The 115343-nt window shown below is 43.8% G+C and carries 111 protein-coding genes, 2 tRNA genes, 1 pseudogene and 1 riboswitch (2 of these 115 only partly in view); of the genes and pseudogenes, 61 read left to right on the forward strand and 53 right to left on the reverse strand.

Annotated features, from left to right (window positions below; all coding sequences use genetic code 11):
• Both LJ658_RS08170 and LJ658_RS08175 read right to left on the reverse strand, forming a co-directional pair.
• Positions 1-768, reverse strand: partial view of an acetyl-CoA hydrolase/transferase family protein gene (locus tag LJ658_RS08170; RefSeq protein WP_230545995.1) — the 5' portion only. Its footprint begins 522 nt before the window's first position; only the first 768 of its 1290 coding nucleotides appear in the window; it begins with the start codon at positions 766-768; its stop codon lies beyond the left edge, outside the window.
• A complete protein-coding gene (locus tag LJ658_RS08175) occupies positions 765-1232 on the reverse strand; it encodes a hypothetical protein (RefSeq protein WP_230545996.1) in 468 nt (155 codons plus the stop codon). The genes LJ658_RS08170 and LJ658_RS08175 overlap by 4 nt, the downstream gene beginning before the upstream one ends.
• Before the next feature lie 204 nt (positions 1233-1436).
• Here LJ658_RS08175 and LJ658_RS08180 point away from each other — a divergent pair, with 204 nt between their 5' ends.
• Complete coding sequence (locus LJ658_RS08180) at positions 1437-3224, forward strand: hypothetical protein (protein WP_230545997.1); 1788 nt, start codon at positions 1437-1439, stop codon at positions 3222-3224.
• 76 nt (positions 3225-3300) lie between these two features.
• Here LJ658_RS08180 and LJ658_RS08185 read toward each other — a convergent pair whose 3' ends face one another.
• Positions 3301-4161, reverse strand: coding sequence for a universal stress protein (locus LJ658_RS08185; protein WP_230545998.1), 861 nt, complete (start codon positions 4159-4161; stop codon positions 3301-3303).
• Between the two features lie 201 nt (positions 4162-4362).
• Between LJ658_RS08185 and LJ658_RS08190 the strand changes: the two genes are divergently transcribed.
• Positions 4363-6300, forward strand: coding sequence for a CHASE3 domain-containing protein (locus LJ658_RS08190; protein ID WP_230545999.1), 1938 nt, complete (start codon positions 4363-4365; stop codon positions 6298-6300).
• 88 nt (positions 6301-6388) lie between these two features.
• Here the strand turns inward: LJ658_RS08190 and LJ658_RS08195 are convergent, their stop codons facing one another.
• Complete coding sequence (locus LJ658_RS08195) at positions 6389-6538, reverse strand: hypothetical protein (protein ID WP_230546000.1); 150 nt, start codon at positions 6536-6538, stop codon at positions 6389-6391.
• Between the two features lie 208 nt (positions 6539-6746).
• Here LJ658_RS08195 and LJ658_RS08200 point away from each other — a divergent pair, with 208 nt between their 5' ends.
• A complete protein-coding gene (locus LJ658_RS08200) occupies positions 6747-7355 on the forward strand; it encodes a dihydrofolate reductase family protein (RefSeq protein WP_230546001.1) in 609 nt (202 codons plus the stop codon).
• Here the strand turns inward: LJ658_RS08200 and LJ658_RS08205 are convergent.
• From LJ658_RS08205 to LJ658_RS08215, 3 genes are all read right to left on the reverse strand, one after another.
• Positions 7352-8059, reverse strand: a complete 708-nt coding sequence (locus LJ658_RS08205; RefSeq protein ID WP_230546002.1) for an SDR family NAD(P)-dependent oxidoreductase — start codon at positions 8057-8059, stop codon at positions 7352-7354. The genes LJ658_RS08200 and LJ658_RS08205 overlap by 4 nt on opposite strands.
• 1 nt (position 8060) lies before the next feature.
• The gene (locus LJ658_RS08210; RefSeq protein WP_230546003.1) at positions 8061-8456 is read right to left on the reverse strand and encodes a cupin domain-containing protein; all 396 of its coding nucleotides are present in this window, start codon (positions 8454-8456) and stop codon (positions 8061-8063) included.
• Positions 8457-8530: 74 nt separating this feature from the next.
• Positions 8531-8881 (reverse strand): helix-turn-helix domain-containing protein, encoded by a 351-nt coding sequence (locus LJ658_RS08215; RefSeq protein ID WP_230546004.1) that lies wholly within the window; start codon positions 8879-8881, stop codon positions 8531-8533.
• A gap of 104 nt (positions 8882-8985) precedes the next feature.
• Between LJ658_RS08215 and LJ658_RS08220 the strand changes: the two genes are divergently transcribed.
• The 4 genes from LJ658_RS08220 to LJ658_RS08235 all read left to right on the forward strand — a co-directional run bounded on the left by LJ658_RS08220 (position 8986) and on the right by LJ658_RS08235 (position 12127).
• Positions 8986-9738 (forward strand): SDR family NAD(P)-dependent oxidoreductase, encoded by a 753-nt coding sequence (locus LJ658_RS08220; RefSeq protein WP_230546005.1) that lies wholly within the window; start codon positions 8986-8988, stop codon positions 9736-9738.
• A gap of 16 nt (positions 9739-9754) precedes the next feature.
• Positions 9755-10378 (forward strand): NADPH-dependent F420 reductase, encoded by a 624-nt coding sequence (locus tag LJ658_RS08225; RefSeq protein ID WP_230546006.1) that lies wholly within the window; start codon positions 9755-9757, stop codon positions 10376-10378.
• A 168-nt stretch (positions 10379-10546) separates the two neighbouring features.
• The gene (locus tag LJ658_RS08230) at positions 10547-11134 is read left to right on the forward strand and encodes a Crp/Fnr family transcriptional regulator (RefSeq protein ID WP_230546007.1); all 588 of its coding nucleotides are present in this window, start codon (positions 10547-10549) and stop codon (positions 11132-11134) included.
• A 234-nt stretch (positions 11135-11368) separates the two neighbouring features.
• On the forward strand, positions 11369-12127 hold the full coding sequence (locus LJ658_RS08235) for an SDR family NAD(P)-dependent oxidoreductase (RefSeq protein WP_230546008.1): 759 nt from the start codon (positions 11369-11371) through the stop codon (positions 12125-12127).
• Positions 12128-12326: 199 nt separating this feature from the next.
• On the opposite strand, the gene LJ658_RS08240 is transcribed toward LJ658_RS08235, so the two are convergent.
• Positions 12327-12417 (reverse strand) — tRNA-Ser (locus LJ658_RS08240).
• A gap of 353 nt (positions 12418-12770) precedes the next feature.
• Here LJ658_RS08240 and LJ658_RS08245 point away from each other — a divergent pair.
• The 3 genes from LJ658_RS08245 to cdaA all read left to right on the forward strand — a co-directional run bounded on the left by LJ658_RS08245 (position 12771) and on the right by cdaA (position 15681).
• Positions 12771-13742: a polyprenyl synthetase family protein gene (locus LJ658_RS08245; RefSeq protein ID WP_230546009.1), complete on the forward strand. Its 972-nt coding sequence runs from the start codon at positions 12771-12773 to the stop codon at positions 13740-13742.
• The gene (locus tag LJ658_RS08250) at positions 13742-14794 is read left to right on the forward strand and encodes a TerC/Alx family metal homeostasis membrane protein (protein WP_230546010.1); all 1053 of its coding nucleotides are present in this window, start codon (positions 13742-13744) and stop codon (positions 14792-14794) included. Before LJ658_RS08245 ends, LJ658_RS08250 begins: the two co-directional genes overlap by 1 nt.
• Positions 14795-14883: 89 nt before the next feature.
• Positions 14884-15681, forward strand: a complete 798-nt coding sequence (cdaA, locus tag LJ658_RS08255; protein ID WP_230546011.1) for a diadenylate cyclase CdaA — start codon at positions 14884-14886, stop codon at positions 15679-15681.
• A 2-nt stretch (positions 15682-15683) separates the two neighbouring features.
• Here cdaA and LJ658_RS08260 read toward each other — a convergent pair whose 3' ends face one another.
• From LJ658_RS08260 to LJ658_RS08295, 8 genes are all read right to left on the reverse strand, one after another.
• Positions 15684-16172 (reverse strand): hypothetical protein, encoded by a 489-nt coding sequence (locus LJ658_RS08260; protein ID WP_230546012.1) that lies wholly within the window; start codon positions 16170-16172, stop codon positions 15684-15686.
• Between the two features lie 90 nt (positions 16173-16262).
• Entirely contained in the window at positions 16263-16703 is a 441-nt protein-coding gene (locus LJ658_RS08265; RefSeq protein WP_230546013.1) for a hypothetical protein, read from the reverse strand.
• A gap of 263 nt (positions 16704-16966) precedes the next feature.
• Complete coding sequence (locus LJ658_RS08270) at positions 16967-19459, reverse strand: M1 family aminopeptidase (protein ID WP_230546014.1); 2493 nt, start codon at positions 19457-19459, stop codon at positions 16967-16969.
• 90 nt (positions 19460-19549) lie between these two features.
• On the reverse strand, positions 19550-20617 hold the full coding sequence (gene arsB, locus LJ658_RS08275; RefSeq protein WP_230546015.1) for an ACR3 family arsenite efflux transporter: 1068 nt from the start codon (positions 20615-20617) through the stop codon (positions 19550-19552).
• A gap of 2 nt (positions 20618-20619) precedes the next feature.
• Complete coding sequence (locus tag LJ658_RS08280; protein ID WP_230546016.1) at positions 20620-21039, reverse strand: arsenate reductase ArsC; 420 nt, start codon at positions 21037-21039, stop codon at positions 20620-20622.
• Between the two features lie 31 nt (positions 21040-21070).
• Positions 21071-21619 carry a DUF6428 family protein gene (locus tag LJ658_RS08285; RefSeq protein ID WP_230546017.1) on the reverse strand — a complete coding sequence of 183 codons (549 nt, stop codon included), beginning with the start codon at positions 21617-21619 and terminating at the stop codon, positions 21071-21073.
• A gap of 48 nt (positions 21620-21667) precedes the next feature.
• Positions 21668-21997, reverse strand: a complete 330-nt coding sequence (locus tag LJ658_RS08290; RefSeq protein WP_230546018.1) for a helix-turn-helix transcriptional regulator — start codon at positions 21995-21997, stop codon at positions 21668-21670.
• A 117-nt stretch (positions 21998-22114) separates the two neighbouring features.
• A complete protein-coding gene (locus tag LJ658_RS08295; RefSeq protein WP_230546150.1) occupies positions 22115-22525 on the reverse strand; it encodes a BrxA/BrxB family bacilliredoxin in 411 nt (136 codons plus the stop codon).
• Between the two features lie 188 nt (positions 22526-22713).
• Between LJ658_RS08295 and LJ658_RS08300 the strand changes: the two genes are divergently transcribed.
• The 5 genes and pseudogenes from LJ658_RS08300 to metF all read left to right on the forward strand — a co-directional run bounded on the left by LJ658_RS08300 (position 22714) and on the right by metF (position 29417).
• Positions 22714-23577: a M23 family metallopeptidase gene (locus LJ658_RS08300; RefSeq protein ID WP_230546019.1), complete on the forward strand. Its 864-nt coding sequence runs from the start codon at positions 22714-22716 to the stop codon at positions 23575-23577.
• An 11-nt stretch (positions 23578-23588) separates the two neighbouring features.
• Positions 23589-23975 (forward strand): polymer-forming cytoskeletal protein, encoded by a 387-nt coding sequence (locus LJ658_RS08305; RefSeq protein WP_230546020.1) that lies wholly within the window; start codon positions 23589-23591, stop codon positions 23973-23975.
• Positions 23976-24118: 143 nt separating this feature from the next.
• Positions 24119-24228: riboswitch (SAM riboswitch) on the forward strand.
• A 131-nt stretch (positions 24229-24359) separates the two neighbouring features.
• Positions 24360-28046 (forward strand): methionine synthase, encoded by a 3687-nt coding sequence (metH, locus tag LJ658_RS08310; RefSeq protein ID WP_230546021.1) that lies wholly within the window; start codon positions 24360-24362, stop codon positions 28044-28046.
• Positions 28047-28087: 41 nt separating this feature from the next.
• Positions 28088-28440, forward strand: a pseudogene (locus LJ658_RS08315) (four helix bundle protein).
• A 23-nt stretch (positions 28441-28463) separates the two neighbouring features.
• Positions 28464-29417, forward strand: coding sequence for a methylenetetrahydrofolate reductase [NAD(P)H] (metF, locus tag LJ658_RS08320; RefSeq protein WP_230546023.1), 954 nt, complete (start codon positions 28464-28466; stop codon positions 29415-29417).
• A 1062-nt stretch (positions 29418-30479) separates the two neighbouring features.
• Here metF and LJ658_RS08325 read toward each other — a convergent pair.
• Complete coding sequence (locus LJ658_RS08325) at positions 30480-31100, reverse strand: hypothetical protein (protein WP_230546024.1); 621 nt, start codon at positions 31098-31100, stop codon at positions 30480-30482.
• A 163-nt stretch (positions 31101-31263) separates the two neighbouring features.
• Between LJ658_RS08325 and LJ658_RS08330 the strand changes: the two genes are divergently transcribed.
• Positions 31264-32040 (forward strand): abortive infection family protein, encoded by a 777-nt coding sequence (locus LJ658_RS08330; RefSeq protein WP_230546025.1) that lies wholly within the window; start codon positions 31264-31266, stop codon positions 32038-32040.
• Positions 32041-32189: 149 nt separating this feature from the next.
• Entirely contained in the window at positions 32190-32891 is a 702-nt protein-coding gene (locus LJ658_RS08335) for a hypothetical protein (RefSeq protein WP_230546026.1), read from the forward strand.
• A gap of 389 nt (positions 32892-33280) precedes the next feature.
• Here the strand turns inward: LJ658_RS08335 and LJ658_RS08340 are convergent, their stop codons facing one another.
• Together LJ658_RS08340 and LJ658_RS08345 are read right to left on the reverse strand one after the other, a co-directional pair.
• Positions 33281-34039: a hypothetical protein gene (locus tag LJ658_RS08340; RefSeq protein WP_230546027.1), complete on the reverse strand. Its 759-nt coding sequence runs from the start codon at positions 34037-34039 to the stop codon at positions 33281-33283.
• Positions 34040-34468: 429 nt separating this feature from the next.
• Positions 34469-34855 carry an outer membrane protein assembly factor BamE gene (locus LJ658_RS08345; RefSeq protein WP_230546028.1) on the reverse strand — a complete coding sequence of 129 codons (387 nt, stop codon included), beginning with the start codon at positions 34853-34855 and terminating at the stop codon, positions 34469-34471.
• Between the two features lie 71 nt (positions 34856-34926).
• Here LJ658_RS08345 and LJ658_RS08350 point away from each other — a divergent pair, with 71 nt between their 5' ends.
• Positions 34927-36570 (forward strand): M28 family metallopeptidase, encoded by a 1644-nt coding sequence (locus tag LJ658_RS08350; protein WP_230546029.1) that lies wholly within the window; start codon positions 34927-34929, stop codon positions 36568-36570.
• Between the two features lie 83 nt (positions 36571-36653).
• Here LJ658_RS08350 and thrC read toward each other — a convergent pair whose 3' ends face one another.
• The 3 genes from thrC to thrA form a co-directional block, all read right to left on the reverse strand.
• Entirely contained in the window at positions 36654-37964 is a 1311-nt protein-coding gene (gene thrC / locus LJ658_RS08355; RefSeq protein ID WP_230546030.1) for a threonine synthase, read from the reverse strand.
• Between the two features lie 61 nt (positions 37965-38025).
• Entirely contained in the window at positions 38026-39009 is a 984-nt protein-coding gene (locus LJ658_RS08360; protein ID WP_230546031.1) for a homoserine kinase, read from the reverse strand.
• Positions 39010-39028: 19 nt separating this feature from the next.
• A complete protein-coding gene (thrA, locus tag LJ658_RS08365; RefSeq protein WP_230546032.1) occupies positions 39029-41488 on the reverse strand; it encodes a bifunctional aspartate kinase/homoserine dehydrogenase I in 2460 nt (819 codons plus the stop codon).
• A 252-nt stretch (positions 41489-41740) separates the two neighbouring features.
• On the opposite strand from thrA, the gene rsgA reads away from it, so the two are divergent.
• Together rsgA and LJ658_RS08375 are read left to right on the forward strand one after the other, a co-directional pair.
• Positions 41741-42661 (forward strand): ribosome small subunit-dependent GTPase A, encoded by a 921-nt coding sequence (rsgA, locus tag LJ658_RS08370; RefSeq protein WP_230546033.1) that lies wholly within the window; start codon positions 41741-41743, stop codon positions 42659-42661.
• 75 nt (positions 42662-42736) lie between these two features.
• On the forward strand, positions 42737-43720 hold the full coding sequence (locus tag LJ658_RS08375) for a kelch repeat-containing protein (RefSeq protein ID WP_230546034.1): 984 nt from the start codon (positions 42737-42739) through the stop codon (positions 43718-43720).
• 142 nt (positions 43721-43862) lie between these two features.
• Here LJ658_RS08375 and LJ658_RS08380 read toward each other — a convergent pair whose 3' ends face one another.
• From LJ658_RS08380 to hflX, 5 genes are all read right to left on the reverse strand, one after another.
• Entirely contained in the window at positions 43863-45482 is a 1620-nt protein-coding gene (locus LJ658_RS08380) for an ATP-dependent DNA ligase (protein WP_230546035.1), read from the reverse strand.
• Complete coding sequence (locus tag LJ658_RS08385) at positions 45479-46564, reverse strand: ligase-associated DNA damage response exonuclease (protein ID WP_230546036.1); 1086 nt, start codon at positions 46562-46564, stop codon at positions 45479-45481. Before LJ658_RS08385 ends, LJ658_RS08380 begins: the two co-directional genes overlap by 4 nt.
• Before the next feature lie 87 nt (positions 46565-46651).
• On the reverse strand, positions 46652-48799 hold the full coding sequence (locus LJ658_RS08390) for a carboxy terminal-processing peptidase (protein WP_230546037.1): 2148 nt from the start codon (positions 48797-48799) through the stop codon (positions 46652-46654).
• Positions 48800-48995: 196 nt separating this feature from the next.
• Positions 48996-49628, reverse strand: a complete 633-nt coding sequence (locus tag LJ658_RS08395; RefSeq protein ID WP_230546038.1) for a hypothetical protein — start codon at positions 49626-49628, stop codon at positions 48996-48998.
• Positions 49629-49735: 107 nt separating this feature from the next.
• Entirely contained in the window at positions 49736-50920 is a 1185-nt protein-coding gene (gene hflX, locus LJ658_RS08400; protein WP_230546039.1) for a GTPase HflX, read from the reverse strand.
• A 109-nt stretch (positions 50921-51029) separates the two neighbouring features.
• On the opposite strand from hflX, the gene LJ658_RS08405 reads away from it, so the two are divergent.
• Together LJ658_RS08405 and LJ658_RS20535 are read left to right on the forward strand one after the other, a co-directional pair.
• A complete protein-coding gene (locus LJ658_RS08405; protein ID WP_230546040.1) occupies positions 51030-51257 on the forward strand; it encodes a hypothetical protein in 228 nt (75 codons plus the stop codon).
• Between the two features lie 29 nt (positions 51258-51286).
• Complete coding sequence (locus LJ658_RS20535) at positions 51287-51526, forward strand: hypothetical protein (RefSeq protein WP_370632949.1); 240 nt, start codon at positions 51287-51289, stop codon at positions 51524-51526.
• Between the two features lie 79 nt (positions 51527-51605).
• Here LJ658_RS20535 and LJ658_RS08410 read toward each other — a convergent pair whose 3' ends face one another.
• Both LJ658_RS08410 and pdhA read right to left on the reverse strand, forming a co-directional pair.
• Positions 51606-53276: a pyruvate dehydrogenase complex dihydrolipoamide acetyltransferase gene (locus LJ658_RS08410; RefSeq protein ID WP_230546041.1), complete on the reverse strand. Its 1671-nt coding sequence runs from the start codon at positions 53274-53276 to the stop codon at positions 51606-51608.
• A 124-nt stretch (positions 53277-53400) separates the two neighbouring features.
• Positions 53401-54396 (reverse strand): pyruvate dehydrogenase (acetyl-transferring) E1 component subunit alpha, encoded by a 996-nt coding sequence (gene pdhA, locus LJ658_RS08415; RefSeq protein WP_230546042.1) that lies wholly within the window; start codon positions 54394-54396, stop codon positions 53401-53403.
• A gap of 366 nt (positions 54397-54762) precedes the next feature.
• On the opposite strand from pdhA, the gene LJ658_RS08420 reads away from it, so the two are divergent.
• Positions 54763-55341 carry a C40 family peptidase gene (locus tag LJ658_RS08420; protein ID WP_230546043.1) on the forward strand — a complete coding sequence of 193 codons (579 nt, stop codon included), beginning with the start codon at positions 54763-54765 and terminating at the stop codon, positions 55339-55341.
• Positions 55342-55854: 513 nt separating this feature from the next.
• On the opposite strand, the gene LJ658_RS08425 is transcribed toward LJ658_RS08420, so the two are convergent.
• The gene (locus LJ658_RS08425; protein ID WP_230546044.1) at positions 55855-56040 is read right to left on the reverse strand and encodes a hypothetical protein; all 186 of its coding nucleotides are present in this window, start codon (positions 56038-56040) and stop codon (positions 55855-55857) included.
• A 75-nt stretch (positions 56041-56115) separates the two neighbouring features.
• Here LJ658_RS08425 and LJ658_RS08430 point away from each other — a divergent pair, with 75 nt between their 5' ends.
• A complete protein-coding gene (locus tag LJ658_RS08430) occupies positions 56116-57060 on the forward strand; it encodes an SPFH domain-containing protein (RefSeq protein ID WP_230546045.1) in 945 nt (314 codons plus the stop codon).
• A 61-nt stretch (positions 57061-57121) separates the two neighbouring features.
• Positions 57122-57685: a hypothetical protein gene (locus tag LJ658_RS08435; RefSeq protein WP_230546046.1), complete on the forward strand. Its 564-nt coding sequence runs from the start codon at positions 57122-57124 to the stop codon at positions 57683-57685.
• 18 nt (positions 57686-57703) lie between these two features.
• On the opposite strand, the gene LJ658_RS08440 is transcribed toward LJ658_RS08435, so the two are convergent.
• The 5 genes from LJ658_RS08440 to nagB form a co-directional block, all read right to left on the reverse strand.
• Positions 57704-60274, reverse strand: coding sequence for a ligase-associated DNA damage response DEXH box helicase (locus tag LJ658_RS08440; RefSeq protein WP_230546047.1), 2571 nt, complete (start codon positions 60272-60274; stop codon positions 57704-57706).
• A 97-nt stretch (positions 60275-60371) separates the two neighbouring features.
• Positions 60372-63245 (reverse strand): pitrilysin family protein, encoded by a 2874-nt coding sequence (locus tag LJ658_RS08445; protein ID WP_230546048.1) that lies wholly within the window; start codon positions 63243-63245, stop codon positions 60372-60374.
• 59 nt (positions 63246-63304) lie between these two features.
• The gene (locus tag LJ658_RS08450) at positions 63305-63787 is read right to left on the reverse strand and encodes a DUF2059 domain-containing protein (protein WP_230546049.1); all 483 of its coding nucleotides are present in this window, start codon (positions 63785-63787) and stop codon (positions 63305-63307) included.
• A gap of 1 nt (position 63788) precedes the next feature.
• Positions 63789-64904, reverse strand: coding sequence for an acyltransferase family protein (locus LJ658_RS08455; RefSeq protein WP_230546050.1), 1116 nt, complete (start codon positions 64902-64904; stop codon positions 63789-63791).
• A 186-nt stretch (positions 64905-65090) separates the two neighbouring features.
• Positions 65091-67010 carry a glucosamine-6-phosphate deaminase gene (nagB, locus tag LJ658_RS08460; protein ID WP_230546051.1) on the reverse strand — a complete coding sequence of 640 codons (1920 nt, stop codon included), beginning with the start codon at positions 67008-67010 and terminating at the stop codon, positions 65091-65093.
• Positions 67011-67197: 187 nt separating this feature from the next.
• On the opposite strand from nagB, the gene LJ658_RS08465 reads away from it, so the two are divergent.
• The 3 genes from LJ658_RS08465 (at position 67198) to LJ658_RS08475 (ending at position 69988) form a co-directional block, all read left to right on the forward strand.
• On the forward strand, positions 67198-68232 hold the full coding sequence (locus tag LJ658_RS08465; RefSeq protein WP_230546052.1) for a family 43 glycosylhydrolase: 1035 nt from the start codon (positions 67198-67200) through the stop codon (positions 68230-68232).
• 128 nt (positions 68233-68360) lie between these two features.
• Entirely contained in the window at positions 68361-69551 is a 1191-nt protein-coding gene (locus tag LJ658_RS08470; protein WP_230546053.1) for an anhydro-N-acetylmuramic acid kinase, read from the forward strand.
• 257 nt (positions 69552-69808) lie between these two features.
• Positions 69809-69988, forward strand: a complete 180-nt coding sequence (locus tag LJ658_RS08475) for a hypothetical protein (protein WP_230546054.1) — start codon at positions 69809-69811, stop codon at positions 69986-69988.
• Between the two features lie 124 nt (positions 69989-70112).
• Here the strand turns inward: LJ658_RS08475 and LJ658_RS08480 are convergent, their stop codons facing one another.
• Complete coding sequence (locus LJ658_RS08480) at positions 70113-70511, reverse strand: VOC family protein (RefSeq protein WP_230546055.1); 399 nt, start codon at positions 70509-70511, stop codon at positions 70113-70115.
• Between the two features lie 712 nt (positions 70512-71223).
• Between LJ658_RS08480 and LJ658_RS08485 the strand changes: the two genes are divergently transcribed.
• From LJ658_RS08485 to LJ658_RS08505, 5 genes are all read left to right on the forward strand, one after another.
• Positions 71224-71661 carry a cytochrome B gene (locus tag LJ658_RS08485; RefSeq protein WP_230546056.1) on the forward strand — a complete coding sequence of 146 codons (438 nt, stop codon included), beginning with the start codon at positions 71224-71226 and terminating at the stop codon, positions 71659-71661.
• Between the two features lie 223 nt (positions 71662-71884).
• Complete coding sequence (locus LJ658_RS08490) at positions 71885-73294, forward strand: anthranilate synthase component I family protein (protein ID WP_230546057.1); 1410 nt, start codon at positions 71885-71887, stop codon at positions 73292-73294.
• A gap of 26 nt (positions 73295-73320) precedes the next feature.
• Entirely contained in the window at positions 73321-73986 is a 666-nt protein-coding gene (locus LJ658_RS08495; RefSeq protein WP_230546058.1) for an aminodeoxychorismate/anthranilate synthase component II, read from the forward strand.
• Between the two features lie 57 nt (positions 73987-74043).
• A complete protein-coding gene (trpC, locus tag LJ658_RS08500) occupies positions 74044-74829 on the forward strand; it encodes an indole-3-glycerol phosphate synthase TrpC (RefSeq protein WP_230546059.1) in 786 nt (261 codons plus the stop codon).
• A 3-nt stretch (positions 74830-74832) separates the two neighbouring features.
• The gene (locus tag LJ658_RS08505; protein ID WP_230546060.1) at positions 74833-75405 is read left to right on the forward strand and encodes a pentapeptide repeat-containing protein; all 573 of its coding nucleotides are present in this window, start codon (positions 74833-74835) and stop codon (positions 75403-75405) included.
• 1 nt (position 75406) lies between these two features.
• Here LJ658_RS08505 and LJ658_RS08510 read toward each other — a convergent pair whose 3' ends face one another.
• From LJ658_RS08510 to LJ658_RS08555, 10 genes are all read right to left on the reverse strand, one after another.
• Positions 75407-76105, reverse strand: coding sequence for a DUF4197 domain-containing protein (locus tag LJ658_RS08510; protein ID WP_230546061.1), 699 nt, complete (start codon positions 76103-76105; stop codon positions 75407-75409).
• Positions 76106-76136: 31 nt separating this feature from the next.
• Entirely contained in the window at positions 76137-77150 is a 1014-nt protein-coding gene (locus LJ658_RS08515) for an inorganic phosphate transporter (protein ID WP_230546062.1), read from the reverse strand.
• 17 nt (positions 77151-77167) lie between these two features.
• On the reverse strand, positions 77168-77818 hold the full coding sequence (locus LJ658_RS08520) for a DUF47 domain-containing protein (RefSeq protein ID WP_230546063.1): 651 nt from the start codon (positions 77816-77818) through the stop codon (positions 77168-77170).
• A 47-nt stretch (positions 77819-77865) separates the two neighbouring features.
• Entirely contained in the window at positions 77866-78930 is a 1065-nt protein-coding gene (locus LJ658_RS08525; protein ID WP_230546064.1) for a cell wall metabolism sensor histidine kinase WalK, read from the reverse strand.
• A 149-nt stretch (positions 78931-79079) separates the two neighbouring features.
• The gene (locus LJ658_RS08530) at positions 79080-79613 is read right to left on the reverse strand and encodes a YceI family protein (RefSeq protein WP_230546065.1); all 534 of its coding nucleotides are present in this window, start codon (positions 79611-79613) and stop codon (positions 79080-79082) included.
• 101 nt (positions 79614-79714) lie between these two features.
• Positions 79715-81025: a carbohydrate porin gene (locus LJ658_RS08535; protein ID WP_230546066.1), complete on the reverse strand. Its 1311-nt coding sequence runs from the start codon at positions 81023-81025 to the stop codon at positions 79715-79717.
• A gap of 69 nt (positions 81026-81094) precedes the next feature.
• The gene (locus tag LJ658_RS08540) at positions 81095-81739 is read right to left on the reverse strand and encodes an HD domain-containing protein (RefSeq protein WP_230546067.1); all 645 of its coding nucleotides are present in this window, start codon (positions 81737-81739) and stop codon (positions 81095-81097) included.
• A 33-nt stretch (positions 81740-81772) separates the two neighbouring features.
• A complete protein-coding gene (locus LJ658_RS08545) occupies positions 81773-82039 on the reverse strand; it encodes a helix-turn-helix domain-containing protein (protein WP_230546068.1) in 267 nt (88 codons plus the stop codon).
• A gap of 94 nt (positions 82040-82133) precedes the next feature.
• Positions 82134-82625 carry a hypothetical protein gene (locus tag LJ658_RS08550; protein ID WP_230546069.1) on the reverse strand — a complete coding sequence of 164 codons (492 nt, stop codon included), beginning with the start codon at positions 82623-82625 and terminating at the stop codon, positions 82134-82136.
• A gap of 3 nt (positions 82626-82628) precedes the next feature.
• Positions 82629-83804, reverse strand: a complete 1176-nt coding sequence (locus LJ658_RS08555; RefSeq protein ID WP_230546070.1) for a class I SAM-dependent RNA methyltransferase — start codon at positions 83802-83804, stop codon at positions 82629-82631.
• A 264-nt stretch (positions 83805-84068) separates the two neighbouring features.
• On the opposite strand from LJ658_RS08555, the gene LJ658_RS08560 reads away from it, so the two are divergent.
• From LJ658_RS08560 to LJ658_RS08570, 3 genes are all read left to right on the forward strand, one after another.
• A complete protein-coding gene (locus LJ658_RS08560) occupies positions 84069-84434 on the forward strand; it encodes a DUF3127 domain-containing protein (protein WP_230546071.1) in 366 nt (121 codons plus the stop codon).
• Positions 84435-84570: 136 nt separating this feature from the next.
• Positions 84571-84774: a hypothetical protein gene (locus tag LJ658_RS08565; RefSeq protein WP_230546072.1), complete on the forward strand. Its 204-nt coding sequence runs from the start codon at positions 84571-84573 to the stop codon at positions 84772-84774.
• 71 nt (positions 84775-84845) lie between these two features.
• Entirely contained in the window at positions 84846-85376 is a 531-nt protein-coding gene (locus LJ658_RS08570) for a DUF3471 domain-containing protein (RefSeq protein ID WP_230546073.1), read from the forward strand.
• 96 nt (positions 85377-85472) lie between these two features.
• Here the strand turns inward: LJ658_RS08570 and LJ658_RS08575 are convergent, their stop codons facing one another.
• Entirely contained in the window at positions 85473-86762 is a 1290-nt protein-coding gene (locus LJ658_RS08575; protein WP_230546074.1) for an alpha/beta fold hydrolase, read from the reverse strand.
• Between the two features lie 480 nt (positions 86763-87242).
• Here LJ658_RS08575 and LJ658_RS08580 point away from each other — a divergent pair, with 480 nt between their 5' ends.
• Complete coding sequence (locus LJ658_RS08580) at positions 87243-88493, forward strand: PAS domain S-box protein (protein ID WP_230546151.1); 1251 nt, start codon at positions 87243-87245, stop codon at positions 88491-88493.
• 41 nt (positions 88494-88534) lie between these two features.
• Here the strand turns inward: LJ658_RS08580 and LJ658_RS08585 are convergent, their stop codons facing one another.
• From LJ658_RS08585 to LJ658_RS08595, 3 genes are all read right to left on the reverse strand, one after another.
• Positions 88535-90085, reverse strand: a complete 1551-nt coding sequence (locus LJ658_RS08585; protein WP_230546075.1) for a PAS domain S-box protein — start codon at positions 90083-90085, stop codon at positions 88535-88537.
• The gene (locus LJ658_RS08590; RefSeq protein ID WP_230546076.1) at positions 90078-90257 is read right to left on the reverse strand and encodes a hypothetical protein; all 180 of its coding nucleotides are present in this window, start codon (positions 90255-90257) and stop codon (positions 90078-90080) included. The genes LJ658_RS08585 and LJ658_RS08590 overlap by 8 nt, the downstream gene beginning before the upstream one ends.
• 364 nt (positions 90258-90621) lie before the next feature.
• Entirely contained in the window at positions 90622-91380 is a 759-nt protein-coding gene (locus tag LJ658_RS08595) for a response regulator transcription factor (RefSeq protein ID WP_230546077.1), read from the reverse strand.
• 107 nt (positions 91381-91487) lie between these two features.
• Here LJ658_RS08595 and LJ658_RS08600 point away from each other — a divergent pair, with 107 nt between their 5' ends.
• The 8 genes from LJ658_RS08600 (at position 91488) to LJ658_RS20545 (ending at position 98801) form a co-directional block, all read left to right on the forward strand.
• Entirely contained in the window at positions 91488-92156 is a 669-nt protein-coding gene (locus tag LJ658_RS08600; protein ID WP_230546078.1) for a DUF1349 domain-containing protein, read from the forward strand.
• 18 nt (positions 92157-92174) lie between these two features.
• The gene (locus tag LJ658_RS08605; protein WP_230546079.1) at positions 92175-92873 is read left to right on the forward strand and encodes a hypothetical protein; all 699 of its coding nucleotides are present in this window, start codon (positions 92175-92177) and stop codon (positions 92871-92873) included.
• A gap of 30 nt (positions 92874-92903) precedes the next feature.
• Positions 92904-94307 carry a S41 family peptidase gene (locus LJ658_RS20540; RefSeq protein WP_230546080.1) on the forward strand — a complete coding sequence of 468 codons (1404 nt, stop codon included), beginning with the start codon at positions 92904-92906 and terminating at the stop codon, positions 94305-94307.
• Between the two features lie 160 nt (positions 94308-94467).
• Entirely contained in the window at positions 94468-95169 is a 702-nt protein-coding gene (locus LJ658_RS08615; protein WP_255670477.1) for a porin family protein, read from the forward strand.
• Between the two features lie 210 nt (positions 95170-95379).
• The gene (locus LJ658_RS08620) at positions 95380-96021 is read left to right on the forward strand and encodes a RagB/SusD family nutrient uptake outer membrane protein (RefSeq protein ID WP_230546082.1); all 642 of its coding nucleotides are present in this window, start codon (positions 95380-95382) and stop codon (positions 96019-96021) included.
• 94 nt (positions 96022-96115) lie between these two features.
• Positions 96116-97459, forward strand: coding sequence for a DUF3863 domain-containing protein (locus tag LJ658_RS08625; RefSeq protein WP_230546083.1), 1344 nt, complete (start codon positions 96116-96118; stop codon positions 97457-97459).
• 198 nt (positions 97460-97657) lie between these two features.
• Complete coding sequence (locus tag LJ658_RS08630; RefSeq protein ID WP_230546084.1) at positions 97658-98602, forward strand: alpha/beta hydrolase; 945 nt, start codon at positions 97658-97660, stop codon at positions 98600-98602.
• A gap of 73 nt (positions 98603-98675) precedes the next feature.
• The gene (locus LJ658_RS20545; RefSeq protein WP_370632950.1) at positions 98676-98801 is read left to right on the forward strand and encodes an alpha-L-rhamnosidase C-terminal domain-containing protein; all 126 of its coding nucleotides are present in this window, start codon (positions 98676-98678) and stop codon (positions 98799-98801) included.
• 456 nt (positions 98802-99257) lie between these two features.
• Here LJ658_RS20545 and LJ658_RS08635 read toward each other — a convergent pair.
• A tRNA-Met gene (locus LJ658_RS08635) sits at positions 99258-99330 on the reverse strand.
• Between the two features lie 145 nt (positions 99331-99475).
• Here LJ658_RS08635 and era point away from each other — a divergent pair.
• Together era and der are read left to right on the forward strand one after the other, a co-directional pair.
• On the forward strand, positions 99476-100351 hold the full coding sequence (era, locus tag LJ658_RS08640) for a GTPase Era (protein WP_230546085.1): 876 nt from the start codon (positions 99476-99478) through the stop codon (positions 100349-100351).
• A gap of 120 nt (positions 100352-100471) precedes the next feature.
• A complete protein-coding gene (der, locus tag LJ658_RS08645) occupies positions 100472-101773 on the forward strand; it encodes a ribosome biogenesis GTPase Der (RefSeq protein WP_230546086.1) in 1302 nt (433 codons plus the stop codon).
• An 82-nt stretch (positions 101774-101855) separates the two neighbouring features.
• On the opposite strand, the gene LJ658_RS08650 is transcribed toward der, so the two are convergent.
• Positions 101856-103433 carry a S41 family peptidase gene (locus LJ658_RS08650; RefSeq protein WP_230546087.1) on the reverse strand — a complete coding sequence of 526 codons (1578 nt, stop codon included), beginning with the start codon at positions 103431-103433 and terminating at the stop codon, positions 101856-101858.
• 109 nt (positions 103434-103542) lie between these two features.
• Here LJ658_RS08650 and murQ point away from each other — a divergent pair, with 109 nt between their 5' ends.
• The 14 genes from murQ (at position 103543) to LJ658_RS08720 (ending at position 115170) form a co-directional block, all read left to right on the forward strand.
• Positions 103543-104355 carry an N-acetylmuramic acid 6-phosphate etherase gene (gene murQ, locus LJ658_RS08655; protein ID WP_230546088.1) on the forward strand — a complete coding sequence of 271 codons (813 nt, stop codon included), beginning with the start codon at positions 103543-103545 and terminating at the stop codon, positions 104353-104355.
• 107 nt (positions 104356-104462) lie between these two features.
• Positions 104463-105029, forward strand: coding sequence for a hypothetical protein (locus LJ658_RS08660; RefSeq protein ID WP_230546089.1), 567 nt, complete (start codon positions 104463-104465; stop codon positions 105027-105029).
• Positions 105030-105153: 124 nt separating this feature from the next.
• Positions 105154-105885, forward strand: coding sequence for a Bax inhibitor-1/YccA family protein (locus LJ658_RS08665; RefSeq protein WP_230546090.1), 732 nt, complete (start codon positions 105154-105156; stop codon positions 105883-105885).
• A gap of 113 nt (positions 105886-105998) precedes the next feature.
• Positions 105999-106799 (forward strand): shikimate dehydrogenase, encoded by an 801-nt coding sequence (locus LJ658_RS08670; protein WP_230546091.1) that lies wholly within the window; start codon positions 105999-106001, stop codon positions 106797-106799.
• The gene (locus LJ658_RS08675) at positions 106796-107392 is read left to right on the forward strand and encodes a gliding motility lipoprotein GldD (RefSeq protein ID WP_230546092.1); all 597 of its coding nucleotides are present in this window, start codon (positions 106796-106798) and stop codon (positions 107390-107392) included. The genes LJ658_RS08670 and LJ658_RS08675 overlap by 4 nt, the downstream gene beginning before the upstream one ends.
• Positions 107393-107504: 112 nt before the next feature.
• Entirely contained in the window at positions 107505-108143 is a 639-nt protein-coding gene (locus LJ658_RS08680; RefSeq protein ID WP_230546093.1) for an MBL fold metallo-hydrolase, read from the forward strand.
• 82 nt (positions 108144-108225) lie between these two features.
• The gene (locus LJ658_RS08685; RefSeq protein WP_230546094.1) at positions 108226-109452 is read left to right on the forward strand and encodes an FtsX-like permease family protein; all 1227 of its coding nucleotides are present in this window, start codon (positions 108226-108228) and stop codon (positions 109450-109452) included.
• A 9-nt stretch (positions 109453-109461) separates the two neighbouring features.
• A complete protein-coding gene (locus tag LJ658_RS08690; protein ID WP_230546095.1) occupies positions 109462-109839 on the forward strand; it encodes a hypothetical protein in 378 nt (125 codons plus the stop codon).
• A 70-nt stretch (positions 109840-109909) separates the two neighbouring features.
• Positions 109910-110281 (forward strand): 30S ribosome-binding factor RbfA, encoded by a 372-nt coding sequence (rbfA, locus tag LJ658_RS08695; RefSeq protein ID WP_230546096.1) that lies wholly within the window; start codon positions 109910-109912, stop codon positions 110279-110281.
• 21 nt (positions 110282-110302) lie between these two features.
• Entirely contained in the window at positions 110303-110998 is a 696-nt protein-coding gene (locus tag LJ658_RS08700) for a peptidoglycan DD-metalloendopeptidase family protein (RefSeq protein ID WP_230546097.1), read from the forward strand.
• A gap of 2 nt (positions 110999-111000) precedes the next feature.
• Positions 111001-111417, forward strand: a complete 417-nt coding sequence (gene tsaE / locus LJ658_RS08705) for a tRNA (adenosine(37)-N6)-threonylcarbamoyltransferase complex ATPase subunit type 1 TsaE (RefSeq protein ID WP_230546098.1) — start codon at positions 111001-111003, stop codon at positions 111415-111417.
• A gap of 38 nt (positions 111418-111455) precedes the next feature.
• Entirely contained in the window at positions 111456-112682 is a 1227-nt protein-coding gene (locus tag LJ658_RS08710; RefSeq protein ID WP_230546099.1) for an alanine dehydrogenase, read from the forward strand.
• A gap of 197 nt (positions 112683-112879) precedes the next feature.
• Positions 112880-113869, forward strand: coding sequence for a YihY/virulence factor BrkB family protein (locus tag LJ658_RS08715; protein WP_230546100.1), 990 nt, complete (start codon positions 112880-112882; stop codon positions 113867-113869).
• 110 nt (positions 113870-113979) lie between these two features.
• Positions 113980-115170 carry an aspartyl protease family protein gene (locus LJ658_RS08720; protein ID WP_230546101.1) on the forward strand — a complete coding sequence of 397 codons (1191 nt, stop codon included), beginning with the start codon at positions 113980-113982 and terminating at the stop codon, positions 115168-115170.
• 4 nt (positions 115171-115174) lie between these two features.
• Here the strand turns inward: LJ658_RS08720 and LJ658_RS08725 are convergent, their stop codons facing one another.
• Positions 115175-115343: the 3' portion of a hypothetical protein gene (locus LJ658_RS08725; protein ID WP_230546102.1), read on the reverse strand. Its footprint extends 101 nt past the window's final position; 169 of the gene's 270 nt are visible here — the last part of the coding sequence; its start codon lies off the right edge, out of view; its stop codon occupies positions 115175-115177.

The raw sequence follows: 115343 nt of genomic DNA on the forward strand, positions 1-115343 counted from the left end.
TAATTTTTTTTGACTGTTGTTAATGTTCCCTCTTTCGATAAGCGGAATAATACCATCAGAAAACATCTCCGTATGCAGCCCCAGATTTTTGTGCGTGGTTAAATTACATAAAACCTGGTCCGGGATGCTGCCGATGCCCAATTGTAAAGTAGCCCCGTCATCAACCAACGAAGCGACATTATACCCTATTTTTTTTACTGCGTCACTAACATCTGTTGAATAGTCTACCTCCGGTAGTTCAGACATCTGCCATACCATCGCATCAATTTTTTTGATGTGGATGTATCCTTGTCCATGGGTCCGCGGCATTAACGGATTAACCTGTGCTATTACATATTTTGCCATTTCAACAGCCGCCCGCGCAATATCAACCGAGGTGCCTAATGAACAAAAGCCATGTGCGTCCGGCGGGGAAACCTGGATTAAGGCAACATCAATAGTTAAAATGTTTTGACGAAAAAGCTGGGGTATCTGGCTTAAAAAAATCGGCACATAATCACCGTCTTCACTATTAGCCACAGACCTTGTTGCTGCAGATACAAAAAGCGAATTAAAGTAAAAAGATTTTCTATGCTCGGGTTTGTCAAAGTTAACATCGCCTAAGGTGGTGATGCTTACCAGTTCTACATTATAAAGTTCATGGTACCTTCGTTGCATGGCCTGCACCAGGCATACGGGTGTGGCCGCACTTCCGTGTATAAATACCCTGTTACCTGGCTGGATGTGTTTTACCGCATCATCGGCACTGCAATAATTAACTTCGATCATAACTGAAATTTTAAAGGGAGCGGTTTTTTAAATGACATACTGGTGTAATGGGGTTTACGTGTTTTAGTTATCTCCTCAAGAAATAAAAAAAACGAATGCTTAACTGACAGGATCTGGTCGGCAATTGATTTAACTTCTGTGTTTAATGTGTTGAATTTTTCAAGAATATCCAGACTTATTTCCTTTTCTGAATCATTTACCAGAGTCCCCAGGCATTTTAGGAATCCTGAGATTTTGTTTTTAATAAGGGGTATTCCTGTTTCCTGCTGCTCAATAATCCTCTTAAAATATATAATCCTGTTTAACTGGGTATTGGCTATATAAATATTGTATTTATTTAGTGTGTTCTTTAGAAACCTGATCTCGTCCTCTATAAACGTAACATCAGTTTTCAAATGATTGCTTATGATATACATCTCCTGCAATTCGCAATCAAGTTGAGTGTTGTGTGCCAGTAATTCCATGTGCTTAATATTGATGTTGTAAAACTGAACAATTGGCTGCTGTAATTAAATGACAATGCATCGGAAGAAATATGATCTGCATCATCAAAAGCTACAGAGATTAATTAATTAACCGAAAGTGACTTTGGTCAGTTTTTTTTGAAGAACGTGGCCGTAATTTTGATTTTTAGGATTACGGATATAATTAATAAGTACGATTTTTATATGAGCCATACATTTCACATCCCGGTATTAGGACTAGGTTATTCTGTTGATACACCTTTAAAAGTAGCCCGGTACGGCATTTCATCAGCGATATCGGTTGTTGATGACGAACTGGTTGAGCGTATGCGCGAATATCACGCAACGCAAAATGAAGAAGCATACGTTGCCATCCCCAAATCTGCCGATAATGCGCGGGCAAGACGAATAACCGCCTATTTAAATTTGGTTAACGAGCTTGTTAACCGGCAGTTTAAACAATTAAAAGAAGAACCTTTTTTGCCGGGCAATGATATTTGCCGGTATTTTGAATTATTGCCGGATTCATCTCAGCTAAAACAAGGATATGAGCTGATGATGGAATACCCCGAGGGTGAACGTAAAACCATATTTCAGAACATATTGCGCCAACATATGACGTTAGGGGCCATTGATGTTAATATTATGGCCAAGGTGGATAAAATGAATTTTAACGCTGATGGCGAATACCTGGGAGATGAAAATACAGATGCCCTTGCTGCGCTAAGAGGCTTTGCCGAAAGTGAACTGCAGTCGTCGGTTGTTTTATCAGCGGGGATGAATCCGCGTTTGTATAGTTACCTGGAAAATTTCGCTGACTTTTTGCCCGACAGCGATGGTAAATTTCGCAAAAAAATAATTTTAAAGGTGAGCGATTTTCGTTCAGCTTTTATACAGGCAAAGTTTTTGGCTAAAAAAGGGTTGTGGGTATCTGAATTTCGTGTTGAGTCTGGCTTAAATTGCGGCGGCCATGCTTTTGCAACTGAGGGCTATTTGCTGGGGCCCATACTCGAAGAATTTAAACAAAAGAGGAATGCTATGGCCGATGAGCTTTTTGAACTTTGCAGCACCGCGCTGTTACAAAAAGATTTAAAGTTGTCAGCGAAACCGGCGCAGCGGATAAGCGCACAGGGGGGCATAGGCACCGCCGGGGAAAATAATTTTATGATGGACTATTATGAGCTTGATGGCACCGGCTGGGGTAGTCCCTTTTTGTTAGTACCTGAGGTGACCAATGTTGACGAAACGACACTAACTCAATTAACAGCTGCAAATGAACAAGATTTTTATCTGAGCGGGGCATCACCATTGGGTATATTGTTTAATAACTTTAAACCCAGTACTGCCGAAGCTCAACGAATAGAACGTTTAGAAAAAGGCAGGCCCGGTAGCCCGTGCACCAAAAAATATTTATGCACCAATACGGAGTTTACTGAACAACCTATCTGCACTGCATCAAGAGAATATCAAAACTTAAAAATCAAACAGATTCAGGCACTGGCCCTTGAGGAGCACGAATATGAAGAGCAATTTAATACGATAACAGAAAAAATTTGTCTTTGTGAAGGTTTGTGCTCGTCAACCTATATTAAATATAATATTTCTAAACCCAAAGAGAATAAGGCAGTAGCTATTTGCCCGGGCCCTAACCTGGCCTATTTTAAGAGTACCTATTCTCTTGAAGAAATGGTGATGCATATTTATGGGAAGATTGACCTTTTAAAAAAGGTAAACAGACCCAATATGTTTATTAAGGAATTGGATCTGTATATTGACTATTTGAAAAAAGATATCCAAACGCATATCAAAGATATCACCGAAAAAAAGAGGAAACATTTAGACAAGTTTAAAATGCAGTTGCACGAAGGTATTGAGTATTATAAGTCGCTGTTAAATAAACTGCCCCAGCAAACCGCTGGCTATATGGAAGCTTTGCAGGAAGAAATCAGGTTATTTGAAAATAAATTAAACGCCATTATTATAAGCGGTTAATTGTAAAACATTATAGTAAACATTTTAATAATATCTGCGTAGGGCCCTTATAAAAGGGCCCTAATGCTTATAGAATTTATTTGTTTGTTTGGGGGAAAACCAATAGCGGAATAGAAATATGATTGGCTATTTTTTTAGTATGGCTGCCTTTTAACAAAGCATGAAAAAAATTATGCTGGCGGTGAAGCATCGCCAACACATCTATTTGTCCATGTTCGCATAACCAATCAAGGCCGCCTTCTGTGTCATTGTTGTTGATTATTCTATAATGGATATTGGGGTAATCTGCTTTATTTGAAAGATTAAGCAATAAATTATCGAGCCATTTTTGAAAAGATGCCGAGTGATGGGCTTTATTGATCACATGGGTAAGCAAGATCCCGGCGTTAAGCATTTTGGCAAAGGCAATTAGTGAATAAATAACTGCCAGGTCATCCTGCGGATGTTTAAAGTCTGTAGCATACGCTATTCTTTTTATGGGTTCGATGCTGGCCGAAGGGGGTATCAATAATAGCGGTTTGGTTGCCGCATCAATCATTTTATGGCTGTGATTACCCAATAAAAATGTGCTTAGCCCATCATTGCCATGTGTGCCTGTTACAATCAAATCTACATTATAGCTTTTAACGGCATCATCAACGACACCCGTTACGGTACCTATCTCATTCACTAAACTTATTGTAGGGTGATAACCGGCAGGATACTCATTTTCCAGTTCAGTCTTTAGTTTTTTTAACTCATCGGTACTTTCATTAATAATAGATTGGTAATCTTCCATCGGCCAAACAACAACACCTGCCTGAGGCACTTCAGCCGGTACAATAAACGCGTTGCATAATATTACGTTAGCTTTTATTTGTTTCGCCAGGCCATACCCATATTTAGCTGCATGGCTTGCATTTGCCGAAAAGTCTGTGGCGATGAGTATTTTTTTCATGGTATTGAAAATGACAGTTTTTGTTAAGGTGAAATTGACGACATCGAAAGAATTAAATAATGATATCAATCACTTTTTGACATGATCTTGCACATTGATTAGTTCAGCAGCCATCGCTGCTTTGAAAAAGATGAAGTGGTTAACCCCGATTCTACGCTTTTTGCATCAAAATCTTATATTTACGCCTCATTCAATTTACTTATGATAAACCGGTTTGATCGTAATCTCCGGCTGGGCTACGGTGTTTCCATATTGATCCTGCTTGTGGTAAGCCTGGTATCTTACCTGACCTTGCAGAACCTGCTCGCCAGTAACCGCCTGGTTGAGCATAGCGGGAAGGTTATGCAAAAATTTGAAAAAGTGCTTTCGGTAATGAAAGATGCGGAGACAGGCCAGCGCGGCTATTTGCTTAGCGGCAATGCCAGCTACCTTGAACCCTATAATGGGGCTTACCAGCAGGCACTGCAACTTACCGGCGAACTCACCCGGCTAACTGCCGATAATCCGCGACAGCAGCAGAATATTGCCCTTATCGAAAAGGTACTCCGGCAGCGCCTGGCGATCCTGCAGCAATTGGTGGATAAAAAACAACGCTTCGAAACGATTGTCGCGACCGACCTTGATGCCGGTAAATCAGCCATGGATGCTTTGCGCCAGGCTATTGCCCGCGCGGAACACGAAGAACAGGAACTGTTGAAAACGCGCACAGCTAAACTTAATCATTATACAACACTGGCACCGGCCCTGATCCTGCTGGCGGCTTTAGCGGCGATTGGCATTACCCTCTATTCTTATCGGAACGTGACCCGCGATTACCGGGAAAAAGAAAAACTGCGCCGCGAGCTCGAACAAACCGATGAAGAAACACAAGCCCTTAATGAAGAACTGACCGCCGCCAACGAGGAGGTAACCGCAACCAATGAAGAACTGGCCCGGATCAATGAAACGCTGGAGCAGCGGGTTGCCGAACGCACCAGAGCACTGCAGGACAGCGAAGAAGAAACACAGGCACTGAATGAGGAACTCATGGCCATCAACGAGGAGATGACCGCGACTAACGAAGAGTTACAGGCCGCTAATGAAGAATTGCGCGCGGCTGATGAGCGCAGCGCCAAACTGGCCGCCATCGTAGAGTCGTCTGATGATGCCATTATCGGTAAAGACCTCAACGGCATCATCACCGCCTGGAATCGCGGGGCCTCGCAGATCTTTGGTTATTCCGAAGGCGAAATGATCGGGCAGTCTATCCTGAAACTCATCCCGGAAAACCTGCAGCATGAAGAGCCGGGCATCCTGGCCCGTTTACGACAAGGCGAAAAGATAGACCATTATGAAACCGTCCGCCGCACGCAGGATGGCCGGCTGATCAACGTCTCGCTTACCATTTCGCCTATACATGACAAAGAAGGGCGCGTCACCGGCGTCTCCAAGATCGCCCGCGATATCACCGAACAAAAACAGGATGATCAGCGCAAGAATGATTTTATCGGGATGGCCAGCCATGAGCTTAAAACCCCGCTGACCACTCTCACGGCGATCATCCAGGTGCTGCAGCAAAAATACAAAGACACCAGTGATGTGTTTTTACCACAGGCGCTTAACAAGGCCAACACACAAACCAGGAAGATGAGTAGTTTGATCACCGGTTTTTTGAATATATCACGCCTGGAATCGGGTAAACTGGAGATCAGCAAAACGGAATTTGACCTGGCTGACCTCATTAATGAACAAGTCGATGAGATCAGGCTCACCGTGGGGTCACATAACTTTTATTTTGATGCGCCGGGGCTTATTCCTGTGCTTGCCGATTATGATAAGATCGGTTCAGTTATTTCCAATCTCTTATCCAATGCTGTGAAGTATTCACCAAAAGGGAAACAGGTATTTATTAAGGCACAACAGCAAACAGACGAAGTAGTGGTGAGCGTACAGGATGAAGGAATGGGTATCCGCTCTAAGGATCTGCCGCATATCTTCGATCGTTATTACCGCGCAGGGTCTGAGCACACCAAACATATCTCCGGCTTCGGCGTTGGCTTGTACCTTTGTGCCGAAATCATCCACCGGCATGATGGTCGCATCTGGGCCGAAAGCGAAAAAGGCGTAGGCTCAACCTTCTTTTTTACGCTGCCGATATAAGCCAATTAAGCGCCCTAGTGTTAAATCATTATGGCAGAATGGAAGATCAGTGTCTTTTCAAAGAGGTAGCATCCAGCCTGTTTGGTAATTAATGGTGCTTAAAATACTGAATTTCCTTTTCGTGTTTTTTTGCCGCCTCCAGCGAATCGAAGGTACCCAGGTTTTTACGTTTCTTTGTTTCGGGATCGACCTTCCGGGAATAAATGCGATATTGTCCTGATTTTAGTTTTCTGATCATAGCCGATTGAATTAAATCTAGACCATTAACAAACCACGACGACGACGGTTTTTGTCTTTAAATGCAAACGATTTAAGGTTCAATCCTCAGCTCTGCCATTTATGTCCCTGAAAAAGTTCCTGGCGGACTAATCGTAAGCGCAAATATCCCCCTGCTTTTGTCGTTTTTACACCCTGCTTTCTATTTTAGACTTTACGAATTTTATGGCATGAGAAAATTAATTGTTATTTCCATGATCTCGCTGGACGGGGTCATGCAGGGCCCCGGTGGCCCGGAGGAAGATACTTCCGGCGGCTTTGAATTTGGCGGCTGGGTTGCGCCTTTTGGCGATGAGGCCTATGACAAGGCCATAAAGGAACAAATGAAGGCAGCCGACTTATTGTTGGGCCGCAAAACCTTCGATATCTGGGAGCCCTATTGGCCCGCCCACGCCGACTTTTGGCCGGGCATTAACGAGATGACCAAATATGTGCTGTCCACCACCCGTAATCATTCAAACTGGCAAAACGTAGTCTTTATTTCCAGCCTGGATGATATTAAAAAATTGAAAGTCTCAGCGGGTTCGGATATCAGGATTTGGGGTAGTTCTGAACTGGTTCAGCTATTATTGCAGCACGACCTGGTAGACGAGCTCTGGCTTAAAATACACCCGCTGCTCCTGGGGAAAGGAAAAAAAATCTTTGGCGATGATGCTTTTCCAAGGTCATTGACCTTGACAGACAGCACCGTCACGTCAAAAGGGGTGATCATGGCCAATTACCGTCGAAACGGTGAGGTTAAAACCGGGAGGGCGGGAGCTGATGACAAGGGGCTCTAAAGTTTCACACCAGTCAGTCGGGCACACTCAGCAAGCAAGTGGTCCTGGAGTAAGATGTCGTCGGCAGACTTATTATAACGCGCAGATTTTTGATGATGAAAATATTGCCCGCTGACCAGTGCGCCCGGATCATTGCTGGTAGCCAGCCAGACCTGTGTCTGGTAACCCAGTTCCAGATCATCCGGCGCACCAGCGCCGCCCATTTTGGTGGGTACCCAGCCCGGGTCGACCGCGTTGGCGTAAACTTCCGGCCATTTCCTGGCGAGTGCTTTAGCGAGCATCAGGATGTGTAGTTTGGTATCAGAATAAGATGGCTTGTCCGTCCATTCCGGCCGGCCCGATAAATGCATTCCCGAGCTTAAATAAATAAGCCTCGCTGGCCGGTGCATTAAAGCCGTCAAAATATACGGCGCCAGCGTATTCACATGCAGTAATTGTTGCGCGCCGGTTTGATAAACACCCGCATTATGAATCACTGCGTCAAAAACACCAAAAGCATTGGCCTGTTCAGCCAATGCCTTTGTTTCTTCGATATCTGCCAGATCAGCGGTCAGGAGGTTAGCTGCGCCCGGCAATGCTTTTAGCGCCTGTTCGCCGCGTGCCGTATTACGGGCATGCAGTACAACTTTATGCCCGTCTTTGATCAATTGCTTTGCTGCCAGTTGGCCCAAGCCATCTGCCGAACCGGTAACCAATATTTTCATGCTATTTATTGTATTGTTCATCTGTCACCTGTTCCAGCCAATCAACAACCTTTCCATCCAAATTCTCCTGGATGGCGATATGGCTCATGCCATTGGTAGCCGAGGCGCCGTGCCAGTGCTTCTCATTGGGTTCGAACCAAACCACATCACCGGGTCGTACTTCTTCTACCGGCCCGCCTTCGCGTTGTACCCAGCCGAGGCCAAAAGTAATGATCAGCGTCTGGCCCAGCGGGTGTGTATGCCACGCAGTGCGCGCACCTGGTTCAAAAGTAACGGTGGCTGATACGCCGCGGCGCGATTCATTGGCTTCAAATAAAGGATCAATGCGCACGTTGCCGGTGAACCAATCTGCCGGGCCTTTAACTGAGGGTTTGGTAGCTATTCTTGTAATTTCCATATTAAGCGTTTTAAAATATCGGGCTGCCGCCATCATTATCAGTTTTCATTTTACACTATCTGGCATCGCTTACGCTACTTGTAATCAGTCTCTTCGGGTATTGGAACTATTTCATATTTTGCATTCCATTCTTTGATGTTATCTAAAATCGGCAAAAAAGCCAAGCCTTTTTCAGACAATTTATATTCTACCCTTGGGGGTAGTTCCTTGTAGGCCAGTCTTTCCAATAGCCCATCTTCTTCCAACTCTTTTAACTGTTCGGTTAGTACTTTCCTTGAAATGTGTGGTATTATGGAATCAAGCTGACCAAAACGAATGGTACGGACGCCAATAACATTTATAATTATCGGCTTCCATTTATTGCCAATAGTGCCAATAGCTCTCGTAAAAGGGCAATTCGAAGCGCAAAATCTCTCGTCTCTCATATTTAAAAATTTGTAGTTACCCAATAGTAACCAGAATAAACCATAATGGTTACAAATATAAACTATTAGAGCTACCTTTGTGGAACAGATTTAAAAAAGAAATAATGAGTAAATTAAAAAATAAGGTTGCCGTGATCACAGGCGGTAATAGCGGTATCGGATTTGGTATTGCTGAAGCGTTTAAAAATGAAGGTGCTAAAGGAGTTATTGTTGGTAGAAATCAGGAAACCTTAGATCGTGCCGTGGCGCAGCTTGGCGATAATTTTATAGCTATAAATGCTGATGTAACCAATGTTGCCGACCTGGAAAGGGTGTTTGCAGCAACAGCTGAAAAATTTGGTAAAATAGATGTGGTTGTAGCCAATGCGGGTGCCGGAGCGGTAGGAACAGTAGCGACTTTTAACGAAGCCGAGTTTGACCAGGCCATTGATCTGAACCTGAAAAGTGTTTACTTCACGGTACAAAAAGCATTACCTTATATGAATGATGGTGGTTCTGTTATTTTGATCGGGTCGAATGCCGCACATCGTGCCTATGCGAATTTTACACTTTATGGTGCCGCAAAAGCAGCTGTTATCTATTTAGCCAAAGGATTTTCAAGCGACCTTTTAGATCGGAAGATCAGGGCAAACGTGATCACACCAGGCACAACAGATACACCGGCATTTGACAAGTTTGTTCCCGCAGAACAAATGGAAGCCGTAAAAAAACACTTTGCAGATCAAATGCCAATAGGCAGGATCGGGCAACCTGCTGACATCGGTAAAACAGCGGTTTTCCTGGCCTCTGATGATTCTTCGTTTATGTTGGGTGCCGAACTCCTGGTTGATGGCGGTATGACCTATTTATCAAAATAATTTTAAAAATTTCAAAATGAGTAAATCAGAAAATAAAGCATCAAGCTACGCCATTATCGGCTTCGGCAAGATCGGCCAGTCCCTGGCCAAAGCATTTGCCCGTAAAGGCATCGAAGTATCCGTTGCCACCACGCGCGACCCGGAAAGCTTTGCATCCGATGCGGCCGAGATCGGCCCCGGGATCATTCCCACAACACTGGCCGAAGCCGTCAAGGCGGACGTCATCTTTTTGGCGGTGCGGTTTGAAGCGCATCCTGATGTCGCCAAAGCGCTGCCCAACTGGCAGGGCAAAACCATTGTTGATGTGACCAATGCCTACGGCGTGCCCGCTGAAAAGATGAACGGACTGCCGTCTGCCAAATTCGTCGCCCAGGCCTTCACCGGCGGAAAACTGGTTAAGGGCTTCAACCACCTGGGGGCTGCCATCCTTGGCCAGGACCCGGCCGTACATGGTGGCAGGAGAGTCGTGTTCCTGGCGAGCGACGATGACGGCGCATTAGCGGAGATTAGTTCGCTTGCGGAAAATCTCGGTTTCGCGCCGGTCAAACTTGGCGGGCTTTCGGAAGGCGGACTGCTGGTGCAGGCGCACGGAAATACCTGGGGCAAACTCATCTTTCAGGACTTAATCAAATTCGACTAATGAATCGGGATCGCAAAAAAGTATAAGTTTCTTTCAAATCCCTGTTTCTTCCGGAAACGGGGATTTTTGTTGAGCATTTTAGACTCGTAGCAAATCCCACATCTTGTTTATTTTTTTGTCTTTTATCAGGCAGCTTGAGTAAATTGCGAATAATTATATACTTGAACGATGTCCAATTTTGAAGCGCTTTTCGATTACATCCAGGAAATATCAGGCAAACTGCTTTCAGAAGATGATAAGCATTTGTTGATGGAGCACTTCAAACCCAAAAAGCTTCGAAAAAGGCAATACTTTTTACAGGAAGGGGACGTATGCAAATATATCGGGTTTATTGTAAAAGGATCCGCCAGGACCTTTACCGTAGATGAAAAAGGGCATGAACATATACTGAAATTATCTTTAGAAAACTGGTGGCTGGCCGATTTTGAAAGCTTTTACCTGTTAACGCCAAGTCGCTTTAATATTGAAGCGCTGGAGAATCTGGAAGTTCTGCAATCAACTAATGCTCAAATTGAGGAGTATCTCAAACATATACCTGCCTTTTCAGCGATGGCGAACGTAATCAGTCAAAATTACACCATTGCAAACCAGAAAAGAATGCAGGCCGCTATGAGCTATACGGCTGAGGAGCGTTACGAGGATTTGATCAGCAATTATCCGCAATTTCTACAGCGGTTCCCGCAAAACATGATCGCTTCTTATCTGGGTTTATCACCCGAAACTTTGAGCAGGATAAGGAAAAACGCCCTTAAATAATACTCCGCAACACAAAATATGCCGTTGTGATCTTTGCCGCTTTCTGTTAACTGGTTTTTTCCCCGTCGGTTTAAGTTGCTTTTTTACAACCAGTTATCCGATTAACTTGATCTGGGTCAAGACCATGAGTTGTGTTAAATCAAACGTATTTAATGATGCATGTCAATAAGCAGTCTGTTACGGAACTGCATCTTTGGATATACTTCAGAACGGAAATATTAACATATAAAAATCATGAGTAAATTAGAAAACAAGGTAGCGGTAGTTACCGGTGCTTCAAAAGGAATAGGTGCAGCTATCGCAAAACACTTTGCGGCAGAAGGCGCAAAGGTTGTGGTGAATTATGCCTCAAGTAAAGAAGGCGCAGATAAAGTGGTTAAGGAGATAACCGACAATGGTGGCATAGCCATTGCCGTACAAGCCGATGTATCGAAAGAGGCCGATGTGACCAGGCTGTTTGACGAAACAGAAAAGGCTTACGGCGGGTTGGATATTTTGGTGAATAACGCGGTTGCCCAGGGATATGCGCCTATAGAACAAATCTCGGTAGCAGCATTCCATCAGAGTTTCAACGTCAATGTATTAGGGCCTGTCTTGACTATCCAGGCGGCATTGAAATTATTTGGCGACAAGGGCGGCAACATTATCAATATCAGTTCAGGTGCAAGCAAGTATCCGCTTCCGGGCGCCTCGTTGTACTCTGCAACTAAGGCGGCACTGGATGCCTTCACCATTGCATTATCGAAAGAACTGGGTGCAAAAAACGTTCGTATCAATTCTATTTTACCGGGTGCAACGGAAACAGAAGGTGCAGCCAGCGCAGGCGTCACTGCCGGCAGTGAGTATGAAAAAATGTTTATTGCCAATACACCGCTTGGCCGAAGAGGCCAGCCCGCAGACATTGCGAAAGCTGTCGTATTTCTTGCCTCCGATGATGCAGCGTGGATCACGGGCGAGCAGATCTCGGTTTCGGGTGGTATGTATGGTTTCTAAATTCATAATCAAAAAAATGAAAGAGTCGCCAGCAAACCATAATAATGTTTGGAATAGAGAGGACGAACGGGACTCGAACAATAGATAAGAATTATATAGTTGATCACTTACATGATAGCATGTTTTGTAAGTAAATACACAGCATGTCTATTAATGAATAACCCGCTAAAACAATGGTTTTAGCGGGTTATTCATTTTCTGGCGGAGAGGGAGGGATTCGAACCCTCGATACACTTTTGGCGTATACACACTTTCCAGGCGTGCTCTTTCGACCACTCAGACACCTCTCCGTGATATTGTTTCCGTAAATTAATTTTTTAGAAGCGCTGATCACTAATAACCAATTTCTAATCACTAATCTTGCGAAGCCCCAAAGGTAAAATAATATTGCTTCGCGAAGCATAAAAAAAGCGGAGCACCCGTTAAAATGCCCCGCTTGTATAAAAAATAACCAAAAACTATATTACCACCTTAATTACAGTGTGTCTGTAATATCAATGTATTATTATAGAGTGTACAGGATTGAAATAGTTTAATTGTATTCAAAATTTTTATGCCGGTAATGCAGATAAACTTTTTTAGCTTATGTTTGCTAAGGTAGCCAGACAGGCAGTTTGGCACATAAAAAACCGGTATAATTTTAATGTTGAGCATCAACGAGATCAAGAAACCCATTGCTGCTGATATTGATGTTTTTGAAGGACGTTTTAAAGCCTCCATGCAAAGCTCAGTACCGTTGCTTGACCGTATCACCCACTACATTGTTAAACGCAAAGGCAAACAGATAAGGCCTATGTTTTTGTTTTTTTCTGCGAGTATTTGCGGGGGCATTAATGAGTCGACCCACCGCGGCGCAGCGTTGGTTGAGCTGTTGCACACCGCAACCCTTGTGCATGACGATGTGGTTGACAATTCTTACCAGCGCCGGGGCTTTTTCTCTATCAATGCTTTATGGAAAAATAAGATAGCCGTACTGGTAGGTGATTACCTGTTATCCAAAGGCTTATTGCTTTCCATCAACAACGGCGATTTTAAGCTGCTTAAAATCGTATCTGAAGCGGTAAAGCAAATGAGCGAAGGGGAATTGCTGCAGATAGAGAAAGTACGCCGCATGGACATCGGCGAATCTATTTATTATGATGTGATCCGCCAAAAAACAGCTTCGTTGATAGCTGCCTGCTGTGCCTGCGGTGCCGCGTCTGCCGGGGCCGATGACGAAACAGTGGAAAAAATGCGCTTGTTTGGCGAGAAAATAGGCGTAGCTTTCCAGATTAAGGACGACATGTTTGATTTTGGCACAGATGATGTAGGTAAACCATTGGGTATTGATATTAAAGAAAAGAAAGTTACCCTGCCTCTTATTTATTCGTTAAATAACTGCGACGCCGCCGAAAAAAAGAAAATGATAAACCTGGTGAAAAATCACAATGATGACCCCGACAAAATTGCGGCCATCATTAAATTTGTGAATGCCACCGGGGGCTTACAATATGCCGAAACCCAGATGAAAAAATATAGGGACGAGGCCTTCGAAATATTAAATACATTCCCGCAGGGCGACTCGCGTCTGGGACTTGAACAATTAGTAAATTTTACAACAGAACGCGATAAGTAGTGACGAACGAACTTTTATTTATAGCCGGTTTTTTAGTTTTCATTTTTATAATGATGGCTGTGGATCTGGGCCTTTTTGGAAAAACAGATAAACCGGTGAGCCTGAAACAGGCTGGTTTTATGAGTGCCGTGTGGGTTGCTTTTGCGCTTGGTTTTTATGCACTCATTTTAAACTATGGCCAGCTGTTGCACCATATTGACAATTTTGCTGCCTTAAAGGAAATAAACGCGGAAAATTTTCACAACCTGAACCTTAATCCGCATGACTTTGAGGGCAGTTTAGCGTTATATCGTAAAAACCTGGGCCTCGAATTTATTACCGGTTACGTAGTTGAATATGCGCTGTCGGTTGATAATATATTTGTGATGGTGCTGATATTTACCGCTTTTGCTGTTAACCCCAGGTATTATCATAAAGTATTGCTTTGGGGGATAATTGGCGCGGTGGTAATGCGTTTCCTGTTTATTTTTGTAGGCGCCGCCTTAATTGAGCAGTTTCACTGGATCTTATATTTGTTTGGCGCATTCCTGGTATATACCGGCGTTACCATGTTTATCAATCGTAACCAGGAAGAAAACATCGATCCCGAAAATCACAAAGTAGTAAAGCTGGCCTCCAAATATTTTTCGGTTCATCCCAAATTTGAAGGCAATAAATTCTTTATTAAGATCGATAAGAAAAAGTTTATCACCCCGCTGTTTTTAGTGCTGCTGATTATAGAGGTTACCGACCTTGTTTTTGCTGTCGATTCTATCCCCGCGATATTTTCGGTTACCAAGGACCCTTATATCGTGTTCTTCTCTAATATATTTGCCATAATGGGCCTTCGGTCAATGTTCTTTTTACTGGTAAATATCATTGATAAATTTCATTATCTTAAAGTAGGGTTAGCCGTGTTACTGGCATTTATAGGCTTAAAAATGCTGGCCGCCAACTACGTGGACCGGATAGGCCTTACCACCGGCCGGTCGTTATTGGTTATCCTGGGTATTTTGGTAATAAGTGTGGTTGCATCGCTTATTTTCCCCAAAAAGAAAGAAGTTAAACACTAATCAACAGCAGCCACTAACATACTTATGTCAAAATGGGAGTGCCGGGTGCCGGGCGGGTCTTTTATTCTCCAAAAATATTAACTTCGTAAATGCAGTCGTTAGATCTTAGCCTTTTTAAAATAACACCGCTTAATGTGTTGGATATATTGCTGGTAGCTTTTATTATATACCAGGTTTACAATTTAATACGCGGCACTATTGCTGTTAATATTTTAATAGGTATGGGCGTGATCTATGCGCTTTACTTTGTGGTTAAAGTGCTGCATATGCAGCTGCTTACAGAGATACTGGGCTATTTCAGGGATGTTGCGGTAATTATCATTGTAGTGGTATTTCAGCAGGAGATAAGGCGATTTTTATTGTTGGTCGGTAAGAATGCGTCGTTGCAAAGAAATAAAGCCTGGTGGCGCTATTTTTTTGGTAAAACCCAGGACGAGAAAAATAACTACGCGCGGATAAAACCGGTTATTGATGCCTGCAAAATTTTAAAGCAAACCCGTACCGGCGCGCTGATTGTATTTGCAAAATATTATGACGAGCAATTTTACCAAAATAGCTGCGAGGTGCTGGAGGCCAAAATATCAAAACGGCTATTGGAAAGCATTTTTCAAAAAACCAGCCCGCTGCATGACGGCGCCGTGGTAATTGCCGAAAACAAAATTAAATCTGCCAGTTGTATTTTACCGTTGACGGATAAGGTTGACCTGCCGCCACAATTTGGTTTGCGCCACCGCGCGGGGATTGGGGTTACCGAAGCCAATGAAGCCACGGCTATCATCATATCCGAAGAAACCGGCGAGATCTCGTATGCCAAGCAGGGTAAGGTTAAAATGAATATCAGTTTTGCCGAGCTGGAGAAATTGCTGAATAAAGATTTTTCTATTTAATATTAAGGCCGAATCACAACCCCATCCAGACCATTTTTAGGCAACACCGGTTGATAATATACCCGTGGTTGGGTTTTCCCGGCTACCGGCATAGTGTAAGCAGTTTTGTCGGTTTGCACTATAGGCATACGCTGATCTGTATTTCTCAGTTTTGCAATAGGCATATGATCGGGGTTAACTGCGGCTGTGGTGTTTAACAGCTGGTCTGTACTGTTATTATAAACGGTATGATTCGGGCCGCTTTTAAAAGCAATGTCCGGCGAGGATAGCGGCTTATTGCGATCCGTGTCCATAGTTAATTTTGTCGCTTTTTGGAACCAATCGGCAGTAGCTTTTGATTTTAATAATTCCCGGTTTGTGTTACAAGTACAAACGTTTCCGCTACGCTTATTTATGGGTGTTAATTTCTGAAGAAATGTGGTGCCTGGGTTTTGCGCATTTACCGCTATAGTGCCGGTTAGCATAACCAGGGTTGCAACTAATCTTTTCATAATGGTATAAGCTATTATACTAATATAATAGTATAAAGCATTGTTCCCTAATTATTTAACATTTTTAACAATTAGAGAACAATAGCCATTTTACTCAAACTTGTCGGCTACAACTTGTATCTTACGTTTGCCTTTTTCTTCGGCCTCAAAGGTTAGGGTCACTTTATCGTCTTTGCCTACAATAGTTAGGGTAGCATGCGATTCATTGCCATCGCCTCTTGTCAGCGTTCCTTTAACCACTGTCTTGCCGTTTTTGTAAGGCGTGGTCCACTCGCAGGTCCTGGAGGTTATGTCGCCCGACATGGTATCCCCCTCATTGCCCGTCACAATAGATATATAGGTTTTAGAGATAGTGATAGTGACCGGTTCTTCTTTAGTTCGTTCAAGCTTTCCTGCTTCATCAAATATTAAGGTTTTTGATGATTTGAGGGTTACTGTTTTGTCGCATTGCCCGTAAACGTAACTGGCACCGGCAACTATGGTGAACATCAGCGCCAGGACTGCTCTTTTTAAAATGAAGTGTGATTTCATGATTTCTATGTTTTTTGTCAAACAAATATATTGTTTATATAGTATTATGCAATACATAGTAGTATATAAATATAGATATATGGATATAATGGACTAATTATCAGCCAATTAAAATTATTAATAGGTGGTTTTACGGGGCAAGTTCATTGTACCTTTATGGCAAAAGTTGGCGTCTATAGATCAATACAGATTTTTTTTCCGGTTGGTATAAACAAAAAAGGGAGGCTCACCCGGCCTCCCTTTTTTGTTACAGTTTAAAATGCTTATTCGGCATTAATCTTTTTAATTGCTTCATCAGCAGCAGTAGCCGATGCGGTATCGCCCATTTGCGTGCGCTGACCTTTTATGGTGTCAAGCATCGTCAACAGTGGGGGTGCAACACCATAAACTTTATATTTTATAGCTGCGTCTTTTATAGCGGCAATTCCCTGTTGCGCATATTCAGGATTTTTAACTGTACCGGTCATCCCGGCAAAGTCCCTGATCATGGCAAATTTAGCCTGTATCCCGGCGTCATTAAACTGTTTATAAACATACGGCCACTCTGCATCTCCGCCTGCGGTGGCGTAAGTATGCATCAATGCCTGGGTAAGGGCGCCTTTGTTGTCCTTTTCAAATCCTTTAGCTAATGACAAAGCCTGCGCAGGATCCTGTAACGATATGGCCGTTAAAGCAGCACCCTGGATAGCATACGATTCGCTTTTTAAAGCCTCTTTAAACGTGTTCATCATGCCGGCGGCTTTTAGCTTGCCTAAGGTTGATATGGCTGCGGCACGTACCAAAGTATTATCGTCAGTTTGTGCTATTGAAAGTAATATCGGCTGGGCCGCGTTGCGTACATCGTCATTAGCCATATTTAAGCCGCGAATAGCTTTAATGCGCAGTCCGTAATATTTGTCTTTTAAAGCGGCAAGCATCACTTTGCGTGCGCCTGCATCACCTTGCTCGGGCGTGGCTTTGTCTATCGCCTCAAAACGGTCAAGAAATAACGGCGCGTTAAAATATTGGAAAACGTATTCTTCCAGTGTTTTGCTGTCCTTTTTCTCGGCCAATAACACCTTATCGCCGTCAACATTTACCAAATCTGGTTTTACTGACGATGCAAAAGTTAAGGTATCGGCCTTATCATTCATCCAAACATTATGGCGAACTTTTTTGCCACCGGCATAGATATCAATAGCCATTGGTAAAATAAAGCCGTTACCATCCTGTGTTTGCTGCAGGTAAACAGTTTCTTTTTTAGCGTCATCATCCCATTTATAACTAATTTTCAGGGTAGGGTTGCCATGTCCGTAATACCATTGGTTAAAGAACCAGTTTAAATCGCGGCCACTGGCTTCCTCTAATGCTAAACGCAGCTGCTGCGCTTCGCCGGCTTTAAAGGCATTTGTTTTAAGATAGATGCCCAATCCTTTATAAAAGGCGTCATAACCCAGGTAGTTACGCAGCATGTTTAAGATCCGGCCACCTTTTTGGTAGGTAACCGCATCAAACACATCTTCCTTGTCATTATAATGAAAACGCACCAGGTCCTTGGCTTTATTAGCCGGATTTGCCAAATAGTTCAGCATGGCCGTGTAGGCATGTGCATCTGCCTCGTCTTTGCCATATTTATGTTCGGCCCAGAGCATTTCGCTAAAGTCGGCGAATGATTCATTCACGGTGAGGTTGCTCCAGCTTTCAGCCGTTACCAAATCGCCAAACCATTGGTGAAACAGCTCATGCGCAATGGTGCTGCGGCCGGCATCATAACCGGCATCTATTAACTCGCGGTGCGTAAGTTGCACGTAATCGCCATGCAAGGTAGCCGATGTGTTTTCCATGGCGCCGCTTACATAATCGCGAACAACTATCTGCGAATATTTGTACCATGGGTAATCAACGCCTAAGGTTTTTGAATAAAACTCAATCAGCTCAGGTGTTTGGCCAAAGATCTCTTTGGCGTAAGGGAAATATTTTGGCTCAAGGTAATAGTTAACCTCTTTGTTGCGCCATTTATCTTTATAGATCTTAAAATCGCCAACGGCCATCATAAACAAATATGGCGAGTGCGGCAACTCTTGTTTCCAGGTGTCAGTACGGGTACCGTCGCCGTTAACTTTTTGCACGGCCAGCCTGCCGTTTGATAAAGTGACATACTTTGCGGGCACGGTCATGCTGATCTCATCAGTAGTTTTTTGTTCAGACTTATCAATGGTCGGGAACCAGCACGATGAGCTTTCGGTTTCGCCCTGTGTCCAGATCTGGGTTGGCTTATCTTTTTCTGTGCCATCGGGGTTAATAAAATACAAACCCTTGGCATCATTGATAGCAGCGCTGCCTTTTACATGCAGTTGGTTAGGTTTTGATGTGTAGTCAATATACACCGTATAGTTTTCGTTATTGCGATAAACCCTGTCCAGCTGGATGGCCAGGCTTAGACTATCCTCGTATTTATATTTAAGCGGGAAGTTTTTACCGTTCTTAACAACCGAGATATTGTTGATATCCATGCCTTTGGCGTCAAGCCTTAAGGTGTCAGTCGGGTAAAAATGGGGTTTCAATGTAACCCATTCCTTGCCATACAGGTAGCGTTTTTTATAATCAAAACGCACATCCAGTTTGGTGTGGATCAAATCATTGATACGGGTTGGTGTAGCCCGGTACATTTTTAGAGCGGGGCTTTCGGCCTTTGGCGCCTGTGCCATTACCGGGCTTAGCGAGGCGGCGGTAATTACCATACCGGTTAGCAAACCGGTTAACGTGGTTTTTTTCATACAGAATATTGAATCAGTTATAAGCGAAATTAATAGTTTTAATTTAAATAACTAAGACTGCTGCCCACTGAAATTGTTACGGCCGTGGTTTTAATCAGGCCGATAATATTTTTTGCGGAACCAAAACGCCAGGTTAACCAAAGCAATCAATGCCGGCACTTCAACCAGCGGGCCTATTACGCCGGTAAAAGCTTCGCCCGAGTTAATGCCGAACACGCCAATGGCTACTGCAATAGCCAGCTCGAAATTATTGCCGGTTGCGGTAAAGGCTATTGCTGTGGTACGCGAATAATCAGCACCGAATGATTTGCCGATAAAGAAGCTCAGCACAAACATAATGGCAAAATAAACAGCCAGCGGGATAGCTATGCGTACAACATCCATTGGTATTTGTATAATAAGATTGCCTTTAAGGCTAAACATGATTATAATGGTAAACAACAGCGCTATTAAAGTAACGGGCGATATAAAAGGCACGTATTTGTTTTGAAACCATTCTTCGCCTTTAAGTTTTATCAGGGCGTAACGGCTGATGATACCCGCTGCAAACGGTATGCCCAGGTAAATGCCGACGCTTTTGGCTATGGCACCAATAGTAATATCGACAGCCAGTCCCTTTAACCCAAATAAGGGTGGTAAAACGGTAATGAATACGTAGGCATAAACGCTGTATAACAGTACCTGGAAGATGCTGTTTAGGGCGATAAGCCCGGCGGCGTATTCGCGGTTACCTTCGGCCAGCTCATTCCATACCACCACCATGGCAATACAACGCGCCAGGCCTATCAGGATCAAACCAATCATATACGCCGGGTGGTCGCGTAAAAAGGTGATGGCCAGTATAAACATCAACAGCGGGCCAACCACCCAGTTCAGGATCAATGACGCGCTTAATACTTTGGTGTCTTTAAATACCTCGCCCATGTTTTCATATTTAACTTTTGCCAGCGGCGGATACATCATCAATATCAAACCAACCGCCAGAGGCAGGTTGGTTGTGCCGCTTGAAAATGAGTTGATAAAAGCCGCTGATGAGGGTATAAAATATCCCGTAGCAACACCAATACCCATAGCTAAAAATATCCACAAGGTTAAATAACGGTCAAGAAACCCCAGTTTTTTACGCCCTGCCACGGGTGCGCAATGATCTATAGCCATGATCAGGATTTTAAATTTTCGTTGACGAAATTTTGAATATACTGACGGATCAACTCGCGCACGGCCCTAAATTGCTCCATGATCTCTTCTTCGGTGCCGGTTGCTTTTGCCGGATCGGGGAAATTGTAATGCAGCTTAACCGCCCTGGTTGGGAAATAAGGGCAGCTTTCCTTAGCATTGTCACATACGGTAATTACGTAGTCGAAATCAATATCCAGGTACTCATTAATATTATTAGAGGTATGATGGGATATATCGATGCCATCGCGTTTCATGATTTCAATGGCACGCGGGTTCACCCCATGGGTTTCTATACCTGCGCTGTAGATATTTGCTTTGTCGCCCGCAAAATAACGCAGGTAACCTTCGGCTATCTGGCTGCGGCAGCTGTTTCCGGTGCAAAGCACCAATACATTTTTCATTTGTTTACAGTTAAGTTATTTTAAATCAGGATTAGCAGCAGCCTGCGCCGGGCGTACAAACGGCCGTAGCTGCAACCAGGTTCTTTAACTGAACTTTTGGCTTAGCCACGGTTTCAGTTGTGCAACACGCTTCATTTTTGTCATTAGTACCGCAACTGCCGCCACGTTCTATAGCTTTGCATTGTACGGTGTCCGCACGCAGATCAACTAACAGGTTTTCCTTATTAATAACAATATCGTTCGGCAGCATTTGTCGCGCGTCGAAGCCGGTGTTTCCAAATTCGATTTTGACGATGCCATCCGGATCAAGCTGCAATGATTTTTCGACGATGTTTATAATTGACAGCGCCTTAGCCGCCGTCATTGATCTTTCCTGGTCATTTACCGCAGGTTCGTAAAGCTGGACGATGGTTTCTGTCCACCGGTTTACCATGCCGCCACAGTCGACGGCCGTTATCACCGCCTGTTTAATCTCCGTGATATGGAAAGATGGATCAACCATTTTGCCGTCAGCATATTGAAATTGCAGGTGAAGGCCCGGGTTACTTACCAGGGCTTGTTTAAATGTTTGCCAGTTCATGATTCGTATGTTTAATTGTAATATTACGATGTATTGATATAAAAAATTTTAGCAGCAGTTGTTTTTAACCGTATAGGATGCAAACAGACTGTTTAATTCATTTTGCAGGTTGTCCCAGGCGTTGGGCTCTATACAATAACATACGCTTACGCCTTCAATGGTACCTTGTATTAAACCTGCATTTTTAAGTTCTTTTAAATGTTGTGATATGGTGGCCTGTGCCAAACCCAGTTCAGTCACCAGATCGCCGCAAATGCAGGTATTGGCCTTAATCAGTTCCTGCAGAATAGCAATCCGCGCCGGGTGGGCAATTGCTTTTAGCTGTACGGCCAGTTTATTTTGCCCGGCTGTAAATATTTCTGTTTTGGTTATCCCCATTGTATTATTTAACTACATCGCAATATTACGATTAATAATTCAGATTGCAAAAAAATCCGCTGTTTTTACAACGGATTTTTTATATATCAAGGTTAATTAGCCTTTACTGATTGCTGCTTAGCAGTATTGCTCAAACGCGCCAATCAGGTTATCGGCTATCATTTGTGCAGGGCGGCCTTCAATCTGGTAGCGCTCAATCATATGTACCAATTTGCCATCTTTAAACAAAGCCATAGCGGGTGATGACGGCGGGTAAGGCAACATATAGTTGCGGGCGGTATCAACAGCTTCTTTTTCCATCCCGGCAAAAACAGTTACAAATTTATCGGGATGTTTTGCGTTTTGCGTAGCCATGCGTGCAGCGGGGCGCGCATTGGCAGCAGCACAACCGCAAACAGAATTTACCATTACAAGTACAGTTCCCGGTGCTTCAATGGCGTTTTTAACAGCATCGGCATCTTTTAATTCTTCAAAACCAACTCTGGTAAGCTCTTCCCTCATTGGGGTAACTAAATATTCTGGATACATCATAAGGCATCTATTTTTAAGAAATTATCCACAAAAATAATAAATAGGTAACACTAACGGTTTAAAATTCGTAATACTACATCTTGCTGACAATGGCAGAATACAAACCAAATGTTAAATTGTTTAAATAATATTGTTTTGTTACTGCCTTTTTATAAATTGCAGACCCCTAAATGTTATAAGTGTAAATGAAAGTTAGCCCAAAAGACATTAGTACAATTGTTATCTTAAGTAAGAATAAACAAAGTACTAGGACGATCCAGGTGCGTACTCACCATCTAGCCCGCTTAAAATATTATGCTTTGGGTTTGCTAGGTGTGCTGACACTTTTAATCGGATCAATTGTTTTGCTGCAAAAAAGAAGCCGGCAGCAAGAGGCTGAAAAGCAGCTGTTACTTACCCAGATCATAAGCCTGAAAGGGCAAATCCCGATAGCCCTTAAAAAAGAAGGTGAAAAAAATTCGGCCCAAAGCTATATACAGGCCATAGAAGGCAAACTAAAAAATATTAATGATTATTTAAGAAAGCGTGGTTTAAAAGGCTTTTCTACCAAATCTGTTGGTGGTGACGGTACAGCTGATGCCAAACTTACAGACAAGGAAGTTTACATGGCTTACAATGATTATTTAACCCACCTGGTAAATAGCGTAGCCTTTACCCCTATGGGCTATCCGCGTATCAGTTCCATGACTTCAAGTTTCGGTTTCAGGAGCGATCCTTTCAATTCGGCACATGCCGAATTTCATCCCGGCATTGATTTTAAAGGCGAACGTGGCGATGTTGCCAAGTGCACAGCTAACGGCAGGGTTGTATCTGCCGGGTGGAACGGTGGTTACGGTAACTGCGTTCGGGTAGCGCATTCTAACGGTTTTGAAACGCTGTACGGACATTTATCACGTATTACCGTAAGGGTTGGGCAGCAACTGGCCGTGGGCGATAAAGTGGGCGAAGTAGGTTCAACCGGGCGTTCAACCGGTGCACATTTACATTATGAAGTACGTAAAGACGGAAAACCGGTTAATCCGGTTAAATTTTTAACCGTAAATAATTAATCAGAGCAACAATGGGGGTTTTTTCAAAAAAAGATAAAATAGCGCTTGACCAGCAGGCGATATCAACGTTAATTAGCGAAGGAAGCACCATAACAGGTAACTTAAACGCACCTGCTGTTGCACGTATTGACGGCCATGTAAACGGCGACGTACAGGTAGATGAGGGGCTGATATTAGGCGAAAAAGGCCTCATAACCGGCAATATCACTACCAAAGAAATGACCATTTACGGTACGGTAAATGGTAACATCGCCGTACAGTCGCTTGAAATTAAAGGAACAGGTAAAGTTACCGGCGATATCGAAACTGTCACGCTGCTGGTGGAAGCGGGCGGCGTTTACAACGGTCACCTGGCAATGTCGGTAACCGATACCAAACAAATTAAGCAAATAGCTTAAAGATAGACCTATCCTGTTCATATGGGCACCGGCATTCATTCGGTCGCACAGCTGTAATCAATGCCTCAAAAAGGCGTTTCCTAATCTAAACTCTACCACCAAATGTGACTTGTATATTACCATTTTATTACGCACCTTTGCGTTGCTTATAGAGAAAGACGGAGGGATTAGACCCTGCGATGTCTTAGCAACCTGTTGCTTAACAAGGTGCTACATTCTACTCAGACCAATGACGGTTCGGGACAGATAAGTGAAAGTCAAAAAATCAATATCCGACTTTTCGAAATAAGCATATTTTTAATGTTGTAAGTTATACGTTGTGAGTTGTACGTTTTGCGTTGCTTTCAACCTTTAACCTGCAACCTACAACACTCAAATCCAAAAATGGATATAAAAGAAGAACTAAAAAAACGAATACTAATCATTGACGGCGCAATGGGTACCATGATACAACGGTACCAGTTAACCGAAAAGGATTTTCGCGGGGAACGATTTAAGGATCACCCAAGTGACCTGCAGGGCAATAATGACCTGCTAAATATTACGCGCCCGGATATTATCAGGGCTATTCATACCGAATACATGGATGCCGGCGCAGATATCATCGAAACAAATACTTTTAGCACCCAGGTAATTTCGCTGGCCGATTATCACCTGGAAGAACTGGCTTATGAGTTGAGCTATGAAGGTGCACGTATAGCGCGCGAGGCGGCCGACGAATATACCTTGAAAACCCCCAACAAACCACGTTTTGTAGCCGGTGCTGTCGGTCCGACTAACCGTACGGCGTCTTTGTCGCCTGATGTGAACGACCCGGGTTACCGCGCCGTTACGTTTGATGACCTGGCTGATGCGTATTACGACCAGGTACGTGGCCTGGTTGATGGCGGATCGGACGTGTTGCTGATTGAAACCATATTTGATACTTTAAATGCAAAAGCAGCCTTATTTGCTGTTAACCGGTATGCTCATGAAAGCGGCAAGCACCTTCCGGTAATGATATCCGGAACGATTACCGATGCTTCGGGCCGTACCCTTTCGGGGCAAACCGTCGAAGCATTCTGGAACTCGGTGCGCCATGCTAACCTGCTGTCGGTAGGCTTAAATTGTGCGCTGGGTGCCAAAGAAATGCGCCCGCATATCCAGGAATTGTCCGAGAAAGCCGATGTGTTTATCTCGGCCTATCCAAACGCCGGTTTACCAAACGAGTTTGGCCAGTATGACGAAACCGCGCACGAAACCGCCCACCAGGTTGACGACTTTATGAAAGCCGGCCTGGTAAATATTGTAGGCGGTTGTTGTGGTACTACGCCCGATCACATCAGGTGTATTGCCGAGCGCGCCGAAAAATATTCGCCGCGTTTAATACCCGTGGTTGAGCCGTACATGCGCTTAAGCGGATTGGAAGCCGTAACCATAACCCCCGAAAGCATTTTTGTAAACGTGGGCGAGCGTACCAACATTACCGGTTCGCCAAAATTCTCGAAGCTGATCCTGGCCGAGAATTACGAAGAGGCCCTTACCGTTGCCCGCCAGCAGGTAGAAGGCGGCGCGCAGGTTATTGATATCAACATGGATGAGGGTATGATCGATTCGGAAGCCGTTATGGTGAAATTCCTGAACCTGGTTGCGTCCGAGCCGGATATTTCCAAACTGCCCATCATGATCGACTCGTCAAAATGGACGGTGATCGAGGCGGGTTTAAAATGTATCCAGGGTAAGGGTATCGTTAACTCTATCTCGCTGAAAGAAGGCGAAGAGAAGTTTAAAGAATACGCCCGTAAGATCCTAAGCTATGGTGCTGCAACAGTCGTAATGGCTTTTGACGAAACAGGCCAGGCTGATAATTTAGAGCGCCGTAAAGAGATCTGCCAAAGATCATACAACATATTAGTTAACGAAGTTGGTTTCCCGCCGCAGGATATCATATTCGACCCGAATATTTTAACCGTGGCTACGGGATTGGAAGAACATAATAACTACGCGGTCGACTTTATTGACGCCACCCGCTGGATCAAAGAAAACCTGCCTTATGCCAAAGTTAGCGGCGGGGTAAGTAATATTTCGTTCTCCTTCAGGGGCAACAACGTGGTGCGCGAGGCGATGCACTCGGCCTTCCTTTACCATGCTATTAAGGCAGGTATGGACATGGGTATTGTTAACGCCGGCATGCTTGAAGTTTACCAGGAAATCGATAAAGAATTATTGGTGCTGGTTGAAGACGTACTGCTAAACCGCCGCGACGATGCCACCGAGCGCCTGGTTGAATATGCCGATACCGTAAAAAGTAAAGGCAAGGAGATCGTACGCGACGAGGAGTGGCGCAAAGAGCCCGTTGAGAGCCGTTTGTCGCACGCGCTGGTAAAAGGTATCATCGAGTATCTGGATGACGACGTAGAGGAAGCCAGGCAGAAATACGCCAAGCCGCTGGAAGTGATCGAAGGCCCGTTAATGGACGGGATGAATATCGTAGGCGACCTCTTTGGCGCAGGCAAAATGTTTTTACCGCAGGTGGTAAAATCGGCCCGGGTAATGAAGAAGGCGGTGGCTTATTTATTGCCGTTTATTGAGTTAGAGAAACAGCGTGTTATTGATGCAGGTGAAGACTCAAGCGGAAGCCGGGCAAACGCAGGCAAGGTTTTAATGGCCACCGTAAAAGGTGATGTACACGATATCGGCAAAAATATCGTGGGTGTGGTTTTGGCCTGTAATAATTTCGAGGTTATTGACCTTGGCGTTATGGTGCCGGCACAACGCATTATTGACGAAGCGATTAAACAGGAAGTTGATATAATAGGGCTAAGCGGGTTAATTACGCCGTCGCTTGATGAAATGGTGCATTTTGCCAAGGAGATGGAGCGCCAAAATTTCACTATTCCGTTAATTATTGGCGGCGCTACTACTTCGCGCATTCACGCGGCGGTAAAGGTCGCTCCAAATTATTCGGGTGCCGCTATTCACGTGCTGGATGCATCGCGCAGCGTAACGGTTTGCAGCAGCCTGATGAACCGTGATACCCGCGATAGCTATATCCAAGGCATTAAGGACGAATACGAAAAAGCCCGCGAGGCCCACGCCAATAAAAAATCAGACAAGCGTTTTGTAACGCTGGAGCAGGCCCGTGCCGATAAGTTCCAGATTGATTTGAACAAAGTAGCGCCGAAACCGGCCTTTACCGGGACTAAGGTTTTTGAGGCCTATCCGTTGGCTGATTTGGTGCCTTATATCGACTGGACACCGTTCTTCCATACCTGGGAGTTGCGGGGCAGCTATCCAAAGATCTTTGAAGATAAGTTTGTAGGCGTTGAGGCTAAGAAATTATTTGATGATGCCCAAAAGCTGTTAAAAGAAATTGTAGATAATAACCTGCTGCAGGCAAACGGCGTTATCGGCTTCTGGCCGGCAAACGCGGTTGGTGATGACATAGAATTGTTTACCGACGAAACCCGCACGCAACAGCTGGCACGCATCCATACCCTGCGCCAGCAATCGGAAAAAGTTAAAGGCGAGCCTTATTATGCCCTGTCAGATTTTGTGGCGCCTAAAGAAAGCGGCGTGGCCGATTATTTTGGCGGATTTGCCGTTACTACCGGCATTGGGTGCGACGAGCTGGTGGCTAAATTTGAAAAGGATTACGACGATTATAACAGTATCATGGCTAAAGCCTTGGCCGACAGGCTGGCCGAAGCCTTTGCCGAAAAAATGCACGAGCTGGTACGTAAAGAATACTGGGGCTATTCAAGCGGCGAGAGCCTGACGGTTGAAGAACTGGTAAAAGAAGAGTACCAGGGCATCCGCCCGGCACCGGGATACCCCGCCTGCCCCGAGCATACCGAGAAGATCACTTTATTTGATTTGCTGAAAGCCGAAGATAACGCGCATATGCACCTGACCGAAAGTTTGGCCATGACACCGGCCGCCTCCGTGAGCGGGTTTTATTTCGCGCACCCGCAGTCGCGTTATTTTGGTTTGAACAAGATCAGTAAAGATCAGATCGAGGATTACGCCAAAAGGAAAAATATGACCGTTGAGACGGTGGAACGTTGGTTGGGGCCGAATCTGAACTATTAGATGAGTATCAGGTAGCTAGTATCAAGTAGCAAGACAATAGGATGCATAATTTTAAGGAATTGAAAGTATGGAAAGCTGGGATAGAAGTCACTAAAGCGATATTCATATTAACCCGGACTTTTCCGTCCGAAGAAAAATTTGGACTAATTGCTCAAATGACACGTTCAGCTGTTTCTATCCCTTCAAATATTGCCGAAGGATGCGGAAGAAAATCTAACAGAGAATTGCATCAATTCCTTAATATTGCATTAGGTTCGTCATTTGAGCTTAAACACAAATCATCATTGCCAAAGAATTTAATTATATAACACCAGAAAAATCAGAAGACATTTGCGCTGCTATTATCGAAATCCAGAAGATGATATCGGGACTGCAAAAAAGTCTAAATACTTGATACCAGTTACTTGATACTTATTCATGAAAATCACCGAACACATAGCAAACGCCAAAGGCAAAACCCTTTTTTCCTTCGAGCTACTTCCGCCGATAAAGGGCCAGAGCATCCAGGGCATCTACAATGCCATTGATCCTTTAATGGAGTTTAAACCCCCGTTTATTGATGTTACCTCATCGCGCGAGGACAGCGTTTATAAAGAACATCCTAACGGACTGCTGGAAAAAGTTAGCTATCGCAAACGCCCCGGTACCGTTGCCGTATGCGCGGCCATCATGAATAAGTATGGGGTGGATGCCGTTCCGCATTTAATTTGTGGCGGGTTTACCAAAGAGGAGACTGAATATGCGTTAATCGACCTGCAATTTTTAGGTATTGAAAACGTATTGGTGCTGCGTGGCGATGCCCGGAAAACAGAGTCGTCATTTGTGCCTACCCCCGGCGGCCATAATTATGCAACCGATCTGCTGGAGCAGGTGGTGAACATGAACAAGGGCAAATACCTGCATGAAGATCATGAGGCCGTAAAATCCGATTTTTGTATCGGCGTTGCCGGCTACCCCGAAAAACATTTTGAGGCGCCCAACCTTAAAACCGACTTTAAATATTTAAAGCAGAAGATAGATAACGGTGCCGGTTTTATCGTAACCCAAATGTTTTATGATAACAGTAAGTACATTGAGTTTGTAAAAACCTGTCGCGATAATGGCATTACGGTGCCTATTATTCCGGGTTTAAAACCAATCACTTCATCAAAACAATTAATTAACCTGCCAAAGATATTCCACATCGATATCCCTGATGCTTTAAGCGATGCGGTACATGCCTGTAAATCAGAAGCCGAGGTAAAAGAAGTGGGTATTGAATGGATGATCAACCAGTGTAAAGAACTGATAGCAGTTGGTGCGCCTGTGCTGCATTTTTACACCATGGGTAATCCCGGCCCTACAAAACGGATCGCCGAAGCGATATTTTAGCGGGCAAAACACTTACGGGGTTTTATAAATTTCGTAGGTCTGCCACATTGTAAATCTGCCACTCCGTAAAGCGATACCTGCCAATTGCCGGCTCATAACTGCTGCTAAATTGGGCGTTGCCTGCGGCCCACGCTTTCCGCTCATACTGCGCAGGCCTTAGCCACCGGGCCGGTATCCGCTGCAATCGTTAACGCGGGGGGGGGGCGGTGATTATCCGCCGGTAGAGACGCAATGCATTGCGTCTCTACCACCAAGCCAGCGCACGCACACACCCCGCCAGACTAATCAATTGTGTAATCTTTCCAACCCCGCCCGCCGTTGTTGGTGTTGTCACCAACAACTATGCACCAGGCCCGGTATTACGGTATTCCGTTAATAAACGCGTTGCGACGCTCATGGCTTTTCACCAACACGTCATTGCGGGGAAGGAAGATAACCGACCATCGGGAGCTCATTGATTCCTATAAAAAACAATTATCAAATCAATAATCTCTACATAAGCTAATCAATTGTGTAAAATCTTTCCAACCCCGCCCGCCGTTGTTGGTGTTGTCACCAACAATTGTGCACCAGGCCCGGTATTACGGTATCCGTTAATAAACGCGTTGCGACGCTCATTGCCGCTAAGGCTAGTTAGTTTTTCGCTGTTGTTGTTTTTTTAAAGGAGCTCAAGAGGGCTACGCCGTTTACCTTAGATGCAAAGTAACCAAACATCAAGCCGGAAAAATCCTTCCGCCCACAGGCAAAACACCCCGGCCCGCGTTTTCCGGCAGGCCTTTGCGCTTTGGATGGAGGCAAAATTCCCCACCACGACATTGCGAAGAACGAAGACAACCGACCATCGGGAGCTCATTGATTCCTATAAAAAACAATTATCAAATCAATAATCTCTACGGAAGCTAAGCAAATGTGCAGAATCTTTCCAACCCGCTGCCCCAATGCCGCCGACTTCGCACAGCGGATACAGTTAAGCTGAAAGCTTAACCTATTTTAGGTCGAAGTTACGCTATGCTAAACTTCAACCAGTGGGGAGACAACGAGGGTAGCCTCAAACTTATATCTTTATTCATCATCTTCTAATTCATGCCAGTAAATAAAATCGGACAGATTTTCAAGACTCTTATAAATGTCCTCAAAACGAGAAACAAAGTTCTCTAAGTCAATTTCTGCATCTCCTATTAGACCTACATAAAAGTGATGTTCGTATTTAGTATTAAAAGGATATCTCGAAAAATCCATGTTGTCTTTTTTGTCAGTAGCATTTATTTTATAAAACAATTCGTTTATGTAAGCTTCTAAGTTCTCCATACTCGAATCGAACTCCTTTATCGACATTTGACCACCGTAGATTTTGATTTTTGATTTAACAGTTTTGTAAATCTGTTTTATATTATGACTTCCTTCAATACGTAAATCCAATTTCATATATTTATTTAACATCCAAGTTATTGCTTTTAAGTATAACTCTATGCCATGATTTACATTAGTTAATATAGGAAAGATTAATATATCAGCTTTTTTATCAGAATTATTAATCAAACAAAGTCTTGCTAACCTAATGGACGAAAGCATAAATCCTTCCGCTAAATTTAAAATGTTAAGAATGTCATTATGGGAAGACATTCTCCAATCGAGAAAGGCGATTTTATCTATATCTGGGTTTCTTGAGAAAATTGCTTGCATACAATAAACTTACAAGTTTATAATGCATTTACACTGGATATCAATATGATTAATTCATTATTTAAACAGAGTGCTTACGGTAACGTGGAAAAAGTTATTAGTATGCCTTAACAAACTATGGTATATTTGTTTACCCTCAATTTAAAGTTTGATAGTAAGTAAAATGGAACAAACCATATCACCTAAATATTTGATGAAACTTATTAAAGAAGTTCATGAGGTTATTTGGAAAGAATACAATTCATATAAAGAAGCAAGGCTATATATAGAAAAATGGCACGAAACGAGGGAGGATCGGAATAGTTATTGGGAGAATTTTGAAATCATAAAAAAACCAACCGGTGACATAGACCTATTAGCCACGTTACACGGGATTGATAGTAAAACAATACTTCAAATTGCAGTAGATTTGGGTGTAGATACGCCGGATTTTATACCAAGTATAGCGACTTTTAGGAATGAGATTAAATCAGACTACCAAACAGCAAACGCAACATTTGATAAGGCATTTAAACAAATCGAGACTCATCCAGATATTGCGATTGGGCTGGCAAATTCTGCCTTAGAAAGTATTGTCAAAGAAATCTTAAAGGATGATAGAATATCAATAACCAATAAAGAAAGTGATACTCTATATGACTTAACAAGCTGTCTATTGAAAGAATTTAAGTTATTTCCTAAATCTGATTTGCCGTCTGAAATTAAGACTATTGGTAGCTCAATGCTTGCAATTAATAAAGCAGTTGAAGAATTAAGAAGTACCAGCACAAGCTTCCATGGAAAAACGGATGGCGATTATTTAATAAATGACCCAATTTACACTTACTTTATCGTTAATAGTGTTACCACAGTAGGCCTATTCCTAAAAACCTACTACAAAACGAAATTTCCCCGAGTCGAAATAATTAGCGCACCTGAAGATGAAGACCTTCCTTTTTAAAAGTTAAAGTAATTGCCCCGCCCATGTCGGTGTTATCGCCAACATGTACCCATGTGTTGTAATATTAAACCCGATGACCAGCCCGGTTGTTGGTTATTACCAACAACCGGCCAACCTCTGATTCCCTTTTTAAATATTATCTTTAAATCATGAAAAAGGAATACAAAAACCAAATATTTCAGTTTCTTTTGAGTCACGAACTCGGTATCGATAACTTCGAAATTAAAGAAAAGCAATTAATAAGCTTTAGTCATATAGGCGCAAGAGAAGGGGTAGTAATAAGTTATAAACCGGCTCCTGAATACCTATTCTGTTTTTTGGAAGATAATGATAGTTTCGGCCATTTTATACCAGCATCAGTAGATTTCCAACCTAAACTCTCGCTAAGAACTTTAACTGACGACTCAATCTTTTTTCAGGACGCTTTTGATTTGTTTCGCTTATGGCTTGAAAGGGATATTGCAGATTTCATAAAAAATACTAGCGAAGTCGACCTGTGGGCTTCCTATCAACGGGCTGCCCTTGCTAATAATATAACTACAATTGATTATGAAGATGTAACAGGTTTTACACATCGAGAAAAAGAAAGTATAAAAATAGCCTTGGCGGAACTTAGATTATTGATTACAGAACGATACGCTGAGAATGACATACACCGGGAAGTGATTAATCATCAAATTCGGTATCTAACAGATCGGGTTGAAGTTTTAAACAAGGCCGATTGGAAAGGTATTTTAACCAACACTATAATTAGCATTTGTATTGCACTGTCTTTGGATAGTCAAAAAGGTGCCGAATTATTACAGTTGGTAATTCAAGTTTTCCAGTTCGCTCCAGGATTACATAATTAATTCTTACCTCCCTACAGATGCCCTCCGCTACCGCAAGCGTCCCGCTTGTGGTGCACCATACAGGTAAACGATAACCAGGCAGGGCGTCAACCTATCACCGTACCACAAGCGGAACGCTTGCGGTAGCGCCTTAATATTACCTTGTTTCTTGCGTTAGGGGTAGGAGCGGATACCGGCCCCGCGCTTAAGGCCTGCGCAGTATGAGCGGATAACCCGGGCCGCAGGCAACGCCCATATTATCATCACTTCGCCACCCATTACAAAGTACGGTAACCCGGCCCGACAAAATAGTGACGCTACCTTATCACCATTTTTAAGAGGGCATTTTGGCCCAAAACGACAAAGCCCGCGGTTGTGCCGCGGGCTTTGTCATTTTCAATAATCCCAGGCTAATTACGCTGAACCTTATAGCCTAAACCAATATTCAGATTGATAAACACGTTGCTTTGTTTATTATCCGGTCCGTTTTGGAGCTTGTAATTATCATCAACTCTCCAGGGGCTGTTTGAAGTTTGTAAATAATAGCCCAACCTTATGCCGATTGGCAAACTGCGGTGGATGGAGATATTATCCATCTTTTTATCCTTCATAGGGATAAGGTAATCGAAACCGCCGCCAAACTCCAGGCCGAAACGCGGGTTCCACAGCGTTTTACTTGCGGTCAGGTTCAACAATTCGGGCGAAAAGTTGCTGGTATTTTGCATCCGCGAATTATCCTGGATGCGCAGCATGGCGGTAGACAGGTTGATGCCTACAAACGGGAAAGCACGCATTTTTGCCGTGGTGGACACATCATAACCTAAGCGCCCATAAATTTGGTACTGGTTGTATTTTGCCCGGATACCATTGGCCGCATTAGATGCCGAAGTGGAGGTAAAGCTTGCACCTATGCCATCTTCAATTACCCAGTTGTTACGGATATGGTTCATGGAAAGGCTGAGCCAGTAGTTGCTTTCGGGTAGAGCCGGGATGCCGTTGGCGTTCAGTATGCCGTTTAGCTGGCCCAGCTTGCTTTGGCGGTACATGCCCTGTACCTGCATGGTGCCGGCCACTTCTTTTGGAAAATCGTCCTGCGCGCGGGCCGTGGTACCTATCGTCAGCAGACCTGCAGCAAACAATAGCGTGTAAGTTAATTTGGTCATCTTCATGTGTTGGTTGATTTATTGGTTGTTTAAAGAACAATCAATAACTACGGCTTTTGTTTGCTGCTGGTTTTATTAAATGATTCCTGGCTGCTCTGTTTCGCTCCGCTTTTAGGCCGCGTCATCAGTGGAATTTAACCCCAAAAATTTCAAAACAGGTGATCCGCTTTTACTGATCCGCTCCTCAAAAAATGGCGAAAAACAGCCGTTTTACAATGCTTTGATTGACAGTAAATTAACTAAATTTTGAACCTGAAAGCCCAGACGAATAAGACTGATCCAAAGTGATCCGCTCTGAAAGCTAAAATGTTTATTTACAGCAGGTTAACTAAAACAGGTGATCCGGGTGATCCATATTTTTAAGTGGATCACCCGGTCTATAAATGGGGCCGCTCCAGGTGTTACATCTGTACCTGCGACAGTACAAGTGGTACGCTATTTCTTCTTCTTTTCCTTGTCGGTATGATCGTAGATCTCAAACCTGGTCACTACCGAATCTTTATTAAAATAAACGATCAGGCTCTTTTTATGTACAGGTTTCTTGCGGCCATAGTTGTAGCTGTCGTCAATGAGCTGGTAGGTGAACTTCAGCGGGTCGCGCCGCTGCGGGCTGCCTAACGAATCAATCACCTGCCGGTAGGTCAGGCCCTTGATCTGGTGGTTAGCCATCAGGTCCTCCACGATGTCATCGCGCAGCGGATAATCCAACCCGTCGCCATAGCTCCATTTCTGGCGGTCGAACTTGCTGCCACTGCCACATCCTGCCAGCGCGATAACGCCAAACAGGCCAATTAGAAACTGAAACAACAACTTTTTTATCATAGCGCTAATTTACAATCAAAACTAATAAAGCCATTGCGTAAATTCTTATATTCGTTAAAATCAAAATTAACATGATCAGATTTACGCAACGCCTGCTGTTAGCTGTTACGGCTATAACGGCTGTCTCCTGTAGCCAAAATAAAACTGTTGATGAGCAGGACGGTTTATCCGCTTTCAATAAAGACAGCCTTATCAATCATATCAAAGTTCTGTCGTCTGACGAGTACAAGGGTCGCCGCCCCTTTACCGAAGGAGAGGTGAAGACCATTGCTTATCTTGAAAAAACCTATAAGGGCCTGGGGCTTGAGCCCGGGAACGGCAGCAGTTACCTGCAGGATGTGCCGATGGTTGAGATCACGCCTAAGTCGGTGTCGCCATTAAAGGTACAATCTGCAAAAGGCAGCTTCGAACTTAAAAACATGGACGATTTTGTGATGTGGACCGAACGTACCGATACCCTGCAAACATTAAACAACGATGACGTGGTATTTGCCGGTTTTGGCGTTGTGGCCCCCGAATATAACTGGAACGACTATGCCGGCCTTGATGTAAAAGGCAAAGTAGTAATGGTGATGGTGAATGACCCGGGTTTTGAAACCGGCGACACCACCCTGTTTAAAGGTAAAACCATGACTTACTACGGCCGCTGGACCTATAAATTTGAAGAAGCCGCCCGGCAGGGTGCAAAGGGTTGTATCATTGTGCATAATACCGCTGCTGCGTCGTATCCGTTCCATGTGGTACAAAACTCAAACGGCGGCGTTAAGCTGTATTTAGATAAAAGGGCAAGCCATACCTACCAGTTGGCCATGCAGGGGTGGGTGACCCACGAAAGTGCCGTTAAAATATTACAGGCGGGCGGGAAAGATACAAGCGTGCTGCATACTGCCAACCAACATGGTTTTAAAGGATTTAATACCGGTGTTAAGCTAACTGAGACCTTGAAAGCTAAAGCGGTATTCAATAAGTCGCATAACGTAGTAGCCAAAATAACCGGTACCAAGCGCCCTGATGAATATATTATTTACACTGCGCACTGGGATCACCTGGGTGTAGGTAAGCCTGATGCCAAAGGCGATACGATTTATAACGGCGCCCTGGACAACGCCAGCGGGACAGCCGCCATTTTAGAAATTGCCCGCGCGTTTAAAAGCCTGAAAACTCCACCCGAAAGAACGGTTATCTTCCTTTCGGTAACAGCCGAGGAGCAGGGTTTGCTGGGTTCTGAATATTATGGTGAAAACCCAATTTATCCGCTGAACAAAACAGTAGCCAATATTAACATCGATGGGTTTAATAACATAGGTAAAACCAGGGATGTAACCATATCAGGAAGCGGGCAATCGCAACTGGAGGACTATTTAAAAGATCAGCTTAAAAAAGACGGACGCTACCTGGCGCCGGAAGCGCACCCGGAGGCAGGCCATTATTTCAGGTCTGACCATTTTAGTTTTGCAAAGGTTGGCGTACCGTCAATCACTATTGGCGGAGGAATTGATAACGTTGAAAAAGGTAAAGAATACGGTAAAAAAAAGCAGGAGGAATATATAGCTGTACGCTACCATCAGCCTGCCGATCAGTTTGATTCAACATGGAATCTGGACGGCGGTTTGGAAGATATTGAATTGATATTTAAGATAGGGAAGCGCCTTGCCTTTGAAACCAGCTTCCCGCAATGGAACGCGGGATCAGAGTTTAAGAAGCTGAGGAAGTAAATAGGAGAACAGGCCTCTTCAAATGAGGGGCCTGTATTATTGGTTCCACGCCTGGCTTACCCGCCTTCTTCTGGTGTGGCTGGTTAATTATTCTTCAATAAATAATCTTTAAATCCTTCAAAATCTTTACCCAACGCAACTGATTGCTTCGACTTAGTCTGCAGCTCTTTTACCTGGGCCGGTGTATCAATTTGCGCCGCGATCTCCTGCGGGAAAACACCAGGGAATTTGCAGGGATGCGCAGTTGATAAAAATATACCCGCGGTGCCATCAGCATGTACATCCTGCTGATAATCTTTTAAGGCCTGCCAGGCAATAGCAGTATGCGGGCAGACCACATATTTATAGTGGTCATACACGGCTTTGATAGCGGCAGTGGTTTCGTCGTCGGTAAAGCTGTAACCTGTTACCAGCTTGTTGAGCCCGCTCATGTCGTCTTTAAACATGTCAGCAATGCGTACCCAGTTACTCGGGTTGCCCACATCCATGGCGTTTGATAGCGTAGCTACTGATGGTTTAGGTTGATAAATGCCGTTCTTTAAAAATTGGGGTACTGTATCATTAGCATTGGTGGCGGCAATAAACCGTTCGACAGGCAAGCCCATTTTCCAGGCTAATAAACCTGCGCCAATATTTCCAAAATTACCACTGGGAACAGAGAAAACGATTTTGCTCTTCCCTTGCTTTAAAGCCTGTGCGTAGGCGTTAAAGTAATAAAAGGTTTGTGGTATTAGCCGGGCAATGTTAATAGAGTTGGCAGATGTTAAACGATACCGGGCATTCAATTCGGCATCTGTAAATGCTTGTTTCACCAATGCCTGGCAATCGTCAAACGTGCCGTCAATCTCCAATGCGCGGATATTTTGGCCGTTGGTAGTTAATTGCAGCTCCTGTATGTCGCTTACTTTGCCTTTTGGATACAATATCGTAACACGGGTATTCGGTACGCCCAGGAAGCCCAGGGCTACGGCGCCGCCGGTATCGCCCGAGGTGGCCACCAATACATCCAGTTGTTTCTCGCCTTCTTCCAGGAAATAACTCATTACCCGGCTCATAAAGCGGGCGCCAAAATCTTTAAATGCTAGCGATGGCCCGTGGAAAAGCTCCAATACAAAAACATCTTCTTCCAGCTTTACAATAGGCGCATAAAAGTTGATGGCGTCATCTATAATCGCTTTCAGTTCGTCGGCCGGAATATCATCACCCAATAAATTTTGCGCCACATGAAAAGCAATTTCAGGCAGGGTATAGCCATCCAGATTGTTGATAAACTTATCATCCAGGCGGGGGATAGTAACGGGCATATATAACCCCTTATCCTGCGGCATGCTGTTAAATACCGCGTCTTTAAAACTCACGCGGCTCAAGGTATTATTGGTACTGTAAAATTTCATTTGATTTTGGATGACGGTTGTTCTATTTCAGATTTCTGACTTTTTTTATTTTGACTTTAACTTACCCTATTACCTTCGGCCCCGCATCATTTATTGGAGACACATAGCCGTTTGATCCGATCTTGATACCGGTTAAATGCCGTTGCAGTTTTAGGGTGATGGCATGTGCGGTGGCTTCATCGCGGGTAAAAGCAAATACTGATGGGCCGGAACCGGATATGCCAAAGCTTATTGCGCCCAGCTCCATCGCCATTTCGCGCATTTTATAAAAATCGGGTATCAGCATGGAGCGTACCGGCTCAACCAGCACGTCCTGCATGCTGCGCCCTATCAGGTCCAGATCGTTCATAAATAAACCGCTTACCAAACCGGCTATATTACCCCATTGGGTAACGGCATCTTTCATGTTAATTTTTGTTCGGATGATTTGCCTGGCCTCGCGGGTTGGCACATCAACATCCGGGAAAACTATAGCACAATACAGCTCTTTTGGATGCGGTAGCCGTACCACATCAAGCGGTTCATAGCTGCGTACCAATACAAATCCGCCAAATAAAGCAGGGGCAACATTATCAGCATGCCCATGGCCGCAAGCCATTTCTTCACCCTTCATGGCGAAGGGAAGCTGGTGGATAGGGTCGCTGGTATCGCCCAGTAAAGTCTTGGCTGCAAATAAACCGGCAACAGTACTGGCCGAGCTCGAACCCAAACCACTGCCGATGGGCATGTTTTTATGCAACTCAATATCCAAACCTAAATCGGTACGTCCAATGCTTTCCAGGTAGTGCTTAACACTCACGCTTACGGTGTTTTTAGCCGGGTCCATGGGTAAACGGCCATCATCGCCGGTAATTTTACTGATGGTGATACCCGGTTTATGGGTAACCCGCATAACAACCTCGTCGCCCGGCGCATTAACTGCGAAACCCAGAACATCAAATCCGCATACGACATTGGCGACAGTCGCCGGTGCAAAGACCTGGATGCTGGTGCCTGCTTTCGCATCAGCAACCGGTGACTTCAATTCTTGTATATTATCTTCCATAACAATATTTCATGGGCTGTTAATTAGCCCCAACATTAATCAAATCAGCGAATACACCCGCGGCGGTAACTTCTGCGCCCGCGCCGGGGCCCTTAATAACCAGCGGCCGCTCTTTATACCTGTCAGTGGTAAACGATATGATATTATCACTGCCCGACAGCATGTAGAAAGGATGGTTCTCATCAACCATCTCTAAAGTGATGGATGCTTTACCATCTTCCAGCTTACCTATATATCTTAACACTTTGCCATCGGCCTCCGCGCGATTTTTAATAGCGGCAAAAAAGGCGTCTTCGGTTATCAGGGTTTTATAAAAATCTTCCACACTTTCTGCATCCAGGCAAGCCTGCGGTAACATGCTTTCTATAGCTACATCCGAAGTTTCTAAAGCATAACCTGCATCGCGCGCAAGGATGAGCATTTTGCGCATAAAGTCGGTACCGCGCAGGTCGTCGCGCGGGTCGGGCTCGGTGTAGCCTTTTTCCTGCGCCAGTTTAACGGTGTCATGAAAGTTGGCATCGCCTCTGAAATTATTAAACAGAAAAGATATGGTGCCCGATAAGATAGCCTCTATCTTTTGTACTCTGTCGCCGCTGTTCATCAAATCCTTTAATGTGCGGATAATGGGTAAACCCGCGCCCACGTTGGTTTCATAAAAGAAATCAACCCCGTGCTGGCGTGCGCTGTCCCTGAATGTTTTGTACTGCTCATAGGGCCCCGAATTACCAATTTTATTACAGGTGACAATAGAGATGGTCGATTTTAAAACATCCTCATAAAAGGCAATAGGTTTGGGGCTGGCAGTGTTGTCAATAAACACGCAGTTAGGCAGGTTCATGCTCTTCATCTTGGCGATGAACGCGGGCAGGTCGGCTTGTTCGTCCGATGCCTCCAATGTTTGTTCCCAATTATTCAACGGGATACCGTCCTCATTGAAAACCATTTTGCGGGTATTGCTTATGCCGGCTATTTTAACCTGTATGCCATTGTTGTCGTGTAAAAATGCGGTGTGTGCGTTTAATTGTTTAAATAAAGTTTTGCCGATGTTGCCGGTACCTAAACAAAAAGCATGAAGTGTTTTGGTTAGTTGCACAAAGAATGCGTCGTGTACCGCATTTAAAGCTTTCGCCAGGTCGGTGGCCGAGATGATCACAGAAATGTTGTACTCTGACGATCCCTGCGCAATGGCTCGTACATTAACCCCGTTACGGCCCAATGAATGAAATAGTTTGCCGGATACACCCGGGGTTTCTTTCATGTTCTCGCCAACAACGGCCAGTATGGCCAGGTCTTTTTCTATCTCTACATGCTCCAGTTTTTTGGCCAGCAGTTCCAGCTCAAACTCTTGTTCAATTACCAGGCGGGCACGCTCGGTATCGCCGGGCGATACGGCAAAAGTAATGCTATGTTCAGACGATGACTGCGTAATCAATATCACGTTGATCTGCTCGCGGGCCAGCAAGGAAAACAACCGGCCGCTAAAGCCCGATTTGCCTACCATACCGCTGCCCTCAACATTTAATATGCTGATGTTGTTGATAGACGAGATCCCCTTTATAGCCAGGCTTGACGGTTTGCAAACGTGCTGTATCACCGTACCCTCAAATTCGGGCTCGAAAGTGTTTTTAATAACAATGGGGATCTTCTTTAAAAACGCCGGGATCATAGTCGGCGGATAAATAACCTTCGCGCCGAAATAGGATAATTCCATTGCTTCGGTATAGGTGAGCTCGGTTAATGAGAAAGCCTTTTTCACCATGCGCGGGTCGGCGGTCATCATGCCGTTAACGTCGGTCCAGATCTGGATCTCGGTGGCGTTAAGTGCCGCGCCAAAAATAGCCGCGGTATAGTCACTGCCACCACGGCCCAGGGTGGTTAGCTGGCCCGCGTCATTGCTGGCAATAAAGCCGGTAACAAATAAGGTTTTGCCTTTATTTTCCTGGTAAAGCCCGCGGATCAGCTGTTCGCTTAATTCGGTATTTACTTTGGCCTGGCCAAATGAACTATCGGTCTTTATAACTTCCGAAGCGTCAACAAAAACTGCCGGGAAATATTGCGCCGCAATTTTGCTGATCATCAAGGTCGAGCAGCGCTCGCCATAACTTATTACCAGGTCGCGTGTTTTTGGGGTAAGCTCACGCAAGGTTAATATGCCCTGCAGCAATTCTTCCAGGTGGTTAAAGTTGATCTTTAAACGGGTTAGCGCCGGGTTTTGGTCACGGATCTCTAAAAGGCTTTTTACGATATCAAAATGACGCTGTTCCAAGCCCGCCAGTTGTAGGGCAAAATCATTGCCTTTTGCGGCCTCTTCGGCCATAGCAATCAACTGGTTGGTTACACCACTCATGGCTGATAATACAACCACCGGTTTATCAGCAGTGGCTTGCCTAACTTCGTCCTCCTTTTGCAGGATGTTTAACAGGGTTTGAATACTTTCGACCGAACCTACGGATGTCCCGCCAAATTTTAGAATTTTCATTTGTAAGTATATTTAAAACAAAAGCGCCTTCCTCTGTGTGGAGGAAGGCGCTCATGTGGTTTTTATTTTTATGTCTTTACACCATACGATTATCTTCCTCCGAGGCTATAGCCGGTGGTGGTTGTAATCGTTGTTGTTGTGTTAATCAGTTTCATATAATGTCTGTAAAGTAAGTAGATATTTATTTAATAAGCAAGGATTAAATAAAAAAAGTACGATTGAAGGTAAAAAGGCTAATTTTGCTCTAATACAATGCAGGGACTAATTACAAAATCAACCGGAAGCTGGTACCAGGTGCGAACACCTGAAGGAGCAAGATATGATTGCCGGATTAAAGGGATATTCCGTACAAAAGGTATAACCACCACCAATCCGCTGGCTGTTGGCGATATTGTTGATTTTGATCTGGAGCCCGAGCAGCAGACAGGTGTTATCACTAAGCTGCATCAGCGTAAAAACTATATCATCCGTAAATCCATTAACCTGTCAAAACAGGCGCAAATTATTGCCGCCAATCTCGACCAGGCTTTATTGGTAGTTACGTTGGCTTCGCCGCGGACTTCACTGGGGTTTATAGACCGTTTCCTGGTAACTGCCGAAGCTTATGGCATCCCGGCAAGACTCATCTATAATAAGCTTGATCTGTTTAGCGATGAAGGCTTGGCTATACTGGCCGATTACCGGGAGGTTTATGAAAAAATCGGCTATCCCTGCTATGAGGTTTCGGCTTTGGAAGGCACCAACATCAGCCTGGTGCAGGATCTGTTAAAAGATAAGGTAACTTTATTCTCGGGTCATTCGGGCGTAGGTAAATCAAGTTTGATCAATGCTTTGTTGCCCGACCTGGAACTACGCACCAGCGAAGTGTCTGAATGGAGCGACAAGGGTACGCATACCACCACTTTTGCCGAAATGTTTGAACTGCCGCAGGGCGGATTTATAATTGACACCCCCGGCATACGCGAATTGGGCGTGATAGATATTGAAAAGCAGGAACTGGGCCATTTCTTCCCGGAGATGCGCAGCCGCATGCGCAATTGTAAATTTAACAACTGCCAGCATATCAATGAGCCGGGTTGTGCGGTATTGGCCGCATTGGAGAACGGCGAAATTGAACTATCCCGTTATGAAAGCTATTTGAGCATTTATAACGGGAATGATACGCGGGCATAGCTACCGTAAATTATTGGGTTTTGAAAACCCAATGCCCGCTTAATAAGTTATAATAGTTGTAATAAACCAATTATCATGAAAAAGTGGATCATCGCTCTGCCTGTATTGCTTTTGATAGCGGCCTTTCAAATGGCCGGCGGAAAATGGACCTTGTTGCCATCAATCAATACACCACCATCCCGTAACGAGTGCGGGTTTGCCGCGGTTAACGGAAAACTATACCTGGTTGGAGGCGACGCCCCCGCCATGCCTGTCGAAATTTATGATCCGGCCACTTCAACGTGGACAAAGGGTGCCACGGCGCCTTCAATAATGCATCACTTCCAGGCTGTCGGGCTGGGTGACAAAGTATATATACTTGACGCTTTTTCAGACAGGAATTATCCTAACCAAATACCATTAGCAAACAGTTACGCTTACGACACCAAAAATGATACCTGGCAGCAACTGGCCGGATTGCCCGAAGGCCGCCGCAGGGGTGGAGCAGGTGCCGCAGTTTACAAAGGCAAACTATACCTGGTTTGCGGTATATTACACGGCCATAATAATGGCACCAACGGCCTGTTTGATGTTTATGACCCGGCAGCCAACACCTGGGCAAGTTTACCCGATGCCCCTCATATCCGCGATCATAGCATGGCCGTAGTAGTTAAAGATAAATTGTATGCCATTGGCGGGCGCAATACCAGCCTGCACGATGCCAACAACTTTATGTCGTTTTTTGATAAGGTGGTTTTGGATGTAGATTGCTATGATTTTAAAACCGGTAAATGGAGCACGCTGGCGGCAAAGCTGCCTTTGGGCACCGGCGGAGGCACCTGCGTAAACCTGGATAACAAGATATTTTATATAGGCGGCGAACGTGCCACCGCTACACAACCAAATGGCCCGCAAAAGGATGTGTTTTATATGGACCCTGAAGTGGACAAAGAATGGAAAGTTGGCCCGAGCCTTAACAAAGCACGTAATGGCGTTGGCGGTACGGTGTTAGATCATAAGATCTATATTGCCGGCGGTGCCGATGAGGATATTGGGCTGGAGGTATTTGCGTGGAAATAGCTAATAAATATGTCATTTCGATACGAGGAACGAGTGAGAACTTATCTCTTGAGCGACAGCAAAAAAATCTTATACGCTCTGCTAATAATCGCTCGTATAAGATTTCTCGCTACGCTTCGAAATGACAGGCGGGTTAGGTGGACTAATCTCCCAATAAAGCCCTTAAATTATCAAGGGTATCTGCTTCTTCTTTCGGTTTATCATGTCGCCACCTTAATATTCTCGGGAAACGCAGTGCAATGCCCGATTTATGCCGGGTTGATCTGTTGATCCCCTCAAATCCGATCTCAAAAACCAACTCTGGTTTTACGGTGCGCACCGGACCGAACTTTTCGAGCGTATTGCGTTTTATAAAATAGTCGACCTTGTTAATTTCTGCATCCGTAAGGCCCGAATAGGCTTTGGCAAATGGCACCAGCTTATCGCCATCCCAGACAGCGAAGGTATAATCAGTATACAGGTCGGCGCGGCGCCCATGGCCCTTTTGGGCATAGATCATTACCGCATCCACTGATAACGGATCTATCTTCCATTTCCACCAGTCGCCGCGCTTGCGGCCAACCTGGTAGGTAGCATTTTTACGCTTCAGCATAATACCTTCGGCAATCATGGCCCTTGACTGTTCGCGGATTACCGCCAATTCATCCCAGTTATCAAATTTTATTAACGCCGAGATACGGAATGTTTCCGGAAACGGGGTATCGCCCTGCAACTGTTCTAATATCGTTCTTCGCTCACTTTGGGTTCTGGTGCGAATATCTTCGCCGGCATATTCCAGGCAATCGTACGCGATCAGGGCAACCGGGCTTTCTTCCAGTATCTTTTTGCTGAGATTTTTGCGGCCTATGCGGGTTTGTAATACATTAAAGGGCATAGGCAAACCATTTTGAAAGCTTAATATTTCACCGTCAAGCACCGTGCCGTCAGGCAGGCTATTTAAAAACGGATGCAGCTCGGGAAATTTTTCTGTCGCCAGGTCCTCGCCCCGGCTCCATATAAATATTTTGCCGTCGCGTTTTATAAGCTGGGCACGTATGCCGTCCCACTTCCACTCGGCTTGCCACTCACCGGCGTCACCCAGCGCGCTTTTTAAATCGTCTGCTGATTTTTGCTTTTCAGAGGTCTCCTGTATGGGATATGCCAGGAAGAAAGGGTAGGGCCGCGAGATATCATCGGATGCGCCTTGTTCCTGTACCAGTTGCTCATAGGTATAAGTTTCAGGCATCCAGTTACCCATAATCCGGTGCGTAAGGGTAGGAGCATCTAATTTGGTAATATCAGCCAGCGCTTTTATTACCAGGCTTTGTGATACCCCGACACGGAAGCTGCCGGTAAGCAACTTATTAAATACAAAACGTTCCTGAGTGTCCAGCATCGCCCATGATTCAATGAGCCAGAGTTTGCGCTCTTCCTCTGTTTTGGATGCCAGTTCATTCAGTTCGCCAATCCAGTCGGTCAGCGTTTTACTGCTGGTGTTCAGGGTGTTTTGCGGCATTAGCAGCGCCATCGTTTCTGCCAAATCGCCAACTACCTGGTAGCTTTCTTCAAACAGCCATATCGGTATGTTGGCAATCTCAGTGGCCCAGGTACGTATCTGTGTAGCATTGATAACCCGTTTGGGTTTACGCCCGGTAAATAATGCCAGCATGTGCATTTTATCGGTATCGGGTACGTAGTTAAAATAGTCCTTTAATACTTTAACCTTTTCGTTGGTTTTATTGGTTTCATCCAATGATAAAAAGAGTTGGGCAAAGGCTTTCATGATGCTATCCCTTCTGCTTCATCCCGGCCCTCTTCAAAAGCGGGGGATGGATCGGCGGTTACCGGTTCTTCGACCAATATAACTTCCAGCGCTTCCTCATCACCATACAGCGTATGGACTTCGTGCGCATCAAAACCTATTTCATTCAAATAACGGGTAAAGCTTGCGGTATAGCCGTGGGTTAAGTATACTTTTTCACAGCCGGTAGCGTCTATGGCGCTTATCAGCCCGTCCCAGTCGGCGTGGTCTGACAGGATAAAACCCCGATCGGCGGCACGCCTTCTTTTTGCTCCGCGGATAGCCATCCAGCCGGAACAATAGCCAAAACTATAAGGCTGAAATTTACGCATCCACGGTGTTCCTACTGATGATGGCGGGGCAATGATTATTCCTTTGCGCACTTCGTCTTTCGGTGTGTCGGGTGTTATTCTTTCAGTCGGATTTAGAATCACGCCGTTACGGCGCAAAGCTTCATTGGTGTTTTCAATTACACCATGGGTATAAACTTTACCTATAGACAGATCCAGGTTTTGCAGGATGCGCTGCGCCTTACCCAATGAGTAGCCTACAATTACGGTGGCTATTCCATTATCGGCGTTATTGCGCCACCAGTTATTTACTTCATTAAAGATCTGTACCTGTGGTTTCCATTGATAAACGGGCATGCCAAAAGTGCATTCCGAAATAAAATGATGGCATCTTACCGGCTCAAACGGCGTGGAGATTCCATCGTCTTCCGTTTTATAGTCGCCGGATACTACCCATACTTCGCCCTGAAATTCAACCCTTATCTGTGCCGAACCGATAACGTGCCCCGCCGGGTATAAGGTAATAGCCACGCCGTTTTTACTAACGGTTTCGCCGTATTCAACCGTTTGCAGCCGGATATCGCCCAGGCGGTAAAACAATACTTCTTTGGAAAGATGGTGAGCCAGGTAATGCTTATGCCCAAGGTAGGCGTGGTCTGCATGGGCGTGGGTAATAACGGCATCATCAACCGCTTTCCAGGGATCAATATAAAACTTGCCTTTATCGCAATAGATCCCCCTATCGGTAAATTCAAGTAACGGTTTTTTAGCCATGTTAAATAAACCGTTGTAAATCCAATTGGTTTTAAACCAAAAGATCCCGGCTGCGGGCCGGGATCTTTTGGTGTTGTTATGATGCTATTAAAAGGTTTTCGCAGGTGTCCCGATCCGGGTAACCTTGGTATCCAGATTAATATAATCTATTAATATCTGGCCGGCTTCTATTTTTAAAGGATCCAGATCCTCTTTTTTAGGTTTCGCTTCGCCTTTCTTTAAAGGTTTATAACCCAGCGCCACGCGTAAATCGTTATCACGGTTAAGTGTCTTTAATTCATCTTCCTCGCGTTGTTTTTTAAGCTGCTGCTCGTTAAGCGTTACAGATTTTTCTTTTTCACTTTTTCTGTAATCATTAATGGTTTGCATAAACGCTTTATAGCTTGCACTGTTGTTTATCCGCTGTTCATGCAGTTTAGCCAGCTGAGGTAACGCTGCTGTAAAATCACCTGCTTTGGTATACTCACTTTTAGGGATCACATCAAACGGCAAAGCTGACGGGTCTGTATCTTCTCCATATTTATCCATAGGGATTAATGACGGAAACTGAATATCAGGTATAACGCCTTTATGCTGGGTTGAGCTGCCGCTGATACGGTAAAACTTAGCTATCGTCAGGTTTAACTGGCCAAAAGTATTTTCGCTGCCGGTTGATACAGGTTTTTTGCTGCTATTTGCTGTCAGTCCTAATTTTTCGGCTATTGACGGCGTAATTACCTTATCCAGATCAATTTCGCTTTGTACGGTGCCTTTGCCATAGGTTTGCGTACCCAGGATCAATCCACGGCCGTAATCCTGTATCGCACCGGCAAAAATTTCTGAGGCTGAGGCGCTAAAGCGATCAACTAAAACAGCTAACGGGCCGCTATAAGCTACCGAAGGATCCTCGTCTTTGTTCACATCTATCTGCTCCTGCGTGTCTCTAACCTGTACTACGGGGCCGGTTTTAATAAATAAGCCGGTTAATGATATTGCTTCGTTTAATGAGCCACCGCCATTCTCGCGCAGGTCTATAACTATACCATCAACATTTGCACGCTTAAGGGTATCCAATATCAGTTTCATATCGCGGGTTGTGCTCTGATAATTAGGATCGCCCGCACGGAAAGCATTAAAATCAGCATAAAAAGCAGGTACGTTAATGATGCCTATTTTTAAAGTTTTACCATTGCTGTTATAGGTTTTAATTTCCTGTTTAACCAACTGGTCCTTCAACACAATTTTTTCACGAACCAGTTCAACAATTTTAGGCTGATCTGACACTGCCTTGCCTTGTGGCAGTATTTTAAGTTTAACCACCGTGCCTTTGGTGCCCCTGATCAGTTTAATGGCATTATCAATGCGCCAGCCTACAATATCCTGAAACTCGCCGTCTTTGCCTTGTGCAACAGCTAAAATCCTGTCGCCGGTATTAACCTGGTGGCTCTTATCGGCCGGACCGCCGGCAACTAATGACTCTATAGATATATATTCATTTTTGCTTGACAGTGTCGCGCCTATACCTTGTAATGATCTTGACATTTCCATGTTAAATTGTGCGGCATGGAACGGGTCGAAATAATTGGTGTGCGGATCAATAGCTTCGGTAAAGTCGTCCATAAATATCTGGAAAACATCATTGGTATTAAGCTTGCCATTTTGCACCAACAGGTCCTGGTAACGTTTTTTTAGTTTTTCCTTATTCTTAGCCATATCATTGCTGGCTAAGGTTAGGTTAAGCAAATCATATTTTACGCGCTTGGTCCACTCGGCATTCATATCGGCTTCCGAAGCTACCCAGGGTAAATCGGCGCGGTCATAGGTAAACGATTCGTTTTTAGTAAAGTCAAAGTTCTTATCCAGTTGCGCTATTGAATAATTTATACGTTCCTCATATCGTTTTTGGAAAACGTTAAACATATAATAAACGTCATTAAGATTGCCGTTTTTGATATCATCGCTCAACGAGTTTTTATATTTATCAAAATCTTTGATATCCGATGCCAGTAAATAGTTATGGCCCTCGTCCAGGCTTTTAATATAACGGGTGTATATAACGGCTGACAGTGAGTCATTTAACTCAACTTTTTTATAGTTGTATTTTGATATAAAATTAGCTACGGTTTTACAAACCATGCTTTGTTGCTCGGTTGGCTCTAAATTCTTTGATCCGGGTACTTTTACCGGTTTTGAGGGAGCCGCGTTACAGGCCAGTGCGGCGCCAATAGCCAGCACAAAATAAAATCTCTTAAACATATCTTTTACTAACGTTAATTCAGGTATTCTTATTGGGTACATCAATACTTGTGCCTATTATTTATTTGCAAATGAAAAAAAGATAGTGAAAACGACTATCTCAACTATAAGACTAATAACAAGTAACAATATTACAATAATGTTTTACTGTTTTGTTAATCCAATAAGTATTTTACTTAATTGTTATAAACCAGGATTAATTTACTACGGCCTTGTTGTTTGCAGCGGCGGCAGTTTCAACCGCTTCGGCATACCGAAGCTCTGCTTTGGCGGTAAGGATCTTGTTGGTTTGCAGGTATTTTATCTGTTTATCTATGGCAGCCAGATCGGTAAGCATACCTTTTGCGAAGGCAATATCATGGGCCTCTTGTAAATCAACCAATGCCAGCGGTATTTCGCCTATCCTGTTTTTTATAGCGGCCAAAACCAGCAGGTTGTTCAGCAAGTGCCTGCTGTCTTCCGCCTGGCGGGCAATGGTATTACTTTGTAACAGGTACCATTTCGCTTCAGAAAAACGATTTTGTTTTAAGTACAAGGCAGCCAGATCACTAAAATTGTAGCTGGCTAAATTGTAAATTCTAAAACGCATATTATGTTTTGCTTCTTTAAGAATGGCTTCTTCAGCCAGCTCCAGGTTATAAACCGAGCATGGTAATTCAACACCATGCAGGTTTTTAGGCGAAACGTCTATAGTAGTATTTGTTACTTGTGTGGGAAAGCTCTGTACCGCGGTTAAAACTACCGGTGCCGGCTTTGGTTTACGGCGCCAAAACTGGGCTGATGCAGTGAAACCTATGGTGCAAAAAATTAACAGTAATGTAAATCTCATTCAGATTTGCTATGTTTTTTAATTAAGTCAAATATAACGATATAATGTGACGGATATTGTAAGCAATTTAGGTAATAATCTGCAAGTTAGCAAGAGTAAAGCCCGGATTAATATAGCAGCTGGTCATACGGATACCTGTCCGCATGTATCTGTTTTACATAGTCATATAACAAGCTTCTAAACTCGTCAATATTTTCCTTTTTAGTAGCCGATATAAATATAGCCGGGCTGTTATTTTTGGCCATCCAGCTATGTTTAAAATCATCCAGCGTTAAAGGTTCAACTTCTTCGTCCGGATTCATTTGGATAGGTTGATAGGCGTCTATCTTATTAAATACAGTTATGGTTTGTTTATCGCTTGCCCCCAGGTCTTTTAGGGTATCGTTTACGGCGCGGATCTGATCCTCAAAGCTGGGGTGCGATATATCCACCACGTGGACCAGGATATCCGCTTCGCGTACTTCGTCAAGCGTCGATTTAAAACACTCCACCAAATGGTGAGGCAGTTTGCGAATGAATCCTACGGTATCTGATAACAGGAAAGGCACGTTTTCGATCACAACTTTTCTAACCGTTGTATCCAATGTGGCAAATAGCTTGTTCTCTGCAAATACGTCTGATTTAGAGATCATGTTCATGATGGTTGACTTACCCACATTGGTATAGCCCACCAACGCCACCCTCACCATTGCCGTGCGGTTTTTGCGCTGGGTGGCATTTTGTTTGTCTATCAGCTTCAGCTTGTCTTTTAGCAAATCTATTTTATTCAGGATCAACCTGCGGTCAGTCTCTATCTGGCTTTCACCCGGGCCACGCATACCAATACCACCCTTTTGGCGCTCCAGGTGGGTCCATAAGCGGGTAAGGCGGGGTAAAAGGTATTGCAGCTGTGCCAGTTCTACCTGCGCTTTAGCCTGGGCTGTTTGCGCACGGTTGGCAAAAATGTCCAGGATCAGGTTGTTTCGGTCTAATATCTTAACCTGTAGCTCATTTTCGATATTGCGCAGTTGCGATGGGGTAAGTTCATCGTCAAACACTACAATATCTATTTCTTCTTCTTTTACAAATGCTTTAATGTCTTCCAGCCGGCCCGATCCAACAAAGGTTGACCTGTCCGGTTTCTGTAGTTTTTGGGTAAATATTTTAACGGTTTCTGCACCGGCGGTGTCTACCAAAAATTGTAATTCTTCTAAATATTCTTTCGCGCGTTCATCGGTTTCGTTAGAAGTGATAACGCCAACCAATACGGCGCGCTCCTGCTTCACAGCAGTATCATAAAATTTTTGTTTCATTAATAATGATTTAACAATCAAAGTGCCAAGTTACAAAAACTGGTATAAGTGTTGATTAACTAAGTTTTTTATGACAGAATATCAGGTAAAAAATATTTAACTTTATAGTATGACACTATCAGAGCTCAAAAATTCACTGCACAAAAAGATCGATGATCTTAATGATCCGGCGTATTTAGAGATGCTGGGATCAATGATCGATCAAAGGGAAGAAGTATTTATTATTCCTGAGCATATGCTTGAGGGCATTAAACAAGGTAAAGAAGATATCAAGAATGGTGACTTCATTACATTAGAAGAACTGGAAAAAAAATATGAAAAGTGGCTAAAAGAGTAATCTTTTCCAAGAAAGCGGAAATTGATTTAGTGAGAATTATCGAGTTTAATAACACACGAAATCAATCTGACACTTATTCAAAAAAGTTTTTTATAAAGCTAACTCAAAGGCTAAAGCTATTAATGAAGCAGCCCCTAAGCGGAATTAAGACAAACTCTGATGAAGATCTGCTCCTTATCTGGGATAACTATTATATATTTTATATTTACGATGGATCGATAATAGAAATATCATCGATCTATCACCAAAAAGAAAACGTCACCCGCTAACTAAAAAGAGAGCGATAAGTCTAAACCCATCGCTCTCTTTAAATTTAAATCCGAAATCGAAAATCCGATATCCGAATAATTATATCAACAGCCTTACCGGCTCTTCTAATAATGATTTAAGGGTTTGCAGGAATGCAGCTCCAGAAGCGCCATCAACTACACGGTGATCGCAGCTTAAGGTCACTTTCATGATATTACCCGGAACAACCGCGCCGTTTTTAACAACCGGTACCGCTTGTATACCGCTAACAGCCAGGATACAGGCGTCAGGCGGGTTAATGATAGCGGTAAACTCATCAACACCAAACATACCTAAGTTTGATATGGTAAAGGTTGAACCTTCCCAATCTGCCGGTTGTAGTTTTTTAGCTTTGGCACGTTGTGCAAAGTCTTTAACTTCTACAGAGATATGGCTTAATGATTTACCGTCAGCGAAGCGGATAACGGGCACTAATAAACCTTCGTCAACCGCAACGGCAACGCCGATATGGATATGCTCGTTAGTGCGGATCTTATCGCCTAACCATGATGAGTTAATGGTTGGGTGTTGTTTTAATGCGATAGCGCAGGCTTTCAACACAAAATCATTAAATGATATTTTAACCGGGGCAACCTCATTGATCTTATTACGGGCAGCAATGGCCTGGTCCATATCAATTGACATGGTAACATAGAAATGCGGCGCGGTAAATAAACTTTCTGACAGGCGTTTGGCAATTACCTTACGCATCTGGGTAACCGGTTTCTCGGTAAATTTCTCTTCGCCGATAAACGTCGGCAACACCACAGGGGCGGCAGCAGCTTTAGCCGGAGCGGCAGGTGCACCTTCGGCAGCCGGAGTGCTTGCAGGTGCAGCAGCAGGGGCCGAACCTGGCTTAAAGTCCTCTATATCTTTTTTAACAATACGGCCGCCTTCGGCAGTGCCTTTAACGGCATTAATGTCAATACCTTTTTCTTTGGCTATTTTACGTGCTAACGGCGATGCTTTTACGCGGCTGTCGCTATGTGCTGTTTCAACTTCCTCGGCAGGTGCTTCGGTAGTTGTAGCGGCGGCAGGAGCGGCATCGGCTGGTTTAGCTTCGGCAGGTGCAGCAGGCGCATCTTGTAATAAAGGTGTAATATCTGTTCCTTCTTTACCAACAATGGCTATAATGCCGTTTACCGGTGCAGCTTCGCCTTCTTTAGGGCCAATGTATAAAAGTGTGCCGGCTTCATAACCTACAACTTCCATAGTAGCCTTGTCGGTTTCAACATCAGCTAACGAGTCGTCTGATTTTACTTTATCGCCAACTTTAAAGTTCCATTTGTTAATGATCCCTTCGGTCATGGTATCACTCAACGCCGGCATGCGGATAACGGTTGCCGGGATGTTTGAGGTATCAACTTTAGCAACAGGTGCCGGGGTTGCCGCGGGTGTTTTATCAGCTGTTGGTGCCGGTGCTGCTTCTTCCTTCTTGTCAGCAGCAGGTGCCGGTGCGGCGCTGCCTTCCAAAGCAGATTTATAATCTTCGCCCTCTTTACCTAAAACGGCAATTACCTCGTCAACAGGGACAGATTTGCCTTCTTCCACACCAATGAATAATAATACACCATCCTGGTATGATTCAAAATCCATGGTGGCTTTATCAGTTTCAATCTCGGCCAAAACATCGCCTGATTTTACTTTATCCCCAACTTTTTTATGCCATTTAGCTACCACACCATCGGTCATGGTATCGCTCATTTTTGGCATTTTAACTACTTCGGCCATATTTATAGGATGAATAGGTTTTTTTATTTATTATATCTTCAGGTCAATAGTCTTGAGTCAATAGTTTTAAGTCGTTATTGTTTAAAATGAAGATTAAGGACTAGCGACTCAAGACTTAACAAAATTAGTCCATTATATATGGGTAATCTTTCTGGGCGTACACATCAGTATATAATTCTGATGCTTCCGGCCATGGCGATTCTTCGGCAAATTGTACCGCCTCATCAACCTCTGCTTTTATTTTAGCGTCGATTTCTTCAAACCATTTCTCGTCAGCGTAGCCATTTTTCTCAATAGCATGCTTGATGGTTTCGATAGGGTCTTTGGCTTTATAGCTTTCCAGCTCTTCTTTAGTACGATATTTTTGCGGATCGGACATAGAGTGGCCCTTGTAGCGGTAAGTACGCATTTCAAGGAAGGTTGGCCCTTCGCCTTTGCGGGCACGCTGCACGGCTTCGTCCATGGCGTTATGTACCGCAACCGGGTCCATGCCATCAACTGCTGATGAAGGGATGCCGTAAGGCAAGCCTAATTTATAGATATCGGTTTGGATAGTGGTACGCGCCACTGATGTACCCATGGCGTAACCGTTATTTTCGCAAATAAATATTACCGGTAATTTCCATAGCGCGGCCATGTTAAAGGTTTCATTTAATGCGCCCTGGCGTACGGCTCCGTCGCCCATATAGGTTACGTTTACAAAGTCAGTGCCTTTAAATTGCTCGGCAAAAGCAATACCGGCACCCAACGGGATCTGGCCGCCTACTATACCGTGCCCGCCGTAAAAGTGTTTCTCTTTGCTAAACATGTGCATAGAGCCGCCTTTACCTTTTGAGCACCCGGTAGATTTGCCGTATAACTCGGCCATGATAGATTTAGACGTTACGCCTTTGGCAATTGCATGGGCGTGATCGCGATAAGCGGTGATCATGCTATCTTCCTGCTTTAACACAGACATGGCGCCTGCCAGCACCGCTTCCTGGCCAATATATAAGTGACAGAAGCCCCTTATTTTTTGCTGACCATATAATTGCCCGGCCTTCTCCTCGAACTTGCGCATCAGGAGCATGGACTCATACCACTTTAAATAAGTGTCTTTATTTATTTCGATTGAACTCATTTGTCAAACAACCAGTTTACGTATAATGCGCAAATCTAATTATATCTTCCAAATTATCGAAACCTGAACAGATTTGTTATGAAGTTTTATTTTGGTGCTGAGGTTAGAGATCCGATCATACAGAAGACCAGTATCAACGGGAGTTAAAACAATCAAAAACCCACGCCTTAAAACTTAATCACTAATCCCCAACCGTCACTTTTTGACCGTAGGGTATCAAGAAGTGTGGAAAAATAAAAATTGTTAATAAAAGCCGCTTTTTATTTGCAGTTCCCGTTTAAATGGATAGTTTTGTATTCAACCTTATCGAATGTGTGTAACATAATGGACAGTTTGTCCGTTAAACAAGAACGAAACAAGGAATAAATGAAGAAATCGATACTGGCCATTGCCCTATTTTTCAGCGTTTTAGCCGTTCAGGCGCAAACAAAAAGTGTTCCAAATCAGCCAACTGACAAGCCTGCAGATGAACAAGAGAGCTTAGCAAAGGATTATCTTTCTCAAATTATGCATGTTGCAGTATCCGCAACATCAAATTTAAAACTTTTTAATTTTGTATATGACTGGATAGGCACCCCTTACCGTTTTGGCGGTAACACTAAAAAAGGGGTTGACTGTTCTGCTTTTACAAAACAGTTATATAACCAGGTGTTTAATTTAGATATTAAACGCAATTCGCGCGATATCTTTAGCATGGTTAGCCCGGTTAGCAAAGACGATTTGAAAGAAGGCGACCTGGTTTTCTTTAAAATACACAGCCGCAGCATTTCGCACATCGGTATTTATTTGGGCAATAACAGGTTTGCACATGCTTCCTTAAAAGGTGTAGCTATCAGCAGCCTGGATGATGCTTATTACAGCCGGTATTTTTATAAGGGCGGCCGCGTTTTGGCAGCTTTTAAAAAGGAGCTTGAAGCGCCGGCAGATGAAACAGCCGAACAATAAAGAAAAAGCAATAAATAAAAAAAGTCCTTTCCAAACCGGAAAGGACTTTTTTGTTGGCTTAAGCGCCATAGTTAATACGCGCAAAAAAAAGCCTGCTAAATAAGCAGGTGCATAAGATCAGTTAATTGTTAATTATTTGGAGTCAGCCTGTCGCGTACTAAAGTTACTCCGGTAAGAAGAAATAAACACCCCAGCAGGGTTATTCCTGTAAACGCTCCGCGGGTTATAAAAGCTGTAAAAAAACTTACTATTGAAAAAATTAATCCGCCGGCGCCTGCCAGTGTGAGTATAATGCCTAAAATCGATTTTGATTTCATGTGTTATTGAATGATTCTGTTAAGAAACAACAAATAGCACACCAATGCCGGCAAATACGATATGCAGCTAAAAAAAACCTTAAAGTCAGGTCTCCTTTGAATTTTATACGGAATTAATATCCCCAATTATCCCCTAAAAAGGGGAAAAATTGGGGCAACGCTTATAATTTTAATTTGGTCTGGTTTAACCTGCAGATCAGGCCTCGTCCTTGGTAACGCGAACCAGGCTTATGCCGGTAAAAAAGAATATTACAGCTATAATTCCCACAACAGTTAAAGTGGTTACATTACCGCTATGTTGTATAATAGCTATACCGGTATATATTAATCCAATAATTCCCAATACAGTTAGTATGGTTCCAAAAGTTCTTTTTACATTCATTGTTGCTGATTTTTAGATAAACGTTAAATGCTGACAATAAATAATACTATATTTATTTCAACTAATTTATAAGCCATGACAGACCAAATAGTTTTATTGTTTGTAGTTTTTATTTTACTGATCGTAATTTTCTCCTCATTTGTAACGGTTAAACAAGGCACCATTGCTGTAATTACGGTGTTTGGTAAGTTTAGGCGGATATTAACTCCGGGTTTAAATTTCAAGATCCCGTTGGTTGAATCTATTTATTCTAAAATATCTATTCAGAACCGCTCTGTCGAACTCGAGTTCCAGGCCGTAACCTTTGATCAGGCCAATGTATATTTTAAAGCCATGCTGCTTTATTCGGTATTAGACCAACAGGAAGAGACCATTAAAAATGTTGCTTTTAAATTTGTTGACGAGCGCAATTTAATGCAGGCATTGATCCGGACGGTCGAAGGTTCCATAAGGGCCTTTGTAGCAACCAAACGCCAGTCGGAAGTATTGATATTAAGGCGGGATATTGTTGACCATGTAAAAGAGCAGCTTGACCAGATACTGGAAACCTGGGGCTATCACCTGCAGGATCTGCAGCTAAATGATATTACTTTTGATGAAGTGATCATGAAATCAATGAGCCAGGTAGTGGCCTCAAACAACTTAAAAGCCGCTGCCGAGAATGAGGGCCAGGCTTTACTGATCACCAAAACCAAGGCCGCCGAAGCGGAAGGCAATGCCATAAAAATATCTGCCGAGGCCGAGCGCCAGGCATCGCAGCTGCGCGGGCAGGGTGTAGCGCTGTTTCGCCAGGAGGTGGCTAAAGGGATGACTGTGGCCGCCAAAGAAATGGAGACGGCACACATGGATACCTCGGTAATTTTATTTACCATGTGGACCGAGTCTATTAAACACTTTGCCGAAAACTCACAGGGCAATGTGATCTTCCTTGACGGCTCAACTGATGCCATGCACCAAACTATGAAGGAGATGATGAGCCTCAATATTTTGCAATCTGATAAAATAAAGAAAACAAAATAATAATGGAGTAAACCTTTGTGTTTGGACAAAGTCTTAAAGCAAAGATTTAACTATTAATTTAATGAGAATGGGCGTTTTGAAGGTTTTTTGTGCGGGATGTATATTGCTTTGCGCAAATAACCTGGCCTTTGGTCAGGATGGTGCTTACCGCCAGTTGACAGCCGACGATTTTAGAGGGGCTCCTCGGCCATCTGCCGGCAGTATTGCTTACACCAACTGTACTATAGATTTTCATTACCACGCCGTAGGCGGCGATAACAATTACCGCCTTACCTTTGATGTACAGGTAATTATGCAGCATGATAAATCATGGATAGATAAAAGGCGGATCACATCAGACCGGATGCTGACCGAAGTGCTTAAGCACGAGCAGGGCCATTATAATATAGCTTTCATGGAGCAGCAGGAAATACTGCGTGAGGCCGCGCGCACCCGTTTTACTTCAAATTATAAAGCGCAGGCAAGCGCACTGTTTGACCGTATCCACACCAAGTACGAACATTTAAACGCCAATTATGATGATGATACCCGGCACATGCTTGATGCAACGCAACAACATAGCTGGGATGTTTATTTTCAGCGCAGGCTGGCTTATATGCCGCCGGTGGCCAAGGTTGGATATTGAGTAAAGGAGTTAGCATGGCTAAAATCCTTTCTTTCGCGTTACCCCGGCTTTTCTGACTTTTTTATTTTCATTACCGCCCACACCTTCAGCGCCAAACTGGCGGGCCATTTTGCTAATCCGGTCTTCCAGGCTTTCGGTAGTAAGGCGTTCGCGGCCCAGGCTGTCAACCATTATCGGGAAAGCAAAAGGGGTAGGGCGCTCAATTGTTTTTAAGATGATGGTTTGTTTAACAATGCGTTGTAATGCCGCCCGCAACCTGAATTCTTCTAATTGGAAGGCTAATGCCTCATTATAAGCTTGCCTCACCAGTAAGTTATCCGGCTCATATTCGCTGAATACCTCGAACAGCAAAGATGATGAGGCCTGCAAGTGTTTGTTCTTTACCTGCTGGCCGGGGAATCCGGTAAACACCAACCCGCCGATATGTGCAATATCCCTGAAACGCCGCCGGGCCATTTCATTGGCGTTAAGGCTGTGTTGTATATCTTCCAGTAAATTAGCTATCGAAAAAAAATCAGCATCTTCAAGTACCTCCTCAATTGGTACGTCTTCATCGGTTAGCAACTCAAAACCGTAATCATTCATGGCTATTGAAAAGCTGGCAGGTTTAATGCGCGATATGCGATAAGCTAACAGCGACGCCATGCCCTCATGCACCAGGCGACCCTCAAACGGGTAAAACAGCAGGTGGTGCCCCTCGCGCGATTTAAATGACTCAATTAAAAACTCGTGGCTTTGTGGCAGGTGCGATAATTCTGCCTGTAAGTTAAATAATGGTTTCAGGGCAATTACCTCTTCATCCTTTTCAATACCATGTGCCACTTCGTCCAGCTTATCCCTGAATACGGCAGCTAATTGTGATGACAGGGGCATGCGGCCGCCGTTCCAGCTGGGGATCATTCCCTTTTTGGCTGTCGATTTCCTGACATAGGCCGACATTTCTTTTATCCGCACAAACTCTAAACTGCGGCCAGCGAACCAAAAAGTATTGCCTGGCTTTAATTTAGAGATAAATGATTCTTCAACCGTGCCCAAACTGCCACCGCTTAGCCATTTAACCCGGATGCTCATATCGCTGGTAATAGTGCCGATGCTTAACCGGTGCCGCATGGCTACCCTGCGGTTAAATACTTTATAGATACCGTTTTCAATTTCTACTTTTAAAAATTCATCATACTGCGCCAGCGTTTTGCCGCCGTTGGTAATAAAATCAAGTAACTGGTTAAATTCATTACGGCTCAGATCGGCAAAGGCGTAGGTGGTGGTAACCTCTTTATACAATTCATCGGCCCTGAACCCTTCTGATACCGCCAGCGTAACCATGTACTGGATCAATACATCCATGGTTAACAGCATAGGGTCGCGGCTTTCAAAAATGCCTTGTTTAATTGCCTGTTTTAAGGCGGCGCCTTCCAGCAGCTCGAGCGAGTGGGTGGGTACGAAATAGGCTTTTGATACCGCGCCCGGGTGGTGCCCGCTGCGGCCGGCGCGCTGCATAAAACGCGCCACACCTTTGGGGCTGCCTACCTGTATAACGGTATCTACCGGCCTGAAATCGACCCCGAGATCCAGACTCGAGGTGCAAACCACAACCTTTAAAGCCTCTGCATGCAGTGCCGCCTCAACCCAGTTGCGCAGCTCATTATCCAGCGATCCGTGGTGCATGGCCATTACGCCGGCATACTCGGGATAATTATCTAAAATAGCATGATACCAAATTTCAGACTGCGACCGGGTATTGGTAAATATCAGGGTGGTTTTGCTTTTGGCAACAAGTCCCATAACCTGCGGCAACAACTTCAACCCAATATGCCCGGCCCAGGAGTAATTCTCAATATTTTCAGGGATGATAGATTGAATAACCAGCTTCTTATCTACATTGGCCCGGATCATTTTAATTTTATCCCGCGGGAAATCATTACCCAGCAACACATCAGCGGCCTGCTCTAAATTACCGATGGTGGCGCTTATGCCCCAGATTTTAAGTTCTGAGTTTTGAGTCTTGAGTTTTGAGTCTTTAATTTCGACTTTCGACTCCCGGCTTAAGGCTTTTAACTTAGACAAACCCAACTCAACCTGTACGCCCCGTTTGGTGCCAAGCAGCTCATGCCATTCATCAACCACCAAAACCTGCAGGCTTTGAAATATTTTAGGGTATTCTTTCTGGGCCAGCATCAGGTGCAGGCTTTCGGGGGTGGTAAGCAGCACCTCGGGCAGTTTTTTCTTTAACGCTGCTTTTTCGGCGGCCGGGGTATCGCCGGTGCGGGTACCAATTTTCCAGGGGATCTGAAGATCGTCGCAAACTTCCTGCATCGCCTTCCTGATATCATTGGTTAAGGCGCGTAGCGGCGTTATCCAAAGCATTTGCAGCCCGTTGTTTTGGCGGGTTTTATAATCAGGATTCTTATTAATAAAATCTGCCAGGAACGGTAAGAAAAGAGCAAAGGTTTTGCCGCTGCCGGTAGGTGCATTTAGCAGGCCCGAGTAGCCGGCCAGGTAAGCGGCCTCCATCTCTTTTTGAAACGGAAACTGGTGCCATTTTTTTTGCTGGTACCATTGCTGTATAACTTTTTGCCCGGGGGTTATCATTACTCAGTTAACAAAATAATAAATCTTTTGTGATGGAATAAAAAAGTCCTGCCGTTGAATCAGCAGGACCTTGTTTTTATTATCGCCTATTGCCCGGCTATTTCTTTTCGGGCAGCAGTATGACTTTAATTAAGTTGTTGTTATTTAAATATTTATTAGCGGTGTCTTTCGCGCTTTGGTCAGTTACCTGTTCAAGGCTCTGCATACGCGCCAGTATTTTGGCGGGTGACTGCTGATTTTGCGCTGCCGCGGTTAAAGCTGCCTGCCAGTAGGTATTTTGTTTATACTGGGCTTGTATGTTATGCGCTTCGCGGGCAATAAACAGTTTAACATCATTGCTGTTAGGGCCGTTTTGCTTTATCTTATTTATTTCATTAAGCATGAAGCTGATGGCTTTATCTGTGTTGCTGGCATCAGCTAAAAAGGCGATAGTTATTTTATAACGCCCTTCGGGGTTTTTAACATAGCTGGCCCTTACGCTTGGCGAGTAAATACCGTTACTCTCTTTAAGCGAATCAACCAGCCGTATGTTTAAGATCTCTTCCAGGCCGTCTACCTGGACATTGTTCGCGTCGTTATAATCATAGCTGCCGTTAAATATTAATTGTACGGTTGATTTATCGCTTACCCCTTTGGTTACCGTTTTTGTGATTTGCCCTGCCGGCGGATGGATACCTAAATTTTTAAAGGTTTCATTACTATGGGTCGACGGCAGGCTGCCCAGATAAGTTGCCAGGTACGGTACAATGTCGGATACTTTGAAATCACCGGTAAACGTAAAGGTCAGGTTGCTTGCGTCGGCAAAGCGGGCCTTGTAAAAGTCAAAAGCTTTATCCAGGCTGGCCGCATTTAATTGCGCCTCGGTAGCTGGTTTGGAGCGTAAATTATAACCGCCCAAAACCGATAAAATGGTATCCTGGTAAACTGTGCCCGGGTCATCGGCGTTTTTTACCAGGGCTGATTTTGCCTTGTCGATAAAGGTCTTCCATACCTCGGCATCTTTGCGCGGACTGGTAAGGTACAAATACAATAATTGCATTGCCGAATCAAAACTGGCTGATGCCGTGTAGCCTGTTATACCCTGGGTAATATCGCCTATGTAGGGTGTTATACTAAAGCCTTTGTCGCCGATCATTTTATTAACCTGGGTTTGATTAAAAGAGGCTACCCCGCTGTTGCTGATGACCTGCGCCGCCAGGTTTGCCGAGGTAAAGTCCTGGTCGCTGGCAAGCGATGTGCCGCCAAAGGCATAGCCTGCAACAAGTATCTGGTTGGGCGTGAACGGGGTAGGTTTTAAAATTACTTTTACACCGTTGGTTAGTGTAATGTTCACTACTGACAGGGTGCTGTCAACTTTTAAAGAAGCCACTTTGCCCGGTACAGGCAACTCAGTCATAAATGGAGTTTCGCGGTCATCCACATAGGGCTTTAACCCGTTGCCTGCATCAGCTATCCATTTTAGCAGGGTTTGCTCGTTAGGCAGTTTGTCTTTTTCGTTTTCCGGTGCTTCAACTAATATTACCCTGTTCTGGTCGGTAATTAAGCGGGCCGCCAGGGCGTTCATTTCTTCAAGGCTTATTTTGCCGATGTTATCTATATAATAATTGTACTCATAGTCAATGCCGGTTAGGGCTTGTTTGGTTAAAAAGCTATGCTCATATTCACTGGCGTAGCCGGGCGACGGCGAATTATCTTTAGCGGAGTAGTTATTGGTAATTTGCACCAGTGCGTTTTGTTTGGCACGCTCAAGCTCGGTTAAGGTAAAACCAAATTTGCGAACACGCTCGGTTTCGCCAATCAGGGCTTTAACAGCAGTTTCTAAACCCTGCGGACCATTGGCTACCACCAGCGTTGAAAAGGCATCCAGCTTGCCCACAAACTCTGAATAGGCGGCCTGCCCAAACAATATCGGCGGCTGCGGTATCCTGGTCAGATCAGCTACCCGGGCATTAATTATTTGGTTAAATAGGTTTATGCGGATGTTTTGCATCACGTCGGCAGGTGTTTTAACAACAGTTTGCTGATGTTTAACAATGACCTGGAAAAGCGTATACGGGAAACCTTTATCGGTAGCATATTTAACTACCGTACCAGGCGCCGGGGCAACCGAATATTGCGGCAAAGGCTTTTCGGGCACCGGGTTTCTTAGTGATGAAAAATTAAATTTTATCAGTTCCTCAACTTGTTTGGGATCAAAATCGCCAACGGCTATTACGGCCTGCAGGTCGGGGCGGTACCAATCGGTGTAAAAGTTTTTAGCTTCGGCAGCGGTAAGATTTTTTATGGTGCTTTCTAAGCCAATGGGCAAACGAAGCCCATAACGCGAATTATTAAGTAGTGTCGGCAAGGTTTGTTGTTGCAACCTATCCTCGGGCGTTTTGCCACCCTGGGCTGCCTGTGCGGCAAGTAAACTCCTTTCGGCATCAACGGCAGCAGGCTCAAAATTTATGCGTGCCGCCCAGTTGGCCAGCAGGCCAAATCCGTTTGAGAAAACCTTTGGCGTATCTGTTGGCACCGATAGCTGAAAAACCGTTTCATCGTATGACGTAAACGCGTTAACATCAGGCCCGAATTTGCTGCCCAGCTTGGTAAGATAGCCGGTTAGCTGATCTTTTGAAAAATCGCGGGTGCCCTGGAAACCCATATGTTGTACCAGCGTGGCCAGGCCGCGTTGTGCGTCGGTTTCCAAAACAGATCCTGCCCTGGTTACCAGCAGCAGCTGTGCCCTGCTTTTTGGCTGGCCATTGGCCCGGATATAATAGGTGAGCCCGTTTGGTAGTTTGCCAATTAATACATTTGGGTCAACAGGTAATACGGAAGATGAAGCCGGCCTGGCTTGCGGTTTGCCGGCTGCGGTTGTACTTTTATGTGCCGGGGTTGTAGTTGACTTTTTTTTAACCTGGGCAAATGCGCCGGCTGTTGTAATCATCACTGCTACAGCCCATAAAAGAATGGTCTTTTTAAAATTCATGCGGAATTGAAATATATTTTTGCTAAGATGCAAAAACGGTAAGGTTAGTTAAAAAGTATTTAATGCTGTTTTGATTTATCCTGAATCATTTGTACAAGTTCGTCTTTATGTTCGGCCATTATTTGCTGGCCCATCAGCATGCCCTTTTGGACAAGCTCGGGCATTTTTTCGGCATATTTTTTACCGATGGGGCTATTATAAAAATCAGCCAGTTGATTAAGCTCGGCCTCGTCAAATTCCTGCGCATATATTTTAGACATTGTGCCCTTTATGATATCCCAGGTATAGTACTTCGCCATGAATTTTCTCATCACGTCGGCAAATTCTGCCCGTTGTGCTTCAGGGAGCCTGTTGCTGGCTACATTGATCACGTTTTCTGTCATGGTTTTAAATTGATCGCCTATGCCGTAGGCAACCAAAAACTTCTCGGCCGCCTGCAGGTGTGCCGGTGTAATGGCGGACCCGGCAGTTTGTGCATTTGCGTTAAAAAAAAACGCACTAAAGCACAGGGTGATAATGATTAGGTTGATATTAAATTTCATTTTATACTTTGATAAATATCTTCCTAATATACAGTATCCACGTTAATACCCAAACAAGCAGCATCATCAAAATTGCGTTAGCCAATGAGGCATTATTGGGAGAGTAATGCGACTGGAAAAGGATCTGGTAAACAGACGAGCCGCCTATTTTTATCTTATTAAAATAATGCGGCACAAAGTCTGATAAAATATAGGCCGTAATAGCGTTGGCCCCAAACGGAAGAAAGAAACCGGTGAACCTTTTATAACCCTGCACATCTACCAGCCAGTAAGAAAGTGCCAGCGCAATAGTTGCCCAGCCGCCGGTAAATAATACAAAGGAGCTTGTCCATAAAGCTTTATTGATGGGGAAGAACAAATCCCATATCAACCCTGAAACAACGGCCAGCACGCCCCAGGTAAATAACCAGCTTACTTTAACACTGTCTTCGCGGTCCTTACGTTTTAGCCAGCTGCCGGCACGGATGCCAAATAAGCCAGTTGCAATAGCGGGCAGCGTACCCAATAAACCCTCAGGATCCCAGGTATGCGATTCGCTCCATAAATGATTGGTGGTAAAAACTGTCCGGTCAAGCCAGGCCCCCATATTTGTTTCGGGGTTGAGGCTGGCCACGCCGGTATCAGGCACGGGTATAAAGCTCATTAACACGTAATAGCCTATCAGCAGAAAAACAAATAGCCAGTCGCGCACACGTTCAGAAGCTTTGATATATAACACCGCGCAGATAAAAAATACAACCCCGATACGCTGTAAAACACCCGGAAAACGCAGATGTTCAAAACCTGGATGTAGTATGAGTTGAATAACCAGGCTTATTGCAATTAATATGATCCCACGGCGTAAAGCTGTCCAGATCATTTTGGCGTGGTTTGACGGACTGGCTATCTTGCGCTCCATTGAATAAACAATAGATACCCCAACAATAAACAGGAAGGACGGAAAAATCAGGTCGGCCAGGGTGCAACCATTCCATTTAGAGTGTTCAATCGGCGCATAAATATGGCCCCAGTCGCCGGGGTTGTTTACCAGGATCATAGCAGCCACAGTAATGCCGCGGAAAACGTCCAGTGAGAGGAGTCGTGAGTTTTGAGTTCTGGGTTTTGAGTTTTTGCTCATTAAGTCGTACGTTTTACGTGGTAGGTTATACGTTTGTAATCCCTTACTTTTTTATGAGCTTTATGTTCATCGCCCGGATATTATTAACACGTTCCTGAAAGTCAATAAATTGGAGTTTTGAAAAATGTCCGCATCTAATGTATCACTTTTAAACTAGCCTGCTGCGTAAAACGTCTAACTCAGAACTCAAAAATAATATCGTTTAAAAGCTTCCATGGCGGCGTACTCCGCGAATCCCAGCTTATCATAGTTCTCTGCTGTTTCGCGGTTCCTGTCCTCTGCCCGTACCCAAAACTCCCTCGAATCCTCGCCCGGGAAAACTGCAGGGTCTTTTTGCGACTGGTGCTTAAAGATGGCGTAACGTTTACGCATTACTTCATCCGGTGACAGCGGCACGGCCATTTCAATTTCGTGGGTGGCAAATTCAAACCAGGCCCCGCGGTACATCCACAGCCAGCAATCTTTTACCCAGTCTTCTGTTTGTTTAAGCTGATTTAGCGCCGCCAGTATGATATTAAAACATACAATGTGTGTACCATGCGGGTCGGCAAAATCACCGGCGGCAAATATCTGGTGTGGGCGTATTTGTTGTAACAGCTCAATCGTCATCTGCACATCTATCTGGCTAACCGAGTTTTTGGTAACCTTGCCTGTTTCATAAAATGGCAGGGCCATAAAGTGGATATGGTCGTCATGCAGGCCTGCGTAACGCGCGCCGGCAATAGCCTCGCTTTTGCGGATAAAACCTTTAACGTCGCGCACCTCGGGGGTGTCTATCTGGTTAGGTTGTTTTTTGGCAAAGAACGCCCGCATATCACTGTGGATCCGTTGCAGTTTTGAGGTATCATCGCCGCGGCTCTTATTAAAATCGATTGCAAACTCCATATAACGCAATACGTCATCATCCCAAACCGCGGTATTGCCCGATGTCTGGTAGGCCACATGTACGTCATGCCCCTGGTCTACCAGCCTTATAAATGTACCACCCATTGAGATCACGTCATCATCCGGATGCGGCGAAAATATAACAGACCGCTTTTTAGCCGGTTGCGCACGTTCCGGCCTTTGGCTGTCGTCTGCGTCGGGTTTGCCGCCCGGCCAGCCGGTTATGGTATGTTGGATCTGGTTAAAAATGTCAATGTTTATTTCATACACAGGGCCTTGCTCTGTTGCCAGCTGGGCCATGCCGTTGTTGTTATAATCTTCGTCTATCAGCTTTAATATGGGCTTGTTAACTTTGCCTGACAACCATATTACGGCTTTCTTCTTAAGGTCATTGTCCCAGTTGCAATCCTTTACCAGCCAGGGAGTATCAAAGCGCGTAAGCTCAGACGCGGCCGGCTCATCCAGTATAAATTCGACATGATCTGATAGTTGCAGATAGGTAGCCGGCACTTCGCCGGATAACTCGCCTTCAACCGCCTTCTTGATGATCTGCGCTTTCTTTTTGCTCCAGGCCATCAATATGATTTCGCGGGCCTTGAAGATAGTGCCTACGCCCATGGTGATGGCCTTGGTAGGCACGCCTTCCTTGCCGCCAAAATCACGGGCGGCATCGGTACGGGTAAGGTCATCCAGCGTAACTAAACGGGTGCCTGAATTTGGCGCCGACCCCGGCTCATTAAACCCGATGTGGCCCGTACGGCCGATACCCAGTATCTGCAGGTCGAGCCCGCCCAGTTCTTCTATTTGCTTTTCGTAGTTAAGGCAAAAGGCGGCAATTTTATCCTCGGCCAGCGTGCCGTCGGGGATATGGATGTTGGCGCGGTCAATATCTATATGGTCAAATAAATTCTGGTTCATAAACAGCACGTAGCTTTGTAAAGCGCCGGGCTGCATAGGATAGTACTCATCGAGGTTAAAAGTAATAACGTTTTTAAAGCTCAACCCCTCGTGCTTATGCAGGCGGATCAGCTCGGCATAAACTGCCACAGGTGTTACGCCTGTGGCAAGGCCAAGTACGGTTTTTTCGTCGTTTTTTTGTTTGCTGCGGATAAGGGCGGCTATACGTTGTGCTACGGCTACGGCGCCGGCGGCAGGATTTGGATAGACGGTAACGGGTAGTTTTTCGTACCGGGTTTCTTCTAATAAATTTAATCTGGCCATAAAAAAAAGGTTGGGCATGGCAAATATATAAACTTTACCTTATCCTGCCTGCTCCAAATGAGAGGTTTCTGATTGACCTGATGATATTTAATTTCATTTAAAGACCACTCTCCAAACAAGAGGTTGGGGCGTGGCTTGTTGCTTTTGCCCCGTTTTTTACCTAAAATTACCAATCAAACCAGTCCGTATGAAAAACCTGTTGTTAACGTTATGCCTTTTTGCGTCCCTTGCCACCGGCGCCTTTGCACAGGATACCGCGCCTGCGGCCACCTTTACCAATCCGCTGCTGCCTTCGGGGGCCGATCCCTGGGTGATCTATCATGACGGTTTTTATTATTATGCCAATTCGGCCGGCAACCAGTTGATCATCCGGAAAACCAGGACCATGCCCGGGTTAACCACTGCGCCCGGTACCGTGATCTGGAAAGCGCCCGCCGGCACACCTTATTCTAAAGAGCTTTGGGCGCCCGAGCTGCACTTTCTGCAAGGTAAATGGTACATGTATTTTGCTGCCGATGATGGCAGCAATGACCATCACCGGGTGTATGTGCTGGAGAACCCATCGGCCGACCCTACCACGGGCGAGTGGACATTTAAGGGCCAGGTTGGCGATGCTACCAATAAATGGGCAATAGATGTTTCGGTGTTTGAACATAAGGGCCAGCTGTATATGTTATGGTCGGGCTGGGAAGGCGATGGTAACGGGCAGCAAAATATCTACATCGCCAAAATGAAAAATCCGTACACCATAAAAGGCAGCCGGGTTAAACTGTCGGGCCCTGAATTTGACTGGGAAAAATTTGGTACCGCCAGCCCGCCCCATGTTGGCGTTAATGAGGGGCCCGAGATATTAAAACATGATAATAAGCTATTCCTTATCTACTCGGCCAGTGGTTGCTGGACTGATCATTATGCCCTGGGTATGCTTACCGCAGATGCTTCGGCAGACTTGATGGACCCAAAATCCTGGACAAAATCGCCTAAGCCTGTATTTGAAACCAGTGCCGAAAACAGCGTATATGCGCCCGGACATAACAGTTTCTTTAAATCGCCCAATGGTAAGGAAGACTGGATCATTTACCACGCTAACCCTGCACCCAATTGCGGCTGCGGCGGTAAGCGTTCGCCGCGGATGCAGAAGTTTAACTGGAAAAAAGACGGCTCGCCTGATTTTGGTATTCCGGTTAAAACGGGTGTGCCGCTGGCCGTGCCCGCCGGATAAAAAACCAAATAGTTTTGTTTGTCTATTCCTAATTGCCTAACTTGAAGGCTCCGGCTTGCGGAGGAGATAGGGTCGCTCATGAAGTGCCGCGGGGTGAGTCCCCTGGCACCATATAAAAACTAACGGATATGGCACAGCTCAACAAAAATTTACAGCACCTGGTTACCATCGCCCAAAAGCCGGCGCGCATAGGTATTGGCTTAATGTCGGGCACCTCACTGGATGGTTTGGACATTGCCCTGTGCAGGTTTACCGGCAGCGGGTTACAAACACAATGTGAGCTGTTGCAATTTATAACTGTACCCTATCCGGATTTTTTTAAAAACGAGGTGCGGGCCATATTCTCGCGCCGCCAGGTCGACCTGGAAAAAGTGTGTTTACTGAATGATTTTATTGGCGACTACCATGCCGGCCTGATCCTACAGGCACTGCAAACGTGGCAGATTGACCCCGCCGGGGTTGACTTTATAGCCAGTCACGGCCAAACCATTTACCATGCGCCCAAACGATTGCACCGGCAGGAAGGGTACCCTAATGCTACCTTACAAATTGGGGACGGTGACCACATTGCCGTTAAGACCGGTGTTTTAACGATCAGCGATTTTCGCCAGAAACAACTGGCCGCGGGGGGCGAGGGCGCTCCGCTGGCTTTATATGGCGATGTATTGCTGGGCAGCAAGGCGGGCGAGGACCGGATCCTGATCAATATCGGCGGGATATCAAACCTTACATTTTTACCTGCCGACGGCGATATGGGTAAGGTACTATGCTCAGACATTGGCCCGGGCAATACGCTGATTGATATGTTTTGCCGCAATTACTTTAACAGGGCGTTTGACCAGGACTCGACCATTGCATTTTCCGGAGTGGTAAACGAGGCGCTGTTAAACTCGTTGCTGAAACATCCTTTCTTTGGCGAGGCCCCGCCCAAAACCACCGGCCCCGAGCTTTTTAACGAAGAATATGTGCGCAAGGCCCAGGAGCGGTCGGGCACCAGCCATATCGACCCCAAAGATATTATAACCACCCTCAGCGCTTTCACCGCTAAAGCCATTGCCGACTTTACCCGCGCCTACCTGCCCAAAGGCGCCAGGATGTTTGTCAGCGGCGGCGGCGCCAAAAACCCGTTTGTAATGAAATATCTCGAAGAGCGCCTGTACCGCACCACCATTGCCGATACCGCCGCGCTGGGCATAAACCCCGATGCCAAAGAAGCCATCCTTTTTGCCCTGCTGGGCAACGAGGCCCTTGCCGGCGAACCGCTGGCCATAGGCACCAACCCCAATGTGCTGATGGGTAAGTTTAGTTTCGCGGGGTAGCGCTTGCCCGGCAAACAATTAACAGGCGGCTACCGGGCAAAAAAGCATTTATTTTTTTGGTTCTATTGTAGCGTTTTTGGGTTTCGGTACGTAGTATCAAAAAAGAGGCATGAAAAAGCTGGTTCTGGTTATTTGTCTTGCATTGGGTTTGCCAGCCTGCAAAAAAAACTGGGGTAAACCCGTATCAAAGTCAGGGGGGTATCACCGGCTATGATGAGCGGACATGTGCCATGTGCGGCGGATTGATGATCACGATCATGAACGATACCACAAAAAATGCCCCGCCGCATTACAATATCAATAAAAACTTACAGCAGTTAGGCATTGACCCGAATAAAAATTTCCCCATAAATGTTAGCCTTAACTGGATGCATGATACAACCACGCTGGGTAGTTACGGTTATATCATCGTCACCAAAATAAAGGTCCTTAATTAAGGTTTCAGTCAATTAACAATTAGCAAACAACAAATTGGCTGGTAAGTAGCTTTCGCTCCCGCAAGCCTCCCCGGCTTGTGGTTTGCCAGATTTTTTTTGATGACAGATAAAGGTTACTGTTGGTTTACCCTGCCGCGTTATCCTGGTCGTCTGCCGGTTCCCAAAGCTCAATAATGTTCCCTTCCGGATCAAGCACATGCACAAATTTGCCATAATCGTACCCGGCAATTTCGTCAACAATGGTAACGTTGTCTTTTTTCAGTTCGGCAACCAGTGCGGTCAGATCTTCGACCCGGTAATTGATCATAAATGGTTTGGTGGACGGATTGAAATATTTGGTATCCTGCGGAAAGGTACACCATGAGGTGGACCCCTCTTTCGACGGATCATCGGCCTGCCGCCACTCAAACGTTACGCCGTATTCGCTGGCAGCCAATCCAAGGTTTTTGGCGTACCATTCGTTCATGCCTTTCGGGTCATCGCATTTAAAAAATACGCCGCCCAGGCCGGTTACTTTTTTCATATTAAATGGATTTTAAATTTTAAGCGATATAAAAATAGCATAAATATTTGCAAAATATATGCAAACGAGCAGAAGATAGAAAAGGGGAAAGGACGGGTTGGACGAAGTGGACAGTTACCGCTTTGCTCAGCACTGCGTCATTGCGAAGAATGAAGACAACCGACCATCGGGAGCTCATTGATTCCTATAAAAAACAATTGTCAATCAATAATCTCTACATAAGCTAATCGGATTTGTATGTTGTCGTACTTATCGCCCGGGACGCTCATGGCCGTTAAGGCCTGGTTAGTTTTTTGCTGTTGTTGTTTTTTTAAGGAGCTCAAGAGGGCTACGCCGTTTACCTTAGCTGCAAAGTAACCAAACATCAAGTCAGCCCGATCGCTGCCACTTCACAGGCCAGGCTCCCGACCGCGCGAGCTGACAGGCCTTTGCGCTTTGGACGGCGGTAATAATCTCTGTGCTTCATTGCTTTTCATCACCTGGTCATTACCCCACACACTGCCATAATCCTGTCACTCCATTTAAAAATTAAATTTTTAACTATGATGGTGTTCCATTTAACTGCCAGTGGTGTTCCGCTCTGTTCCGCTTCGTTCCGCTCATGCAAAGTGGAACACCCCCTGCGCTGCACTTGCGCCGATCCCAATCTTTGCTCTTCAATAACTAATCTTCAATCACCATTCCGTATATTCGTCAAAAAAATCACAGCACCATGAACGCATATAGTTTCTTCCAGCACCTGCACTCGGGTTTCAGGTATATTGTAATGGTATTATTTATCTATACCCTGATAATGGCCCTGTTAGGCTGGCTGGGCAGAAGGCCCTATACCAATACCAATAGGTTAAGTAATTTATTTGCCATGATATCGGCCCACACCCAGTTATTGATTGGGATCGTATTGTATTTTTTAAGCCCGCTGGTAGCCTTTAACAGCACCACCATGAAGGACCCGGTTACGCGCTACTTCACGGTTGAGCACTGGGTAATGATGCTGATAGCGATAGCGCTGATAACCGTGGGCCACAGCAAGAGCAAAAAGCTGGTGCTGCCTGAAGCCAAACACAAAATAATTGCGCTGTTTTATGGCTTTGCACTGCTTATAATTGTTGGCGCATTGGCTGCCGGCAAAATTTCTATCTTAAAATAAGTTAAAAAAATATGGCGAAAAAGTTTGTCAATTCAAATTTCTTTCTAAATTTGCGTCCACAATGATCAAAAAGGTAAATATTAAAAGCTGGTGGCACCAATTAAATTTGGCAGCCGGATAACTTTTTGACCATAGGATACTAACCAATTGTAAACCTGATACGAAAACCCGGCGACCCTCATTCGCCGGGTTTTTTGTTTACAACGATTTTTAAAATAATATAATGAAAACATATAAAATTAATACCACGTATAAAAAACTGCTTGCCGATACAACTACCCCGGTAAGCATCTACCTGCGGTTAAGGGATGTGTTCCCTAACTCGCTTTTGCTGGAAAGCTCAGACTACCACAGCCGCGAAAACAGCACCAGCTACGTGTGTTGCGACCCTATTGGCGGCTTTACCTTAAACGACGGCAGCCTGACCAAGCGTTATCCTGACGGCACCGAAGAGACGCTGGCCGAAGGCGGGTTTGAGCTGATCAGTCACTTAAGCAATTTTCTGAGCAGTTTTGAAACAACGGATATCCCGTTAAAAATTACGGCTAATGGCCTGTTTGGCTACTTTACCCATGAAGCGGTTGAGCATTTTGAAACTATTAAATTAAAGCAAAGCGACGATACTACCCGCAAAATTCCGGTAATGCAGTACCATATTTACCGCTATATCATTGCTATCGACCATTTTAAAAACGAGCTGTATATTTTCCATAACCAGCCGGAAGGCGGGGAGGAGAGCGGCGACATCAACAAAATAGAGGACCTGATCAAAAATAAAAACTTCCCGGAGTATACTTTCAAAAGCAAAGCTGATGAACAATCAAACCTTACCGATGGGGACTTTATCGCCATAGTAGAAAAGATGAAGCAGCATATTTACCGCGGCGACGTTTTCCAGATTGTGCCTTCAAGGGCCTTCTCCAGGCAGTTTACCGGCGACGAGTTTAATGTGTACCGTGCATTGCGCTCCATTAACCCGTCGCCCTATTTGTTTTATTTTGATTATGGCGATTTCAGGATCTTCGGGTCATCACCCGAGGCGCAGATCACCATTAAAAACCGTAAAGCTACCATCTACCCCATAGCCGGCACCTTTAAACGCACCGGCGATGATGTGAAAGATGCAGAGCTGGCGTACAGCCTTAAAAATGATCCTAAAGAATCGGCAGAGCACGTAATGTTGGTTGACCTTGCCCGTAATGATCTGAGCCGCCATTGTGAACATGTAGAGGTAAAGGCTTTTAAAGAGGTGCAATACTACTCGCATTTAATTCATCTGGTATCTATGGTAAGCGGCAACCTGCAGCCGGATGTACCTACCTTTAAAGTGGTTGCCGATACCTTCCCGGCAGGTACCTTAAGCGGTGCGCCAAAATACCGTGCCATGGAGATCATCGACGCGAACGAAAACATTAAACGCAGCTTTTACAGCGGCGCCATAGGCTACCTTGGTTTTAACGGCGATTTTAATCATGCGATTATGATCCGGTCGTTTTTAAGCAAAAATAATACGCTGCATTACCAGGCCGGCGCAGGCATTGTAGCCGGATCAGTAGCAGAGAGCGAACTGAATGAAGTAAATAACAAAATAGCTGCTTTACGTAAAGCGGTAGAACTGGCAGAAGAATTATAACGCGTAGTGTTAAAAGTATAATGATTATGACTGAGAATAAAAACATAGCTGCATCGGTTGCCTCTAAGGGGCAGGGCGGTAAAATTTTAATTATTGATAACTACGATTCATTCACCTACAACCTGGTACACCTGGTAAATGAGATTGGTTTGCAATGCGATGTCTGGAGAAACGATCAGTTTAAAATTGATGCTGTTGACGCGTATGACAAGATCATCCTGTCGCCGGGCCCGGGGATCCCGTCGGAGGCCGGTTTGCTGTTGGAAGTTATTGCCAGGTACGCGCCCACCAAAAGCATTTTTGGGGTTTGCCTTGGCCAGCAGGCCATTGCAGAGGTTTTCGGCGGTAAGTTGTACAACCTTAAGCAACCTATGCACGGCATAGCCACGCCCATTACCGTAACTGACGGCACTGAAAAGCTTTTCGCGGGTTTGCCCCGCCAGTTTAACGTAGGCCGCTATCATTCGTGGGTGGTGGATGAAAAATCCATACCGGATGTTTTAACCGTTACCGCCGTTGATGAGGTTGACAACTCGGCCATGGCCATAAGGCATACCAGTTATGATGTGCGTGGCGTACAGTTTCACCCTGAATCTATCCTGACGGAGTTTGGAAAAGAAATGATGCAGAACTGGCTGGCCCCGCAGTCCGGCAGTGGCGCAATTGATAATTTAGTTAGCTTTGCCAATTAAAATAAACGATAATAATTAACCAAATATTCCCCTGTTAAAAAGCGGGGCGCAGGGTTTATGAATATACTTGATAAAATTGTTCTCAATAAAAAGGCCGAGGTAGCATCGGCAAAAAACAGCACCAGTATTAAAGACTTAGAAGCATCGGCATTATTTGGCCGGGCGACTTACTCTTTTAAAGATTTTTTGCTTGATCCCGCCCGCACCGGCATCATCGCCGAATTTAAGCGCCGGTCGCCATCAAAAGGCATCATTAATGATAAAGTGGCTGTCGAGGCCGTTACCACCGGCTATGCGGCAGCGGGCGCTTCGGCATTATCTGTTTTAACAGATGCCGATTTTTTTATGGGGACCAAAGCCGACCTGTTTAAGGCCCGCCAGGCAAATACTATCCCGGTTTTGCGCAAGGACTTTATGATTGACGAGTTCCAGGTGATTGAAGCAAAATCATTGGGTGCCGATATTATCCTGTTGATAGCAGCCATCCTTACTCCAAAAGAAATAGATAAACTGGCCACACTGGCAAAGAGCCTTGGCCTTAACGTATTGCTGGAGGTTCATAACCTGGAAGAGCTGCAGCGCAGCATTAATCCTGATTTGGATGCCATTGGGGTAAATAACCGCAACCTGGCTGATTTTACTGTTTCTGTTGAAACATCCTACCAACTGGCAGAACATATCCCCGCCGATTTTTTAAAAGTATCTGAAAGCGCTATAAGCGATACAGAGACCATAAAAGGATTGAAAAAAGCGGGCTTTAACGGTTTCCTGATTGGCGAGACCTTTATGAAACAAGCTGATCCCGGACTGGCCATGCGCGAATTTGTGGAAGGATTGAAATGAGCTATGAGCGCAACCATCCACGACGATAAAGTTTTTAGCGAGGTAAGTTATACCGGCAAAGTAACCCGCGATACGGAATTTAATAACTGTACCTTTAAGAAATGCGATTTTAACGATAACGAGTTTGCAGTATGCAAATTTATTGATTGTGTTTTTGAAGATTGCAACCTGTCCATGATCAGGTTTGGGCGGTCTACCATGAATAACGTGGTGTTTAAAGGCTGTAAATTGCTGGGGATTAACTTTAGCTTATGCGAGGACTTTCTGTTTACGGTTAAGTTTGACTCCTGTACGCTGGACTATTCATCATTCATGAGCAAGAAGATGCCTAAAACCATCTTTATCAAATCATCATTAAAAGAAGTAACGTTTACGCAGGCTATCCTGGCCGGATCAGTGTTTGCCGACTGTGACCTAAACGGGGCGGTTTTTAACCGTACCGATCTTACAGCTGTAAGCTTCGCCACCGCAATAAACTATAGTATTGACCCGGAGCTAAACACCATGAATAAAGCCATATTCCCGGCACATGGGTTAGCAGGGCTTTTGTATAAGTATAATTTGAAAGTGGTTTAAATTAATACCTGATATTCTTATCCGCGAAGTCAAATACTTTTTTTAACAGGGGCGTAGAGCGTGATCCGCCCAGGTTTTGGCGGATAGACAGCTCCTGTGTTGCTATCTCAATAAATAAACCGTCAATAGCCTTAAGTGTTGCATAATTGGCGATATCCGGGTTTATTCTGCGTACAAACGGCACTTTATTATAAGTATTGGCTAAAATGGTATAGTACCGGGTAGCATTAGCTTTATTTAAACTGGCCTGTATTACCGGTTGGAATTTCTCGGTAAGCTCGCCGGTGGTTGATCTCCTGAAATATTGCGTAGCGGCGTCCTGGCTGCCCAGCAGGATATTGGTGACATCCTGTAATGTCATTTTTTTAATGGCGCTGATAAAAATGGGTTTTGCCTGCGCTGCCGCGTCTTCGGCAGCACGGTTAAGCGACAGGATGGCGTTGTCACAAACTTTGCCCATGCCCATACTGCGCAAGGTCCGTTCGGCCTTTTGGGCTTCGGGTGGCAACAATATCTTAACTGCTGCATTACCAAAAAAACCATTTACGGCCGATAGCTGGTCTGCACTCTTAATAGTGCCCTGCTGAAGGGCCTGCTTTAAAGCGGTACCAATTTCAAGAGAAGATGGAATGATCTGGGCGTAGCCCGATAAAGCCAATCCAACAACCAGTAACGGAAGTAACAGCAATGATTTTTTCATGCTGCAATTTAGCAATAAAAAAATAGAGTTGTTAGTAGCCGGTAACCTGGAGTAAAGCGTATATCAATCCGGCTATTAAAGCAGAGATAGGGATGGTGATTATCCATGCCCAAACCAGGTTAATGGTAACCCCCCAACGTACGGCCGATACACGTTTAGTTAACCCAACCCCAATTATTGAACCGGTAATAGTATGCGTGGTTGAAACCGGGATACCAAAGTGTTCGGTAAAACCTAAGGTAATAGCGGCTGCAGTTTCAGCGCTTACGCCTTCAAGCGGGGTTATTTTGGTTATTTTGCTGCCCATTGTCTTAACGATCTTCCAGCCCCCGGACATGGTGCCCAATGCAATTGCCGAGTAACAGGCTAACGGAATCCACTCGGGCATTGCCGCGCCGGCGCCAATAATTTTTGATGATATTAAGGCCAGATATAAAATACCCATTACCTTTTGGGCATCATTGGTGCCATGTGCAAAACTTAACAAGCCAGATGATATTAACTGTAACGCTTTAAACCAGCGTTCGGCAGCGGCCGGCCTGGCATTTTTGCAGATATGCAGAATAAGAATGGTGATAAGATACCCTACAAACAGGCCTATAAAAGGCGCCAGTACAATATATAATATAATGGGTATAATGTAATGCATGTTTACGGCCATCAGCGCGTTTGATCCCATGTATACCGCATTGGTCATACCTGCGCCGGCAAAGCCGCCTATGAGCGTATGTGACGAACTTGACGGTATACCAAACCACCAGGTAGTCAGGTTCCAGGTTATGGCGGCAATTAATCCGGCCAGGATCACGTGCATGTTAACGAAATCGCTGATAACAATTTTTGAAACAAAGTTTGCTACTTTATGATCTTTAACCACAAAATAAGCCAGGAAGTTAAAAGCAGCGGCCCATAGTACTGCCTGGAAAGGTGTTAATACCTTGGTTGAAACAACGGTGGCTATTGAGTTTGCCGCATCATGAAAGCCGTTGGTGTAATCAAATATCAGCGCCAGCGCAACTACAAATACTAAAAGGGTAGTAACCATTTATTTATAGAGGTTGATTAGGCGTTTTTAACTAAAATAGATTCCATTACGTCCGCAGCGTCTTCGCACATATCTGTGGCGGTTTCAAGTGCAGAGTATATTTCTTTATATTTTATAAGGCGTATTGCATCTTTTTCATAAAGGAAAAGATCAGCAACGGCACGGTCAAACACATAATCGGCCTGGTTCTCTACACTGTTTATGCGGATACATGAATCAGCAATGGCGCGTACATTTTTAAGGTCCTTTAATTCACGTACCGCTTTTTCAAGGTCCAGGCTACACTGCAATACCAATTCTGACAGTTTACGGATATGCTCGTTATAGTCATCGATCCGGTATAGGTTCATGCGGTTTGCGGCACCTTGTATATAATCGGCAACATCATCAATAGCGCTTGCCAGCGCATGGATATCTTCACGGTCAAACGGCGTAATAAAGTTTTTGCCCAGTTCCAGGTAAACCTGGTGGGTAATCTCGTCACCTTTATTTTCCAGTTTATCAATTTGCTTAAATAGCTCTTCGCGCGTTGCCGGATTGTTAGAGTTAACAACCTCAACTAAAATAGTTGACATAACTACCACGTTATTAGATGCTTGTTCAAACAAAGGGAAGAATATTTTTTTATCCTTAGGGACAAAATACTGGAAAATGCTGTTTAATGACATGATTGATGATTATTTGCTAAAGGTACGCTTGATATGTTAAATTAATGTTAACTTTTTAAAATTGGTAGGTGCGGAAAAGGTATATTTTGCTTCATTTTTTGCAGCGTAAAACCAAAGGTTGAGCCCACGCCTTCCGTACTGCGTACGTTAATTGTTTGCTGGTGTGCCTCTACAATATGTTTGACGATAGCAAGCCCCAGTCCTGAACCGCCTATCTGTCTTGACCGGCTGGTATCGGTACGGAAAAAGCGCTCAAAAAGCCTTGGCAGGTATTTTTCTTCAATTCCCATGCCATCATCGGTAACTTCAATCAGTACCTGGTCATGCAGGTCAAATAAGGTGATCCAGGTATTGCCGCCCTCCTTGCCGTATTTAAATGAATTGTCAATAAGGTTAACCAGTACCTGCGTTATTTTTTCACGATCGGCCATAACCGGGATAGGCTCATCATATTTTTGTTTAAATATTAATTTAATATTGTGCTGCTTAGCTTTCATCTCCAATGATTCCATGACCTCTTTTATAAGGTCATTGATCTTGAATCTGGTGTAGTTTATAGGCAATTCGCCCGATTCCAGCTTCGAGATTTCGTCAAGGTCCTTGATCAGATAACTCAGCCGGTCGACATTTTTGGATGCTTTATCCAAAAACTGACGGGCTAGGTCCCTGTCATCAAAGTCATCATCCTGCAGGGCTTCAATATAACCTTGTATGGCAAAAAGAGGGGTTTTAAACTCGTGCGAGATATTTGACAAAAAATCGCGTCTGAATTTCTCCTGCGTGCGCAGGCCCTCAATCTCGGTTTTCTTTTCGCGGGCCCACTCTTTCACTTCATGCTCTACGTCATTTATCGGGTCAGAGCTAACATGTTCGCCCAGTGCATCGCGCAGATCGCGGCCCAGCTTAAGATTATGGATAAGCTTGTAAATCAGTTTAATTTTTGAGTAAACGTATTTTTCAATCAGGTAGTAAAAAACAATAAAACTGGTTATGATAGTAGCCACAAAGGTTATGGCCATATCATATAATTTATGCTGAAAATAATAGTTTACTGCCGATATCGTAATAGCTACCGCCAACGCGTTTATAAAAACCAGTACCCGTAATTTCATAGCCGTAAAGTTACGGATTTGTAGTTGATTAGCTACTGCGCGATTATTGCGGGATTGTTAAGTTGAAGTTATGATATTATAGATGCATTTATATTGCTCTGGCTTGCTGCCGTATTGACAAAAGCTTGTAATTGCTATAGAAGCGGATATTATTTGGCTACCTCAACTTCAATACTCACCGATACTTCATTACCCATAACCAGGCTTTTGCCGCCTATCCCAAAATCAAGCCGGTTTAGCTTAAGTCCGCCTTTAAAAGTAGCGGTATTATTAACTGCGGAATAAGTAAATGGCACGGCGAATGTTTTAGTTTTATCTTTTATGGTCAGGTTAAACTGTCCGATGTAGTTATCGCCGCTTTTGTGTTTAAATGAAACAGATTTCATAATGATGTTAGGGTACCTGGCCATATCAAAAAACTCATCACTGCGCAGGTGGCTGTCGCGCAGGTCGTTGTCTGTATTGATTGAATTTACATCGAGCACCGCTTCAATGCTGCTGGTTTCTAATTTATCGGGGTCAAACACCATAGTCGCTTGCAACCCATTGATAGTGCCGCCGGTATTTACGCCCAGGTTCTTTAATTGAAATTTAACGGTAGATTTTAGAATTACAACTTTTTGCGCGAAAGCAAAATTTGCTAAGATCAACAGGGGGATAACCAGGGCAACACTACGTTTCATATTGCGAATTAACGATGTTTATCAGCGGTAAAGTACTATGTGTTGGATTTTTTACATTACCCGGCGTTTACAGAACCATACTTCCCTAATTTATTCCCCGGTTAAAATTCAACATGCGCCCTTATTGAAAATACATTTACCGGGCCGCGGTCCTTATTATAAGCCGGGTTTAAAATAAACTGGTAATCGGGCGATATGAAAAATTTATTTTGATAGGCATTTAGTTTGTAATACAACTCGGCTATCATTTCTGTGCTGTAATTTAATTTGCCGTCGCCGATAATAAAGCCATAACCGCCGGCAGCTAAATAATCGCGATGGGCGTTAGATATGCCGTTACCGATAAAAGCCAGTGCCAGCTCGTCGTCTTTGCGTTTCCAAGACGTGCCCTTTAGCTGCGCACCAAAACTAATTGATTTGTCTATCTCTGTAAAATACCAGGTTTGGGTATGGCCATCGTTATAACTTAGCTTGGCAAATACGCCAAAATCATTTGTCAGGTATTGATCGGCGTTGATGCCAAAACCATATTTATGACGGCCATAAGCCTGCGTAGCATCCACATTAGGCGCAACCGGGCTTAAAGCCAGTGACTGCTGATAGTTACCCATTTTGCCATTATTTAAAAATCCTAAAACGCGCACGGTGCCTTTTTGGCCGTTTAGGGTATAACGTTTCTCAAATTCTAAAGTCTGGGTGTTAGCTTTGCCTATTTTTTGATCCCAAACAGATCCGTTAGCCTCTGTGGTTGATAGCGTAAAAGCGAATCGCAATGTCCAGTCAGGCTGACCTAATTCGGCTGTGGCGCCCAATGCATAACCACGTGTATTGGCCGGATAATCCCAGGCCGCATTATCCATTAAGGCCCAGTTCATAAACTGGCTGCGTGGGTCATGGCTAAATTCATTCCCGTCAAAAAAATCGGCCATGCCAAATTTACCCGCGGTGATAGAGAAATAGCGCTTGCTTCTTAAGCCGCCTAATAAGTTGGGGCCTGCTTCAATGGTATCTTTTTCGTTTCCCCACTCAAAATTTTGTCTAAAATATAACCGGGCTATATAAATAGCCGGCGACGCGCTGCCTACCCTGAAGGTTTCGCCATTAGGGAAGCCGGCCACGCCCAGCGTTTTGCTGATACCTGCACCGCCTGATATCTCCGGGTTAAAAAACACTTCGGCGCCTTTCCATAATCGCGCAGCGCCAAACAGGGTTGATGTTATAGAGCTTTCTGTTTCAATACCGGTTTGCAAACTATTATCGCCTGTATATTTAGCGGTGAAAGCCGGTTTGTACTGCGAAATTATAGTTTGCTGGAAATGAAAACTAAAACGTTCTTTTTTTAAAGTATCCTGCGCAAAGGCAAGGTGTGCAGCTAATAATAATATTAAGAATGAGTAGAGGTTTTTTTTCATAATGAGTTGCGCCTGTTATTAATTAGGTAAAGCTAATAATATTTTTAGACTTGTCTAAAAATATTATTATTATTTGCATTCTATATAAAACTGTTGTAGATATTGTTCCATAAAATCATGTCGCTGTTGTGCCAGGCGTTTGCCGGTTTCGGTGTTCATTTTATCTTTCAGCAACAATAGTTTTTCATAGAAATGGTTGATGGTGGGCGCGGTCGAATTCTTATACGCTTCCTTACTCATATTCAGGTCGGGCTTAATTTCAGGGTTATAGATCTCGCGGCCTTTAAACCCTCCATAGTTAAATGCGCGGGCAATACCAATGGCGCCAATGGCATCCAACCGGTCGGCATCTTGTACTATAGCTAATTCGGGCGAGTGGAAAGCGGGTTTATCAAAATTTGATTTGTAGGACATGTACCTGATTATATTTTGTACATGCAGGATAGTTTGGGGGTCGACTTCTGTAGTTTGCAGATAGTTGCCCGCTGTTGCCGGTCCAACCTCTTCATCGCCGTTATGGAATTTGCTGTCGGCAATATCATGCAGCAACGCCGCCAGCTCGATGACCAGCAGGTCGGCATTTTCTGTTTGAGCTATAAGCCTGGCGTTGGTCCACACCCGGTTTATGTGCCACCAGTCATGCCCGCCTTCGGCATTTTTTAAAGTTTGCTTTACAAAATGTATTGTATTGTCAATGATAGTAGCCTGCTCCATATTTGCAAATTATGGTGCAAATATATAACTCTGCTAATCTGTCCCGGTACGTAAAAGTTTAAACTCGGCCTCATCCTGGTCGGCATCCAGCAATTCGGTGGGATTTACTTCCAGTACGTCTGCAATTTGAAAGAGCCTTTCGACGGTTATTTTAGTATAACCAAGCTCTATTTTACTGTAAGCATTTTGAGAAATATCAAGTTTATAAGCAAGGTATTCCTGCGTATAATTTTTTTGTTCTCTCTTTTTCCTGATGACTGCCGCTATGGCCTTAATTTTGCTGGCTATCTTATTGCTCATATGTAGTAGGGGGTTGTTAACCCTTAACTACGAAAATTTTAGCCCCTTGGATTTATTAAATTAATTTCAAATTAATGATTTTAAGTTTCTGATCTTATAAATCATAATTTACCAGTACCGTAGGCAATAAAGTTGCCATATCAAGCGGTACCTGATCAAGAGAAACTACCGGTTTACGGTTTTTGTAAAAATTATAAACAGCCCTTTGCAGCCCGGCGTTAGCAATAGCCGGTGGAGTAAAACTTATACTGAACGGAATTATAAAATCATGAAACTTCTCATGATCCGGAATGATCCATTTATGGTTTGATTTTTTTAATGCTTCAATAATCGGTTCAGTTAGTGTAATATCATCAGCATAATAAATAATTATTTTTTTGATGGTGCCTTTTTCATCAGCAGTAAATTTAAAGACTGCTGTGCCGGTGGCCTTCCGGGCAATGAGTTGCGGCGATACAATAAGGCTGTCTTTAAAAAACCTTGCCATTACTTCTTTACCTCCCTGAAACGGGAAAGCTAATTGCTCCTGCGCTTTTGCATAAAAACCTATTAAGGCTATTACGGCAACTAATACTATCTTTTTCATAATTTATACTTCTTCTCTCGGTTCGCGCTTGGTGCCTTCATATAAATCATATTCTAATAACCGGCAATCAAGTTTGCCATTATAGAATTCGATTTTTCTTGATGCACGCAAACCTATTTTTTTAGCCAGATCCGGGTTCCCGGTAAAAATGTAACCTTTATAACCCAGGCATTTTTTCTTCATGAAGTCGCCAATGCGTTTATACGTTGCCTCCAGCTTACTATGTACACCCAGGCGCTCGCCGTATTCGGGGTTAAACATAACAATGCCCGGCGCTTCCGGCACGTCGGTTTCTTCAAAATCACAAACGCTAAACTCTATTAAATGTTCTACACCCGCTGTTCTGGCATTTTTTTGAGATACGTCAATCGCATCCTGTGATATATCGGTGGCAATAATTTTAAAGCCAATATCTTTTTTGGCTTTATCTTTCAGGGCCCGGCGTTCTACAAAAAACGCCTGTTCATCATAACCCATAATATGCATAAACCCGTAATTCATGCGGAATAACCCGGGGTGCTTGTCGGTTGCCAGCAATGCGGCCTCAATAGCCAGCGTGCCCGAGCCGCACATAGGGTTAATAAATGTGCTGTTTCTGTCCCAGTGCGTAGCCATGATGGTTGACGTAGCCAGCGCTTCAAGCATGGGCGCTTTGCCCGGTATTTTGCGATAGCTGTGTTTGGCTAACGTTTCACCGGAAGTATCTATAAAAATCTCGGCCTTGTCATCCTGCCAGTAAAGATGCACTACGGTTTTATTGCCCTCTGCACCAGAGTTTGGGCGGATTCCTTTTATTGATTTAATCCGGTCGACGATTGCGTCTTTAACTTTAACGTTGGCAAACAGGGGTGTTAATATATGCTCATTATTAACGTTTGATGTTACCGAGAAATACCCGGAAAAATCAATCACGTTTTCCCATTCAATTTGTACCAGTTCATCATAAAGCTCCTGCGGGTTTTCGGCAGTGAAGCTTTTTAAAAGATATAGTATCTGGCTGGCGCAGCGCAGATTTAAATTTAAGGCGATAGTTTCTGTAACGGTACCCTGCAGCTCAATGCCGGTTTGAAATACGCGTGTGGGGGTAAATCCCAATTCTTCAACTTCCTGTTGCAAATAGGGCGATAGCCTTTTATTACAGGTTATTATTATTTTACTTTCGGTGTGGAAAACTGACATTATTTGATATTCAATAAGTTAGATGCATGAAGCGATTTTATCCAACTCATTACATTTAATAAATTTATGATTAGCTGCAAAAGTAACCTTTAAAAAACATAGCCACAATAAATGTTTGTAGCCTTAAAGTATTTCAGGTGTTTCACATTTTAAGAAATACCCGAAACAGGTGGAATAATTTGCTTTCAGTGTGGAAAACTTGCTGAATATTGTGTGGATTTACGTTTCTTATCTGTTAACTTTACATTTTTAATTTTTTGAACTATGGAAATTAAGGGTAAGATACACGAAGTGTTCCCGACAGCACAAGTTACTGAGGCACTGAAAAAAAGAGAAGTTATAGTTGAATATGTAGAGAATCCACAATATCCGGAATACTTGAAATTTGAAGCTATACAAGATCGCTGCAATTTGTTAGACAATGTAAAAGTTGGTGACGATGTAGAGGTTTTCTTTAATTTAAGAGGTCGCCCCTGGACCGATAAAACCGGTAAGAAGAGTTATTTTAACTCTATGCAATTATGGAAAATTAACGTATTAAGCGGTGGTGCAGGCAGTAGTGCAGCACCTGAGTATGCAGCCCCGGCTGATATCAGCTCGACCGCGGATGACGATGATTTGCCATTTTAATAACGTATAAAGCCTGTCACAAGCCTTTTTAAGTAACAGTAAAACCCCGCCAATGCGGGGTTTTACTGTTTTAAGCGAATATATATATGTGAAATCAAAACGCTAACGTGCCTTTATAAACCATAAAATCACAATTATGAAGGCGTCATCTCTGCTGCTTATTCCCGCGCTTACTGTTCTCTTTGCTGTTCAGAGCTGTGCTCAGGATATAACCATCAAAGAAAAAATAGGGCAAGTTGAGAATGGGCTTTTGCCCCCAGTACAAACTGAAGGGCAGGCGGCTTATAATATTAATGACCGGATGGCATTTTATCATGTAAAGCATAGCCGTTGTACATAATTATAAAATTGAATGGGCAAAGGGCCCAATTGTCGCTGCAAGACAAATCAAACAAAGTGCTTAACCAGGAAATGACTAAAATACGGCTTACGCCGTATATTGATCAATCGGCGGCGCTCGGTGTTTTTATAGATAATCGTGACAGAACCAAATATTTCCAGCATAGCGGCGTTGACGAAGGTTTTATAACTCAGTATTATGGTAGTCTTGAAGATGGAAACGGATTGATTATAATGATCAACACATCCAATGGCACCATCATCCAGGAAATTGTAAATAGCATAGCCAAAGTTTACGAGTTTAAGGGGTTATATTATTCTAAACAGTACAAAGTGGTATCCCTTTCGGACGACGTTTTGCAAGCCTATACCGGCCGGTACCAAATGGGCCCGGGGCTGGTTTTAACAATTTTAACAGAAGATCATCATGTATTTGCTCAGCTGGGGAGACAGAAGAAGATCGAACTTTTCGCCGAGGGTAACAACAAATTCTTTTCTAAGGAACCTAATGTAGAAATAGAGTTTATCAGGAATAACAAAGGCGAAATAGTTAAACTTTTAGTAAATGAGGATGGCGTACACGAAGGGCAAAAGATAAAATAATGCCGCCGATAGCTGTCAGATTGCCGCAATTCAGCTTGTTAGCTGCGGATATTTCAAGGCTGATTTGCTATTTCGCCCAACAAATCGTACCGTGCATCAGGGTTGGTTTAAAAAATCCTGTAACACCTGGTTGAACAAATTGGGCTTTTCGTAAGCGCCAGAGTGTGTGGCACCTGGCATAATGAATAGCTGGCCTTTTGGGAGGCTTTGATAGATTTTCAGCGTATGCTCCGGCGAGATGGCATCTCTGTCACCTGCCATAACGAGTGCGGGGACTTTGATCGCGCTTAGCGCGCTGAAAGACAGATGCGGGTAATTAAGCATCAGCGTATTTAGCTTTCTTTTCCGCGGATCGCTGCTCTTGGCTTCTACAGCAATACTTTTATAAATGCCGGGCGTAAACGCCGATGAGTCGGCCTGGATATTGGCTCCCCAGGCAGCCAGTTTTTTCACTTTTTTCGGATATCTCATCCCCATTTCGAGCGCAATGATACCGCCGTCACTTTGTCCCCAAAAATAGGCGGAATCAATATGGATCTGCTCTAATAATTGGTTGATATCATCAGCCATCAGATCGTAGGTCAGTTCCTTCCCGTCATCGCCTGATTTACCCTGAGCCCGGCTGTCTATCGCGATGACTTTATATTTCGATTTGAAAAAACTTATCCTGGCCGATTGGTTGGCAATGCTCCCGCCATTACCATGCAGCAGCACCAGCGGCTTGCCCTCTCCATAAGTTTCGTAATAAAGTTTAATCCCATTGACAGTCGCGTAGTTTCCATTGTCTGCATTACTGCCGTAATTGATATAGCGCGCGACCAATTTTAAACTGCTTTTGCCGGCAAACGGGTGAGTGCGTTCTGAATCGTAACTTACACCGTCAAATTGCAGGGGCATGGCAGTAGTGCCTGAAATCCAGCTTTGCATACCGCCTTGCTCAAAATCGCCATTGGGTATAACGATAGACCGCCATTTATCCGGGGTTTGCTCGACCTGTAGTTCAAAGCTGTCAAACAGAAATTCGCCTTTCTCTTTTGTATAACCGCCGAGTTCGATCACTGAAGCATCACTGTCTATCTTCCCGGTCAGGGTTATCGTTTTCCATTCTTTATAGTTGCCGAGGGTTTGAGCGGGATTGGTGCGAAAACCGGGCTTCCCGTTTCTTAGTTTGACCTGGGCGAAAATGGTAGCTGCTGATTGTTCGTCAGGACCGTTTACTTTTAAGCTGGCTGATAATTTAAACCGTTTACCCTCATATTGGTTCACCGGAATAACCTGGGTAAAGAAGGCATACCTGTAAACGACCGGCGTGGCCGTTTGGGCATTTGATAAAAATGCGGCGGCAATGAGTCCCGCCAGCGGAATGATAATTTTGCAGGTTTTCATAATAATGAATCGGCTATGATGAACTTACATATCAAATGTACGATATTTTTCGTATATCTTTTAATATAATGAGTGATTTAAAGATTTTGCTAACTGGAAAATTCGAGCCTTTCTCTAAAGAATTGAAGCTTTTGGATTAAATAAAAGTTACTAAAGGGGGTTGATTCCCCTATATCAGGACAACGGGATCCGGCATAGCACCGGGTCGGATTTCACCAGACGACACAGCGAAAACGGCAAAACCGCCAAAGAACGATGCCGCGCACATTACAGCTTACAGGATGCGAAATAAAAACCTTAACTTGCATTACATTCCCCGTATAAACCATTTAATTTTACCCTATGTATGTCGCTGGTGCTGCGTTGGCTTTAATATTCATCATTGGTTTGGTGCTTTATTTTCGGTTAAGCAAGCAGCGAGAAAGCCAGGAAAATAGTGCGGAGGATTACAAGCGGCTCTTCGACGGCATTCCTACCCCAATGTATATTTATGATGACCAGAGTTTCCGCTTTCTGGCGGTGAACGATGCCGCCGTCGAACAGTATGGCTATACCCGGGAAGAATTCATGCAACTGAAGCTTACCGATATCCGCCCGCCGGAAGAAATCCCCGCCCTGATCAAATTCCATCTAGCCCTGCCGGAAGGCCATGTGAATGCGGGTCGCTTGCTCCATATCAACAAGGCGGGGCAACGCTTTTATGTCAGCGTTTATACCCATCATACCGTCTTTGAGGGCAAAGACGCCCGGCAGGTGCTGATCGTCAATATTGACGAAAAAATGCGGGCCGAGCAGATCGTAAGCGAGAAATCCGCTGAGCTGGAGAAGATACTTGATAGTATTACCGACGGGTTTTACGCACTGAACAGCCGCTGGGAAGTAACCTTTATAAACAAAGCCGCCGAACAGGCGCTGTCCTGTACCAGGGAGGAGGTAACCGGCAAAAACCTTTGGGACTTTTTCCCGCGTTCCCGCGAAGGCCGCTTTTATGCCGAATACGAGCGGGCTATGAAGGAACGGGTCAGCGTGCACTTTGAAGAACTTTACGCCCCGCTGGGAGTCTGGGGTTCGATGAATGTCTACCCGACCAAAGATGGCATCGCCGTCTATTTTGTGGATATTACCGAGCAAAAAAAGATCCAGGAAAAGATCTACAACGACGGACAGAACCTCCGGGCGATCATTAACAATACACGGGACCTAATCTGGTCGGTCGACAGGCAATCCCAGATCATCACCGGCAACCAGGCCTTTTGGGACCGGGTAAAAGAGCTGACCGGCAAAAATGAGGACGAAGTGACCAATGCTGACTTTGGACAGGAAAAGATAAAAGTTTTTTTCGAAAGCTATGAGCGGGCATTCAGGGGCGAAGCTTTCAGCATTGTCAGGCAACGCGGGATCGATGGTAAACAGGTTTACGAGGAGCTGAGCTTTAACCCAATCCGTGACTTGCATGACGAGGTCAGCGGCGTGAACTGCTTCCTGCGTGACATCACCGAGTCACAGGAGCACCTGCATAAAATTGAAGACCAGAACAAGCGCCTGCGGGAGATTGCCTGGATCCAGTCGCACCGCGTCAGAGCACCTGTGGCCAGTATCCTGGGACTTGCCCAGCTTTGCAGTTTGGAAGATTCACCGAACGCCGAGATCATCCCGATGCTGAAAAAGGCTGCCGAAGAACTGGACCAAGTGATTCTGGATATTACCACGTTGACGGATAACCTGATCTGATAATCCATTCATTCCAGCTTAACGTTAGAAGATCGCGATAGTTAAGTACGGGTTTTTCTTAATGTAAAATAAAATATCGTGCCTTTTTTTTCTTCGCTTTCGACCCAAATGTTGCCACCCATTAACTCAATTATCTCTTTACTGAGTAATAAGCCGAGCCCCGTGCCATTTTCATTCGCCGTTCCCGGTGTAGTAACCGGAAGACCATTGTCAAAAAGCTGGTTCCTGATCGCTGCTGACATCCCCCTGCCATAATCTTCAATACTTATGATTATATTTTTTTTATCCTCTGTGGTTGCCAGGTTAATCTCGCCATTTTCATAACTAAATTTAATCGCATTTGTAAGCAAATTCCGGAGCACGGTGGCAAGCATGTTCCTTTCGGCATGAACTTTTAAATTAGCCGGGGATTTAATGTTAATCTTCAACGATTTGTTAAATGCCATCAGCGTTATCTGATCCACGGTTTTACGGATAATGTCTGACAGCCCGATCTCTTCGAGCTGGAATTTTTGAAAAACAACCTGCGACTTACTCCAGTCGAGCAGGTTGATTAATAAATTGTAGGTGTGATCGGCCTGACTGGTAATCAGATGCACATATTCACTGATTGAATCCATATCTCCGGCCGACAACTCCTCACTCATTAACGCGGCCAGACTCTTAATAGAACCCACAGGGTTGCGCAGATCATGGGAGATAATAGAAATGAACTTATTCATGGATTCATTGCGCTCCTTCAATTGCAGCTCCATTGATTTTCGTTTGCTGATATCAGCTATCACGGCAACAAAATTATAAGGCGCATCCTGATTTTCTCTAAATCCTGATACATGACTGACTACCCAAACGATCGTATTATCTTTCCGGATATACCGCTTTTCCATACTGTAGCTTTCGCGTTCGGCTTTAAGCAATTCTTTCCTGAGCGATTGTTCTCTGTTCCAGTCATCTTCTAAAATCAGGTCAGTAATATGCATCGTTCTGAGTTCTTCCAATGAATATTGAACAAGATCAAGAAATTCAGGATTGGCAGATAAGGTAAAATTATTTTCATCAAAATAGACGATCCCAGCATGGGCATTGGCAAAAATGTTCCGGAATTTATTTTCACTGGCTTCCAATAATTTTTTTTGTTTAATTTCAGAGCTGATGTCATAAAAACTGACTACAGCGCCTATCAACTGCCCCCCTTCATATTGCGGATAGGCATGGTAACGTACAGGGATAGCAATTCCGGATTTGGACCAAAACACCTCGTCATCGGCAATAATTTCAATACCTTCCCGAACTGCCTTCCCGATCTTGCAACTGTCGGCTGAGTATGTCGTTAAATCTGCGTGACTGTGATGAATCAACCTGTGCATATTTCGTCCAAGCAGTTCGCTGTCCGAGTTAAATCCGAGTGTCCGCCAACAGGCACTATTGGCATATACACACCTCCCGTTTTTGCCAATAGCGTAGATCCCTTCCGTGATCGTGTCCAGGATGTTCCTGTAATTAAATTTTAACCCAATTTCGTTATGGGCGGTCGTGTTATCCTGATCAGAAATAATTAATGGAGGGACGCCAGACTTGGTAAATTCATTCATTTTTAATGTGTTTTAGAACACCCATTACCAGGCCGCCTTTGTAAATAAGGATGATAATAACTTCATTGAGTTTCGCCCGGTAAATTTCGCCGTTTGTTGGCTTGATCAGGTTGTCGTTTGTGTCTTTCCATCCATAGATTGGTGACTGCAATACGTGATCTAAAAAGGGCATAGTGTTGAGTTTAAATAAATTGAGTCAAGCCTTATGTATTCAAAGCTAAGCGAAATTAATCCGCCAGCGTTTAAAAGAAATTAATTAAAACTAATTTCCATAAGTACCACAGGTCAAAGGGCCAGAGGTGAAAGATTACTTACTGATCCGTTTGGGAGGAGTTAAACCCGGATTCAAATAATGATATGATCAAAAGAAAAGGGATGATTGCTCATCCATACAAGCAATTAACATAAGAATTGTTTTGACTAAAAATAATTGATGTATGCTAAAAAAATTATTGTTTGGGCTTGTATTGTCAAGAATTGAGCTCAATATTGTGTATCCTTACCGGCTCGCAGTGCTTTTCGAATAAGACACATTCCTAAATCAATCCGGTAGCTTCGGCAACCCTGCAGGCTTCCATGGCATTCGTCACGTTAAGTTTTTGGAATATGTTTTGCCGGTGCCGGTTCACGGTATGGATACTCAGCGATAAATTGCCCGCAATCTCCTTGCTGCGCTTTCCTTGTTTGATCAATTGAAGTACGGCTTTTTCCCGGGAAGTTAAGATCTCTTTAACCCCATGTTGGTTAGGATCAATGATCGTGCCTGTTAGGGTATTGATAATAACCCCCTCGGGAATATTAAAACCAGGATGGTCAAACATCAAGTTGTACAGGCAAAGCGCTAACCAAACGCTTCCATCTGCTGAACTGCCGATATACAGCAGCCGATGTTGCAGCACTAAATCGGTGCCTGCGGTATTCTTAACCCGAAGCTTGGTAACCACGCCGTAATCAGCCCGTTCGGTTATATCAACTGAATTTAACAACTGGAAAAACTGAAATTCAAGCCGGTACTTCTTCTGCAGATCCTCCTTATTAACCTGGCTTAATAACTTGTCTTCCCAGATAGAATGGATTTCCGTCTCTTTTGTGTCAAGATGTAATTGTTCGGCTATCGGGCTGTAATAGATATAGCTTTTTCTTGCCTTCATATCGCTCAACACGCTTATGCAATTTTCCAATCTGCTGTACAGTTGTGCAATGAGTTTGCCCTCATCCAGCTGCAGGTTAGCCTGCGGTGAGCCAAATGGCTGGGCTAATAATTTAATGTCAAGAAGCTTCCGGATATTCTCCATCTATATATGGTTATTAATCGCCATTGTTAGTGGTTTAGACAGACCATAGCTTTGCGAACATACAAAATTCAAATGGCTACCAGGCTATTTTGATCCGTAACAAATTCATGAAGAAAATCTTTATCGCGTTAAGCCTGTTGTTGAGCTTAAATGAAATTAAAGCACAAACCCTTGAAAAAATGCAATGGTATAATGAACCGGAGCATTGGGAGATCAGAAATCATAGTTTGATCATGCAGGTGACTGCCAAAAGCGACTATTGGCGGATATCTCATTATGGTTTCACAGTTGATGATGCGCCTTTTTATTATGCCAATTATGGTGGCGAGTTGGAAGCAAAGGTAAAGATCACCGGCGCCTATAAAGCGCGTTTCGATCAGATGGGACTCATGATCCGCACCGATCAGAAAAACTATATTAAAGCTGGTGTAGAGTTTGTAGACGGCAAATTTAACATAAGTACCGTAGTAACCCACGACAAGAGCGACTGGAGTGTTACCACACTCGGCAAAGTACCGCCTTTCGTTTGGATAAAGCTCGTACGCAGGCTTGATGCGGTGGAGATCTTTTATTCGTTAGACGATGAAACTTACATCATGACCAGGAATGCACCGCTCCAGGATAATGCGCCGGTACAGGTAGGCCTTATGGCTGCATGCCCTGACGGGAACGGGTTCGAGGCGAAGTTTGAAAGCTTCTCGATCAAACACCTGCCTGATCAGCGCAGACTGGAGTGGCTTAAAAGCCACCAAGAAAATAATGATAAAAAAGAATAAATTTATATGTTTAGATCAATGCACTTCAAAATCTCCGGGATAAGGCTTAAAGCTGGTGTCCTGCTACTAACCGTGTCGGTTTTCGGATGTAGCAAAAACACGGGTGGTGATATCATAAAAGATCCTGTTATCATGACTTTCGATAAGTTGGAGCCTGTGTCGGAGATGCGGGTCTTTACGGGTAGGGGTATGCAACTCGATCCACACCTTAACAGCAAAACTATCCAGAACTATCTGGATAGAAATTATAGCTTGAAAACAAAAACAGGGGAGATCTTCTACTCATCCAGGTTCGCTGAGCCTGACGTTAGTAACGGCTATGGAAAAACCAGGTTTACATTTTATGATAACGGAAAGATCAGGTACAGCGCTGAGATCATCAACGTCAAAGTGCTTGGTGATACCCGGATTTTGAAATCGATCGTTACCAATAAAATTGAAGACGATCCCATAATTAAATCTGAACTTTTCAAGTATAAGTTTGACACCAATTTAGATGGCACCTATAACTACCAGTATGTTGTGCATGGCGACAACCGGTCTCTTGACATCTCGCTGCTTTATTACAAGTTGGTGCGATATGATGACCAGGGAAATCTGAAGTCCTTGGCATACGGTACCGTTCATAATGAATTAAATGAGTCATTCATTCAATCACTCACCCAATTTGATACCCTTGCTGTAAAAGCGTATAGAGTGAAATACTCATCAAAATAATTATTAAAGATTTTAATTCATCTTTGATCTGTGAAATCGATCCTAACCAGTGTGCTGCTTATAGTCCTGCTTTCCTGCAATTCTTTCGGGCAATCCTGTAATTGCAGCCATGAATTCAACTTTGTAAAAGCAAAAATTGAAAAAAACTATGCAGGCTTTAAAGATAAAGTGAACGATAGAACCAGTGCTGACTATGATAAATGGACCCGATCGGCCCTTAAACGATCCGGGTCAATGGCAACACCTGCTCACTGCCTTTTTTTAATTAATGATTGGTTAACATTTTTCCGTGACGGGCATATACAGGTAGGCAGAAACAGGATATCAAAGGAGAGGGAAGGCGCTGACCTGAAACAGCGGATCCAGGGAATGGAAAGTTTAAAGTTGTCGGATGATGATCTGGCCGGCCTTAAAAACGCAAAGGGAATTACAGGCATTTACTGGGATGACGATCTCACATCCCGGATAGCTATAATCAGAAGTAAAACCAGCTTTCGGGATTATGCCGGAGTTGTAATTTCCTCGAAAGCGGGTAAATGGTTACCAGGCCAAGTGGTATTGGAACTGAAGAGCGGTAAGCATACGCTTAAAGGCCTCAGGTATGATAAATATTATATCCCCGAAAACGTGTCTTTACCCATTAAGGACGATGCTTTGGGGGAGTTTAAGCGTGAAGGAAGCGAGCGGACATCTGCTGAACCCATTCCTGAAGCAACCGTGTCCAGCAAAGCGCTTTCCTCAAAAACGCTATGCATGAAGATCAGCACGTTTAATCAGGTGAATGCCAGTAACATCGATTCATTATTTAAAGCAAATGAATCTAATTTAAGCAATATGCCGTATCTGATCCTGGATTTAAGGAATAATGGCGGCGGCGCAGATTTTTCTTATAAGGCGATAACTCCATATCTCTACACAAAACCAATGAGACTTATAGGTGCTGATGTATTGGCTGCCGATGATAATATAGCCGGCTGGACTGCAATAGCAACAACCAATGGGATGCCTGCCGATCAGAAAATATTTATCAGCGATGTTGTTCAGAAGATGGAACAACATAAAGGCGAACTGGTTTCCTTCTCTGAAGACCGGGATATTACCTTTAAGAGCGTTTTACCGTACCCAAAAAAAATTGTGATCCTGATTAATAAAAACTGTGGAAGTACTACTGAAGAATTTCTCCTGATGGCTAAACAAAGTGATAAAGTAATTTTAATGGGCGGGCATACCGCAGGGGTGTTAGATTACGCCAACATTAGAGGGGCAGATTTTAGCTGTATGCCCTATATGCTCTATTGGGCAACTTCCAGAAGTCGCAGGATCGATCAGGGACTGGCAATAGATAACGTCGGTATCAGGCCTGATAAATATTTAAGCCCCCAACAGAACTGGATTGAGGAAGCAAAGCATTTTCTCGAAAATAATTTCAACTAATAGTCGCCAGCTTAAGCCATCAGCAATGCGGTTTAAGTTTGGCGCTCGTTTATTTACTAGAATACAGACAAAAAAGTAAAATTTGAGCGATAGATGTAGCGTTTTGACACTGAACCACGTTTTATACAAAACGGATAGCTGTCCGTTGTAAATCTCCTATATGAAAAACAAAAAAATATACTTAGTGATTTTGTTGCCTTGCCTAATGGCCACTCTAAACCGGGCCTATGCCCAAACGAAGGTTGGTATCAAAGCTGGCCTTAACTTTTCAAATGTGCTGATGAACGACGAAAATGGGAATAAAATAAACACCCAATCGGTCCCGGGAATCCTTCTTGGACTTACGGTTGATATTCCCGTCGAAGGCAATTTTTATATCCAGCCGGCGGCGCAGTATTCGCGTAAGGGGTATAAACAGGAAACTGGCGGCTTTTACGGCTCTGCGACTAACTTTAGGGTTAACGCCTCGTATATTCAGGTGCCGGTCAATCTGTTGTATAAACCACGTTTAGGTACCGGCAACCTATTACTCGGTGCCGGACCTTATTTCGGGTATGGCACCGGAGGCAGCTGGAAGTCGGACAACGATGTGGCTATCGGCGATATGGTTGTTGGCAAAAAGGGGGATGTTATCTTCAAAAAGAATACCATGGACGGTGGGGATATAAATTCGTATCTGTATGGAAAACCCTTTGATTATGGATTGAATTTTATAGCCGGCTATGAGTTTTTTAGTCAGTTGTCCGTGCAATTGGGTGCACAATTGGGTTTAGCAAACCTGCAGCCACATACCGATGGCGTAACCCGTGAGGGGAAAATAAAAAACTCGGGTTTTGGCATTTCGCTGGGTTATAAATTTTAACCGCCGGGTAAGCAGTTGCCGATTGAAAAGGGCCTTGTCGCCGGGGCAATAAAAGTATGGTCTTGGCTTCTGTTGATCGATTTTAGCACATAACTCTCCCGCGTACTTCCGTTCAGGCCGGCTCCCCCCAGCGGGTCAATTGTATAGTATGGTAGACCCAATTACGGGGGAATATATTGAAGCTGCTAACCCGGAACGCTAACCAACCGCGTGTTCTTTCCGGTTACGAAAGTGGCCAATTGGCCAAATTCGCCACAACGTAATTACAATACCGGCTATATCCTTTATAAATACATGTCAGAGGATCCGTTAGCAAATAATTCGGGCCGACAAGGCGACAATAGTTTATTTGATTATGACCGGCACCTGATCCGTTATGCCGAAGTGCTTTTGAATTATGCAGAAGCTCTATATGAAAAAAACGGTGCCGTAAGCGACAACGACCTTGATTTATCGATTAACAAGCTTCGTGACCGGGTTGGGATGCCGCACCTTACCAACGCTTTTGTTACTGCAAATAATCTGAACCTGCAGACTGAGATCAGGCGCGAAAGAACGGTAGAGCTGGCACTCGAAGGTTTTCGTTATGATGATCTGCGCAGGTGGAAAACCGCCGAAACAGAATTGCCGCAGGATATTAAAGGAATCAAAATAACCGGCACGGACTGGGCAACCAGAACGCCTTATAATGACCCAAGCTATGCGGCAAAAGTTGATGCCAATGGTTTCCTGATCGCCGAGCGAAGCCGGAAGTTTGATCCAGCAAAGGATTACCTGCAACCGCTGCCAACAAAAGAAGTCGCTTTTTACCAGGCTAACGGCCATAAACTGGAACAAAATCCGGGCTGGTAGTTTATTAAATGATCGGGCTGAATAGCCAGCCCGATCATTTACTTAGTAATCCTTTAATTAAATAGCACCTGTTGTCAAAGACTTATTTATATATATGAATTTTAAGATCATAGTCCCGCTGGCATTTCTGCTCCTGATTACATTTTCAGGGACGGAAGCACAAAGTAATAAATCGAAAAATACGGCCTTAATGGGCAAACGTTTTCTCACCTTCAACACGGTGATCCGGGTAAATCAAATAGAGGTTTCAAGAAACCGCAACCTGGGCGAGGATGAGCGGGCGCTGCATACCCCCGTGCGAGTTGTCGCCTTCAGAACTGCGGTGGCCGAGGGATTCCCGGGCGGAAAAATAACATGGTCATTCAGCTGGCTCGCGCTGAATGATACCACGGCAGCTTACCGGGAAATCAGAAAACTGGTGGTTGGTTATCATTATAAATATGGCGACGACATTACATTTATACCGGGCGCTTATTTTGCCAATGCTTATAATACAACAGAGCAAGTAAACAAGGACCTCCATGATGCGCTTAATATTATCAGCCGTATGGTTGGCAACGGTTACCGGCCGCAGAGTATTGTTGCCGGGTTTATGTCTGCTAAAAACCAGCAATATCTGGCCGATATTGAACACATTCACGTATGCCAGGGCAATATTTGGAGTCAGTACAGTATTGATAACCAGGATGGCGACGGCTCGATATCATATCCTTATTATCCATCTACAGAGCATTTCTGTAAACCGGCACAAGGAAAATCTGATTTTATAGATTGTGTAAATCTTGACGGCTGGTCGGTGGACTTTTTAGCCGGACGCAGGGCCGGTTTTGCACAGCGATTTAATAGCCGTATGGGTGTTGGGCCAATTGAAACAATTGGAAGATATGGGCTGGAAACTGGCTTAAAGGAAATGATGCACACCACCGCTATCAATTTTGACAAGGGATTTCAGTTAAATGGTTTTGGATGGGTGACTAATTGCTGGGAACTTTCGTTGCCTTACGATTTTGCTTATTTAAAACAGTGGTTAACAGCTATTAGACAGCGGTGGCCGGATGCGAAACTTGTTACTCAGGGCCAATTTGGATTAGCCTGGCGAAAGCATTATAAGAGCAATAATTTCGACTATCGTTTTGAAGAAATTGGTTCAGGCATAGGTGGTTCTGATGCTGATAAGGAGATCCGTTGGTTTATGAATAAAGATTTTCGTTTGGCATTGCTCAGTCAAAAAGATGATCGATCAACAGCAAAAGTAATTGACTTTACCGACTACAGAAATGCTGCCAAAGAGCCTGCTGAAATGACACGCAAATGGAGCCTGCTTGGTGAAATTAACCAAAAGCAAACACGCCCTCAGGACAAGCCCATTTCTCCGGATTCTCTTTCGGTAAAAGCACGTTCTATTATCATGCACCACTATCCCGATTTAATAAAATAGCATTAATTATATGCGGCATTGCTTAGTAACGGCCAACAAAAGGCTAAATAAGGATTGATGATATAGCGGCGAACCATTGTGAAAAGATATAGATGTTTCGCAAACTTGCTTGTGACAATCCAACATCCGTACGTTCAAAACTCCGGCACTATTAAACCCGAAAATTAATATCAAGTACATCAAATAATAATTAATAATATGACGCTCAACTATCAAAAAAAACTGAATTTGTGTTTACTAAAGGTGGTTATTGTTACCTCAATACTAACAATAGGCGTTACAGTAAATGTTAATGGGCAGACAAGTATACCCCTCTATTCAGGGAATATACCAAATTCTAAGAAAACACCTGCGGATTATATGGAGTACATAAACCGGTGGGGTACGGCTGAAAAGGTGTCTGTACCCACCTTAACGCCGTATTTATTAGAAAAGGGGACAATGCACACTGCCATGCTGGTAATTCCCGGAGGAGGCTACGCTAACGTAGCCGTAGCGTTGGAGGGTAATCAGATCGCAATTGCTCTAAATAAAATTGGTGTAGAGGCTTTTGTATTAAAATATCGCTTGCCTAATGACAATACGATGGATGATAAATCAATAGGACCTTTACAGGATGCGCAAACGGCACTGATGCTCATTAGGCAAAACGCAAAACGCTGGAATATCGATACCACAAAGATCGGGGTTATCGGCTTTTCAGCCGGCGGCCATTTGGCTTCTACGTTGGGTACCCACTTTGATAAGCCCGTTATTCAACCTCCAGCTAATATCAGTCTGAGGCCGGATTTTATGGCGTTAATTTATCCTGTTATTACGATGGGTGCATTAACACATTACGGCTCACGTGTAAGCTTGCTTGGTAAAGACCCGTCACCACAGCTTATTGACCTATATAGTAATGAAAAGCAGGTTACGGCAAAATCACCACCTACTTTTTTAGTGCAAGCAGAAGATGATCGTACTGTTCCTGTTCAAAATTCGCTAATTTTTTATGAGGCGCTTCTGCAAAATAAGGTAAGCGCAGAATTACATATTTATCCTTCTGGCGGACATGGTTTTGGATTAAAAAATGCAAAAATAAGCTGGTTAGACAGGCTAAAGGATTGGTTAATTATCTATGGATGGCTGAAGGAGCAATAATTCAAATAATGCTTAGCCAAAATGAACATCAAGAGTAAATAATTAAAGCAATAGCATATAAACCGGTGAAATTATTTCCAATTGGAAAATAGAAAGTAACGTTATAAAGTATACGCTGACAATACCAGCAAATTCGACAGTTACTATTATTATTCCAAAAATCGGTGGGCGTAGGGTGTATCTAAACAAAAAGCATTAAATATGACCAAGGGATTCACGCAACAATCAGGTACCTACATGTAAAATAAGGTAGCAGAAAATTAATAAGATAAATATTCCCTCTCCTAAAACTCTCGCTCGAGAGATATTGGTTGGACCCTGGATTGGTCGCCAGGGTCCTTTTTGCAAATATGCGATAGTATTGATGTTAATTCGTCGAGCCTGTGAGTTATCATGTGCCGACATTTAAACTACCCGCCTGAATATAAAAGTGGCTTCCTGAACCAAACCTTTGCAACCGTATTGGATGATTTAATTGCGTTAGTTACGATCTGTTTTCTGGAAAAAGAATTTTTTAGTTCTATTGCAATTGGCAACAGGACTCGAACCAAAAAATTGATAAAAAGCACTGAAAATGAATTGGTGAGAGGAAAAAAGGAGGAAAAATTATAAAAGTTATAAAAAAAGCGCCTTTCTTAACAGAAAGGCGCTCAGGTAGCGGGAGCAGGACTCGAACCTACGACCTTCGGGTTATGAGCCCGACGAGCTACCAACTGCTCCATCCCGCACTATCTTTTGTTGGTATTACATAACGGACATAAACCCGAAATGTTTATTTCAATTAGTAAAAAGCGATTTGTGACTCCTTTTAATTGGACTGCAAAGATATAATTCGTTTCTTTGCAGTCCAAATATTATTTTAATTATTTTTATATGGGTCATAAAGCAGGTTTTGTAAGCATAATTGGTAAGCCAAACGCGGGTAAGTCAACCCTGATGAACGCGCTTGTTGGCGAAAAAATGTCTATCATCACCCCAAAAGCCCAAACAACCCGCCATCGTATACTGGGTATTGTTAATACAGATGAGTATCAAATTGTATTTTCAGACACCCCCGGGATCATTAAGCCGCACTATGAGCTGCATGAGCGCATGATGCACCAGGTGGAAGGATCAATTGAAGACGCCGACATGATTTTGCTGGTAACCGATATTTATGAAGAGTATGACGAGGAAGATGTAATTAAAAAATTAGCCGGATCACAAGCGCCTTTATTGGTATTGGTCAATAAGATTGATCAGAGCGACGAGGAAGCTGTAAAGAAAAAGATTGAATACTGGCAGGAAAAACTAAAACCAAAAGCCGTCTTCGCGATATCGGCATTGCATGATCATAATGTTATCTCGGTAATGAACTTTGTGATTGAGCATCTGCCCGAGCATCCGCCTTATTATGAAAAGGACGCTTTAACTGACAGGAACGACCGTTTCTTCGCATCAGAAATGATACGGGCGCAGATCCTGAAGCAATACAAAAAAGAGATCCCTTATAGTGCAGAGGTTATTGTTACCGCGTTTGTTGAAGGCGAAAAGCTGCACCGCATAAGTGCCGAGATCATTGTGGAACGCGACTCGCAAAAAAATATTATCATTGGCGAGGGTGGCAAAATGCTGAAAATAGTTGGTACCTATGCCCGCCGAGATATGGAAGATTTTTTCCAGAAGAAGATCTTCCTGGAGATGTTTGTAAAAGTAATACCCGACTGGCGCAGCAAGAAAAATTACCTAAAAAAATTTGGGTACGAATAAATAGTTATGAGTTGTGGATTATGAGTTTTGAGTATTCGTAATTTTGCAACTGATATTACAGAGTGGTAAAGTTTTTGAGCAAATACTCATAACTCTCTACTCAAAAACTTACAACTTAAAATGAGTAACATAGTAGCCATAGTTGGCCGCCCAAATGTAGGCAAGTCAACCTTATATAACCGTTTAACAGAAACTCGCAAAGCTATTGTGGACGATTTTAGCGGCGTAACCCGCGATCGTCATTACGGCACCTCAGAGTGGACACATCATGAGTTTACTGTTATTGATACCGGCGGTTATGTAGCCCACTCGAACGATGTCTTTGAAGCCGCTATACGTGAACAGGTGGTTATCGCTATTGAGGAAGCTACCGTTATTTTATTTTTGGTTGATGTAACCACGGGCATCACTGACCTGGATGACGAGATTGCTACCATCCTGCGTAAAGGCAACAAACCAACGTTTGTAGTGGTTAATAAGGTTGATAATAATAATCAACAGTCAGACGCTACGGTATTTTACAGTTTGGGACTAGGCGAGATCTACAACATCTCCTCCATGACAGGATCGGGCACCGGCGAGTTGCTGGACGAAGTAGTTAAGCATTTTGACGAAGAAAAACTGGAAGAAAATACCCGCCCTAAATATGCTATCGTTGGCAGGCCAAACGTGGGTAAGTCATCCATTATTAACTCATTGATTGGTAAAGACCGTAACATAGTTACTCCTATCGCCGGTACCACGCGCGATTCTATCCATATCCACTATAACCAATATGGTCATGATTTTATGCTGATAGATACAGCAGGGATGCGTAAGAAAACCAAGGTAAAAGAGAATATTGAATTTTATTCGGTTATGCGTACCATCAAGGCATTGGAGGAAGCCGATGTGGTTATCCTGATGATTGATGCTGTTGAAGGTATTGAATCGCAGGATATCAATATTTTTCACCTGGCAGAGAAAAATAAGAAGGGGGTGATGATTGTGGTTAACAAATGGGATTTGATCGAAAAGAATAATAAAACCACCAAAGTTTTTGAAGAAATGATCAAAGAAAAGCTGCAGCCATTTACAGATGTGCCTATTGTATTTACCTCGGTAACGGAAAAGCAGCGTGTGTTAAAGGTGATTGATGTGGCTAACCAGGTTTATGAAAACCGCGCCCGCAAAATATCAACTTCAAAACTAAACGAGGTTATGCTGCCGATTATAGAACACTATCCGCCGCCATCATTAAAAGGCAAGTATGTTAAGATAAAATACATCACCCAAATTGCGGGCACATCGCCCATGTTTGCTTTCTTTTGCAACCTGCCGCAATATGTTAAAGAGCCGTATTATCGCTTTATTGAAAACAAACTTAGGGAGAACTTTGAATTTAGCGGTGCGCCAATACAGGTTTGGTTTAGACAGAAATAGATAAACGAATGTGCAGATGATTCATTTGCACATTTGTAAGCATCCTGTTAGTTACCTATCTTAAAATCTGCACATACGCACATTACAAAGCTTCAACGGCCTTCTTTACTGCGGTATCATCAGCATTAATAATCTTAAAATAGGCTTCATCTCCCCATTTAAAACGCGCTGCGTAGGCTTTTAACAGTGTTTTTATATTTTCTTTGGCGATTAATAGTTCGCGCGCATCCATATCTTTTACGGTTTGCGATGCATAAAGTATAAAGTTGCCAAAGTCTGCGTCGGTAACTGTGTAGTGTTTAAAAAACTCGTCAGCGGTGTACCTGTTTAACAATGGCTGCATATGATCAATTACATAAGCAGGGAAAATTTGTTTGCTGTTTAACACGCGCGCCACATAGGTGTTTTGGGTGGTATCAGCGGGTACAAAAATATCGGGCATAATGCCACCGCCACTAAATACTTTCCTGCCGGTTAAGGTATGGTAATGCGTAGGTTTGGTAAAAGAACTGTCTTTCAGGTTGCTTTCTTCAGAAAACAACTCGCCTTTGCGCATGCGTTGCGCCAGTTCATTTCGGTAGATTTCTACGCCCTGGCTATATGATTTTTGAATGGAGCGGCCCGATGGGGTGTAATATCTGGCTATGGTTAAATTGATAGCCGAGCCATCGCCAAACGGAAACTGCTCCTGCACCAGCCCCTTCCCAAACGACCGCCGGCCCACTATCACCGCGCGATCCAGGTCTTGCAGCGCACCGGCAAGTATCTCGCTTGCCGATGCCGAATATTCATCAATCAGCACCGCTAATTTACCGTGTTGAAAATTGCCCGAATCGGTTGCAAAATAGTCAGTGCGCGGTTCATGCGCGCCTTTGGTGTATACTATAAGCTGTTTTTTGGTCAAAAATTCGTCGGCCAAAGCCGTCGCGGTATTTAAGTAACCGCCACCGTTACCGCGAATGTCAAGCACCAGTTTTTGCATGCCATCTATTTTTAATTTAATTAAGGCTTTCCTGAAATCTGCATCAGTAGTTGATGCAAATTTGCTTATTTTAATATAGCCTGTTGTTGGGTTAAGCATATAGGCAGCATCCATACTGCTTAAATCAACATGATCGCGTTTTACGTTATAAAACTTAGTGATTTTGCCGCCTGCCGGGATAACGGCCATAAATAACTGCGAATTTTTTGAGCCCCTGAAAGCTTTACTAACCTTACGGAGTGTTAAATGCGTGCCTGAAAATTTTTGATGATCTATTTCAATTACCTTGTCGCCGGGTGTAATGCCGGCGTTATAGGCAGGGCCGCTTTTGTTAACCTGGGTTATAATTAATGTATCGCGCAGCAAAATATATTCAACGCCTATACCCGTAAATCCGCCTTCAAGCCGTTCATTAATTGAGGTGGCCTGCTGTGCCGGCAAATAAAGCGAGTGGGGATCAAGATTTTGCAGAAGTGTATTTACGGTTGAACCTTCAATGCTGTCCACATCAACCGAGTCGACATAGTTATGCCTGACAAGATCTAATACCTTGGATACTTTGTTGTTGTCAAAATCAATATGTTCTGTCAGGTGGCTATCGCTTACAAAAAGGCCGATAGCTACACCAGCTAAAATAAGTATGGCCGACCTGAAAATAATACCCGCTACTTTTTTCATAATATGATACACAAAACTACTGATTTGGGCTGAGAGCGCCGATATTAGTTGGCGCAATAATTAAACCATATCAGGAATTTTACCGAATTTTGGCAAAAAAATCATCAAAATGCAAGCTACTACCGAAAATGAATCGAATTACAGCCATTTGGAACAGATGAGCGTGGCCGAGATCCTTCAAAATATAAATAAGGAGGATCAAACAGTTGCTGTATCGGTTAGTAAAGCAATACCACAAATTGAAAAGCTTGCAACTGTGGTTGCCGACCGGATGAAAGCCGGTGGCCGCCTGTTTTATATTGGTGCCGGCACCAGTGGCAGGTTGGGTGTAGTTGACGCGTCAGAGTGTCCCCCAACGTTTGGCGTACCGTTTGATTGGGTGGTAGGTATTATTGCCGGTGGCGACGGCGCCATCCGCAAGGCAGTTGAGTTTGCCGAGGATAATACGGAGCAGGCATGGAAAGATTTGTCCGAATTTAACATCACCGATAAAGATGTAGTGGTAGGGATTGCAGCCTCAGGCACTACACCGTATGTTATTGGCGGATTAAAAGCAGCCAATCAAAATAAAATCATTACAGGTTGCGTTGTGTGTAATAGTGGCAGTCCGATAGCCGCTGAAGCCGATTATCCGGTTGAAGTTGTAACCGGTCCTGAATTTTTAACAGGCAGCACCCGTATGAAAGCTGGTACCGCTCAAAAGCTGGTATTGAATATGCTTACCACTACGGTAATGATTAGGTTGGGTAGGGTAAAGGGTAATAAAATGGTTGATATGCAACTGTCAAATAATAAACTGGTAGACCGGGGTACTAAAATGGTGATGGCCGAAATTGGCGTTGATGAAGTTACCGCCGCCGATTTACTGAAGAAAAATGGGAGTGTGCGCAAAGCGGTTGATTTTTATAACCAAAATAAGTAAACGTGCAGGTATGCAAATGTGCAGCTGTATGAATGAAGAGTTTGATAGATAACTAATTAAAGAATCTGCTTGTCTGCACATTTGCATACCTGCACATTAAAACAACAATGCACGAAATAGAACCATATTATAAATGGCGGGACGACTACATAGCGGCAGATGACGAGTATTCGCCTTTTTACGCTACGCAGTATAATGAGTTTGAATTTGATAAGCAGGTATACAATTTCCTGCTGCACCCGCAATGGGACTCGTTTGGTTCAAATACATTGTACATGAAAGTGCTGTATGCCGATTATGACCGCAGCTACGCCATCATAGAATTTATTGGCGAGTGGAACGATGCCATTAACAACGATATAATGCTTTTAAAGCGTGAAATACTGGAGCTGATGGTGGATAACGGGATAAACCAGTTCATACTCATCGGCGAAAATGTACTGAACTTTCACTCGTCTGACGATTGTTATTACGAAGAGTGGTTCCAGGATGTGGAAGACGGCTGGATTGCCGGTATTAATTTCAGGGAACATGTAATAGAAGAATTTAAACGCAATAACATTGACTATTATATTAATTTCGGCGGCGAACTGGACGACCTGAACTGGCGGGCGTTAAAGCCATTACAGTTGTTTAAAAAGGTTGAAGAGCAACTGACTAAAAGGCTGAATTAATTTTAGAGATTAAAGATTAGGGATTGGTTTCGCTTTGTCGCCAAATTGTAAATCAACTAATCTCTAACCTCCAATTACTAATCTTTAACTATATTTGATATCAATTAACCACTATAATTAAAAAATGGAAAATAATAATCCAAACTACGTTTACGACAACGTAACTCAAATAAACGAAACGGATACAACCCGCAGATTTTTAGCTAATGTATTTTTATGGATGTTTGTAGGTTTAGGTATTTCAACTTTAGCCGCTTATGCATTCGCGAATACACCGGCATTATTGCAAACCCTGGTTGATGAGTCAACACATCAATTAACCATATTTGCTTATGTGGCTATGTTTGCACCACTGGCATTTGTGTTATTGATCCGTTTTGGACTTAACAGCATTTCATACCCGGTTTTGGGTTTGCTATTTATAGCTTATGCGGCTTTAACAGGTATTAGTTTAAGCTTTATATTGCTTGTTTATACTGCGGGGTCAGTTACCAGCGTATTTTTAACTGCATCGTTATTGTTTGGTGTAATGGCTATTGCCGGTTATACCACTCACCAGGATCTAACCAAATTTGGCTCAATAATGATAATGCTGTTAATCGGCATTATCATCGCCAGCGTGGTAAATATGTTTTTACACAGCAGCGGCATGGATATGCTGATCTCGTACTTGGGCGTAGCTGTATTTGTAGGCTTAACCGCATACGATGTGCAAAAATTAAAACGTATTGGCGCCGGTTTAGAATATGGCGATGCTTCAGCTAAAAAAATGGCTTTAATGGGTGGTTTAACATTGTATCTTGACTTTGTGAACCTGTTCCTGATGCTGTTGCGCATCTTCGGCAGAAGAAGATAATCCTCCTAATGATCTTTATAAAGCTGCCTCCGCAAAAGGCAGCTTTTTTATTATGCGCTTTACTCAAACATAAAAAATTTAAAATCCTCGTTCTTTGTTACTAATATTACAACATGAAACAATACGGGTTAATCGGCTTTCCGCTTTCGCATTCATTTTCAAAAAAATACTTTACCCAAAAATTTTTAGACGAGAACATCACCGATTCAGCATATGAACTTTATCCGTTGGAGCATGTAAAAGATCTTCAGGACCTTTTAGATGCCCATCCTGACTTATGCGGGCTAAACGTAACTGTTCCGCATAAAAAAAGCGTGTTGCGCTATCTCGACTGGATTGAACATGATGCCCGTAACGCGGGCGCTGTAAACTGTATCCGTATCACGAAAGAGAGCCCGGTATTGGCAGCATTTTCGGGCGAGGTTGGTGTTGGCGGTCACGATTTCAGGCTGGAAGGTTTTAATACCGACCTTTATGGGTTCGAGATGTCATTAAGGCCGCTGTTAAAAGACCATCATACGGAGGCCCTGATATTAGGCGACGGCGGCGCCGCCCAGGCGGTAAGGTGCGTATTGGAGAACCTGGATATTACCTACAAGGTGGTTACCCGGAAGCCGCATCCTGGCAACTTATTATTTAGTGAGCTGAAGCCGCATCACATTAAAAATCATAAATTAATTATCAATACTACACCGCTGGGCACCGCTCCTAATATTCACGAGTTTCCGCCGATACCTTACCAGGCCATTACCGATGATCATTTATTATACGATCTGATTTATAATCCGCCCGAAACGGAATTTTTAAGAAAAGGCGCCGAACGCGGCGCCACCCCAAAAAACGGTTATGAAATGCTGGTACTGCAAGCAGAAAAATCATGGGAAATATGGACCTCAAAAGAAAAACATCCATGAGGATATTTGCGGTGTTAATAATAGGGTTGCTGTTTTTTTCGGCCTGTGGCGGCAGCAATGACTATTCGCCGAAACCGCGCGGATATTTCAGGATAGTGCTGCCCAAAAAAGAATATCGCGAATTTGTATCCAACTATCCGTTTACGTTTAAATATCCGGTATACGCTGTTATTGAAAAAGATACGCAAACCCGCATAGCACCAAAGCTGGTAAGTATGACCAACCTGCTAAATATGCAGTTTAAACAGCTTAACGGCACTTTGCACCTGAGCTATGAAACCATTACCTCAAAAAAGGTATTTGACGAACTGGTTGAAGATGCCCATAAACTGGCATTTAAAAATACTGTTAAGGCAACCGATATTGACCAGGGGAATATCAGTATACCGGCACATAAGGTTTATGGTATTTATTATACCATCGGCGGCAATGCCGCATCATCAGTGCAGTTTTTTTTAACGGATAGCGTGAAAAACTATATGCGTGGCGCATTGTATTTTAATACCGAGCCACGGCTTGATTCTATCCAGCCTGTTCTTAATTTTGTTAAGCAGGATATTAATATGATGATAAGCAGCTTTAAGTGGAAGTAAGGGAACTATCGGATTTCGGAATTGCAATTTCGGAACCAGATAATTCTATAAATTAAATTATTAATCCGGCGGCGATAAATCCGAAATCGAACATCGAAATCCGAAATACAACATGTCTTCAGTAAAAGCATTCCTTAATAACCCGTTCCAGGAAAACACTTATATTTTATATGATGAAACCGGCGAATGTGCCATCATAGATCCCGGCATGGATAACTCGGCCGAGCAAAACGTGGTGGTTAACTTCATTAAAAATAATAACCTTAAACCGGTATTGTTGCTTAACACCCATTGCCATATAGACCATGTGCTGGGCAATAAGTTTGTGTTTGACATGTATGGCTTAAAGCCCCGGTTTAACAGGGGTGAGCTGCCGGTGCTTGAGGCGGTTGTTGGTTATGCCCCGCAATATGGCTTCAGGTATGACCCGTCGCCGATACCCGAGGTTTTTTTAGGCGAAACCGGTGCGGTAAACTTTGGTAATACTACCTTGAAATTAATCTATGCCCCCGGCCATTCGCCCGCGCATTTATGCTTTCATGACGAAGATGCAAACCTGGTAATAGGCGGCGATGTATTATTTAGAGGAAGTATTGGCCGTACAGACCTGCCCGGCGGCGACTTTCAGCAACTGATAGGTAACATCGAGCAAAAATTACTGACGCTTCCTGACGACTGTACTATTTACCCGGGCCATGGCCCCGAAACTACTATTGGTTTTGAAAAGCTGCATAATCCTTTTTTAGTGTAGTCGGGAGGTACGTTAACGTTATGCGTTTTACGTACTTTTGCATCAACAAACGAAAAACTTACCACGTAAACGTATAACGTAATTGAATACTTCCATCTACATAGCCAAACGGTATCTGGTATCAAGCAAAAAAATGCATGCTATCAATATTATATCCGGCATATCCATGATGGGGATACTGATTGGTACGGCTGCGTTAATCATCCTGCTGTCCGTATTTAACGGGTTAGAGAAAGTTATTGTGTCGTTAAACAGCAACTTTGCTCCCGAACTGCGTATTGCAGCCCGCCTCGGAAAAACTTTTAATCCTAATACTGCATACTTTAAATCAATACACCATGATTCCAGGCTGTTCTCTTATACCGAGGTCTTGGAGGACAAGGTAGTGATCCAATATGGCGACAAAACTTTTATCGGCCGCATAAAAGGTGTTAGCGAAGAGTTTTTAAAAAATACCCGGCTTGACAGCACTATACTTGATGGCTCGTTTACATTACAAAGCAATAACAGCCCAATGGCAGTGCTGGGGGTTATAGTACACAATAATCTGGGTATTAATATAAACAGTTTAAAGCCATTACAGATCTACTCGCCCAAGCGTGATAATGCTATTTCCATCAATCCTGAGGACGAATTTACTGCGCGCAGCATTTACCCGTCGGGCGTTTTCTCTATACAGCAGGAATCGGATGATTTTGTGATCGTGCCCATTGAGTTTACCCGTGATCTGTTTAACCAGCCCGCCGAGGTTTCATCTATCGATCTGAATTATAAAAAAGGAACTGACCTGGCATCTGTAGAAACAGAACTGCAGCAAAAATTAGGTGAGGGGTATACCGTAAAGAACCGCCGCGAGCAGGACACCACCTTATACAAAACACTTAACTACGAGAGGTGGGCCGTGTTTATGATACTTGCCTTTGTAGTAATTATAGCGGCATTTAATATCGTCGGATCATTAACTATTCTGGTTATTGATAAACGCAAGGACATTGCTATTTTAACCAGCCTGGGCGGCAACAGGCGATTGATTCAGGGCATATTCTTTTTTGAGGGGCTGATGATTTCATTGATAGGCTGCTTTATTGGCATTGTGCTTGGTTTCATATTTTGTATATTGCAGCAACGTTATGGCATGATACAGGTTGATGGTAAAATAAACGTGCCTAACAACGCCTACCCGATAGATATAAAACTGACTGACTTTGGCCTGGTATTTTTCACGGTACTGGTTATCTCGGTCATAGCCTCGGGCATCAGTGCCAGATTAAGCATAAAAGGATTGGATGATATCAAACAGGATTTATAATTTTGCCATATGCGTTTATCAGGGATCTATATTGTTTTAGTGTTGTTGCTGATGATAGGTATGATGGCCTGTAAGCATAAAACGGATAAAGCCGGTGCGCCGCGTACCGAAGTATTTAAAGGCTTGTATAGCTTTGCTCCCGGAGCCAAAACATTTCAGCCCTGCGGATTACAAACCGAATATTGGGTTGCCGACAGCTGCGCTCAGTTAGAGCTTAAATATTCACAAACTATCCCTTTTGAACAAAAAGCCCGACCGGTATATATTGAGGTAGCGGGCGAAAAAATAAAATCAGCCGCGGGTAGTAACGGTGCCGCTTACGACAGCACGCTGGTAGTAAGAAAAGTAATAAAGCTAACTAAAGACATACCTGCCGGCTGCAAGTAAATTTTTAGCACTATATTGTTCATATTAAAAATCAAACTCAATTGCCTGTTTGGCGTTAATTAAATTAATTATGGAATCAAAACGTCAACAAAAATTTGCCGGAGTAATTCAGGAAGATCTCGCCGCTATATTTCAGCGCGAAGGGATGAATTATTTACCTAATACAATGGTTACCATAACCAAAGTAAGGGTTACACCCGACCTGGCAATAGCAAGGGTGTTTTTAAGTTTTTTTAATAACACCAACACAGCGTTGGCGTTGCAAACCATAAAACTGCACGCGTCAGAAATCAGGTATAAGCTTGGCGGGCGTATAAAGGACCAGGTAAGGGTAATACCTCAGCTGGAGTTTTTTATTGACGATACCAGCGAGTATGTTGATCGGATGGAGAAGATTTTTGATAAGATCCATCGCGAAGAAAAACAACCCGATACGGAATAACCTCAAAGAGAGAAGTTTAATATGGATGCATCTGCAACGCTGGCTGCATATATCAGGGCACATCCCTATGCTATTGGCAAAGTAGTTGATTTTAATGCCGAAACCGATAAACTGCATAAGTTTAATTTAACGGCTTCTAATATTGATTTGGACCATAATGTTGTTTGGGATACGGTTAAGTTTAGCAATTGGATAAACGCGAAGCTTAAGGCATCCAACAGCCGTTATGGCATAGGCGGATATATGGAGCACCGCACGCTATACGCCCGCAGCCCGTTGTTTGACACCGGCGATGAGCCCCGTCGCCTGCACCTGGGCATTGATATTTGGGCGCCGGCGGGCACACCTGTATATTCGCCCTTAGCCGGATGTATTCATAGCTTCCGGAACAATAATAATTTTGGCGATTACGGGCCCACTATTATTCTGCAACATGAGTTGGACGGGTTAGTGCTTTATAGCCTCTACGGACATTTAAACCGTAAAAGCCTGTTGAGTTTAAAGATAGGGCAGGCCATAAATAAAAATCAAAAAATTGGAGAACTTGGTAACCTGGAAGATAATGGCGGCTGGCCCCCGCACCTGCATTTTCAATTAATGTTTGATATGGAAGGCCATACCGGCGATTATCCCGGTGTGGCTCGTTTTTCTGAAAAAGCCCGGTACCTCAAAAACATCCCCAACCCTAACTTAATATTAAGGTTCCCAAAAATCTGAATATGATATTAACCGCAAAAAAACTTTCAGATCTTTCTGATATCGCATCGCAGCTTATAGCCAATGCAGGCGACAATCGCATATTTTTATTCAGGGGCGATATGGGTGCCGGCAAAACAACATTCATCAAATCGCTTTGCGAAGCACTGGGTGTAAAAGAACCCGTTACCAGCCCGACGTTTGCGATAGTGAATGAATATCAGGGTACCAACGCCCGCATTTATCATTTTGATTTTTATCGGCTAAAAAACCAAACTGAGGCTTTGGACATGGGCGCCGAAGAGTATTTTTACTCGGGTAATTACTGTTTTATTGAATGGCCGGAGAAGATCCCGGATATGTTGCCTCTGCATTATATCAGCGTAAGCCTAAAGGTTTTAAATGACGATAGCAGGGAAATAACTATTGGGAAAATTTGATGGAATTTTCTTACCTTCATCATCCATAAAAATACAGTATGAGTTCAGGGAAATACAGTGGGTTTTCAGATATTGCCAAACAGGCGATGATGCAGCCCCAGGAGTCGATGCTCGAGGTTAAGAACAAAAAGAACAAACTTTTTATTGGCATCCCAAAGGAAGTTTCTTTCCAGGAGAACCGGGTACCCTTAACTCCCCTGTCTGTGGCTTTGCTCGTTAACAACGGTCATGAAGTAATGCTGGAGAGTAACGCCGGCAAAGCGGCCAAGTTTTTAGATAAAGATTATGCAGAGCAGGGCGCTCAGATTGTATTTGACACCAAACAGCTTTACGAGGCTGATATCATTATTAAAATTGCCCCGCCTACGCTGGAGGAAATTGCGCTGATGAAACCTGGGCAGATCCTGATATCAGCTCTGCAGATATCTACCCTAAAGCCCGAATGCCTGCGTGCCATGCTTAAAAAACAAATAACTGCTTTGTGTTTTGAGCATTTGCGTGATGAGGGCAACTCATTAAGTGTGGTACGCGCCATGAGCGAAATAGTAGGCGCTACCTCTATACTGATAGCCGCCGAATACCTAAGCAATGTTTTTGACGGTAAAGGCTTAATGCTGGGCGGTATAACCGGCGTGCCACCAACAGAAATTGTAATATTGGGTGCAGGCACCGTAGGAGAATATGCCGCGCGTACGGCCATATCATTAGGTGCCGAAGTGAAAGTTTTTGATCCGTCTATTTATAAATTGCGCCGCCTGCAAAATAACATAGGGGCCAGAGTTTTTACATCCGTTGTGCAGCCTATTGTTTTGGAGAAAGCCATAACTACCTGCGATGTTGCCATAGGCGCCATGCGTGCCGAAGACGGCCGCAGTCCGTGCCTGGTAACTGAAACTACGGTAAGCAAGATGAAGCCAAACTCGGTAATTATTGATGTAAGTATTGACCAGGGCGGCTGTTTTGAAACCTCGGAGATCACCAACCATACGCATCCGGTATTCCGTAAATATGATGTTATACACTATTGCGTACCAAACATTGCGTCGCGTGTTGCGCGTACCGCTACTTATGCGCTTACCAATATTTTTGCGCCGATATTGTTAGAGATTGGCGAACAGGGAGGTATTAAGAATGTCATCTGGCAAAAATCGGGCATCCGCGATGCGGTTTATATTTACCAGGGCCACCTAACCAATAAACATATTGCCGAACGTTTCTCCCTGCCAAGCAAAGACCTTGACCTGTTAATTGTTTCACAACATTAAGGATAGCTTCCTGTTTCCTGATTTTACGCCTTGTTGTGTTTAATAACAACACACATGATATTGTTTTATGCAAAGGCATTAAAATTGCTAGGTAGAAACCGGAAAAGTATAGCTAAAGGTCGTCAAGGTAAATTAGTTTTTCAGGACGAAATGCGTTAGTTATTAAACCGTACATTACAAATATATTTGATTTTAGAATGAGAATTTTCAGAAAAGCATACCTCAAAAAAATTTGGAAAATCTTAGTAGCCACCTTTAGCGGCTTTATTGATGATAACGGCCTAAAATTAAGTGCCTCGCTGGCTTATTATACCGTTTTTTCGCTAGCGCCGCTTTTAATATTGATAATATCATTGGCCGGCCTTTTTTTTGGTAATGATGCTGCAACCAACCGGTTGTATCCTCAAATCGCGCAGTATGTGGGCTCGCAGGCCGCTTTGCAAATACAATCGATGTTAAAAAGCCTTGCATTTTCGGGCAAATCCGGAACGGCGGTTGTAATTGGTGTGGTAACACTAATGATAGGCGCGAGCAGCATTTTTGTAGAAATTCAGGATTCAATAAATATAATCTGGAGGGTTAAGGCTAAACCCAAAAAAGGATGGCTTAAACTAATTCAAAACAGATTTTTATCATTCTCACTTATAGCCAGTTTAGGTTTCCTGCTACTGGTTTCACTGGTGATTAATTTTTTAATGGATGCTTTAAGTAAAAAACTGGTTCATTTTTTACCCTATATAACCAATCTGCTTATTAAAGGCATTAACCTGGGCATCACCCTGATTGTAATATCCACCTTGTTCGCCATAATATTTAAAGTATTACCCGATGTTAAAATAAGGTGGAGAGATGTGCGTATAGGCGCAGTTTTCACAGCTATGTTGTTTATGCTGGGTCAGTATGGCATTAGTTTGTACCTGCAATATACAGCGCAAAATTCGGCATACGGCGCTGCCGGCTCTATTATTTTGCTGCTGCTGTGGATCTATTACACGGCAGCTATACTGTATATCGGTGCAGAATTTACAGAGGTTTATGCCGAAGCGATCGGCTGCAAAATTGAGCCCGCAGAGTATGCTGTACATGTTATCCAAACCGAAGTAGAGCACACCGTTAAAACACTTCCGCCGCAAAACCCTGAACTTAAAGGCGAACTTAAACAACCCGAAGAACCTAAAAAGACTTAATTAATGCGGATAAATTATTGCTTATTAGCCGTAATAATTTATTAATTTTAGTGTCCAATTATAAGAATTTGCTGCTTCAGTTAAATTATATCAGGCGTTTTCGCACTTTCTTGACAGGTATATCATGCTTTATTTGCTTAACGGCTACTGCGCAATCCTTTAGCCTTAAAAATTCCGGGAGTACAGAAACAATACCTTTTGAATTGGTACGTAACCTGATTGTAATAAAGCTGAAGATCAATAATCAGGGCCCCTATAATTTTGTTTTGGATACAGGCGTTGGTTATATGCTTATAACGGAACCGTCCCTGGTAGACTCCATAAAAATTGAAAGCAAGCATACCGTTACCATTCATGGTTTTGGCGAAGGGGGAGACTTTGAAGCTTACATAACCAATCCGTTAAAAATTGATATTAACGGAGTGACCGGCAATAATGTAAGCGCCGCGATTTTTAAAAAAGATAATCTTGGCTTGTCGGCCTACGCCGGTAAAACTATTCATGGATTAATAGGGTACGAGTTTTTTAGTCGCCTTGCAGTTAAAATAAATTTCTCAGATAGCACACTAACCGTATCAGATCCTTTGGACATGCGTTATTACAAACGCGGCGCAAAAATCCCCATAACTATTGAAGACAGAAAACCCTACCTCAATACCAAAGTTACATTTGCTAACGGTACCGAAAAGCAAAGTAAACTTATTATTGACCTAGGCGCGGGACATTTTATATCCATAGAGAACCTGGAGAATAAAAATACGCTTCAAAAAAAGGCCATTAGCGCTAATTTGGGCGTTGGTATCAATGGTTTAATAAGCGGTACACTCAGCCGGATAAAACAGGTAGAACTGGGGAAATATAAAGTAAATGATGTAATAGCGGCATTTCCTGATAATGATAAAAATCCAAAGGCCATTGCGCGCGACGGAAATTTAGGTATAGGGCTGTTACGGAAATTTGATGTGATATTTGATTATCCGGACAACTTGCTTTATTTAAAACCGGGTGCGGAATATAAAAAGCACGACGAGCATGACATGAGCGGATTAACCTATTATGTGTTTAGGGATGATTTTGTACACGTTATTGTAGACAAAATTGAACCCGGGTCGGCAGGAAGTGAAGCCGGGCTACAAAAAAACGATGAGATAGTAATGATCAATCTAAATCCGGCTGCTGAGATGTCGTTGCAACAAATCGATGACCTTTTTAAATCAAGAAACGGGCGGTCATTTTTCTTGCTGATCTATCGCGATAAAAAATATCTCCCGATGCACTTAACTTTAAAACGACGAATTTAGGGCACTATTTTAGCTGGCTGATATTCTCAAAAAAGGCAGTCTGCAGATCTAAAAGCGACCGTACATTTACTTTTTCGCCATACATATCAAAGCATAAAAATTTTGAATTGGTGATATCGCCATCCTTGTTCCGTTCAAAAAAGTTGAAGGTTTCAAAAAAATAATGATTGGTT

Source organism: Mucilaginibacter sp. UR6-11 (assembly GCF_020880695.1).
In the GTDB taxonomy this organism is placed as follows: Bacteria; Bacteroidota; Bacteroidia; order Sphingobacteriales; family Sphingobacteriaceae; genus Mucilaginibacter.

Excerpts from the sequence above, each read along its gene's own strand:
- LJ658_RS08175 (WP_230545996.1), bottom strand. The coding sequence starts at position 1,232 with ATGGAATTACTGGCACACAACACTCAACTTGATTGCGAATTGCAGGAG.
- LJ658_RS08180 (WP_230545997.1), top strand. The coding sequence starts at position 1,437 with ATGAGCCATACATTTCACATCCCGGTATTAGGACTAGGTTATTCTGTT.
- LJ658_RS08185 (WP_230545998.1), bottom strand. The coding sequence starts at position 4,161 with ATGAAAAAAATACTCATCGCCACAGACTTTTCGGCAAATGCAAGCCAT.
- LJ658_RS08190 (WP_230545999.1), top strand. The coding sequence starts at position 4,363 with ATGATAAACCGGTTTGATCGTAATCTCCGGCTGGGCTACGGTGTTTCC.
- LJ658_RS08195 (WP_230546000.1), bottom strand. The coding sequence starts at position 6,538 with ATGATCAGAAAACTAAAATCAGGACAATATCGCATTTATTCCCGGAAG.
- LJ658_RS08200 (WP_230546001.1), top strand. The coding sequence starts at position 6,747 with ATGAGAAAATTAATTGTTATTTCCATGATCTCGCTGGACGGGGTCATG.
- LJ658_RS08205 (WP_230546002.1), bottom strand. The coding sequence starts at position 8,059 with ATGAAAATATTGGTTACCGGTTCGGCAGATGGCTTGGGCCAACTGGCA.
- LJ658_RS08210 (WP_230546003.1), bottom strand. The coding sequence starts at position 8,456 with ATGGAAATTACAAGAATAGCTACCAAACCCTCAGTTAAAGGCCCGGCA.
- LJ658_RS08215 (WP_230546004.1), bottom strand. The coding sequence starts at position 8,881 with ATGAGAGACGAGAGATTTTGCGCTTCGAATTGCCCTTTTACGAGAGCT.
- LJ658_RS08220 (WP_230546005.1), top strand. The coding sequence starts at position 8,986 with ATGAGTAAATTAAAAAATAAGGTTGCCGTGATCACAGGCGGTAATAGC.
- LJ658_RS08225 (WP_230546006.1), top strand. The coding sequence starts at position 9,755 with ATGAGTAAATCAGAAAATAAAGCATCAAGCTACGCCATTATCGGCTTC.
- LJ658_RS08230 (WP_230546007.1), top strand. The coding sequence starts at position 10,547 with ATGTCCAATTTTGAAGCGCTTTTCGATTACATCCAGGAAATATCAGGC.
- LJ658_RS08235 (WP_230546008.1), top strand. The coding sequence starts at position 11,369 with ATGAGTAAATTAGAAAACAAGGTAGCGGTAGTTACCGGTGCTTCAAAA.
- LJ658_RS08245 (WP_230546009.1), top strand. The coding sequence starts at position 12,771 with ATGTTGAGCATCAACGAGATCAAGAAACCCATTGCTGCTGATATTGAT.
- cdaA (WP_230546011.1), top strand. The coding sequence starts at position 14,884 with ATGCAGTCGTTAGATCTTAGCCTTTTTAAAATAACACCGCTTAATGTG.
- LJ658_RS08260 (WP_230546012.1), bottom strand. The coding sequence starts at position 16,172 with ATGAAAAGATTAGTTGCAACCCTGGTTATGCTAACCGGCACTATAGCG.
- LJ658_RS08265 (WP_230546013.1), bottom strand. The coding sequence starts at position 16,703 with ATGAAATCACACTTCATTTTAAAAAGAGCAGTCCTGGCGCTGATGTTC.
- LJ658_RS08270 (WP_230546014.1), bottom strand. The coding sequence starts at position 19,459 with ATGAAAAAAACCACGTTAACCGGTTTGCTAACCGGTATGGTAATTACC.
- arsB (WP_230546015.1), bottom strand. The coding sequence starts at position 20,617 with ATGGCTATAGATCATTGCGCACCCGTGGCAGGGCGTAAAAAACTGGGG.
- LJ658_RS08280 (WP_230546016.1), bottom strand. The coding sequence starts at position 21,039 with ATGAAAAATGTATTGGTGCTTTGCACCGGAAACAGCTGCCGCAGCCAG.
- LJ658_RS08285 (WP_230546017.1), bottom strand. The coding sequence starts at position 21,619 with ATGAACTGGCAAACATTTAAACAAGCCCTGGTAAGTAACCCGGGCCTT.
- LJ658_RS08290 (WP_230546018.1), bottom strand. The coding sequence starts at position 21,997 with ATGGGGATAACCAAAACAGAAATATTTACAGCCGGGCAAAATAAACTG.
- LJ658_RS08295 (WP_230546150.1), bottom strand. The coding sequence starts at position 22,525 with ATGTATCCAGAATATTTAGTTACCCCAATGAGGGAAGAGCTTACCAGA.
- LJ658_RS08300 (WP_230546019.1), top strand. The coding sequence starts at position 22,714 with ATGAAAGTTAGCCCAAAAGACATTAGTACAATTGTTATCTTAAGTAAG.
- LJ658_RS08305 (WP_230546020.1), top strand. The coding sequence starts at position 23,589 with ATGGGGGTTTTTTCAAAAAAAGATAAAATAGCGCTTGACCAGCAGGCG.
- metH (WP_230546021.1), top strand. The coding sequence starts at position 24,360 with ATGGATATAAAAGAAGAACTAAAAAAACGAATACTAATCATTGACGGC.
- metF (WP_230546023.1), top strand. The coding sequence starts at position 28,464 with ATGAAAATCACCGAACACATAGCAAACGCCAAAGGCAAAACCCTTTTT.
- LJ658_RS08325 (WP_230546024.1), bottom strand. The coding sequence starts at position 31,100 with ATGCAAGCAATTTTCTCAAGAAACCCAGATATAGATAAAATCGCCTTT.
- LJ658_RS08330 (WP_230546025.1), top strand. The coding sequence starts at position 31,264 with ATGGAACAAACCATATCACCTAAATATTTGATGAAACTTATTAAAGAA.
- LJ658_RS08335 (WP_230546026.1), top strand. The coding sequence starts at position 32,190 with ATGAAAAAGGAATACAAAAACCAAATATTTCAGTTTCTTTTGAGTCAC.
- LJ658_RS08340 (WP_230546027.1), bottom strand. The coding sequence starts at position 34,039 with ATGAAGATGACCAAATTAACTTACACGCTATTGTTTGCTGCAGGTCTG.
- LJ658_RS08345 (WP_230546028.1), bottom strand. The coding sequence starts at position 34,855 with ATGATAAAAAAGTTGTTGTTTCAGTTTCTAATTGGCCTGTTTGGCGTT.
- LJ658_RS08350 (WP_230546029.1), top strand. The coding sequence starts at position 34,927 with ATGATCAGATTTACGCAACGCCTGCTGTTAGCTGTTACGGCTATAACG.
- thrC (WP_230546030.1), bottom strand. The coding sequence starts at position 37,964 with ATGAAATTTTACAGTACCAATAATACCTTGAGCCGCGTGAGTTTTAAA.
- LJ658_RS08360 (WP_230546031.1), bottom strand. The coding sequence starts at position 39,009 with ATGGAAGATAATATACAAGAATTGAAGTCACCGGTTGCTGATGCGAAA.
- thrA (WP_230546032.1), bottom strand. The coding sequence starts at position 41,488 with ATGAAAATTCTAAAATTTGGCGGGACATCCGTAGGTTCGGTCGAAAGT.
- rsgA (WP_230546033.1), top strand. The coding sequence starts at position 41,741 with ATGCAGGGACTAATTACAAAATCAACCGGAAGCTGGTACCAGGTGCGA.
- LJ658_RS08375 (WP_230546034.1), top strand. The coding sequence starts at position 42,737 with ATGAAAAAGTGGATCATCGCTCTGCCTGTATTGCTTTTGATAGCGGCC.
- LJ658_RS08380 (WP_230546035.1), bottom strand. The coding sequence starts at position 45,482 with ATGAAAGCCTTTGCCCAACTCTTTTTATCATTGGATGAAACCAATAAA.
- LJ658_RS08385 (WP_230546036.1), bottom strand. The coding sequence starts at position 46,564 with ATGGCTAAAAAACCGTTACTTGAATTTACCGATAGGGGGATCTATTGC.
- LJ658_RS08390 (WP_230546037.1), bottom strand. The coding sequence starts at position 48,799 with ATGTTTAAGAGATTTTATTTTGTGCTGGCTATTGGCGCCGCACTGGCC.
- LJ658_RS08395 (WP_230546038.1), bottom strand. The coding sequence starts at position 49,628 with ATGAGATTTACATTACTGTTAATTTTTTGCACCATAGGTTTCACTGCA.
- hflX (WP_230546039.1), bottom strand. The coding sequence starts at position 50,920 with ATGAAACAAAAATTTTATGATACTGCTGTGAAGCAGGAGCGCGCCGTA.
- LJ658_RS08405 (WP_230546040.1), top strand. The coding sequence starts at position 51,030 with ATGACACTATCAGAGCTCAAAAATTCACTGCACAAAAAGATCGATGAT.
- LJ658_RS08410 (WP_230546041.1), bottom strand. The coding sequence starts at position 53,276 with ATGGCCGAAGTAGTTAAAATGCCAAAAATGAGCGATACCATGACCGAT.
- pdhA (WP_230546042.1), bottom strand. The coding sequence starts at position 54,396 with ATGAGTTCAATCGAAATAAATAAAGACACTTATTTAAAGTGGTATGAG.
- LJ658_RS08420 (WP_230546043.1), top strand. The coding sequence starts at position 54,763 with ATGAAGAAATCGATACTGGCCATTGCCCTATTTTTCAGCGTTTTAGCC.
- LJ658_RS08425 (WP_230546044.1), bottom strand. The coding sequence starts at position 56,040 with ATGAATGTAAAAAGAACTTTTGGAACCATACTAACTGTATTGGGAATT.
- LJ658_RS08430 (WP_230546045.1), top strand. The coding sequence starts at position 56,116 with ATGACAGACCAAATAGTTTTATTGTTTGTAGTTTTTATTTTACTGATC.
- LJ658_RS08435 (WP_230546046.1), top strand. The coding sequence starts at position 57,122 with ATGAGAATGGGCGTTTTGAAGGTTTTTTGTGCGGGATGTATATTGCTT.
- LJ658_RS08440 (WP_230546047.1), bottom strand. The coding sequence starts at position 60,274 with ATGATAACCCCCGGGCAAAAAGTTATACAGCAATGGTACCAGCAAAAA.
- LJ658_RS08445 (WP_230546048.1), bottom strand. The coding sequence starts at position 63,245 with ATGAATTTTAAAAAGACCATTCTTTTATGGGCTGTAGCAGTGATGATT.
- LJ658_RS08450 (WP_230546049.1), bottom strand. The coding sequence starts at position 63,787 with ATGAAATTTAATATCAACCTAATCATTATCACCCTGTGCTTTAGTGCG.
- LJ658_RS08455 (WP_230546050.1), bottom strand. The coding sequence starts at position 64,904 with ATGAGCAAAAACTCAAAACCCAGAACTCAAAACTCACGACTCCTCTCA.
- nagB (WP_230546051.1), bottom strand. The coding sequence starts at position 67,010 with ATGGCCAGATTAAATTTATTAGAAGAAACCCGGTACGAAAAACTACCC.
- LJ658_RS08465 (WP_230546052.1), top strand. The coding sequence starts at position 67,198 with ATGAAAAACCTGTTGTTAACGTTATGCCTTTTTGCGTCCCTTGCCACC.
- LJ658_RS08470 (WP_230546053.1), top strand. The coding sequence starts at position 68,361 with ATGGCACAGCTCAACAAAAATTTACAGCACCTGGTTACCATCGCCCAA.
- LJ658_RS08475 (WP_230546054.1), top strand. The coding sequence starts at position 69,809 with ATGAACGATACCACAAAAAATGCCCCGCCGCATTACAATATCAATAAA.
- LJ658_RS08480 (WP_230546055.1), bottom strand. The coding sequence starts at position 70,511 with ATGAAAAAAGTAACCGGCCTGGGCGGCGTATTTTTTAAATGCGATGAC.
- LJ658_RS08485 (WP_230546056.1), top strand. The coding sequence starts at position 71,224 with ATGAACGCATATAGTTTCTTCCAGCACCTGCACTCGGGTTTCAGGTAT.
- LJ658_RS08490 (WP_230546057.1), top strand. The coding sequence starts at position 71,885 with ATGAAAACATATAAAATTAATACCACGTATAAAAAACTGCTTGCCGAT.
- LJ658_RS08495 (WP_230546058.1), top strand. The coding sequence starts at position 73,321 with ATGACTGAGAATAAAAACATAGCTGCATCGGTTGCCTCTAAGGGGCAG.
- trpC (WP_230546059.1), top strand. The coding sequence starts at position 74,044 with ATGAATATACTTGATAAAATTGTTCTCAATAAAAAGGCCGAGGTAGCA.
- LJ658_RS08505 (WP_230546060.1), top strand. The coding sequence starts at position 74,833 with ATGAGCGCAACCATCCACGACGATAAAGTTTTTAGCGAGGTAAGTTAT.
- LJ658_RS08510 (WP_230546061.1), bottom strand. The coding sequence starts at position 76,105 with ATGAAAAAATCATTGCTGTTACTTCCGTTACTGGTTGTTGGATTGGCT.
- LJ658_RS08515 (WP_230546062.1), bottom strand. The coding sequence starts at position 77,150 with ATGGTTACTACCCTTTTAGTATTTGTAGTTGCGCTGGCGCTGATATTT.
- LJ658_RS08520 (WP_230546063.1), bottom strand. The coding sequence starts at position 77,818 with ATGTCATTAAACAGCATTTTCCAGTATTTTGTCCCTAAGGATAAAAAA.
- LJ658_RS08525 (WP_230546064.1), bottom strand. The coding sequence starts at position 78,930 with ATGAAATTACGGGTACTGGTTTTTATAAACGCGTTGGCGGTAGCTATT.
- LJ658_RS08530 (WP_230546065.1), bottom strand. The coding sequence starts at position 79,613 with ATGAAACGTAGTGTTGCCCTGGTTATCCCCCTGTTGATCTTAGCAAAT.
- LJ658_RS08535 (WP_230546066.1), bottom strand. The coding sequence starts at position 81,025 with ATGAAAAAAAACCTCTACTCATTCTTAATATTATTATTAGCTGCACAC.
- LJ658_RS08540 (WP_230546067.1), bottom strand. The coding sequence starts at position 81,739 with ATGGAGCAGGCTACTATCATTGACAATACAATACATTTTGTAAAGCAA.
- LJ658_RS08545 (WP_230546068.1), bottom strand. The coding sequence starts at position 82,039 with ATGAGCAATAAGATAGCCAGCAAAATTAAGGCCATAGCGGCAGTCATC.
- LJ658_RS08550 (WP_230546069.1), bottom strand. The coding sequence starts at position 82,625 with ATGAAAAAGATAGTATTAGTTGCCGTAATAGCCTTAATAGGTTTTTAT.
- LJ658_RS08555 (WP_230546070.1), bottom strand. The coding sequence starts at position 83,804 with ATGTCAGTTTTCCACACCGAAAGTAAAATAATAATAACCTGTAATAAA.
- LJ658_RS08560 (WP_230546071.1), top strand. The coding sequence starts at position 84,069 with ATGGAAATTAAGGGTAAGATACACGAAGTGTTCCCGACAGCACAAGTT.
- LJ658_RS08565 (WP_230546072.1), top strand. The coding sequence starts at position 84,571 with ATGAAGGCGTCATCTCTGCTGCTTATTCCCGCGCTTACTGTTCTCTTT.
- LJ658_RS08570 (WP_230546073.1), top strand. The coding sequence starts at position 84,846 with ATGACTAAAATACGGCTTACGCCGTATATTGATCAATCGGCGGCGCTC.
- LJ658_RS08575 (WP_230546074.1), bottom strand. The coding sequence starts at position 86,762 with ATGAAAACCTGCAAAATTATCATTCCGCTGGCGGGACTCATTGCCGCC.
- LJ658_RS08580 (WP_230546151.1), top strand. The coding sequence starts at position 87,243 with ATGTATATTTATGATGACCAGAGTTTCCGCTTTCTGGCGGTGAACGAT.
- LJ658_RS08585 (WP_230546075.1), bottom strand. The coding sequence starts at position 90,085 with ATGAATGAATTTACCAAGTCTGGCGTCCCTCCATTAATTATTTCTGAT.
- LJ658_RS08590 (WP_230546076.1), bottom strand. The coding sequence starts at position 90,257 with ATGCCCTTTTTAGATCACGTATTGCAGTCACCAATCTATGGATGGAAA.
- LJ658_RS08595 (WP_230546077.1), bottom strand. The coding sequence starts at position 91,380 with ATGGAGAATATCCGGAAGCTTCTTGACATTAAATTATTAGCCCAGCCA.
- LJ658_RS08600 (WP_230546078.1), top strand. The coding sequence starts at position 91,488 with ATGAAGAAAATCTTTATCGCGTTAAGCCTGTTGTTGAGCTTAAATGAA.
- LJ658_RS08605 (WP_230546079.1), top strand. The coding sequence starts at position 92,175 with ATGCACTTCAAAATCTCCGGGATAAGGCTTAAAGCTGGTGTCCTGCTA.
- LJ658_RS08615 (WP_255670477.1), top strand. The coding sequence starts at position 94,468 with ATGAAAAACAAAAAAATATACTTAGTGATTTTGTTGCCTTGCCTAATG.
- LJ658_RS08625 (WP_230546083.1), top strand. The coding sequence starts at position 96,116 with ATGAATTTTAAGATCATAGTCCCGCTGGCATTTCTGCTCCTGATTACA.
- LJ658_RS08630 (WP_230546084.1), top strand. The coding sequence starts at position 97,658 with ATGACGCTCAACTATCAAAAAAAACTGAATTTGTGTTTACTAAAGGTG.
- era (WP_230546085.1), top strand. The coding sequence starts at position 99,476 with ATGGGTCATAAAGCAGGTTTTGTAAGCATAATTGGTAAGCCAAACGCG.
- der (WP_230546086.1), top strand. The coding sequence starts at position 100,472 with ATGAGTAACATAGTAGCCATAGTTGGCCGCCCAAATGTAGGCAAGTCA.
- LJ658_RS08650 (WP_230546087.1), bottom strand. The coding sequence starts at position 103,433 with ATGAAAAAAGTAGCGGGTATTATTTTCAGGTCGGCCATACTTATTTTA.
- murQ (WP_230546088.1), top strand. The coding sequence starts at position 103,543 with ATGCAAGCTACTACCGAAAATGAATCGAATTACAGCCATTTGGAACAG.
- LJ658_RS08660 (WP_230546089.1), top strand. The coding sequence starts at position 104,463 with ATGCACGAAATAGAACCATATTATAAATGGCGGGACGACTACATAGCG.
- LJ658_RS08665 (WP_230546090.1), top strand. The coding sequence starts at position 105,154 with ATGGAAAATAATAATCCAAACTACGTTTACGACAACGTAACTCAAATA.
- LJ658_RS08670 (WP_230546091.1), top strand. The coding sequence starts at position 105,999 with ATGAAACAATACGGGTTAATCGGCTTTCCGCTTTCGCATTCATTTTCA.
- LJ658_RS08675 (WP_230546092.1), top strand. The coding sequence starts at position 106,796 with ATGAGGATATTTGCGGTGTTAATAATAGGGTTGCTGTTTTTTTCGGCC.
- LJ658_RS08680 (WP_230546093.1), top strand. The coding sequence starts at position 107,505 with ATGTCTTCAGTAAAAGCATTCCTTAATAACCCGTTCCAGGAAAACACT.
- LJ658_RS08690 (WP_230546095.1), top strand. The coding sequence starts at position 109,462 with ATGCGTTTATCAGGGATCTATATTGTTTTAGTGTTGTTGCTGATGATA.
- rbfA (WP_230546096.1), top strand. The coding sequence starts at position 109,910 with ATGGAATCAAAACGTCAACAAAAATTTGCCGGAGTAATTCAGGAAGAT.
- LJ658_RS08700 (WP_230546097.1), top strand. The coding sequence starts at position 110,303 with ATGGATGCATCTGCAACGCTGGCTGCATATATCAGGGCACATCCCTAT.
- tsaE (WP_230546098.1), top strand. The coding sequence starts at position 111,001 with ATGATATTAACCGCAAAAAAACTTTCAGATCTTTCTGATATCGCATCG.
- LJ658_RS08710 (WP_230546099.1), top strand. The coding sequence starts at position 111,456 with ATGAGTTCAGGGAAATACAGTGGGTTTTCAGATATTGCCAAACAGGCG.
- LJ658_RS08715 (WP_230546100.1), top strand. The coding sequence starts at position 112,880 with ATGAGAATTTTCAGAAAAGCATACCTCAAAAAAATTTGGAAAATCTTA.